The sequence below is a fragment of the Streptomyces sp. NBC_00316 genome, from assembly GCF_036158715.1.
GTDB lineage: Bacteria > Actinomycetota > Actinomycetes > Streptomycetales > Streptomycetaceae > Streptomyces.
The window spans coordinates 8666253-8781052 of the sequence record NZ_CP108023.1; the positions used below are offsets into that span (position 1 = coordinate 8666253).

The window sequence follows — 114800 nt, forward strand, 5'->3', positions numbered from 1 at the left end:
CCGGATCCCCGCCGTGGCGGGCGATACGCCCAGGCCCTTGGCGAGTACCGCCTCGAGCCCGGCCCGCAGCCCATGGGGGACAGGGCGGGTATCCAGGAGAGCGAGGAAGCCGGCGAGGTCCACGCTCGGCCACGCCCCGCCGTGCCATGGCGATCACGGCCTCCCACCACGCAGCCGGGGCCGGGCCCACCCGCTGCAGACGGGCCGGACCCGGCCGGATGTACGACCCCCGAAAACCCTCAGCGCACCGATCGCGGCTCCGACGAAGTCGAGTCCGGCCGCCGAGCTGTCCGTGCACGGCGAGTTTCCACGCCTGTTGCGATCGACGCCGATGCTCAAGACAGACGATCATGCATCAGCGAACGCGGAACTCCACTCCCGGATACAGGAGACACAAGCTTGCGGAACTCAAAGTGACGAGCCCCATACATTCCCGATGAAATTCTGCTCCCGGGCGGCTCGGATAACGCACCCTTCCCCGCCTGGAACTGCGGCCTGATTAAGCCTGCTCACGGGTGCCGCGGAAGCTTCATGTGTCGTATGTCTCAGACAAAACGTCTTCATTTGGGACACACAAGTTTTAATACTCGGGGTACGAGCAAATCGACGATGTTAGGGAGCCCTCACTCGTCATGCATACCCTCATACACGTCTGGGACCAGATATACGCGTCCTGGCGCCAATTGCACTGGTACGGGATGGCCGTCGGCTCCCTCCTCGGTGTCAAATTGCTCCTGTCCATCCGCCGGCGCCGCAGCCCCGGGCTCACGTTCAAGAAAACGACCCGTCAGCTTGAAATTCACGGGGTCGTCACGGTGTACAACGAATCCCCCGCGATGCTGAGGCGCTGCCTGGAATCCATCCTCGCGCAGACCCTGCCACCTCAGTCATTGACGGTCATCGACGACTGCTCCGCCGACCAGTCCGCCGCTGCCCTCATCGGCGAGATGCGTCCGCAGTTCGACCGTGCTGGAATCCGTCTCGGCTTCATCCGGTTTCCCGAGAACCGCGGCAAGCGCCACGGGCTCGCCGCAGGCTTCCGGCAGGAACCGCTCGCGGACGCGTATCTGTGCATCGACTCCGACACGGTGCTCGACCAGCACGCCGTCGCCGAGCTCGCCCAGCCCTTCGGGGAGCGCCGTGTCCACTGCGTCACCGGGTTGGTCCTCGCCCACAACCGCGCCACCAACCTCCTCACGCGCCTGATAGACATGCGCTACGTCAACGCCTTCCTCGGCGAACGGGTCGCCTACTCCCGCCTCGGCTCCGTCCTGTGCGCCTGCGGCTCCCTCGCGATGTACCGCGGCTGGGTCATCCGCAAGAATCTCGACGACTTCCTCGACCAGCGGTTCCTCGGACGCCCCGCGACCTTCGGCGACGACCGGCGCCTCACGTACTACTGCCTCACCGAGGGCAAGTCCCTCATCCAGCCGTCCGCTGTCGGCTACACCGACGTCCCGGAACGCCTCGGGCACTACATCCGCCAGCAGATCCGCTGGGGCAAGTCCTTCATCCGCGAGGGGTTCCTGCTCTTCGCCAAGTTCCGGCTGCGCCGCACGTACTGGTGGCTCAATCTGATCGAGCTCGTCACCTGGGTCGGCTTCACCGCAGCCCTGCTCACCGCCCTCGTGGCCATCGCGCTGCATCCGACCGGCTGGGCCCTGCTCGCCAGCTACATCGCCTACATGTGCGTCATGTCGTGGGTGCGCTCCCTCCACTACCTGCGCGGCGCCGCCATGGTCGGGCTCGTCGACCGCGTGCTGACATTCCTCGCCGCTCCGCTGTACGCGCTGCTCAACATCGGGCTGCTGCTGCCGCTGCGCCTGTGGTCCCTGGCGACCCTGCGCCGCACCAAGTGGGGCACCCGCGCCAAGATCGAGGTCGGCGTGGACGCCGAAACCCCCGAGGCCGGCGGCGCTCTGGCCGCGTCCCCCGCAGTCCCTCACCAGGCGTGGGGCGGCACTGCGAACGCACGGACCAGGCCCACGTACAGCCCGGACGACGGGGTCGCACTTCCGGCCTTCGACTCTCCCGGCTCCCCGGCGCACGCCGTCCGGTAGGCGCCGCCCGGTCCGGAGCAGGAGCCGTCCGAAAGCCGGCACACACGGGATCCCACACGGCCGGCGACCCGCTCTGCGGCGGTACGACGGAGAGTACCGCCGCTGCCCGTCCTGACCGTCCAGGTCAAACGTGCTCACGGAGGACGGCGCCAGCCTCCGCCACCGTCACCCGCACCGGTCCCGGTATCGCCCCTTCCTAGGAGCTTTTGTGGGCCCTGCCCGCCCTACCGTCCGCCCTGTCCGCCCTGACGACGGCCGCGGGCCTCGACGTCGTGCGTGGACCGTGTTCAAGACGCTGTTCCTGGTGATCGCCGTCGTCGCCGGTGGTCTCGCGCTCTATCCCCAATGGCGTGCCGCGCACCAGGCGCCTCCGCAGCTCACCATCCGGTACAAGGCCGGGAGCCCTGCCACGGCCGCGGTGGCTCGGCCATGGCTGGAAGTTGTCAACACCTCCCCCAAGAGGGTGCTCCTGTCGGACGTGGCGATTCGGTACTACTTCACCGCGGACGGGACTTCCTCGTACGCGTTCAACTGCGTCCAGGCCGCTGTCGGCTGCTCGAACATCGCCGGGGAGACCGTTGCGCCGGCTGATCCAGCCACCACCGCCGACCGCTACCTCCAGATCAGCTTCACGCCGGGCGCCGGCAGCCTGGCACCCGGTGCCAAGAGCGGAGCCATCGGACTGCAGCTGTACCGCCCCGACGGCAGGAAGCTGGACCAGCGGGACGACCGCTCGTTCAATGCCGCTGCCACCACCTTTCAGCCGTCGAAGACGGTGACCGGATACCTGCGCGGTGCCCATGTCTGGGGGGACGAGCCCACCAGCCCCACCAGGCGTACAGGCTCCACTGACCACGCCGCCGCGCCCGCACGGGCCTCGTCCGCCCCCCGCCCGAGGCCTGCCCACCCGCGCGGGATCATGTTCGACAACTTCCACTACAGCGGCCCCGACGATCCCGCGCTCCACGCGCACGGCTGGCTGGTCCGCACCAGCCCCGGCGGCCCGGGGATCCACGACACATGGTCGGCCGCAGGCGTCACATTCCCGGCCGAGAAAACCGCTGTGGGCGGACAGGTCCTGCAACTGCGGGCCAGTACCGACGGGACAAAGGCGGGCACCAAGCAGGCCGAGGTGCAGAGCAGCGGCACCGGCTTCATGACGGGGACCTACGCCGCCCGGATCTACTTCAACGACAAGCCCACGAGCGGTCGCAACGGCGACCACGTCAACGAGTCCTTCTACACGATCTCGCCCGACAACTCGCGCTACAGCGAACTCGACAACGAGTACATGCCGAACGGGGGCTGGGGTGCGCCGGGGCCCAAACTCGACACCACGAGCTGGTACAGCGCCGACACCGGGGACCGGGTCACACACAAACTGACCTCCAGCCTTCAAGGCTGGCACACCATGATGATCACGGCCGTGCACGGCGTGGCCACCTACTCGGTGGACGGCCACAAGCTGTTCAGCAGCGGCGGCAAATACTTCCCGCGCCAGAACATGTCCATCAACTTCAACACCTGGTTCGTGGACCTCCCCTTCACGGGTCCGCGCACCTGGGACATGCGGGTCAACTGGTTCTACTACAAAGCCGGCAAGGCCCAGTCCCTGACGGATGTGCAGAAGGCTGTGAACAACCTCTACGACAGCGGCACCCATTACATCAACACCGTCCCCAAGTCCTGAACCTGCGGCATTTTGCGCGACTGCCGGGCAGCCCTTCAGACGGGGACGGGGTACGCCAAGAGCGAGAGGGCATACTGCGAAGCTTCGGACGCTCGCTCAACAAAACATCCCAGGCCGGTAAATGCTCCAGCAAAGCCAGAGAAGAGCGAGCACCTTAAGGGCTGTCCCGTAACCCCTGGCGGGCGCACGACGACAGCTACGGCACCTCGCCGCGTTGTCGGAACGCCCGTATACGCCCAGTATGCGGACGTCCCTCCGCCTTGCGATGCACCGCATCTGACGCCGCGCGCTGATCCACCAGGGATTACGGGACAGCCCTTAGGCAGGCGGAGTTTCATGACCTAACGGTCTGTCCGGAAGTCCCGCCGCCACGTGGGGAATGCGAGTGCCCTGGGGATTGTCAGGGATTCTCATCACTGATCGCGTGCGTAGCGGCGTGGATGGCGCGGGACCGGTGGAGCAGGTCCGTGCTGTCTGCCCACTGGTCCACGCTTCCTACCAAGGGCAGATCGCGAAGTGCGGGGTCCGTGATGATCCGGGCAAGTGCGTGCGCGAAGCGTTCAGCGTGCAAAACCAGGAAGGGGCGCGAGTGATAGCGCCGACGCTTCGGGTCCACCGGGGTGGTGAGCCCGGATGCGTTCTGCAGTGAAGCCGCTGCCTCGTAGGCATCGCACAGATGTCTCTCCCGGGTGGGGTAATCCGTCGCCGCAAGCGCACCGCGCAGCGACGGGGCGACCAGCCCTGCCGCCGGCAGCCGGCCGAACGCGCTGCCGAGCCACTTGCCGTAGGGGGCATAGCGCCGGCCCAGGAGCAGGCACAGCCGCATCAGATCTCGCACCAGGCGGCCGGCCACAACGGCTGAGCCGATGTCGTCACCGACCTCGGCGCAGCGCCCCACGAACGCCTCTTCCTGCGAGATGCGCTGCCACTGGCACGCCAGCAAGTACCGCCACACCTGCTCCGGGTACCACGCCAACATGCGCCGGACGGCGGTGAAGGCGCCGAGATCATCGTGGAACACCCTGCCGCCGGTGATCTCGGCGAGCCGTTGCTGGGGCATCGCCAGCCATTGGCTCACGCTCGGTTCCGCGTCGGCCGGACGCAGTCCGAGTTGCCCGGCCACCCATTCATCCATGGCATACACGTCTACGCGATGGTTGATCGGACCATCAGTCAGATGCATGCGCCCGACCGGATCCAGCGGATCCTGGCTCTCCTGGAAGTGAGTGGGCCAGCCGTGTACCTGTTTCGGCAGCCGCTCGGCCAGGACACGGTGAATACCCGCGTCGTATCGGGCGTGGTCCTCGGCTGTCAGAAAGAGCTCCAGCCGAGGACCCCACTCGTGGTCCGCGGACCGCGGTGTGTCGAAGCCCAGCACCTCAGAACCGCTGCCAACCCGGGCAGCCGCGTAGCGCAGTCCTGGAAAGACATCCTCAAGAATCGGCCGTACCGCCCCCTCGAACAGGGCCCTGGACAGCTCGATGCCGGGCATGAATGCGGCGCCAGAGATCGTCATCGTCCCACTGTGCTGGATGCCCTCTTGCGAAGGCCATCGGTTAACCATCGCTTCCAGAGCTTCGAGAGCGTTGCTCCACGCGGCCTGGTGCAGTCAAGGGTGACGGTCCGGCACGCCGACATGAATGACGCCGAGGTCGTCGGGTGCACCGGCCCTGGGGGGCGAGCCTGCACCCGCCCGGACACCGATCTCGTGGCGGCCGGGGCGGGACGGCACGGCATGCTCACCGTCACACGGCCGCTGAGCAGGCACCGAAAGAGCGAGCAGCAACATGCTGCGGCAGCCAATGAGGGCCGGGGGAGAGGCGATCCGGTGCGTTGCCGCCGTCCCCCGTGAACGCTCCGATCACGCGAGCTTGATGCTGAGCTGGGCGCCCAGTTCCCGGAAGCCCAGCGCGAGTGCGACCCGTCGGGAGGCAGGCACACGGGCCCGCCACTGGGGCAGCAGGTCGGCCGCGAGCGCGTGTGCCACCGTTGCCGAGCCCGCCGCACGGGCCAGCCCCCGGCCCCGCCACGCGGGGGCGGTCAGCACACTGATCTGAGCGGTCCGGCTCGGCCAGACCCGGTATCCCGCAGCGGCGACCACCTGGCCGCCCTCGCGGACCACGAACGCGGGCGAGGTGATCTCCTCCAGGCCGGCCTCACCGGTGTCCTCCTCGCCCGCTTGTTTCTCCAGGCCCCGCAGGTCCGGGTGCTCGCCCGGCAACTGTTCCACCATCAGCACACCGGGCTCCACCCGGCGGAACGCGTCCGCGGACACGTACGCCAACGCTGCCGGCCCGAGCACCCGGGCCACCGACAGCACCTCGCGGACCGCACCCGCATCGGCAACAGCCTCCGCTGCCAACCCCGCCAAAGCGCCCCGAACGATCGCAGCAGCGTCCTCGCTGGGCGCGGTCACGATCGCCGATCCTCCCAGCATCACCACACCGACCCAGCCGGCCGGGCACAGGCCCGACTCCGGCGAGACGACCACGCGCACACCCCCGTCCGGCGCGAACGACACCGGCACCGAGGCCAGGTCCTCCCACAGCCCACGGGCTCTGACCAGCAAGGGATCTATCGGCATGACCCGATTCTGCCAGTCCGAACACCCGACTGACCTGCGGAATAAACCGGCCAGACAGCCATCGGCCGACGGGGCTGAGCAGGGCAAGGCCGGCTTCACGCGTCGTGGCTCCGGCTCAGCTTCCGTGGTGCTGTGACGCTGAGTGATCCGTTGTCGTCCTGGCCAACCCTCGCGATGCGACTCATGACATGACGGATGGTCAGTCGCAGGTCGACCCCGGACTCGGAAGGGGTGGGCGGCGGCCCGTGCCACCGGGACGGCTCTCGTACGTTCTCGTGGACGCCTGGTCGCATCCTGTGCGTGGCGGTGTTCGTTGGTCGGCTGGGGCTGATCAGTAAAGAGCCCCGGCCGACGGGACGGATCCGTGGAGGAGACATCGTGAACCAAGACGAAATGGTCGCGCTGTGGGAGCAGCACACGGCGTACGAGTTCGACATCAAGGACGCCGACCCGACGGTGGCCACCATGGTGGAGGACGCCAGCGTGATGCATCTGCCGACGATGAGCGGTGGTTTCGGCAAGAACCACCTGCGGGGCTACTACCGCGACGTTTTCATTCCGGGCATTCCGCAGAACACCACCACGGAGACAGTCCATCGGTCGGTGGGCAGCGACTTCCTCGTCGAGGAGATCATCATGCGGATGACTCACGACCAGGAGATCCCGTTCCTGCTGCCTGGACTGGCTGCGACCGGACGGACCGTCGAAGTGCCACTGGTGGTGGTCGTGAAATTCCGCGACGACCTGATGGAGAGCGAACGGCTCTACTGGGACCAAGCGGCCGTGCTCACCCAGGTCGGTCTGATCGCCGCCACAGACCTACCCATGGCCGACTTCACCGAGGCCGCCCGATTCCTGCGGGACAAGGTCATGTCCTGACCGCACAGGAGGACCGCCGGTTCTGGTGATCAAAGCCGGTGGTCATCAGGTTGCTCAGAAGGTGACCCCGGGGGCCGAACACGCCTGCGCCCTGCCGGCCGCCACGACCTGTCTACGCGCTGGTCGGCGCGGCCTGCTGCACGACCTCGAAGGACCACAGCGTGGACCCGCTTGCCGCTGGTTGAGGGCGCTCACCGCTCTTTGCGCCACTGCCCTGGTGAGCCGTCTTCATGGGGCCTTCCATCCAGGCTTGGAAGGACTCGTCGTCACGCCACCGTGTGTAGACGAGGTAGTTGTCAGTGCCTTCGACCGGCCGGAGGAGTTCGAACCACTCGAACCCGTCAGAGCCCTCCACGGCATGGGCACGGGAGGCGAAGCGCTTCTCCAGCGTCTCCCGCTGCTCGGCGCTGACGGTCAGTACGTTGATCTTGACTACGCTCATGGCCCCATCCTGCCGCATGGGATGCCGGCAGACGGGCTTCGCGCGCCAGAGAGCTGACCAGGCGCGCGAGGTACTGATCGGCCTCGGCGTCTCCCCGGACCAGCTGCGGGCGGTAGGGGTGGGCAGCGCTTTCGGTCAGTAGGTGCCAAGCGGCGCGCACCTCATCACCCCCGAATCCGCTTGCTCGGGTCGGCTGTCAGACGGTGTCCATTACGTCGTGGCGCGCCTGTATGCGCGCGATGACGCGCTCCCGCCCCAGCCTTTTGGCCTGGCGGAGCTTGGCTTCGGCAACGAAAACGGGGACCCAGAACCCCCAGCCCCACAGGCTGAAGTCCAGCGTTCCGCTCCACACCAGTGCCTTGTTCAGGCCGAACGACAGGGCGAATGTCAGCACATACGCTGCGACCCGGTGGGCGAGAAGCAGGCGCAGCGGTGCGTTCCGGGCCCCCTGCAGCAACTCAACCGCCGCAGCCAGTTCAGCCGCCTGGAGGTCCTCACCGGTGTCCTCGCCGGACTCACCGCGAGCCGCTCGCCGCAGCGCGTCGGTGACCAGCACACTCTGCTCCGCGAGGGCCGACTGCTGGGCGTGCCCCCAAGCAGCGCTTGCTTGCAGGTCGTCCCAGTAACCCCGTCCGGCCCAGCCGGTCGCATCGTCGACGCGCTCGCGTTCAGCAGACCCGGGCGGAGCCAGCTCTTCGATCCTTTCCTGCAGGCCCACCGCCCGGTGCGCCCGCTCCGGGTAGTCGAAGGAGTCCGCGCGAAGGCACAGTTCCAAAAACGACACCAGGAGCCCGAGATCGTCGGGTGTCAGTGCGAGGCCCTTGCGATACGCTGCCTCAGCCTCGCGGTCGTGATCGTCCTCATCCTCCGCGGCGTGTGCCTGTCCGAGCCAGCGGAAGAGCACCGGATCCGGTCCGAACTCCTCGAGTCCCGCCACCGCCGTTGCTCTCACAGCGGCATAGCCACCCACCGCGAAAAGCTCTGAACACCGCTCCACGCACTGCTGCCGTTCCACGTTCCCACCCCAGTCGTCCGAGCATGCACCTTCCGACGTACTCGGTGCCGCTGTCAATCACATTGCCGTCCGGGGGCGGCGGCCATTTCCGGGCTTCGTAGGCGATGGGTGAGCTCTCGGACGACGGAACCCCGGTGCCGTGGTGGCGGACGGTGTGGGAGCCCCAGCGGGTGCGGAACTCTTCGGGTGGAGAAGTTCGCCGACGAGGTCGTGCAGGCCTTGCCGACGCCCACGACCAGGCCGCCGCACCATGACCTGACCGCTCCTGCTCAGCCCGCGGTCTCCCGGTTCAGCCGGCTTCGGCACGAGGGCTCCGAACATTGTCGCGGTCGACCCGGCCTACACCAGCCTGTGGGGTGCCCAGCACTGGCAGAAACCGCTGACCACCCCACACCGCACCATGTCCCGTCACGATGCCGCGGGTATCGCGATCGGGAGACGCGCCCTCGGCCATCCGGTCCGGCGTCGGACGGCACCGCCCCCACACGACCGGAGTGATCGTGCGGGGCATCGGACCGCCCAGGCCGGACCAGGCGCACGGGGGCGTGAGGGAACCCGCCCACCCACCACGGACCGGCCCCCGAAGGGCCGTCGCCGAGCGGGAAGCGAAAGCGGGAACCCAGCGCATCCAACACCGTTCGGGATGCGCCCAGTACGCAACAGTGGGCCCACGACTCACTCATGCGCACTGGCTAGGAACGGTTACTTGGTCAGGTAGGCGTCGTAGATGGTCTGGTTGACGGTGTTGCCCTGTCGGTCGACTGCCTCGGCCTTGAACGAGACGCTGCCGCCGGCCTTGGGGTTGGTGACCTTGATCCGTCCGTCGCACACGGCCAGCTTCTGCCAGTGCGCACCCTTGTCGTAGGAGACCTGCACGGTCAGGGACTTGAGGTTCTTCCCCGCCGCGGAGCCCTTCACCGTCACCGGCACCTGAATCCTGGCCCGCGCCTTGCTGGTGTTGTCGAGAGCCAGTTCAGGGGTGAACCGCACGACGGAAGTGGGCAGGGCGGTGAACCCCGGGGCGTACTCGGAGGAGAACGTCCAACTCGCCTCGACGCTCGTGGAGACGTCGGCCACCGAACTGCGGTCGATCGAGGCCGTCAGCCGGTATTCCGCCCGCTCGTCCGGCGCGATGTAGCGGGTGTCCATCGGGTAGATGCTCCGGTAGACCAGTACTCCGTTGCGGTGCCAAGTCGTCAGCGCGCTGTCGTACGGCGACATGTTGTAGCTGTACCTGTCGTAGTGATCCGAGAACATGGGCAAATCGCCCATCAGCCATTCGTTGAATCGACTGAAGCCCGCACCCGGCGGGAGATCGGGCCCGAAGACACCCACATTGAACACCTGCTGGTACGTACGGCCCGGTTGGAACGACGGCTGCACGGCTGATTCATAGCGGCTGTCCGGCTCTGCGCCGTTCGCGTCCCACTGGTAGAACACCGTGTTCCACGAGGGGTCCTCTGCGAACAGGTGCATGGTGCCGATGTACGGGAGGGCATGGTAATAAGGGAGGCCGGCACCGTCCGCGGTCCCCGTCGAGACGCCTCCGAACTTGTTCTTCGCCGATGCTCCGAGTTTCACCTTGACCTTGGCGAACTCGCCGGACTGGACGTGGTCGGTGAAGCCGGTCATGACCTTGTCGCCCTGCGGTTTGTACACCAGGTGGTATTCGTCGTGTCCCTTGACGAAGTCGAGCTCGAGCTGCTGGATCACGTGGCCCGCGGGCGCCTCCGGGCCGAGGTGGGCGGTGCGGAACTCCTTGAAGGTACTGATGAAGAGCCCGTACCTGGCGTAGCGTTCGCCTGGTGCCTCGCTGCCCGCGCTGATGTGGCCCTGGTACTGCTGGGCGGTGCGGTCCGGGACGGTGACATCGATCGGCTTGGCGGTGCGCGCGTCCACCGTCACCGTGGTGTCGCCGGTGACCTCGAGCGCGGGCTGGTTGAACCAGTCCGAACCCTGGGTCCACGAACCCGCCGGGTCCACCCGGATCGAGGAGTTGAGGAAGTAGCGGCCCTTGGGGACGCGCACCGCGTACGTCTCTCCGGACAGCACGATGTTCTCGAGGCCCTGAGCGGCTCCGGTCAGGCCGGCCAGGTTGGCGTCCCAGGATGCGGCGGGAGCGGGCTCGCCCTTGCGGTCCAGGGGCTTCACCGTGACGGTGTAGCGCTCCGACTCGCGATCCACGGCCAGCGCGGTGCCGACGGTCTGCCCGTCGCCGGCGGCGGTGATCCGGCCGCTGAAGGCTCCGAACGTGTCACCGCCGACCCGGGTGTCGACGGTGACCTTCACGGTCTGCTCGCCGTGCGCCGGGATCGTGACCTGGTCGTCGGCGGTGAACATGCCACTGGGCGCGGCATTGCCGTCCGGGCCGGTCGCGTCGATGGTCAGCTTCAGGGTGACGGGAGAGTCGCCCAGATTGCGGTAGGTGAGGCCCTTGCCGACCGGCTGGTCGTCGGTGTGCGGCCACTGCGCGACACCGAACGAGAGCGACGTCTCCCGGGGGACCACGGTCTGCTTGATCGCTGTCCGCAGATCGATTCTGCCCGAGCCCTGCTCGAACGCGGTGTACCCGCCCGGTGTCGCCGAGGCGATCAGCGCCTTCTTGATGTCCTGGCCGGTCCAGTCGGGGTGCTGCTGAGCGAGGATGGCGGCGGCGCCGACCACGTGTGGGCTGGCCATGGAGGTGCCGTCGAGGGCCATGTAGCCGTCCGCGACCGGAGTCCCGAGGCCCTCCAAACGGCTGCCGGGCGCGACCGCTGCTCCGATGGCCACGCCGGGCGCCGTCACGTCGGGCTTGATCCCGCCGTCCTCGGCACGCGGGCCGATGCCGGAGAACGGGGCCAGCCGGTCCTGCTTGTCCACTGCGCCGACGGTGAGGGCGGCTTCGGCGCTGCCCGGCGTGGCGATCGATCCGGCTCCGGACGCGCCGAGGTTGCCGGCCGCGATGACGAAGAGAGTTTCGCTCTCGGCCGACAGCTTGTTGACGGCCGCTTCCATCGGATCGATCTGGGGGCCGTTGGTCGTGCCGAGGCTGAGGTTGGCGACGTCCGCCTTCTCGGCCACGGCCCATTCCATGCCCGCGATGGCCTGGGACATGGTTCCGCTGCCGGAGTCGTTGAGGACCTTGGCGTTGAGGATGCGGGCTCCCGGCGCCACACCCTTGTACGTGCCGCCGGACTTGGCTCCGGTACCGGCCGCGATGGACGCGACATGCGTGCCGTGACCGTACAGGTCCTTGATGCTCGCCGCGTCGGAGAAGTTGTGCGCGGCGACGACCTGCCCGGCCAGATCGGGGTGGGTGTCGTCAATGCCGCTGTCGAGGATGGCGATGCGAGCACCGGTGCCGTTGAAACCGGCCGCCCACGCCTCGGGCCCGCCGATCTGCGGCACGCTCTTGTCCAAGGAGGCCTGGACGACTGCGTCGAGCCACACCGAGGCGACGCCCGGCACGACGGTGCGGTTCGTGGCGTCTGCCGACCCGCTGGTGAGCGTGGCCCACAGGTCCGCTGTGCCGTTCGCGGGGGCGGTGACGGCGTCGGCGTTGATGCTCGCCAAGGTGCGCCGCACCTTGGCACCCGCGAGGGACCGCAGCGCCGTCCTGGCCGCCGGACGGTCCGCCTCGTACCTCACGATGAGCCTCAGGCCCTGGCGATCTGCGTAGGCGGGCGCACTCTGTGCGGTGACGTCGAAGAGCTGCCGGTCCAGCCGGCCGCTTTGGACCAGGCTCCGCGCGTCGTCGGGCATGGCGTAGGTGTGCCCGCCGACGGTTTCCACCCGGATCGCCATGTCTTCCCGGCCCTCGGCACGACGCAGGGAGACTATTTCGCCCTTCTCGTTCACCTCGATCCGGTCGCCGGTGATCAGCGGGATCCACCGCCGCACGGGGCTCCGGGGTGCGCCCTGGATCTCGGGGCCGGGCCTGAAAGCGGAAGCCGACGTCGGAGACGGCGCTGTGTTGGTGGGGTCTGCGAGTGCCACGGACGCCGACGGGGTAACGGCGACCAACAGCAGACTGAACCCCACGACCGCGCCGAACGCAGGTTTCGTGGATGTGAGTTTCACGGTTTCCTTTCGCTCAGTCGCCCCGTGCCGGCCCATGGATCGCATGGCCGGACCGGGGTACGGCGCACAGCGAAGCACCAGCCACAGAGAGTGTCAACGGTGTGATCATCATTGGGTGTCAACCGTGTGTTCTTCAGTGGGAGCCGGCCGAACGAGGCGACCCGTGAGCGGCCAGGAGCGCCACCCGGAACCCATGCGCCGTACAAGTGGCCGCTGGAGGTGACGAGTGCTCAAACTGACTCCCAACAGGGGTATGCAGTTCCGGGCCGGGCGCGGAGCGGGAGGAATACGTTCGTTCCGGTCGGCGCCGCATCGGCGGCAAGTGATCACCCATCAACGCCGGACCTCGATCCGTCGACACGACAAGACGTCATCTCATTTGGTTTGTTGGGTAGGCTGCCGGCCATGGCGGGGATCGTTGAGCGGCTGGCGCCGGATGAGTTGTGGGAGTTGTTTCAGCGGGTGGTGCCGGCCGCGATCGTGTTCGTGGCCACGTCAGGCTGCACATGGCAGCAGCTGCCCACCGCTTCGTTCGGCCCGTCGGGGGCGACGGCTCACAGGCGTTTCTCCGAGTGGACGAAGGCCGGGTGTGGGCCAAGCTTCACCGCGTGGTGCTCGACGAGCTCGGTGCCCGCGGCGAGTTGGACTGGTCCCGGTGCGCGATCGACTCGGTGAACATGCGGGTCCTGAAAAGGGGGACCTGACAGGTCTGGATCCTGTCGACCGGGAGACGTGCGGGTCGAAGATCCATCTGATCGCCGAGCGGACCGGTCCGCCCCTCTCCGTCGCAATCTCGGGGGCGAACCTGCACGACAGCCGGGCCCTGATCCCCCTCGTGCAAGGGATACCGCCGATCCGCTCCCGCCGCGGACCGCGGCGCCGCAAACCCGGCAAGCTCCACGCCGACAAGGGCTTCGACTACTCCCACCTGCGGCGATGGTTGCACCGGTGCGGCACTCGGCAACGCATCGCAAGGATAAGGAGTCGAGTCCCCACAGCGACTGGGCCGCCACCACTGGACCGTCGAGCGCACCATGTGCTGGCTCGCCGGCCGCCGCTCTCTCCACCGACGCCACGCGCGCGAAGCCACGCACTTCCTCGCCTTCACCAGCATCGTCTGCACCCTCATCTGCCACCACAGGCTCACCAAATGAGATGACTTCTTGGCCGGCCCCCGGCCCGAGCACGAGCCGGGCGTCGCAGCGCTGTGCTGCCACGCGCAACGGGCCAGGCTCTGCTTGAGGTGGCCGAAGCGGTGGCCGACGGCATTGCGGGGGCACAAGACGGCGCAGTCAGTTCGCGTTGCCCAGAGCCCAGGACTCGATGTCGCGGTAGTGGATCGGTCCTCGGCTACGGGCGATGTTGCTGCCGACCAGGTGCAGACGTTCGGCCGGCCATCGGTGACCGGTGAACCCGGTGATGCCTGCGGCGATCTCCGCCGCCGAGGTCCGGTCGCCCCGGCGGGCGCGGGCCAGTGTCAGATGGGGGCGCAGGGGCCGGCCCTCGAAGGCGACACCGCAGTTCCTGACCGCGGTACGCACGTCGGCGGCGAGCGTGTGCAGTCCGTCGAGGTCCCCGTCGATTCCGCTCCACAGCACCCGGTCGTCGAAGTGTCCGCTGCCGCGCAGTGCCAGGGACAGTGGCTGGTGGGCGGCCGCGAGGTCGGCGAGTGGCGGGCGCAGAAACGGAACGGTCGTGGCCGGAAGCTCCCCGAGGAACGCCAGGGTGATGTGCCAGTCCTCAATGCGGTTCCACCGCATGTGGGGGTGCGTGTCGTAAGCGGGGCGCAGTTCCCGGGCGAGTTCTTCTTTCGCGTGGTCGGGCGGGGCGAGGGCGATGAACACGCGAACGCGCGCGGGCTGATTCTGTTCGTTCACACCGGACTTCGTACCCCATCCGGGCGATGTCCTCCACCGCGCAGGAACCGGGCTCCGGGGCCGCCGAAACCCCCGCATCCGCATCATTCTCCCTGGCCACGGCGGTGGACGCAGCGTGCGCAGCGACATTTCACTACGGAGGCGAAGTGACGGGGGAGCCCCTCGAGTCGCGTGGCGATGAGGGCAGGCCATGCGGTGAGAACAGCCATGGATCGAAGAAGCCACAGACGGTGTCCCGGGCAGACGGCTCGGTGAGGTCTTGCCGGGGCATTCTCCGCCGTCGCAGAGGCCGCATGCGTCCGGCCCCGTGTGCGATGTCCTACCAGGTGTGCGAAGAAGCGCGCGGGACGTCTGTTACCGAGATCAAGTCCACCGCACCGGTGACGCGCCGATTGACGCGACCGGTGGTGCGCCGGAGCGCGCAAGCGGTTGCTGTTGATCATTGAAAGGGTGGGTGTAGTGATCAGTGAACGTCGGGGCCGTGTCCGCGGCGTGTGGGTGCTTGCTGCAGGCGACGGTAACGGAAATGTCCGTAATCGGTAACTGGTCGCGGTGGGCGTGCCGTCGGCCTCGCCGACGGGTCACAGTTTGGGTCCTCGGCCCACGAGAGGCCGGGAACCCGCACCGCCCTGCAGCCTGTATCGGCTGGTGGGGCACTGTTCTTGAGGGGGCATCACCATGTCTGCTTCTGTCACCGCCCGCCGTGTGGCGGCCACCGTCCTGGCCGCCGGGGCCGTCGTCTCCGCCGTCGCTCTGCCGGCGTCCGCGCATGACAACGACCGTCACCGGCACCCGCGGGTCGAGATCAGCGCTGTCCAGGCCGACAGCCCCGGCCGTGACACCCGGACCAACCGGTCGCTGAACGCCGAGTGGGTCGCGATCACCAACAACGCCCGCCGCGCGGTGAACCTGGACGGCTGGACGCTGCGTGGCGAGGACGGTCACCGTTACCGCTTCGACAACGTCCGCCTCGCCGGCCGTTCCACCGTCCGTATCCACACCGGTGTCGGCCGCGACACCCGCACCGACCTCTACCAGGACCGCCGCAACTACGTGTGGGACGACCGCTCCGACACCGCGACCCTGCGCGATGACCGTGGCCGCACCGTCGACACCGAGTCCTGGGGCTGGGGCTGGGGTCGGGGCCACCACCACCGCCGCTGACCCCCGGCGCTGAGCGACTGCCCACCCCCGTGACGGGCTGAGCGCTCCGCCATCCATGCAGGCCGTGCGCCGGGACAGTCCGATCTGCCCGGCGCACACGCACGCGCGCAGCGGTGCCACGACAAGCCGGCACCGCTGGGCGCGACCGCAGCCCTGCCTGCCCCGCGGTGCTGCAGGTCACCCCCGACTTCGCTGCCCCATCGAACGTGGTGTGGCCACCGTCGAGCGCCGGCGGATCGTCCGGCATGCTCGTTGCAGCCCGAACTGGCTGACGTCGGCAGCCATGGCCGTCCTCACCTTCGAGCTTGAACGGTGAAAGGGCGCAATCATTCGGGCGAAGTCATTTGGGGACGGCAAGGCATGAAGGCACAGCGAAGGCTCGTGCGCGGCTGCGGAAAGCCGCGTACGAGCCCTCGAATTCACAGGAGCCCTCATGAACTCACAGGAGATTCTGAATCCGTGCGGGTCTGTTCCGGGGCATGCGTCATGCGAATCCGCGTGAATTAATGAATGGGTTGATGCGTCACGCTGATTCGATGACCCAGCAGGTCTTGTACGTCAGGATTTCGCTGCCCTCGACATTGGCCACCTGGATTCCGATGGCGTACAGGCCTTCGGAGCTCTGTGCCGTCGTGTACCAGGCCTGCCCGCTCCCGGCGCCGCCGTCGTACGAATGCCAGCTCCAGTACTTGATCGTCCCGGGGTAGTTCCTCGAAACGAACCTGACCTCGGGGTGGTGGCCGTCCGAGTTGATGTCGAGGGCGGTGAGCTCCAGGTCTACCTCCCCCGTGGTGCCCTTGCTGTACCACCGGTAGCCGAGCTCCCCCTGGGCCCCGGAGGAGGTGCAGTCCAGGTAGCGCCAGTCGGAGTTGCCCTGTCCGGCCTGCGCAGTGCCGGCCGTGGTCACCGCGAGAAGCATGGCGGCGCCGACGCTCAGCGGAATCATGTACTTGCGCATAAATTTATCCCCCTTGAAGTTAATTCAAAGATCGAGATCGGCAGTCTTTCCCTTGCCGAGTCGGCTGTCAAGGGCGGAAAGAGCGTTATCGGGCGGCTGGGTGTCGATGGGCGGGAATTATTCGGTACGAGGATTTCGGGTGGTGAAATGCAAATGGCTGGAATGTCGCGTGCCCCCATTCGGAACAGGTAATTCCGAATGAGGGCGCGCCAGGTGGGCGGGCCACGTCGCCAGGTGCGGCGAGTGGAGTCTGCGAGAAAGGCGAGACATGCGCGGCAACAGGGGCGGCCCCGAAGGGTGCGGCCCGGGGCGCCCGGAAATGCCTGGCGGACATGGAGGCGGGTGGCTAGAGCCTGTCACGAGACAGCCGTGCTACCGGGTCCTCTGTACGGAGAACTCGTTGCCGTCGGGGTCGAGCATCAGCGCCCGGCCGCCGCCCTCGCCGGTGTCGGTGCGCGTCGCGCCGAGCGAGACCAGGCGGTCGACCTCCGCCTCCCAGTCGGCGGCGGCAGGGAGCGCCAGCTCGAAGTGCAGCCTGTTCGTGCCCGTCTTCGGCGCCACCGGAGGACCACCCCACGTGATCTTCGTACCGCCGTTCGGCGATTGGATCGCGGTCTCCTGGTCCTGGTCCCAGACCAGCGGCCACCGTAGCGCTTCGCTCCAGAAGTAACCGACCTCCTGCGTTCCGTCGCAGGCCAGCGCTCCGATGACGCCGGTGTCGGCAAGGAACTTGTTGCCCGCCTCGATGACGCAGAACTCGTTGCCGTCCGGATCGGCGAGCACTACATGCCCCTCTTCCGGGAGCTGGCCCACGTCGATGTGCTTCCCGCCCAGTTCCAGTGCCCTGGCCACCGTCTGCTGCTGATCCTCCGGGGAGCTGCTCGTCAGGTCGAAGTGCGCCCGGTTCTGGCCGATCTTCGGCTCCTGGCTCGGCAGGAACCGGACGCGGAACCCGGCGGAATCAGGGGGCAGGATCGCGACGTCGTCGTCCGGACCGTCGGCCAACTCCCAGCCCAGGACCCCCGACCAGAACCGCGCCAGGCCCGACGGCCGGGTCGCATTGAAGCAGATCGCGAACAGTTGACTGGTCATACCCCGAACATCTCCGATCCACTGACGGTCGATACGGCGTCTCGCCCGCCGCGCGAGCGCAGCCTAGGGGTGGCCGTGCGGTACCCGCATCAGAGTTTCCGTCGCGGGGGAGCGCGGTCACGCGTCGGGCGTGCCGGGGCCGTGCCGTCAGAACTCGGGTTCTGGCTCGACTTCTGTGGTCCGTGACTGTGGGGCACCGGTTGGATCTCGAAGAGGGCTTCGCCCCCAGCGGGAGTCGTTACCGAACCGGTGAACTGCTGTCGTGGGCGCGAGAGATCGCACACGTGTAAGAAGTCAGGTTCGGAGTGCTGAGTCTGTGTGTAGCCTGTCGATCTATTCGAACGGCATGAGGGGCCGGGGTGGGCAGGGAACGCCAGCACGTCAGCGTCCAGCTCCCCGAGGGGTCCTGGTGGGACTGGGACGTCATCACCTGGAATGCCGGTCAGTTTCGTCTGGCAGCGGGTCATGACCTCACCTATCAGCACGGCTTGGAGCTGGTCTTCGGCGATCCGGCTTTCGTCAGCTGCCCGACGACGTTTCATGATCCGGTCTTCCGGGTGCCGACGAGCGAGGAGTTGATGCGAGTCGCTCGCCAGCTCGGTGAGGAACCACCGGTCCTCGTCGCTTTCGAAGCGGACGCGGGCGGTGGGGAGCCTGTCTCCTGCCTCATTGCCGCGGACCGGTTCGAGGTCGTGCATGAGACCGTTCTGAGGTACTGGCGGGACGACGCAGCCCCCGGCCGGCGCTTTGCTCCGTGGGTGCAGCCTTCGGTGTAGTCGACGAGGCGAGCTATGCGGCCACCACCAGAGCGGACGAGGACTCCGCTCACTGGAAGCAGGAGTGGCCTGCACCGGTCCGGCAGCCGTCAGGACGATTCTGCCCCGGCTCCTGTGCCGAGGCCGAGTGCCCGTCCACGCGTCAACCTCGTTGTTGTCAAGACATCGTCTGTCGGGCACTCAACTTCGTTCAAGCGCAGACTGTTTGAGTCAACAAGAGATCATTAATCTGCACTGTGACGATACGCATCTACCTCAAGGAGTGCCGTGTCCACTGCCCCCCAGGTGTCCGACATCCTCTCGCCCGAGTTCGCGACGGATCCCTATGCCGCGTACGCGGCGATGCGCGAGAAGGAACCGCTGATCTGGCACGAGGCCACGCAGAGTTACATCATCTCCCGCTACGACGACGTCGAACGAGTCTTCAAGGATAAACAGTCCGAGTTCACCACCGACAACTACAACTGGCAGCTGGAGCCCGTCCACGGCAAGACGATCCTTCAGGTCAGCGGCCGGGAACACGCGGTGCGCCGCGCGCTCGTCGCGCCCGCGTTCCGCGGCAGCGACCTCCAGGAGAAGTTCCTGCCCGTCATCGAGCGCAACTCGCGTGAACTCATCGATGTCTTCCGGTACTCCGGCGCGGCCGACATCGTCAGCGACTACGCGACCCGGCTCCCGGTCAACGTCATCGCGGACATGCTGGGTCTGGACAAGGCCGACCATGCGCGCTTCCACCGCTGGTACACCGCGGTGATCGCGTTCCTCGGCAACCTCTCCGGAGATGCCGAGGTGACCGCTGCCGGCGAGCGCACGCGTGTGGAGTTCGCCGAGTACATGATCCCGATCATCCGCGAGCGGCGTGACAACCTTGGTGACGACCTGCTGTCAAGCCTGTGTGCTGCCGAGGTCGACGGCGTCCGAATGAGCGACGAGGACATCAAGGCGTTCTGCAGCCTTCTGCTGGCCGCCGGAGGTGAGACCACCGACAAGGCGATCGCCAGCATCCTGGCCAATCTGCTGCAGCACCCCGAGCAACTTGCCGCGGTCCGTGAGGACCGGAGCCTGATAGCCGCGGCCTTCGCGGAGACGCTGCGCTACACCCCGCCGGTCCACATGATCATGAGGCAGTCGGCCACCGACGTCGAGGTCAGCGGCGGCACCATCCCGCAGGGCGCCACGGTGACCTGCCTCATCGGAGCCGCCAACCGGGACGGGCGCCGCTACCGTGAGCCCGACCGGTTCGACATCTTCCGGGACGACCTCACCACGACCTCGGCGTTCTCGGCCGCGGCCGACCACCTGGCCTTCGCGCTCGGCCGGCACTTCTGCGTCGGCGCGCTGCTGGCCAAGGCAGAGGTCGAAATCGGTCTGAACCAGCTGCTCGACGCCATGCCCGACCTCCGTCTCGCCGACGGCTTCGACCCGCGTGAACAGGGCGTCTTCACCCGAGGCCCGCAGTCGCTGCCGGTGCGGTTCACCCCGGTCACCGGCTGAGCGCACACCCGTCGTCGCGCCCACCCTCTTCGCGTGCCGGGCAATTGGAATGGGCTCAGTGCGATGTGGCGGGAGCGGGCCGGAGCCGGCCCGCCAAGGGCTATGGCGATCAATCAGCCCCTCCGCCGGTCGGGCATACGGGTGCAGACCTGCACGCGGACGGGGCGGGACGAGTCGCGGGAGGCGGCCGGCGCGGTCGCGTTTACTTCGGGTCGCGGTTGAACTGCGCCGTCGACCAGCGGTAGCCGAGCGCGATCAGGCCGATGCACCAGGCGATCGCGATCCAGCCGTTGTTGCCGATCCCGGTGCCGAGGAGGAGGCCGCGGAGGGTCTCGATGGCGGGGGTGAAGGGCTGGTACTCGGCGATCGGCTGGAACCAGCCGGGCATGGTGCCGGCCGGGATGAAGGCGCTGGAGATGAGGGGGAGGAGGATCAGCGGCATGGCCATGTTGCTGGCCGCCTCGGGGTTCGGGCTGGCCAGGCCCATGCCGACCGCGATCCAGGTGAGCGCCAGGGCGAAGAGCACGATGAGCCCGAATGCTGCCAGCCACTCCAGGGCGGTTGCGTCCGTGGAACGGAAGCCGATGGCCACGCCGACGGCGCCGACGGTGACCACGCTCATGACGGATTGCAGCACGCTGCCGAGAACGTGCCCGATGAGTACCGAAGGGCGGTAGACCGCCATCGTGCGGAAGCGGGCGATGAGGCCCTCGGTCATGTCCATGGAGACGTACACCGCGGCCCCGATCACGGTGCTGCCGATGGTCATCAGCAGCAAGCCCGGGACGATGTAGGCGACGTAGTCGGAGCGGTCGGCGCCGCCGCCGCCGATGCCTGCGCTCATCACGTCGCCGAAGATGTAGACGAAGAGCAGCAGCATCGTGATCGGCGTGAGCAGCAGGTTCAGGGTCCCTGACGGGTAGCGCCGCGCGTGCAGCAGGTTGCGGCGCAGCATCGTGTTCGAGTCGCGTACAGCGAGGGAGAGGGAGCTCATCGGACGGTCTCCTTGGCCTGGTCGGGGACGTTGGCTGGGCCCGTCAGGGCGAAGAACACGTCGTCGAGGTCGGGGGTATGGACGGTCAGTTCGTCCGCCTCGATGCCGGCGGAGTCGAGCCGGTCGAGAATGGAACGCAGTTCGCGCTGACTGCCGTCGCTGGGGATGGACAGCGACAGTGCCTCGTCGTCCCGGCTGACCTCTCGCAGGGCGTCAGCGGCGGACTGGTACAGGACCGGGTCGGTGAAGCGGAGCCGGATGTGCCCGCCCGGGATGAGCCGCTTGAGTTCCTCGGCAGTGCCCTCGGCGGCGATCTTGCCGTCGTTCAACACAGCGATGCGGTCGGCGAGTTCGTCGGCCTCCTCCAGGTACTGGGTGGTCAGGAAGACGGTCACGCCGTCGGAGACGAGGCCGCGGATGATGCCCCACATGTTGTGTCGGCTACGGGGGTCGAGTCCGGTGGTCGGCTCGTCGAGGAAGATGATCCGCGGGCTGCCGACCAGCGTCATCGCAAGGTCGAGGCGGCGCTTCATGCCGCCGGAGTAGGTGGAGGCAGGCTTCTTCGCGGCCTCCACGAGGTCGAAGCGCTCCAGGAGTTCGGCGGCGACCTGCCGGCCCTCGCGCTTGGACAGGTGGTGCAGGTCCGCCATGAGGAGCATGTTCTCCTCGCCGGTGATCAGGCCGTCGACGGCGGAGAACTGGCCTGTGACACCGATCGCGGCACGGACCGCCTGTGGGTCGGCGGCCAGGTCGTGCCCGCCGACGTGAAGGTCACCGGCGTCGGCGGTGATGAGCGTGGACAGGATCTTCACGGCGGTGGTCTTGCCGGCGCCGTTCGGCCCGAGCAGCGCGAACACAGACCCGGCAGGGATGCGCAGATCGATACCGTCGAGGACGACCTTTTCGCCGTATGACTTGCGTAGCCCGACGGCGGAAACCGCGGTCGGCGACGGGTGACCGTCACCTGGGCTGGACGTGGGCATGACAAATGAAGGCATGGTGACTTCCTTCCGAAGGCTGAAGACACAGGGGGAGTGGAAGCTAATTCGGAACTCGAATTGAGACTGTCCGTGACTACACGTCACTCGTGTCGTCATGGGGAATGGTGTTGAGCGGCCCGCCGCCGGAGACCCGCCCGCCGGGGGCACTGGCAGGGCTGAGCCAGGTCTCGCCGGCCGGCTCAACCACCCGGTGGAAAGGTCTCCGGCGGCTTCTGGTGGCCGGTCGGCCCGTCGCCTGTTCGCGCTGCGCTCTGGCGAACGAACCGCGTGCGGGCCACGCCCACCGGCATGAGGCGACGGGTGCTACTTCTCGGCCGTGCCGGGCTCCCCGCTGATGGACTCCTGATAGACGTCCGCATAGGTGCGTGAGTCCTTGACCAGGTCGTCGCAGAACGCGGCGACGTCCTTGCCGATGAGCGCCAAGACCCCCTTGCCCGCGGCAGCGCCCTCCTGGAAGAAGTCGACGATCCCGGGGAGCAGGGGCCCGTCAGGCAGGTCGATCGGTCCGACCTTGAACAGGTACTTCTGAATCTCCTTGTAGACGATCTGGTAGTCCGGCGGGAGCGCCTTGACCCGAGCCGTGTGCGCCCGCCACTGCTTCTTGCCCTCGATGATGTCCTGAATGCCCACGTCAGCCTCCCAGCCGGCTCAATTTCCTTGCGACGTTCCTGTTCAACTGCTCGCGCCACCGGTCGCGATAGGTTCGAGCCCCTTCTCCGCCGGCCAGCGCCGTGCAAAAGCCTCGGATGTCGTCGCCGAGCACCTCGTGGACGCTCTGCCCGTCCGCCGCTGTTTCCTCGAGCAGCCCCAGGGCTGCGTCGAGGATCGGCATCAGGTTGCGGCCGGTGAAGTCCCCATGGGGAAAGAGATCAACCTTGATCTGTTCCCACGCCGCCCGGTATTCGTCTGGCAGGGCCTCGGCCCGGGCTTCGAACGCCTTCCATTCCCTGGTGAGATCGCTGCCTGTGATCGTCTCCCAGAAGTTCATCTCCCGCCCTCCTTGAGCCTGTCGATGCGTGATGAGACGTACTGCCATTTCGTCCAGAACTTCGCGAGTTCCTCGCGTCCGGCGTCGTTGAGCGCGTAGAACTTGCGCGGCGGACCGACCCCGGATGGTCGTTTCGTCACCTGGACGAGTCCGTTCCTCTCCAGCCGCAGCAAGATGGTGTACACCGTCCCCTCGATGACGTCGGTGAAGCCGAGCTCGTTCAGCTGCCGGGTGATGGCATACCCGTAGGTTTCCTCGCTGCCGATGATTTCGAGCACGCACCCTTCGAGCGTGCCCTTCAGCATCTCCGTCAGGTCGTCCATCGCGAGTCCTCCTCGGCCGTATCGGTACTGCGTAGTACTGAGTACCACTATACGGTATCACCGAGTAGTGGGGGCTGCCAGCGATCGGCGAACGCGGACCGGACTCTGCGATCCGCGAGCGAAGGAGGAGATCGGATGTGACGTGGACCTCGGTCCTCCGGTGTTCGAAGGGGACTTCACCGGTTGCCACGCCGCACGCCAAACCTCCACCGGCCGTCTTGCCCTCTGCAGGCTTGGCGCCCACCCCGATCCCAACACGCTGAACTTGACGGAGAATCGGCAGGACGGGGCCGCGTATTCATCGTCACAGCCGGCGCCGGCGCCGGCCCTGTCGCCTATGAGCCGGAAGCCGGGTCTCGACGGCCGATGGGCCATCCCTTCGATGGTCACGTAGGTCAAGGGCGATCGGCGATGCGGTGCGCCAACCAGGCAAGGGCGGGTGGCATCCGGTATTCGACCGCATGGTGGCCGCCCTCGAACAGCTCGAAGTGCACGCTGTCGTCAGCCACTCCGATTTCGGTGAGCGCGTCGCGGAACGCCAGCGCGCCCAGGTCGAGGAACCACTCGTCGCGGATGCCGGCGTCGATCCAGATGCCGCGCTGGGAGCGGAGGGCGTCGGCGTGCGTGGTGGCCATCCGTACGGGATCCCAAGCCAGCCAGCGCTGCCACTCGTGCTCGCGCAGAGCTCCGGTGCGGGGGTTGAAGGGAAGGATGGGGGAGCCGTCGGGGCCGGGCGAAAAGCATGCGGAGACGCCCAGGATCTCAAGGAGGTTCAGGTCCTCCTCCTTGGTGAAGGCGACCCTGGAGTTGAAATCCTCCCACCAGCGGAAGATGTCGCCGTCGTAGGGCCTCAGTTGGCGGGCCGCGGTGAGGAAGTGCGGGACGTACTGGGCCTCTGACAGCGAGTCGCCGGAGTGGGTGGCGAAGGCTCCGAACAGATCCGGGCGGAGCATCGAGGTGATCGCGGCGCCGAGTCCGCCGCTGGACTTGCCCGCGATGGCTCGATGCTCGCGCTGCGGGAGCGTGCGGTAGTGGGTGTCGACGTACGGCACGACCTCCTCGCACAGGTAGGAGTGGTATTGGCCGGTCCCCGGCGAGTCGATGAACTGGCTGCCGCCGTAGGTGGTCCAGGCGTCCACGAATACCAGCAGCATCCCGGGTGCCTCCCCGCGGGCGAACATCTCGTCGACGAGCTCGGGGACGGGTTTACGAAAGGCCGTGCGGTTGCGCCAGACCGGCAGTGTTCCCGCGTAGCCGAGCAGGAGATACGTGACGGGGTGGCGGCGTTCGGGCGCATCGTCGTAGCCGGGCGGGGTGTAGACCCACAGCGGGCGTTGAGTCGGGTCGTTGAGCGGGTTGGCTCGGAGCAGCGCGCTGTCGATGACGTGTTCGTCGATGCTGCCGGCAAGCTTGAAGGTCGACATGCCCCCGGACAGTACTACGATTTCAAAATATCTGAATGCGTAATGTCCAGAAGGTATGGTGGCGACGTGACATCACAGCATTCGGCCGCGGAATCGGCGCATCCACGGGACTCGATCGACCGGCACATCGATCGCTGGGGGCGTGAAGTCACCGGTCTGGTGCCGGAGTTGGAGGGCGCCGTCACCCGCATGCAGATGCTCGTCCGGCATCTGCAGCAGAAGAAGGAAGCCGCCCTGGCGCGGCACGGCCTGAAACTCTGGGAATACGAGATCCTGTGGCGCCTGCGCTCGGCGGGGAAGCCGTACCGCATGTCACCGACGCATCTCGCTCGAGGGCTCGGCGTCCACCCCGCGACCCTCACCAACCGCCTCGACCGCCTGCAATCGGCGGACCTGGTCACTCGCGAGCACGCGCCGGAGGATCGCCGCAGTCTTCTCGTCGGGCTGACTCCCCGGGGAGCCGAGGCATGGGCAGCGGTGATCGACGATCAGCGGGAAGCCGAGGCGACGCTGTTCGCTCACCTGGCCAAGGAGGAGTTGGAGCACCTGAGTGCCTTGCTTCGGGTCGTGGTCCTCGCTGTCGAGGAGAACGGCCCGCCCCTCATGCCGCACCACGACTGAGCCCCCACGATCGCCGGCCAGGGCGGCCCGTTCACCTACTGCGCCTGGTCACTTGTCGCTCGCCTCGGCATACGGAGACGTGAACGGCTCGGCGGCATCCTCCACGAGTACCACCATGCCGCACGACCTGCGCGGATGAAGTTTTCGGCAGGCGCAGGCGCAGGGTCGGGGACGGGCTGCGGACGCTTGACCCGCCCGCTTCGGGCACTGCCGATGAGTTTCTGTCGGCTGCCGAGTCAGTACGGGCATGACTGCTATGAACAAGCCGCCGGTCGTCTCCCGCTCGGAGTGGCTGGCCGCAATCGACACCCTGCGCGGCCGGGAGAAGGCGCACACCCGGGAGGGCGATGCGATCGCCGCCGCACGGCGACGGATGCCCATGACCGAGGTCGACCCGTCGACTCCGCTCGTCGGAGGCAACGGAAAAGTTCCCCTGATCGACGTCTTCGACGGCCGTACCCAGCTGTTCGCGTCGTATCACATGTGGCACGACGGCCGCCCCGCCGCCGACCAATGTGAAGGCTGCACCTTCTTCACCGGCCAGGTACGCGAACTGTCCTATCTGCAACAGCGCGACGTCACCTTCGCCGCCTTCTGCCAGGGCCCCTATGAGGAGTCCGAACGCTACCGCCGCTTCATGGGCTGGGAGATGCCCTGGTACTCCGTACCCGCCGAGTCCCACGACCGGCTCCTCGCCGGCCGCCACTTCGGCATGAAAGCGTGCTACCTCCGAGACGAGGACCGCGTCTACGAGACGTACTGGACCACCGGCCGAGGAGTCGAGCCCATGACGCCCTCCTACGGCATCCTCGACATGACCGTCCACGGACGGCAGGAGATCTGGGAGGACTCCCCGGCGGGCTGGCCACAGCCGTATGAGGTCCGCGGCCAGCAGTTCCGCAAGGACGGACGGCCAACCGCGCAGTGGGCACGGATCGCGGCCGGGCACGACGACGACCTCCACGGCGAACAGTCCAGCACGGGCAGTTCGGGCTGCTGCGGCTGAGCACGGGCCCGACAGCCACAGCGGAACCACCGTCCGAAGACCGCGGTGGGCACAGCACGTGTGCCCACCCCGCTCCGCGGGTGATCTGGAACCGGCGGACCTTGTCCCGGTAGACCTCGTGGTCATAGCCGCTGTCGGCGTACAGATACGTGGGGCGGCGCAGTGGCTGGTCGCGCTTGCCGCGGATCGGCGGGACGGCTGGATCAGCGGGATCAGTTGGGTGACGTCGTTGCGGTTGCCGCTGACCACCCGCGCCTCGGCGTCCGCCTGGTCGACCCGGTCACAGGCCCGGACGTCCACGACCCGGTCCCGGCCGTCCGCGAGCCGCACGAAGTGGACCGGCGCGTGCCGGCACCGCCGCTTCCTGTCGGGCCGGTGCAGCCAGAACGGCCGCGAGGCGATCCCTGCGACCTCGGGCTTGCGGTCCAGCAGGATCAGCCTGTCGCGCTCCAGCCACGACTCGTAGCCGACGTGGTCGCCCACCGTCGCGGAGAAGCACGAGCCCGCGAGGCCCAGCTCGTCCTTGGCCCAGCGGAACTCGCGCATCGGAGCAGCGGTCTCGAACCGCCGGTTCCACTCCTGCCCTCGCCTGCTGCGTCGAGTTGACCGTCCAAAGGGGACCGTCTCATCGGCCAGCTGCATATGGTCCAGCCAGTTTGTCCTGCCGATGGTGCCCCCCACTTTTCGGCGGGTCGCGGCCCCTTGTGGGCTGCCGTGGCATCGGCCAGATCCGGCCCGACGGCCACCTGTGGTCAGACGAACTACGCCGCACCCAGACGCTGATCACTCACCCGGTCGCGCTGTAACGGCACAGTCCAGCGCATCGCGCACGAGGGCACGAGGGCACGAGCGGCGGCCCGTACGCCGGGCTCGCCGCGGGCGTACCCGCGAGAACCGAACGCTTCGAAGCTCTGCTGCGCTCCGCCTTCGACACACTCATCAACCCGCCGGCGGCCGGCACGCACGTCCTGGCCCTCGGCGCCTGGGACATCTTCGCCAAGAGCCGAACCCCGCAGCTGCTCCTGTTCGCCACGGACCACTGTTCCCTGTCAAGTCATTGTGTTCAGTCCACACCGCTTCCGTTGGAGTGAAGAACTCGATGAGCCGCTGCCCTCCACCCCTCAACGCGTAATGGTTTATCTGAGGCAATCAGGATTGAAAGGAGCAAGATTTTGCATGTCAGGTGTATCGGGACAATTCTGAGCGCTGCCGCGCTTACCATGCTGGCCATTCCGGCGAACGCTCACGCCGCAGCAGTCGCCTGCGGTGGTGGTGTGTCGACCGGCAGGGTGGCCGTCAACGGCTGCATCAGCGCCGAGCGCGGAAAGGAAGGCAGGATCTATACCCGGGAGATCACCGCGTACATCAAAGCGCGCAACACGGGGCCGAGGGCGGTGAACGTCTCCTACGAGGCGTTCTTCCGTGTCGTCGACGGTGGTTACTGGGTGAAGCTGGGCAGCGGCCGTACCTACATCCCTGCGGGTGGGACCGTCGAGCCCACGGAGGTGGGAAGCTCAACCCGGCCGTGCGCGCCCCTCAAGGTGGAGATTCGCGTACACGCCCGCGCCGACGGGGGCGCCTGGAGCGGCTGGTCCACCGCCGGCACGGCACAGTGCCAGACCTGAGCGGCCAAACATGCGGCCGGCACCTAAGGGCTGTCCCGTAACCCCTGGCGGGCGCACGACGACAGCTACGGCACCTCGCCGCGTTGTCGGAACGCCCGTATACGCCCAGTATGCGGACGTCCCTCCGCCTTGCGATGCACCGCATCTGACGCCGCGCGCTGATCCACCCGGGATTAAGGGACAGCCCTTAGCCTTCGTCGGCGGCGCCGACGACGGCGCACTGCTCCGAAGCGCGTCCACCTCGCGCCGCGGCAACGCTTTGGAGGCCCTCGCGCGGGCGGAAGCTGGGTCAGGGCGCGGGGAGGGGCAGGATTCCATGAATGACCAGTGCCGGCGGCGTGGGCGTGATGGTCACCTGGTTGCCGTCCGGGCCGACGTGCACCGTGACGGCATTCGGCAGGTGCACGTTGGTGGCGGAGAGGTAGACGGTGTCCGAGGCCGGGTCAAAGTAGAGCTTTGCAGAGTCGGCGCGCACCAAGCTCTCGTCGAGCACTCTGCCGTGGACCCACTGCGCCCCCGCCGACGACGGGAGCAGGCCGTACGGGCCCAGGTCAGCTTCACAACTCACATAACCCGCACGGCCCTTCTCATGTCACGGACCAAGCCGACCCTCATTGCCCCCAAGATCGTAACGACCTGGGGAACGATCGACTCGCCGTTGGTGCGGCTTCTGTCAGACCGCTGTGGGAGGCTCCGTCGATGGAATCTTCAAAGGTGATTGAGACACTGTGGGACCGGATCCAGGCTCGGGACTGGGCAGGCGTCGCCGAGTTGATCGCGGAGGATGTCGTTGTCGAGTGGCCGATCAGCCTCGAACGCATCATCGGCCGGGAAAACTTCGTCGCGGTGAACCGTGAATATCCGGAGGGCTGGTCGATTCGGGTGCTCAAGGTGGTGGCCGAGGGCGACGAAGTCGTCTCCGAGGTCGAAGTGCCACACGACAGTCTTGGCGTCTTCCGTGCGGCATCGTTCTGGACTGTCCGTGACGGGCAGATCGTCCGTGGGACGGAGTACTGGACGAGCCTGGGAGCGGACCCGCAGCCTGAATGGCGGGCCACCTTCGTCGAACCGATGTAGTGCGGCGGGCCCCTCTGAGCCCCGACCTTCATTGCTCCCAAGGTCGTGAGCGCGCAGGACCTGGTGCCAGAGTCCCGGGGCGCACTTGGCTCAGAGTCTGTGGTCGATCTTCTTTTCCCGCATCAGCTTCCCCAGTTCTGTGTCCGACAGCGGGTGCAGAGTGTTCAGGAGATGGCGTAGCCCAGGTTCGTCAAGGGTCTGGCTGGTGACCTCGACCTCCGCGTTCCGGTGGCGGCGGGTAAGGGTGACCTCGCGGGCACCGCCGGGGAAGTCGCGGACCCCATCGCCCGGTCGGGCGGCGGAGTTTCATGAACAGAGGATGGATACCGCAGCCAGGCCATGCTCGCTGAACCATCGGTGAGAAAGCACCTGTCACCAACCTTCGCTGAGAATCGCTCAAGCTTCGCTGCGAGAGGTCAGCGGCCCGCCCGCCTGCCCTGCTTGTTTGCGCATCTCCTCGGTCGTGTCGAGGCCGTACGCCTTGCCGGTGGGGCCGACGCGGCGGGCGGAGAGCAGGACGTCGATGCCGCCGCCGGAGCCGAGGTCCAGGACGCGCTCGCCTTCGTGCAGGTCGGCGACGGCGGTGGGTTGCCTCGGCCCAGCACGGCGACGGACGCTCCCGGCGTCCCGATGGCAGCACCAACGTTATGAAGTGGTGGCGGTGCAGGCCCGCACGGCCCGTGGACACCGACCCCGACCTCGCTCACATTCGACAAGAGTTGAGCGTCACGCCGGCGGCCGGGTGAGTTTGGCGGCCACGGCGTCGAGGACCCAGTCCAGGCCGGTCTCGAAGGATGCCTCGGCGTCCACGTCCGTGCCGTCGTACACGGCCTTGGCCAGCGCCGGGAAGCGACCCGTGGCCAACATTCTCGTCACATGCGGGCCGGAGGCGCGCTGCCAGTCGCGCTTGGACAGGCCCGTGGCGCGTTCGGCCCGCAGGTTCGCGGTCTCGCGCCTGATCGCGCCAATGAAGTAGGCGCTGACGGTCTCCACGGCGCGCATGACGGTGTCGACATCGGTGAGGCCGTCGAAGGCGGCCAGCGTGGCCTCGGTCACGGCGAGGCCGTTCGGACCCAGGGCCGGGCGGCCGCCGAGCAGGTCGGCCAGCCATTCGTGACGGAGAGCGGCCTGCCTGGTGCGCTGGGCGAGGACGCGCAGCGCCTCCCGCCAGTCACCGGGCTGCTCCTCGGGGCGGATCTCGGCTTGGACCTCGTCCACCATGAGGTCGAACAGCTCCTCCTTGGTGGAGATGTATCTGTACAGCCGCATCGGGCCGGCGTCCAGACGGGCGGCGACCTTGCGCAAGGACGCCGCCTCCAGCCCGCCCTCGTCGGCCAGCGCGATGGCGGCGGCGACGATTCGTTCCCGGTCGAGCGGCACGGGTTGAGTCGGCGGCTCCGGCCGGTCCCACACAGTCATAGTCACACCGTACCGTTGCGATGCATCGTAATGAAGAAATACAGTGTATCGACATGAGACATCGCATTGCAGTGGTCGGGAGCGGTCCTGCCGGCCTTACCCTCGCCCGCGTCCTGCACCGCCATGATCACCCCGTCACCGTCCTCGAACGCGATCCCGCCCCCGACGCCCGCCCCCCGGGCGGCACGCTGGACCTGCACGAAGGGATGGGTCAACTCGCGCTGGACAAGGCGGGGCTGCTGGCGGAGTTCCAGGCGCTCTCCCGTCCCGAGGGGCAGGCCATGCGCATCCTGGACGCGGACGGGACCGTCCTGCGCGACTGGCGACCCCGTCCAGATGACCGGGCCAATCCCGAGATCGACCGCGGGCAACTCCGGGACCTGCTGCTCGGCCCTCTCGACGTCCAGTGGGGGCGGGGCGTGACGCAGGTGGTGCCGGGGACCCGGGATGGCGTACTGGTCCATTTCGCGGACGGGCGACAGGAGACATTCGACCTCGTAGTCGGCGCGGACGGCGCCTGGTCCCGGATCCGCCCGGCAGTCTCGCCGGTGACGCCGCACTACACCGGCGTCACCTCGGTCGAGACCTCCCTGGACGACGTCGACACCCGCCACCCCGACCTCGCCCGGTTGATCGGCGACGGTTCCGTGGCGGTGTACGGAGTGAACCGAGCTCTCGTCGCCCAGCGCAACAGCGGCGGCCACGTCAAGGTGTACGCCCAGTTCCGCGCGCCGCTGGACTGGCACACGAACCTGGACCCGGCCGACGTCGAGGCCGTGCGATCGAGCCTGCTGGCTCTGTTCGACGGCTGGGCCGCTCCCGTCCTCGACCTCCTCCGCCACGGCACCGCTTTCGTCCACCGCCCCCTCTACGTCCTGCCCGTGTCCCACACCTGGACCCACGTCCCCGGGGTGACGCTACTGGGCGACGCCGCCCATCTGATGCCCCCATTGGGGGCGGGCGCGAACCTCGCGATGCTGGAAGGCGCCGAACTCGCCGAGTCCATCGCCACCGGCCCTGGAGATCTGGACGAGGCCGTCCGCGCCTTCGAGGAACCGATGTGGGCACGGGCCGACAGGTGGGCGAAGATCACGATGGCCGGTCTGGAACGCCTCGTGAGCCCGGACCCCGCCGAAGCCCTCGCCCTCTTCGACCAAGTCCAGCCATCCTGACCGCCAAGCGCGAGAGCACCAGCACCAACTCGTAAGCCCGCTTCTGTGCGGCGGCCGGCCGGGGCCATCACCGTGCTGCGCGCCCGTCACCCCCGGTTCGGACGCCCTTGCTGAATTCACCGTGGGGGCGGTGAAGAAAAGGGGGGCGGGAACCGACGGGGCGTTGGGAGGATGCCCGAGCTCGACACCCGATGGGAAGGACCCGACGACTATGGCTCGTGCCGTCACATTGATCCGCTCTGCCTCTTTGTCCGACGTTGCCGAGTACGCCTACGCGGCCACGGCGCCCGCAGAGTCACGCTTGATCTTCCTCGCCGGGGCGTGTCCGCTGAACGATGACGGCTCCACGGCAGCGGTCGGGGACTATGCGGGCCAGGCAACCAAGGCCATCGAGAACATGCAGGCTGCTCTCACGGCCTCGGGTGCATCGCTCCAGGACGTCATCAGTACAAGGGTTCTCGTCGCGTCGTCCCGGCGGGAAAATCTGGTGGCGGCCTGGGAGGTGGTCCGGGACTCGTTCGCCGACCATGACGTCCCCAGCACTTTGATGGGCGTCACGGTGCTCGGCTACAAGGACCAACTCGTCGAGATCGAAGCCGTCGCCGCTGTGCTCGATGCTTGAGATCCATGGGGACCGAGGTAAGCCCGGTTCCAAGATGCATGTCCTGTCCGACGCGACCGGACCGCCCCCAAGCGTCGCACTCTCCGCGGCCGACACCCACGACGGCCAGACAGACAGGCCTCTGGGTTCGACAGGGGCCAGATGCAGTGAAGGCCCGGTATCCACCGGGCCTTCACGTTCGAGTAGCGGGGACAGGATTTGAACCTGCGACCTCTGGGTTATGAGCCCAGCGAGCTACCGAGCTGCTCCACCCCGCGTCGGTACGGTGAACTGTACGGCACCGACCCGGCTCGGCCGAATCGGCAGCCGGTCTTGCGCTGCAGCGGGGCTCAGTTGGGGTCGTGTACCGGTGTTGGCGCCCGTGTTTTGGTGGGCGGGGTGCGCATGAGGCGCCAGCCGGTGTGCGGTGCGGGCGGCGTGCTCGCGGTCGCGTTCCGAGCCCGGACAAGGAGCGCGCCGAGACCTCGATGCTCGCCCTGCACCTGCTCCCCGGCCGGCCGCGCTCGTGCATGTCAACACGCTGCTGGTCCAGCAGGTGCTCGCCGATCCGGCCTGGGCGAAGAAGCTGAGCGACGAGGACCGAAGCGGCCTGACCACACTGTTCTGGTCCAACGTCAACCCGCGACTGGCTCGCGGCCTCGCCGAGCAAGGCGCCGAGCTGAAGGTGTCCGATGTGGATGATCAAAAAAGGATGCTGGCCAAGGAACTCGGCGCGGCATGGGTTGAACCCGGAGAGGCGATCACCACCGACACCGAGATCCTCGTCCCGGCCGCGGTCGGCGGAATCCTGCACCACGATGTGGTTTCCCGACTGCGCTGTGCGGCGATCGTCTGACCGGCGAACAACCAGCTCGTCACCGACGACGTCGCGGACTCCCTTCGGCAACGGGACATACTCTGGGCGCCCGATTTCGTGGCCAACGCCGGCGGCGTGATCTATGCGCTGGCCCGCGAGGTCGAGGGCGCCGGGCACGACGAGGCGATCGACCGGGTGCACGACATCGGCGCTGCGCTCGCCGAGATTCTCACAAACGCTGATCGTGCCGGCCGGACGACGCTCGCGACCGCGACCGACCTCGCGGCCACCCGGCTGAGGACAGCACTGTGAACCTGCACGTGCCGAAAACCCCCATCCATGAGTACGCTCATGCCGGTTGACCTGCGAGGACGTAATATTCGGCACCCGCAGAGTTACCGTCCTTCGCACGAAGGCCACGCTGGGTACGAGGAGTTGGGGATCCCCGCGTGACATGGGCGGTCACGCGCCTGTCCGGAATGCGCGAGGCCCCTCAGCAGACCCTGACAGTCTGGAGTGGTCCTTCCGGAATGTCGTCCTTCGGGCCAGGCCGAATCAGGTCGAGATCGTGGCGTTCGCAGGTGAGGGTGATCGCACAGTCAGCAGGAGTCGACGGCGCACGGGTACCTGAGCAGCCACGAGTTGGTCATGCAGCCACATGACCGATACAACCCCGGGCCCGGGTGCGTGATCGACGCATGAACCCCCGGGTGGTGGCGGAGGGCGCCCGACAACGTATGTGCTCCTGCGTTTCACCTCACCCGAGGGGTCTCCGTGCGCAGCGTTCCCATTTCCCGGCCAGGGCCGATCGCGCCTTCCGCGGTCGCCGCTCTGACGACAGGGGTCATACCGGCCACCGCCGCGGTAGCGGCGGACACCGGTCTCATGCCGTTTGCCGGCGTCGTTCACCAGCCGGCAGGGAGCGGTGGCACGCGCAGCGTCACCCTGATCACCGGTGACAAGGTCACGATCGGCACCGCTTGGTGGGCACCACGTTGACGGCCTCCGAAGGTTTGGCCACCGTCCGCACCCGCTCTGTCGAACTCGAAGCGTCCGTCGGCGTCCGGGGCCACACCCTCGCCCCCGAGGACGTGCCCGGCAGCTGGATATGGCTGATCACCGCCATCTCCTCGGTCCGCGCCGGTTACCGCCGGGGCGGTTACCGGTACTCCACTGCCGGCGTCCGAACCCGTACCGACACATGCCTGTCGACCGGGCAGGGCCAAGCCGCAGCGCTACTCACGCCCGTCCGCCCGGTCGGCGTGACGTCGGCCGCCTGACAGACCCGGAACGACTTCCGTGGACCAGCTGCGTGCCAAGAAACCCCAGTACACCGGGACAGCCGGCGAGTTGCTGCCCATCCGCCTGCCGAACCCTTGGAAGCGTTACGTGAGATCCGTGACCGAACCGGCGACATCCGCGGTATGCCGCCGCCCCCGCTTTGTCGGGCGCGATGCGGAACTGAGGCGTGTGACGGACGCGTTGCGGCGACTGCCCGCCCTTGTCCTGGTGGAGGGCGAGGCGGGCATCGGCAAGAGCCGCCTGGTGCGGGAGGCCTTGGCGGCGGTCGCCACCGGGGGTATGCGCACGCTGGTGGCGGTGTGCCCGCCGTTCCGGGAGGGCATGCCCCTCGGTCCGATCGTCGATGCCGCCCGGCAGGCCGCACCGAGCGGCACCGATGTGGCAGTCCTCGGACTGTCGGCGTTGGCCGGTACGCTGCGGCCGCTGTTCCCGGAATGGGCGCACGGCCTGCCGTCCGCGCCGGAGCCGCTGGCCGATGCCGGCGCCGCCCGGCACCGGCTGATCCGGGCCTTCGCCGAACTCCTGGACCGTCTCGGAATCGACGTCCTGGTCGTCGAGGACGTGCACTGGGCGGACGAGGCGACGCTGGAGTTCCTGCTGTTCCTGGCCTCCCGGCAGCCGTTCCCGCTCACTCTGGTGATGACCTGCCGGCCCGAGGAGGTGGCCGCCGACTCCCTGCTGCTGCGCCTGTCCTCCCGGGTACCGACGAGTGCGGGGATCAGCCACGCACGCGTCGGCCTGGGTGGACTCGCGGTGTCGGACACCGCGGAACTCGTGTCGTCGATGCTGGACGACGAACACGTCTCCACCGCCTTCGCCACATTCCTGCACGACCGGACCGAGGGCGTGCCGCTCGCGCTGGAGGAGTGCGTCCGGCTGCTGCGGGACCGGGCCGACCTGGTCCGGCGGGACGGCGAATGGATGCGGCGCACCCTCGACGAGATCGCCGTGCCACCGACTATCCGGGACGCCGTCACCGAGCGGGTGGCCCGGCTCGGGGCCGACGCCCGGCGGGTGCTGCTGGCGGCTGCCGTCCTGAGCGATCCGGCGGACGAGAGAACGCTGGGGACGGTCAGTGGTCTGACCGAGATCGGGAGCGGCCAGGAGGCGAACCCCGAGGGGCGGACAGGCCGTCCGGCAGGTTCCGCCATCGCGCCGGCTCAGGGGTCCGCCGCCACGGTGGTCGAATCAGCCGTCTCCGACGCGGTACGCAGTGGCCTGCTGGCCGAGGACGACTCCGGTTCGGGCCATATCGCGTTCCGGCACACGCTCGCCGCCCGGACGGTGTACGACCGGGCGCCGGCGTCCGAACGGCGCGCCGCCCACCGCCGCGCCGCCGCGCTGCTGGAGACCGCCCGGCCCCGGCCCGTCGGCCGGCTCGCCCGTCACTTCCGGCAGGCCGGCGAGATCGCGCGGTGGTGCGAGTACGCCGAGCAGGCGGCGGACATCGCCCTCGCGTCCGGTGACCACGTCACCGCCCTCACCTTTCTGCACGAATTGATCAACGAATCGGGGCTGCCCGCGGAAGCGGTCGCCCCATTGGTGCGGAAGATGCCGTTCCAGGCGTTCACCGGCTACACCCGGCGTGCGGATGTCCTGGCCACGTTGCGCGCCGTCCTCGAAACGGACCGGCTCAGCGCGCGCGACCGCGCCGAAGTGCGCGGCCAGCTCGCCCAGATCCTCATCCAGCTCGGTGAGTACGCGGCTGCGGCAGCGGAGTTGGAGCCGGCGATACCCGACCTCGTCGGCGGGACGTACGCCGGCGCCTGGGCGATGACCGCGCTCGGATATCCGGTGCTGAGCGGAACATGGCCGGCCACGACCCATCTGCGCTGGCTGGAGCGGGCTCGACGGTTCACCGCCGGTGCGACGCTCTCCCCGCACGAACGGCTGTCCCTGCTGGTCAATCGTACGGCCGCGCTGCTCGAACTCGGCGAGGAATCGGGCTGGGTGCTTGCCGGGGAACTGGGCGACGACGAGTCGACACCGCAGCTGGCCCTCCAACGCGGCCGAGCCGAACTGAACATCGGCGACGCGGCGATTCGGTGGGGACGGTACGCAGAGGCCCGGCGGCGGCTGACGAGCGCCGTCGATGTCGCGGGGCGGCACGGGTACCAGTTGCTCGCGGACCTGGCAGGGGTGACGCTCCTCCACCTCGACTACCTGACCGGCACGTGGCAGGGCCTGGCCGAGCGGGCCGGGCAGTGGTCGGACGTGGCCGAAGAGCCCTTGTGCCGGCTGCAGGCCCTGCTGGTGGTGGCCCAGGTGAAACTGGCGACGACTGGCGCGGACGAGGATGTCGAAGCTCTGCTGCGGACGGTGCGCGAGGAGGGCGAACGGCGCGGCGCCATCAGCCTGTGGCTGGAACCCGCCGCGGCACAGGCACGACTCAGGCTCGCCGCGGGTGACACCGAGGAGGCACTCGCACTGACCGAGGACCCCATACGGCTGGTCATGCGCAAGGGCATCTGGTTCATGGCGACGGATGTCGCACCCGCGCGAGTGACCGCTCTGACAGCGGCCGGGCGGCATGCGGAGGCCGAACGCCTCGTGACTGCGTTCCAGGACGGGCTGAGCGGGCGGCGCGCGCCCGCTGCGCATGCGGGGCTGGAGGAGTGCCGGGCTGCGCTCGCCGAGGGCCGGGGAGAGTTCGAAGCGGCGGCGCGGGCCTGGGGCGACGCGGCCCAGGCCTGGTCGCAGCTGCCGAGGCCGTATGCAGCGGCACGGGCACAGGAGGGCGTCGAGCGCTGCACGCCAGCCGCGCGGGGCGGGCGGCGCGGATACGGGAACCAGCTGTCACCGCGGGAGTTGGAGGTGGTACGGCTGATGCTGCAAGGCCTGACGAACCGTCAGATAGCTGTCGAGCTGTCGAGGTCGCCCAGCACCGTCACGGCGCAGTTGAAGTCGGCCATGCGCAAGTACGGGGTGACGTCCAGAACGGCGTTGGCCGTGAACGTGACGCAAGCGCGGAGCGTCTGAACGGCACGGACTCGTTCGTGCACGTCCACGCATTCTTTAGCCCATTTGGCCAATCGCTCGTGTCCGCTCACCAGACCCATACTCGCAGGCGCACGGCGTTCATCCGGGGGCGCAGCAACTGAGGGTTGTTCATGAGTGATGTCAAGGACATGAGTTCGTCCGAGCACGAACTTCACGGCGATCAGAACGAGCTGGAGGGCTCGGACGACGAGGACGCCGAACGCGAGGAGCCCTCCGGCTACGAACCGCTCTGACCCCGCCCCACCCCGACTGAAGGATTGTTTTCATGACAAGACGTGGGCGCTTGCGCGCTCCTGTTTCGTTCCTCATAGCCGCATGCCTCGGCATGTTCGCCGCGGCCCAGGTTCCCGCCATCGCGGCCGATCCGGCGGCCGGGGCCCGGAAACCCACCGCCGCCGTCCCGGCGGAGGTGGCACGGCAGGCAGAAAAGGCCGCTACTGCGGCCCGGCAGGACAACAAGCCCTCGCCGTCGAAAATCGCGGGCCTGGTTCACCGCTACGCGCCCGCCGACTGCAACACCCCGACGCCGAAGAAGCACACCGCGAGCTGCCAGGCGTTGGTGCGGACGACATCCGACCAGCGCGTCATGGTCAGAGCGGCCGGCCCACCGTCCACGGCCTTGACTCCCACGGACATCCAGTCCGCCTACCACCTTCCGGCCACTGGCCAGGGCCAGACCGTCGCGATCGTGGACGCCTATGGCTACGCCGACGCGGAGGCCGATCTCGGCAAGTACCGCGAACAGTTCGGACTGCCCGCGTGCACCACGGAGAACGGGTGCTTCCGCAAGGTCGACCAGCGAGGCGGCGTCAACTACCCGTCGGACGACCAGGGATGGTCGCTGGAGACCGCTCTCGACCTCGACGCGGTCTCGTCGGCCTGCCCCGCCTGCCACATCCTGCTGGTCCAGGGGGACAGTGCGAGCGTGGGTGACCTGGGTACCGCCGTCAATACCGCGGTGGAGCTCGGCGCCAAGTTCGTGTCCAACTCCTACGGTCTGGCGGACGCCAATGCGTCCGACCTGAGCGGCGCCGACTACGACCATCCCGGTGTGGTGGTCACCGCATCTTCCGGCGACACCGGCAACGAGGTCATCTGGCCGTCCTCCGACCCGAATGTCGTCGCCACCGGCGGTACGCTGCTGACCCGTGCCCCCGGCACCGCACGTGGCTGGACGGAGAGCGCCTGGTCCGGCGCCGGCAGCGGCTGCTCCACCTTCGAGCCGCAGCCGGACTACCAGAGCGGATCGGCGACGAACTGTCCCCGCAGAGCCACCGCAGACATCTCCGCGGTCGCCGACCCGCAAAGCGGCCTGGCGGTGTACAACTCGCTCAACGACGGCTGGCTCCAGGTGGGCGGCACGAGCCTGTCCTCGCCGCTGATCGCCGCGATGTACGCACTGGCGGGAACCCCGGCCGCGGGCACGTACCCGGTGCGCTCCCCCTACGCCCACCAGACCAAGGGCCTCTTCGACATCACCGAGGGCGTCAACGGCGCCTGCGGCGACGTGCTGTGCGAGGCCGGACCCGGCTGGGACGGGCCCACCGGACTCGGCACACCGGACGGCGTCTCCGCCCTCGTCCCGGCTCCGACCGGGGTCGTGAACGGCCGCGTCACGGACCGGACGACCGGTACGCCGCTCGCCGGGGCGACCGTCACGCTGACGGACAAGGCCGACCAGTTCCTGTCTCACGCCAAGACGGACAGCGCAGGCACCTACCGCGTCACCGTCCCAGCAGGCACCTACGACGTGTCGGCGTCGCTCTTCGGCTACGGGACCGGCACCCGCAGCGGCATCGCCGTGACCGCCGACCACACCGCCACCGCGGACTTGGCGCTGGCGAAGACACCGAACCGCAAGGTCACAGGCAAGGTGACCGACGGGTCCGGGCACGGCTGGCCGCTCTACGCCAAGATCACCATCGACGGCTACCCGAATGGGCCGGTGTACACCGACCCGAAGACCGGCGCCTACTCGGTGGACCTGCCCGAACAGGCCGACTACACGATTCACCTCACGCCGGTCTATCCCGGATACAAGTCGTCCGACTCCACCATCAAGATCGGTACGGGCGACGTACAGCGCAACGTCTCCGTGGCCGCGGACCTCGAGCAGTGCACCGCGCCCGGATTCGCCTATCCCGCACAAGCCTCCTTCGAGGGCTGGACCACGGATCCGAAGTACGGGTGGACCGTCACCAACAAGGACCCCTCCGCACTCGGCTGGCAGTTCGACGGGTCGTGGAACGTCATCGGCGACGCGGGCTTCGCGGTCGCCAACCCGTTCGGCAACGGCGGCAAGGCGCAGGACACGGCTCTGATCTCGCCGCCGTTCGACCTGACCGGGCAGAAGAATGCCGACCTGCGGTTCAATGTGGGTTCCTTGCTGCCGGCGGGCTCCGAGGCGGACGTGTCCGTCACCACCGACGGCGGCGCAACCTGGACGCGGGTGTACAAGGGCGAGGCCGAATTCTTCGGACACGTCGAGGTCCCGCTCACCCAGGCACTGGGCCACCGCAATGTCCAGGTCCGCTTCCACTTCAGCGGCGACGGCCAGTCGATCTTCGAGGTGTCCAGTGTGTCGGTCGGCCAGTGCCGGACGCTCGGCGGCGGGCTGATCCAGGGGAGCGTCAGCGAGGCCAACACTCATCAGCCGGTCAACGGCGCCACTGTCAAGAACACCTCCGCCGACGCCGTGGACATGTACCCCACCGCAGTCAGCACCGCCACCCCGAACGACCCCAACCTGTCTGACGGCTTCTACTGGCTGTACAGCTCGAAGGCTGGGCAGAACACGCTCACCACGACCGCTCCGCGGTACGTGACGGACAAGGCGACCGTCACCGCCTCCGACACGGTGCACACCTACAGCCCCGCGCTGCAGGCCGGACGGTTGAAGGTCGAGCCCGGCAAGGTGTCGCTGAACACCGCGCTGGGCGGCAAGGCGAGCCAGGACATCACGCTCACCAACACCGGACACGCGCCGCTCAGGGTCACGGTGGTCGAGCAGAACGCCCCTGCGTCCGACGCCGCCACGAAGCCGGCCCCGGCCGACGGGTCGTGGCAGACGCTGCCCGACTACCCCGAGCCGGTCAGGGGCAGTGTCGTCGGTTCATACCGGGGCAAGACGTACTCGGTGGGTGGAATGGACAAGTTTTGGGGAGGGCGCGTACTCAGCCACGGTTACGTGTACGAACAGGCCGCCGAGTCCTGGTCGCGGATCGCCGACCTGCCGCAGCCGCGGAACTCCGCCACAGGCGCGTTCGTGAACGGCACGCTGTACGTGGCCGGCGGCTTCGGCTACGACGCGAGCGGGGCCGTCGGATGGACATCCACCACCTACGCGTACCACCCGGACAGCGACAGCTGGTCACGGGTCGCGGATCTCCCGCAGGCACTGGCTGACGCCGCCGTCGCGGTACTGGACGGCAAGCTGTACGTGATCGGAGGAGTCCCGGCCGACGGGTCATCGAGTTCGACCGTTTACCGCTACGACCCGGCTCGTAACACCTGGAGCCGGATCGCCGACTATCCGGTCGCCATGAGCGCCGGCGGATGCGGTGGGATCGACGGCGGCATCGTGTGCGCGGGCGGCCTGAACGATTCGGACGGGCTCGTCACTGCCTTGGCGAACACGTACATCTACCACCCGAAGACCGACACCTGGACGCGGGCCACCGACATGCCGCACACCCAGCTCCGCGCGACGTACAGCTCCGCCAACGGTCAACTCCAGGTCGTCGGGGGAGTGGACGTTCCCCCGTTCGGCGTGGCGGCGACGACCCACCGGGCCATGCAGTACGACCCGGTGGCCAATGTCTGGACCGGCCTGCCCGGCGCACCCGAAGCGGTCGCCGATGCCGGGCGTGGCACCGGCTGCGGGCTTTCCCGGATCGGCGGGACAGCTGACGCATTCGGGATATCCACCACCACCGGCGCCGCGATGCTGACCGGGTTCGACCAGTGCGGCGGCGACGATGTGAGCTGGCTGTCGGAGAACAGGACGACGGTGAACCTGGCACCCGGCCGCTCGACGCGGATCCGGGTCACCGCAGACGCCAAGGCCCTCGCGGCCCCCGGCGGATACGCGGCCGGACTCTCCATGATCACCGACTCGCCGTACGTGTACCGGCCCGTCCCGGTCACCCTGAAGGCGACCGCCCCCGCCTCCTGGGCGGAGATCTCCGGCAAGGTCACCGACGCGGCCACCGGCAAGATCCTCCCCGGAGCGACGGTTTCCCTGTCACACGCGGGCAAGCACCTCATCACGGTCACGACCGACAGCCGCGGCGTGTACGACGTGTGGCTGAAGGCGACCGCGCCGGCCATCACCGTCAGCGATGACGGATACGGCAAGCGCAGCAAGAAGGTGAGCATGAAGCGCGGCAGCCTGACGAAGGCCGACTTCGCCCTGTCGGCCAGCTGAGCGCCGACGCACTCAGGGGATGCTCCCGCCGGAGACTTCCGGCGGGAGCATCCCCGTACGCGTTCTGAACCTCGGTGGGCGCGCCTCTGGCTTCCGGGAGGTGGCTCCGGCGATGCAGGGCACCGCGCGGGGCGCGGAAGCCGTTCGAGCCATCGGGTTCGGCACCGTGGCCGCCCGTTCTTCGATCATCTCTTCGGGAGGATTCGCTTCGGCAGCTCGCCGAACCGGGCGCGGCGCACCGTTTCGGCAGGGTCGGGGCTCTCCGGTGCAGGTTGCATTGCATCGTCTCCTCAGCAGTTTGGTGACGGCTCCCGGTCGGTTGTGGGCCGACATGGCCGGCGCGGGCCGGGGTGCGCCGCGAAGCCGTGCTTGTGCGGCCGGGTCTGGCCCCGGCCGGAGCGGGTCAGCCCAGGTAGAAGCCCCTGCGGGCGGCCACGTCCAATGGGGGAGTGCGAGGCTCGCGGGAGGGGTCAGGGGGGGCATGCATCCACGCCGCGATTGGGAGCATATGCTCGCATTTATCTGTTGGCAAGAGTGGGTGGCTCGGAGTGGACCCGTCGGCCCGCCGTCGACGGCGGGCGACTCTGTCGCATCTAGGAGTACCTGCTCGTATCATGGGTGGGCGAAGCTCTGGAGGAGACAATGACCACTGCGCCGACGGATCCCGGCGACTCGTGCAACAACCTGGCCCTGCGCAAGGCGGCCCGGTACATCGGTGCGACTTACGACAAGGCCCTGGCCCCCGTCGGTCTGCGTGCGACGCAGCTCAGCATCCTGCAGAAGCTGAGTGTGCACGGAGAAATGACGATCACCGGCCTCGCCGACGTGATCGCCATGGACCGCACGACGATGGCCTCCAACCTCAAGCCGCTTGCCCGCGAGGGTCTGGTGACCGTCGAATCATCGGCAGCCGACCGCCGTGCACGGATCGCCGCCATCACGCCGGACGGCCTCACCCGACTGAAGACGGCGCTACCACTATGGAATGCCGTGCAGGCCCAGTTCGAGGAGAACTTCGGCGCCGACGAGGCAGCCCATCTGCGCGCGCACCTCGAAGCCGTCCTTCACACCGGATTCGAGCCCTGGGCCGAGTAGGACACGACGCTTCTGGCGTTCCCGAGGGCTGACGCCGGTCGCCCTGACGTCACCGAAGTGCCCGTGAACACGCCGGGCGCGACGTACCCCTGCCCGCTTGACGCGGCTGCTTCCCTGGAGCGGGCGCATGAGGGAGTCGTCGAGGGTGTGTGAGATCGGGTGTCGGCGGCAGGGCGGGCAGGCAAGATCATCACGGAGTCGACTCTGTCGGCCGCGACGCAGGAACTGGTGAAGATCCGGGCCGGCCAGATCAACGGCTGTGGCTTCTGCACCGACATGCACACCAGGGACGCCATGCGCGTCGGGGAGACCTCGGTACGTCTCAACCTGATCGCGACCTGGGGTGAGGCCATGGTGTTCACCGAGGCCGAGCGGGCGGCCTTGGAACTGGCGGAACAGGGCACGCGCGTACGCGGCCGGTGGCGTCACCCACGAGGCCTGGGCGAACGCGGCCAACCACTACGACGAGGACCAGTTGGCCAGGTTGGTGTCCCTCATCGCCCTGATCAACGCTTACAACCGCATGAACGTCATCATTCAGCGGCCGGTCCGGCTTCGACGCCTCCATCGTTGACTTTCCGGTCGGCGGCGGCCACGGCATCACGCCCTGCAGCGCGGCCTTCGCTTCCTTCTTCCTCAACCCCATCCACACTCGATTACGGAGTCGATCCGAATGCCCAGGGCAAGGTCCGCCGTTGCGCAGGTCTCGCGGTCACGCCCTCGGTACCCGGCGCCCCGGAACCGGCGTGTCACCACGAACAAGTGCGCCGTGGCGTTCTACGACCGCTCGCGTAACAAAGCGGGATCTGGCACGACGTATGCACTGCGGCAACGCCGTCAATCTGCGGGCCTCCCGGGCCCGTCGCAAGCAACTTCCTTGACCGCCGGCGGCGGGCCGCTCCTTGAGAGGGGGCTCGTCAGGGTCGGCTGACGGAGATGTCGTCGGGGGCGTCGAGGGGGGCCGGGGTGAGGTCGATGGGGGATGCCTCGGTGTCCGGGCTTCCGCCTGGCCCGGTGATGCCGGTGCGCTGCCGGCGGCGGTCGTTGCACCAGGAGATCGCGCATGCCGCCAGGTACAGCAGGCTGATGGGGGTGGCGAGCAGCAGCATGCTGAGCGGGTCGGTGCTGGGGGTGGCGAGCGCCGCGAAGGCGACGATGCCCATGAGCATGCCGCGCCACCAGCCGGCCATCCGGCGTGCGCTGATCAGGCCGCCGAGGTTCAGCAGCACGAGGAGGACGGGGAGTTCGAAGGAGAGTCCGAAGACGAGGACCATGCGGGTGGCCAGGTCGAGGAAGTCGTCGACGGGCAGGAGGTTGGTGGCGTTGTCCGGGGTGAAGGAGATCAGCACCCGTGTCGTGGTCGGCAGACTCCAGTACGCCACGGCGGCGCCCGACAGGAACAGGGGGATGCCCGCCCCGAGAAAGGCCAGGGTGTATTTCTTCTCGTTGCGGTGCAGTCCTGGTGCGACGAAAGCCCACAGCTGGTACAGCCACAGAGGGCTCGCGGCGACGACCCCGACGGTGATCGATACCTTCAGCGCGAGGGTGAAGGGTGACAGAAGGCCGTTGAGGGAGATCACGCCGCAGCGGCCCGCGTCGTCCGCGCCGGCCGGTTGGCCCGGAGCGCAGCCGGGCAGGGGATCGATGAGGAATCCGATCAGCTGCTTGTAGAACAGAGCCGCAACGACGGTGATGAGCAGGATCGCTCCGACGGCCTTGAGCAGGCGGTTGCGCAGCTCGCGCAGGTGCTCCCCCAGGGACATAGGCGCGGCGTCATGTGCTGGTTGGATCGGCATGGGCGGTCCCGGTCCCTTCAAGTGCGGCACCAGCCGCGCGGGTGCCGGTCGGTGGCTTCGGCGTTTCAGCGCCGGTGGGAGGTGTATGCCTCCGGGGCCGTGTGCCGGCTCTCGGACGCGAGCTGGTGGGCTGCGGTGGCGTGAGCGGTCGGGGGTTCGTCCGCGTCGTCCTTCTGCATGGCCTTGGTCTCGCTCTTGAGGATCCGCAGCGACTGCCCGAAGGAGCGGGCCATATCGGGGAGCCGCTTGGCGCCGAACAGGAGCACGACGACGAGGAGGATGAGGATGATCTCGGGTGCTCCGAGCCTTCCGAACATGGGCGTTTCCTTTCCGAGGGTCTGAAGGCGCAGGGGCGGTGCTCCTGCGCGGTGGCCTGGCTGCGGGCGGATGCGGCAGCCAGGCGCTGCGTGCCGGTCGGTGTGTTGACGGGCCGGGCCGACGGCGAGGCGGCTGTGGTCCTTCCCGATTACGGGCCGTTCTTGTCGAGGCTGTAGCGCCCCTCGCCGGTGGCTTCCCGAGGCCGGTGGCCGGTGGCCGCGGCAAGCGGGCCGGGTGCGGCGCCCTTTCCGAGGCCCTTTGAGGTGTTGGTCCCGGCGGGGTCGAGCGGTTCGTCCCCGAGGCCGAGGTCGGCGGTCAGGTCGCCCAGACCCAGGCTCTGGTCACCCAGCAGGTTCTTGGCCACGAAGGTCTTCGGGTTGAGGTCCTCGAGATTCAGGTCCTTGAGCTCGGCGGGGAGTTCGTCGCGAATGCTCGCCTGAGCGCTCTGCGAGAGCTCGCGGAGTTTACGCAGGGCCCGCACGGTGTCGGACACCATCTTGGGGAGCTTGTCGGGCCCGACCAGAATGACGGCGAGCACGATCAGCGTCACAACTTCGAGTGGGCCGATGTCGGAAAACATCCATGCCTCCCGTTGGGGATAGTGAAGGCTCCGCCGCTCCTGAACAGGAGGCGAACCGTGGCGCGTCAGTCGTCCGAAAGGGAGCCTGCCGAAGGCAGGCCGGCCGCACGACGGCGTGCGGCTCCCCGGGGGCTGACCACCCCGCGTACGACTACGCAAGATCGTTCGCTCCGGTCCTGTCCGCCGGGACACCCGGCGGACAGGACGACCTCGGTCGAGAGCCCCTGCGGTGGGATCAGCGCAGGAGCCGGGCGGATATACCGGGCTCTTCGGTGAGGAGCTCCGGCTGCTCGAAGGCGGCGACGCTGCCGCCCGGTCGAGCGCGTTCCGTCACGCCCGGGCGGGCCCGGACGTCTGGCCGTCCGCTAGCGGGACGGGCCGGCGGTGCGGCGGTACGGGGCCAGGAAGCCCGTCAGTTCCGACAGCAACTTCCTGGGGGCCTGCTCGGCGACCCAGTGGCCTGCACCGGGAATGACCACCTGCTGCACGTCGTTCGCGAGGGGAACCATCGCCTTCCCGACCAGGTCACCCCAGCTTTCCGATCCGCCGATCGCCAGGACGGGCATCGTCAGCTTGTTCTCGGCGCGTGTCGCGTTCTGCGTGGTGGTGGCGTCCCACGCGCGGTAGAGACCGAAGCTGCCGCGCAGGGTTTCGGGGTCGGAGAAGAGACGGAAGTAGTACTCGCGCGCGTAGCCGGGCAGCTTCTGTCCGCCCTGGATGTCGAACTCGTAGCCGAAGAAGATCTCTTCCCGCCCGCTGACGAGCTGCTCGGTCAGCTGGTGGTCGACCCGGTTGAAGGGGATGTGCCAGAGCCTGTTGTTGTGCGCCTCGTCGATGAACAGCGGCGGCGAGGCCTCCAGCGTCGGGGGCCCGGGGACTTCCAGGAGGGCCACGCGGGCGACACGCTCTGGATGATCCGCCGCCAGCGCGTAACTGATGATCAGGCCGGTGTCGTGGCCGGCCACGGCGAACCGCTGGTGGCCGAGCGCGTCCATGAGTGCGATCAGGTCGTTGGCGAGGGTGCGGGTGTCGTACCCGTCGTGGGGTTTGTCGGTCAGTCCGATGCCACGCTGGTCGACGGCGATGACCGTGTGGTTGCGGGCCAGTTCGGGCATGAGCAGGCGCCACGCGTACCAGTTCTGCGGCCAGCCGTGCACCAGCAGCAGCGGCGGACCTTCGCCTCCGGTGACCACGTGCTGGCGCAGTCCGCCGGCGTGGACGAACCGGCTGGTGAACGTCTTGGCGAACCCGGCAGGCAGCCCCGGAGCCGTGGAGACCGAACCGAAACCCCTCGGCCTGCGCATGACGGGAGAGGCGGTGGCGGACGGCGTCAATCCGCCCACCAGCGAGATACCGGCTGCGGCAGCAGCAGAAGCAGCCGCGCCGCCGACGAAGCCGCGTCGGGACAGCCCGCGCCGGGCACGGTGTGACACCGGCTTTGATCCGGGGCCTTCCTGCGCGGGCGGCTCCATGGGAGACATGGTCATGAAAATTTTCCTTTCGAACGTTGCTTGAGCGTCAGGGCGCAGCCAGAACCCTCGAGGCTAAGGAGCATATACTCGTATTTGTGCCGGCTTCGGGATCCGACTGATGGTGCGCCGGGGCTGTGTTCAGGGGGTGATCGGGGCCGGCCGCCCTGCTGGCTGGTCGTCGCCTGTCATCCCCGGGTGACTGACGAGGTGTCAGCGGCCGGGGAACCGCTGCGTGATCTCCTGGAGCACCCAGCCGTTGCCGTCCGGGTCGCTGAAGGTGGCGAAGGAGCCGTAGGAGGCGCGGTCGGGGTGCGGGCCGGCAAGCCGGCCTTGGCCCTCGACCCGGTGGGTGACCTCTCCGGCCTCGTGGCTGTGGTAGAGCAGTCCTGCGGCGTCGTGGAAGACCTCGCTCACCTCGATGCCGCGACCGACGAGTTCCGCGCGGGCCTCCTCGATGTCGGAGACGGCGAGGTACAGGCCCTGGGCCGAGCCGGGTGCGGCGGAGGTGATCCCTGTGCCGAACATGATCGAGCACGCGGAGCCGGGCGGCGTGAAGTGCACCGCGCGCCAGTTCTCGCTGGCGGCCTTGTCGAGGTCCAGGCGGAATCCCATCTGCTCGTAGAAGGCCTTGGCTCGATCGACGTCGGAGACAGGCAGCATGGTGACTTCGAGCTTCATGTACATGTAGGGGTCCTTCTCTCTTGATGTCGGTGAATCTCACACCTGCGAGTCACCGGTCCATGGGGGCTGGGGGCGGCGGAGCGGTACGAGTTGCCCACCGGCTCGGGGATTGTGATCCGGGGGGGGTGGACGATGTCCGCCCCCGGTGTTCGGGAAACCGTGACCAGGGCGTACGCCCCGCGTGGCGCGGTGGCTCTTCCGGTCGATCCCATCGGACCACGGCGATGGATGCGTTCGCTGTCGCCGGCGCGGATGCGGCCTGGTCGCGAAGCGCTTGTCCACTCGCGAGCGAATTGCCCAGTCGTCGAAGCCCTTGAGCGGTGCTTCCTGAGCGATTCCCGCGCCGTCACAGTTAGGACCGTAAGTCATTAGCTCGCAACGTGCAACCTTCTGTGGAGAGAGGTTCGCGGCAAGCAGTTCGACGACGAACCGGTCCAAGGCGCCTCGCCGCTGTGCGGGAAGCGGGTGCCGTCACCGGGCCGGACGGCAAGGGGGCGCCGCTCTTTGCCCCCGCCCCCGCATCGAACGGCCGGCCGAAGCGATCCGCCGCCGGCCCGCGTCACCGGTACGGCGGCAGTCGCGGGCAGCCGCTTCCCCGGCACGTCGGCGAGCGAGCTGAGGGAACCGGCGCCCCGGCGACCGGAGGCGCCGCACCTACGGCCGGCGGTGCGCGCTTGCGGCCACGAGCGCGGCCCGGAAGGTGGGACGGCTTGCCAGTTCGGGGTGACCGCGTTCACCCCGCCGTCCAGCTCGGCGCCCCCGCATCTCCGTCGTCGGTCGTGGCCGCCCGGCGATGCGACGGGACGGGATGGCGGTCACCGGGCCTGTCGCCCCACCAGGCGGAGTGGGTACGTCGTGCCGCTCCTGGTCCTCGCGACAGGCGGGATGGTCACTTGTTCCCACCACGGCCGCGCGCCCCCGGATGCGGCCGTGCCCGGGACCGCTCTGCGGCGCACTGAAGATGCCCTGAGTCTGGTGTTCGGCGGGGTTGCCGTGGCAGGAGGCTGATGCCGCGTTCGGCGTGGAGTGCCGCGCGTGGGCGGTCGTTTGTCGATGCCGAGGTGCTGGATCCCGGCGATGGCGAGGTCGAGTTGTTCGGCGAGGTCCCGGTTGGTCCGTCGCGGGCGGGTGTGGCCCCCCGGCGATGAACTGGGGGCCATGGTGGGCGTCGCCCCAGGCCTGCCTCTTGCCGTTTCGATAATGAGAGCATGTGCTCCTATCGTCTCTATCGGTAAGCCCGGTCATGGCGACGTGGCCCCGATGCAGACGGATCTCGCCGACACGTGCAACAGCCTGGCGCTGCGCAAGGTCTGCACCAGCAAAAGCATGGCTCGGCACCCGGGGCAGTCACCACCTGATCATACGTCACCGCCTTGGCAGGTGACGTAGGTTGTGTGAGTGCCGAAATGCCACCCCGACAGGGGTTGTTCACAAGTCGATCGGAGCAGGCGTCGGCCCCGCGTATCCGGGCCGAGGTTCTACACCCTTCTGCCGCCACCGAATCGACACATCACGGAACGGAGCGGCAAGTTGCCGACTAAATTGAAGATCAACAAGCTGCGTTACCTGAGTGCAGCCGCCGGCATCGCCACTGTCGTCGCCGGTGGCGTCGCCATCGCCCCGCTGGCGTCGGCCGACACATCGACTTCCATCAGTGCGCACGTCGTTGACCAGCGCGCGAAAACTTTCGAGCTGGTCGGCAAACAGACCTCGCTCGAAGACCTCGATCTGGGCCGGGCGGGAATCAGCCCGGGTGACCAGCGCGTCATCCATGAAGACCTCTACCGCGACGGCGAGAAGGTCGGCGATCACAGTGTCGTCTGCACCTATACCCACGTCGATCCGGCCGTGCTCCAGTGTCTGGGCACCTTCTCTCTGCCTGAAGGGCAGTTCGCCGCGCAGGCGCTGCTCCACCTGCCCGCCCCGTCCTACGTCGACGTCGGCATCACCGGCGGATCAGGCGACTACCGCAACGCCCGGGGCTTTGTTCGCACCGTTCCCGCCGGTGACACCGAGAGGCACTTCACCGTCCACCTGAAGCGCTGACGGTTGGCTGCCGTACGCCCTCGCCGCCACGGCCGGCCCACTAGAGGTACGGGACTCCGACAGCAACCCGCCCGTCCCCTCACCCCTGGCCCTGGCCGAGGAAGAGAAGGCGGAATCCGAGCACGGCCGCGGCCTCCTCATCGTGGAAGCCCTGTGCACCGCGTGGAACAGCACTCCCAACGGCCGGGGTAAGACGGTCGCACTGGACCTGCCCATCCCTCATGCCTGAAGCAGGGTGCACCGGGCGGGCTGGCGAGGCACCTGCGGTGATCCCCCCGGTGCATGAGGTGCCGGGTGGCTGCACAGGTGAAACCGAAGAACGATTGTTGGCCAGCGTTGGCAGCAGTTCTGGCCTGACGTGCCTGGGGATGTTGGTCAGAACTGGGCACGGCTGGAGGTTCAGACATCGATTCGACGCATCCACCCTGGGAGGTCTGAGCGCGTGAAGGGATTGTTGAGCGTGCGCTCAAGGACGCGTTCGTCTGCGAGCGGTTGAGTCGGCCTGGAGCGCGGTTCCGATGTTGCCACCGGCCCGTTTCTCCAGGCTGCTCTCCGAACCCGGCGTACCTTGGCGGCCTCCGACGGGATGGACGCCCCGAGAGGAGTGAGGCTCAAGGTCGAGACCTCGTACGACGACGGAAAGAGCTGGACCGAAGCCACCACGGTACGGAAGGCCAGCGGTTTCACCGCCACCGTCGAACGGCCGTCACGTGTGCATGGCGACACCTATGTGACGCTGCGTGTGACCGCGACCGACGCGGCCGGGAACAGCGTCCAGCAGACGGTGGACCGGGCCTACCTGCACCGCGGCGTGGCCTGAGAGGCAGAGCAACGGCAACGCGGACAGGTTCAGCCGTTCTCCGGCGGGTGTCAGAGGCCCGAGCCTCTGGCACCCGCCGCACAAGCGGAGGCCCCCGCGCCGGCCAGGCCTCACGCAATCGCTGGAGCATCAGTCCCCAGAGTGACCAACTCACCATTGCTGGATGCTCTGTGCACTCATGCCCGCTTCTTACTCCATGCTCGACCGGCAGCCCGACCGCCCGATCCGTTGATACCCCCTTCACCAACCGAACCCCGGTGCCTCCGACTGGGGCGACATCGCGCCGGGCATGGGCAAGGCCGCAGTCCCTCGGTCGGGAACGCATCACGAGCAAACAGCGTCGGTACGGCGATCGGGAGGTGCCGGCCGCGATCGTGTTCGTCGCGAGGTCGGACTGCACGTGTCAGCAGCATCCCACCGCGCCGTACGAGCAGTCCGGGGCCACGGCACACCGTCGGTTCACCACATGGACTAACTGATCGTTTCGGAATGCGGTTCGGAGTCGTCTCAAGCAGATGATGCTGCAGGCGAGTTGGAGCAGTCCGAGGTGGAGGTCGGCGCTTATCTCGTAGCGGATGCGGAGTCGTTTGAACTGGTGGAGCCAGGCAAAGGTGCGCTCGACGACCCATCGGGTCTTGCCCAGGCCGGAGCCGTGCGGGGTGCCACGGCGGGCGATCTTGGACGTGATCCCACGAGCACGGACGAGACGGCGGTATTTGTCGAAGTCGTAGCCGCGGTCGGCGAACAACCGCCGGGGCCGGTGGCGTGGCCGGCCGCGCAGGCCACGAATGTGCGGTATGGCGTCCAGCAGCGGCATGAGCTGGGTGACGTCGTGACGGTTTCCGCTGGTCAGAGAGACGGCGAGCGGGGTTCCGTGCCGGTCGACGATCAGGTGGTGCTTGCTGCCGGGCCGGGCCCGGTCAACCGGCGAAGGTCCGGTGTGAGCCCCCCTTTGAGCGCCCGGACATGCGAGCCGTCGATCGCGGCGTCGTCCATCTCCAGAAGGCCTTCTTCACGTAGCTCCGCCAGCAGGACCTCGTGCAGGCGGGGCCACACTCCGGCCTCGGTCCAGTCCCGCAGACGCCGCCAGGCCGTCACCCCGCTGCAGCCGACCCGCTCCGCGGGGACGTCCCGCCAGCTCACGCTCTTGCACAGCACGTAAACAATGCCTCGCAGAGCAGCACGGTCATCCACCGGCAACCGCCCGGGATGCCGATGCCGACGAGGCGGACGAGGAGGCAGCAGCGGGGCTATGCGTTCCCACAGGTCATCAGGCACAAGGTCAGCAGACACCCAACAGATCCTGCCGACACAACACCCAACTTCCAAGCCACTACACCGATTTCATTCCGAAACGATCAGTAAGGCCCAGAGTGTGGAGGACGTCCGGGTGTTCTCGAACCAGCCAAGTCATCAACACGACTGCTACCAGGAGGACATGGGCATGTGCCGCTTCCTCAACGTGACCGACAGCATGGAAATCGAGGACGGCGGTCCGGCCACCGCCTGACCACCCGGGCCGCCTGCCACGGCAGGCGGCCCCCACCCCACCCGCCCAGCCCCGAAACTCCGCGGAGCACGACATGACCGACACCCTGAGGCTACCCACGATTGCCTATCGGCGTGTCCTGGAACTGGTGGCAGCGCGGTAGGAGGCCAGGAACGGGATGAGTGCTGCCAGCAGATCCTGAGGGGCTTCTTCGGCGACCCAGTGGCCACTGCCGGGGATGACCAGAGGCTGTACGTCGTCGGCTGCGAGCTTCATTGTGTTCGCGACCCCCCTCTCCGACACTTTCGGCTCCGCCGATCGCGAGAACGGGGATGGTCAGGTGTCGCTTCACCCGGTCGGCGTTCTGGGTGAACGTGGTGTCGAGGTCGCGGTACCAGCCGAAACTGCCGCTCAGGGCGTTGCGGTGCGAGGTGAGGGATTCGATGTAGTAGCGAATGGCGTAAGCGGGCAGCTTGCGCGCGGCTTTCATGTCGAGCTGCCAGCCGAAGTAGATGTCTTCCCGGCCTGCCACTAGACGTTCGTTGACGTCGTTGAGCCGGTTGAAGGGGAAGTGCCAGAGCATGTTGTTGGCCTGGGCCGGGCCGAGCAGGGGCGGTGAAGCTGTCACACCGGGGATGACGGCCTCTGCCACGGCGAGGCGGTCGACCCGGTCGCGGTGGTCGGCTGCGAGCGCGTAGGCGATCGGCATGCCGGTGTCGTGGCCGACGACGGCGAACCGTTCGTGGCCCAGGGCGTCCATCAGTGCGGCCAGATCGCCTGCGAGCGTGGCGGTGTCGTAGCCGTCGCGGGGCTTGTCGGTCAGTCCGATACCACGCTGGTCGACGGCGATGACCGTGTATTGCCGTGCGAGCACCGGCATGATCATGCGCCAGGCGTACCAGTTCTGAGGCCAGCCGTGTATCAGGAGCAGGGGAGGCCCGTCACCGCCGATGACGGCGTGCTGACGTATTCCGCCGGCGTGTATGAGCTGGCTGGTGAATGTCTGCCGAAACCCTGCGGGGAGCCACGGGACGCCGGATACCGAGCCGAATAGCTTCGGTGTCTGCCGGGGAGTGGCCGCGGCGGGCAGCGCTGCAACTCCGGTGAGTGCGGCACCAGCGGCGACCGCGGCCGCGCCGCCGACAAAGGCGCGGCGGGAGACCCGGGGTGAGGGCTGGCCCTCATGCGACGGCGGCATCGCGCCAGGGTCTGCCTGGTCGTGCGATTCGAATGACGACGGGTTCATGCTGGTTCCTTTCGTGGAGTTGCTCAGGTTCAGCAGCGCAGCGCTCAGGCCCAGCGCTCGGATCGGTGTTGCTGCGCGGAAGCCGCGTAGTGCTCCGACGCCGGTATGGGTGGACCACGCGGGTTGTCAGCTGCGCGCGTGAGCTCCTCTGCAGGCCCGGCGGCTGTTGGTACGGGCGTCGAGGCGACACCCCCCGACAGATTGCGAGCATATGCGCGTATTGCTGAAGGGGTAAGGACTGGCCGCCTGAGAGGCACTCCGCCTCTGCGGTGCGCGGGCGCAACCTTGCACTTAAGAGTAGTTGCTCGTATAGTGCGGATGAGCTCTGGAGGAGACGATGAATGCTGTGGCGTCGAAGGCTGATGAGTGCAACAACCTCGCGCTGCGAAAGGCATCGAGGTATCTCGGCGCGACCTACGACAAGGCGTTGGCACCGCTGGGCCTGCGGGCCACGCAGTTCAGCATCCTGCAGCAGCTCAGCGTGCACGAAGAAATGACGATCAGCGGTCTCGCCGACGTGATCGCCATGGACCGTACGACGATGGCGTCCAACCTCAAGCCGCTCGCGCGTGAGGGGCTGGTCACCATTGAGACGGCGGCCGCCGATCGCCGAGCGCGGAGTGTGATGATCACACCGGAAGGTCTGGCGCGGATGAAGGCGGCGCTTCCCTATTGGGAGGGCGTGCAAGCCGAGTTCGAGGAAAAGTTCGGCGCTGAGCCGGCGGCTCGGATGCGCACTCTTCTCGAGAATGTCCTCGGCACTGGCTTCGATCCCTGGGCCGAGTGAGTGTTTGCGGCCGCCTGGGGACGAGCACTGCTGGTTGGGCGGCACCCGTGCGGAATGTGGACGCCCTGTTCGGTGCGTAGCGCCACCGGATCGTAACCATTGGCAAAGTGCCTCGTCCGTGCTGGTGTCCGGATCACGCACCGTGTTACCTGCATCCAGATAGCAGCATTGAATGACGGCCTGCGTAGGTGGCTGAGCACCCCGCGAGCGGGGAATAGTCGGGGCCGCCGTTGCTGCTCGTGCTGACACCTCCGCTCTGAGTGCCACGGAGAATGTGCCGCAGATCGACTGGCTCAACCGCCCTGTGGACGTGACCGGACCTGTTGAATCGTCCGCGCCACCCGGCTCTTCTGGCAGGCGTCGAGCGCGGGTGAGTAGTGGCGCCGGCTCCTGCGACCTGCACTCCTGGACCGCTTCGGACGGCCCGGCCTGGCACGGCAATTCTTCCTTGATCCTGCGATGCATGGGCTGGTTGTCGACTGGAGTTACTGGGCGCGCCACGTTGCCGGCCATCTGCGGGTGGCCGGGCTCGTCAGCGAACTGCGGCTCGAAACCTTGGATCCTCCCGCTGTGCTGGGCCGGCTCCAGTAGCTCGGCCGCAGATCATGGCGGCGCGCAGATGATGACTCGTGGCTCCAGCCATGAACGGCCACGTCTACCCACCCTTGCCGCAAAGCAGTTAGGAGCATATGCTCCTAACTGTGGGTTCGCGGTCGTCTGCTGTCGGCCGCGGGCGCGCGGCCCCGGTCATTGCGATAATCGAAGGAATGTTCGATATGTGTGATCTCGTTACAGTTGCCACTGAGGCGCATGGAGGCCTAGCACGCTTCAACCAGTTCAGCTCAGCGACCGCGCATCTCCGCGTCGGAGGTTCGCTGTGGGGGCTGAAGGGGCAGGAGGGGATTCTGAGTCATACGGCTGTCTCGCTCGACCTGTACCGGCAGAGCGTCAGCCACTTTCCCTTTACCGCGCCCCACCTGCGGACCTCCTTTACCCCGCAGCGAGTGGCCGTCGAGACCTACGCGGGGGAGGTGGCGGCCGAGCGATTCGACCCTCGTGCTTCGTTCCCGGCTGACGTGCGTGCTGCGTGGGACGATCTGCACGTTGCCTACTTCGCCGGTTATGCAATGTGGACGTACCTCACGGCTCCGTTCACGTTCACCAGGCCGGGATTCAGGGCTGTGGAACTGTCTCCTGTCACAGAGCAGGGACAGAAGTGGAGGCGCCTGAAGGTCACTTTCCCCGACCACATCGCGACGCACAGCCAGGAGCAGGTCTTCTACTTCGACCCGGATGGGTTGCTGCGCAGGCATGATTACACGCCTGAGGTCATCAACGCCGGACTTGCCGCACACTACGTCGGTGAGTACAGGAAGTTTGACGGGATCATGATTCCGACCCGGCGGCGCGTCTACCGGCGCGGAGAGAACGGCACTGTGTTCCGGGACGTGGAACTCGTCGCTATCGACATCGAGAGCGTCCTGTTCATCTGACTCACCCCACGGCGCTGCGTGTGCGGCGCGCTTCCGCTCGCATATGGCCCGACCGGCAAGGTCTTCGGACGAAGCGACCGAGCCGCAGCCCGACTGCGGCCGCGGCACAGCGGCACCGCACATCCCCCCGCCCGAAGGCACGCGCCCGGCGCCGGGACGAAATTCCTCAAGAGACCGAACGCGCAAGGAGACGAATCAATGGTGACGAGCAAGCCTGTCCTCATGACTGGCGTAGGCGGTGTGGGCCGGCTGGTGCTTGAGCAGCTGCGTGCACTGGGCATACCGGTGCGGGCGATGGTGCGCCGCGACGACGACCGCGCGCAAGCGTTGCGATCGTTCGGCGCTGAGGTCGTGGTCGGCGACCTGACGCGCCCGGAAACCGTGGCAGCTGCTCTGGAGGGCGTGGACAGGATGTACTTCGCGATGCCTGTGTCGCCCGACCACCTCCTTGCGGCAACGGTGGTGGCGACTGCGGCCCGTGAGTACGGGCGGCTCGACGCCCTGGTCGGCATGTCCCAGATGACGGTGTCCCAGATGACTGCGACCAGCACCGATGAGTCCCACCAGCAGCGGCTCCACTGGCTGGCGGAACAGGTATTCGACTGGTCGGGGCTCCCCCTGGTGCACGTCCGACCGACGTCCTTCCTGGACAATCCGCTGTTCACGTCACTCGCAGCGCGCACGATCCAGGCGAACGGCACGATCGCGTTGCCGTTCGGAGCCGGGCGTACATCGCCGGTCGCCGTGGACGACGTCGCCCGAGTGGTCACCGCGGTGCTCCGCGAACCGAGCCGGCATGTCGGTCAGACCTACGAGCTAACCGGACCCCGCTCGGTTGACATGAACGAGATGGCGGCGGAATTCTCCCGAGCTCTGGGACGCCCTGTGTCGTACGTGGACGTGCCGCTGGAGCAGTGGCATACCGAGGGGCTGGCAAAGATGGGTCTGCCGGCGCACATTGAGTCGCATATCGTCACCATGGCGCGTCTGCATCAGCAGAACCGCTACGACCGTACATCCGACGACGTCGAGCGCGTGACGGGTGTCTTGCCGCAGACGATCGAGGCCTTCGTATCCGCCCGCAGGGATCTCTACCTGGGCTGATGCGCTGGCGTCAGCGTCTACGTCCACCGCCGCCGTAACGAGCGGGCGGACCACCTCCGGAGCCTGGCCCTGCGTCGAACCATTCGCGGGCATGGGCGAGTGAGTCGAACTGTTCGGGCCGCGGCAACGGGCCGTGGTCATATTGCGCTATTTCGAGGATCTGAGCGTGGAGGAGACCGCACAGGTGCTGGGCTGTCGGCCCGGTACGGTCAGGACCCAGGCGTCCAAGGCGCTGGCCGTGCTGCGAACCAAGGTGGTAACTGTCCCGAGCCTGGTGGAAGGCGGTGAGCGGCATGCACAGCGTGCCTGAGAGGGAGCCCCACGAGATGGAAAGGCATCTTCCGATCCTTCTGGAACGTGCCTTGCCACAACTGGCCCTGCCCCCCGACCGGATGGCGCAAGTCAGGCGGCGGGTTCAGCGGCGCAGGCGAATGACCGTGGGCGGGGCGGCGCTCACCGTGGGATGCGCGGTTGTCGCGACCGGTCTATGGCCGGAAGCCTTCGGCCTAAGGGCTGTCCCGTAACCCCTGGCGGGCGCACGACGACAGCTACGGCACCTCGCCGCGTTGGGTGTTGCTGTCGTGGGTCTGATGGTGGGTGTTGCTGTCTCAGGTTCGTGAGTTCTGATGCGGTGTGGTGGGGGAGGCCGGTGTGATCGTGGGGTGGATCAAGGCGTAGGAGCCGACCGGGGGGCTGTGCTGCCGAGGGCGTTGGTGGTGCGTCGTCTGCTGGACTCCAAGCTCGCCGCGGACCTGGAGAGGGATCGGCGCTCTTGCGTACGGACCAAGATGGCCGCTTACGCACGGCCCTTGGCGCCTGCCGCCTGTGTTGGGGCTGCCGAGATCAGACCAGCGTCCCCATCCGGTGGACGGCCTCGGCGAGGATCTCCGGCGACGTGGCGAAGTTGAGGCGTACGTGCCCCGCGCCGCTCGCTCCGAACTCCAGACCGGAAGAGAGGGCGACCCGGGCGCGTTCCAGGTAGGCCGCCGCAGGATCGTCGCCAAGACCGAGCGAGCGGCAGTCCAGCCACGCCAGGTACGTCCCCTCGGGCCGGCGGTACCGGACGCCGGGAAGGTGCAGCTCGAGCAGTTCGGCAAGGAGGCGGCGGTTCTCGTCGAGGCCGGCGAGCAGTGCGTCCAGCCAGCCGCCGCCGAGCCGCAGGGCGGCGATCTGGGCGATGACACCGACACCGCTCAGGTCGTAGGCGATGCTCAGGGGGATGCGCCGCATGATGTCATCCGCCTCCCGCGCCCAGGCGAGCATCCCGGCGCGGAAGCCCGACAGATGCCACCCCTTGGAGGCGGAGTAGACGGCGACAGCGTCCTCGGAGCCGGGGACCGAGAGGTACGGCACATGGCGCGCGCCGGCCGGCACGAGCGGCGCGTGAACCTCGTTCGAGACGACCCGCACTCCGAACTCCCGCGCCAGTTCCGCCACCGTGAACAACTCCTGCGCGGTGTGAACCGTTCCGGTCGGGTTGTGGGGGCTGCACAGCAGGAAGACCGTGGGACGGTCGCCGTCGGCGGTCCGGCTGAAGGCGGCGCGCAGAGCGTCGACGTCGATGCGGTGGTCCGGCCCCAACGGCGCCTCCACGACGCGGCGGCCCAGTCCCTCCGCGATCTGCCGGTGGCCGCCGTACCCCGGGGAGTTGACGACGACCACGTCCCCGGGCGCCGTTGTCACCTTGAGCGTCTCGGCGATGCCCGTCAGCGCGGAGGGAACGACCATCGTCCGCTCCGTCGCCACGCGCCAGCCCCAGCGCTCCGCGGCGAATTGGTCCCAGGCCTTCGCCATCGTTGTGTCGAAGCGCGGGTAGCCGGTGTCCCCGCGTTCAAAGGCCGAATTCACCGCGTCCACCACGGCGGGGGCCGGTGTTGCATCCATGTCGGCTATCCACAGCGGCAGCACGTCCTCCGGATAGCGACGCCACTTGATGCCCCTGCGGCGGCGCAGGTCGTCGATCGTAAGCCTACGAAGCGGATTACCCGCTTCCCGCACTGTACCGAATGTCTCGAATCCTGCGGGTTTCATGCGGACCTCCCTCCGATGGACATGCGATTCGGGCCGGCTCGCGTCTGCCCAGCCGGCCCCATCAGTGGGAACTGTCGGCGGGGCTTTCGACCTCTGCTCATCCTCCGCGGCGAACGCTGGGCGAGCGGCGGGGTGCATCATCATTAAGAATGAGTTCCGCATCGATTGATTCGGTAATTTCATTCGAGTATCCAGTCGCACATAATGACATATGGCGCGAATTTGATTCCAGCAGTACACTGCGCGCGCGTCACTGTTTGGCCGGTATGTTGTTTATCGCAGATCGGGCATCTTTTAACACGTCTCCTGCAAATATGTGATGGGCGCCGCGTTGATCAACCCAGTCCTCTTCTGGTGCGGACGATTCGCCGCCGAACTTGCTGCGCACGATGCCGACGGGCGCGTTGGCTGATCTGGTCAGCGCACGCCTTCAGGAAAAGCGAGCTGCCAACGCCTTGGCCTTGGCGACGGCGTCCTCGTAGGCGCGGGCGCGGGAAGCTTCGTACAGGGGGATGAGTTCGGCCTTGGAGGCCTGCTTAGAGACAGAAGTGAGCTCAGGGATGATGAACTCGACTTCGGTGATGCCGAAGTAGCCGGCGAAGAGAGTGGTCAGGTAGGGGACGACGAAATCCCAGTTGTCACGAGGGGTGCCCGGCCGGTAAGAGCTACCGCGGCTGGAGACGACCACGACCGGGGTGCCGGCGGCGGACGGCTGCTCGCCGATGGTGCGACCCCAGACCATGACCTGATCGATCCAGGCCTTGAGCGTACTGGGTACCGTGAGGTTGTACATCGGGGCAGCGATCAGGACGACGTCAGCCTGTTCGAGCTCGGAGGCCAGCGTGTCACGCAGAGGATCCTCGTCACCAGCAGTGAACACATCGCCGGTGATGTGTAGGAGCGGCTCGGCCGCCAGATCGCGGTAAATAACCGTGCCGTGAGGGTGCTGGGCCTCCCATTCCTCACGGAACATGGCCGTCACATCTCGCGATGCGGAGGCCCCGCTGGGCCAGATGGAGCTGTCGATCTGCAGGAGCGTAGGCATGTTGTCTTGGCTTTCGTTAGCAGGCCGGCAGGGGGCGGGACCGCTTGGAGCAGGGTGCCAGCCCGAGCTCCAAGCGTCACTTTGCTCGGGTTGCCGGTCAGGCGACGACTTCCTCCATGGACCAGGTGTCGTCGTAGTTGGCGAGATTAAGAAGTCATCTCATTTGGTGGGGTCGGTAGGCTGTCTTCATGGTGGCCACGTCAGGCTGCACGTGGCAGCAGTTGCCCACCGCTTCGTTCGGGCCGTCGGGGGCGACGGCCCATCGGCGTTTCGCCGAGTGGACGAAGGCCAGGGTGTGGGCCAAACTCCACCGCCTGGTCCTCGACGAGCTCGGGGCCTGCGGCGAGTTGGACTGGTCGCGGTGCGCGATCGACTCGGTGAACATGCGGGTCCTGAAAAGGGGGATCTGACGGGTCCGTATCCTGTTGACCGGGGCACGTACGGGTCGAAGATCCACTTGATCACCGAGCGGACCGGTCTGCCCCTCTCCGTCGGAATCTCGGGGGCGAACCTGCACGACAGCCAGGCCCCGATCCCCCTCGTGCAAGGGATACCGCCGATCCGCTCCCGCCACGGACCGAGACGCCGCAAACCCGCAAAGCTCCACGCCGACAAGGGCTACGACTACTCCCACCCGCGACGATGGTTACGCCAGCGCGGCATCCAGCACCGCATCGCCCGTAAGGGAATCGAATCCTCACAGCAACTGGGCCGCCACCGCTGGACCGTCGAATGCACCATGGCCTGGCTCGCCGGCTGCCGCCGCCTCCACAGGCGCCACGAGCGCAAAAGCGAACGCTTCCTCGCCTTCACGAGCATCGCCTGCACCCTCATCTGCTACCGAAGACTCACCAAATGAGATGACTTCTAGGCGGATTGTTCGGCACGGCTCGCCTGCCAGGCCGTATGGGCGGCGCGTACCTTCTCCCACAAGGCGGTACGCTCCGCTGGGTCGATTTCGGCCAACGTGATGCCGAAGGTGCCTGCCAGGGCGCCGAACCAGTCGTCGGCGGTGGTCAGCGCCCGCTGCGTACGGTCGGTGCCGTCGGTGCTGCTCAGCACGCAGCCCCGGAGGTGGTCAACGCCGTTTGCCCGTCGGCGCATTACCGAGGCGATGCGGACGAGTCGAGAGTCCGGCGAGGTGAACGTCGCCGCATGTTGCTCGGCGAAGTCCGCCGGTGCAGCGGGCTCCAAAGTGAAGTCCATCCCCGCGAAATCGCCGCGCTCGTCGTGGTCGAACCGCCAGCCGCCCGGCTCGACCTGCGACGGCCGAAGCCGGTACGTGAAGGGCCCCTGGCGGTAGCTGCCGGCGCGCAGAGGCATCGGCTCGTACAGGGCCTCGCCGAAGCCGACGTCGACGACCCAGGTCTGGCCGTCGCAGTCCACGGTGAGGACGAGGTGTCCACCGGTGGCGCCGGGCGGTTGCGAGTCGGTGTCCGACTGCACCCCGCCTCGGTGCCACGTGACGTCGTAGCCCAGCGCGGTCAGCAGAGTGGCGAAGGCGCCGTTGAGGTGGTGGCAGCACCCGCCGCGCCCGCGCAGGATCCTGACTATCGCCTCGTGAGGATCCACGGTCGTCGGCCGGCCCAAGTGGACTTCCAAGGTTTCCCAGGGCACCCGCTCGATATGGGCCCTGTGCAGCGCCCGCAGCCCGGCGGCCGAGGGCGTGCGGTGTTTATCAAGAGAAAGGCCGAGGCGTAGCAAATAAGGTTCGACGAAGGACTCAAAAGGCATGATTGGGATATGACCTCAGCTAATTGAATCAATACGAATTGTGGGCGGCCCAAAGGCCCCTGCGGGCACGGTTGCGCGGCCAGGCGGCACTCCAGCCGGGTTCGCGGGTCTGGTGGCAATGTCCGCCTGACCGAACGCTTGTGATCACGCGCGGCGATATTCGGTCTGGCTGACGACGGTCGCGACAGGCGGGGACCCGTCTCTGTTACGAGCATATACTCTCATTCGTGGAGGTGGCAAGGATGGCGTCCCGGCTGGGTGGTGCAGGGGGATCAAGATGCCGGAATCCGCCGGCCAGGAGCGGCGCCTGGCCCGATCCGGTGTCCAACTCGCCTTTCGTTGAGCGGACACGGACGCGACAAGGAGTCGCGCGGATATCTCTATGCCCGACCGAAGGGCGGCGACATCGGGTGCCTGAGGCGACGCACATAACGTCACCTGTTTGACGGGTGATAGACGGTGTGCCAGACTCATCACCGCTCTGAGCGGTGATGAGAGGCGCTCTCCCGGGACGTCCCCGGAGAGCGCCTCTCCTCACCGCGACTCGGTATCTCGCAGACGAGCCGGGCGCTCGTGCCCTCATCGAGGAACCGGGCGGGGTGGGGCCTCCGGACACGTACCGGCGGCGCAACCCGTGCATCCCGGCTGTACGGATCCTTCCTGTCCGGAGGTTTCATTGCTCACGCTGGTACTCATCGGCTTGGTCGGCGGCTTCATCACCGGCATCTCGCCGTGCGTGCTGCCCGTGCTGCCCGTCGTCTTCCTGTCCGGTGGCGTTCAAGTCGCCGGCACCACAGAGAGGCCGGCCGACAGGAGACGGCCCTATTTGGTGGTGGCGGGCCTCGCCCTCAGCTTCAGCCTCGTCACTCTGCTCGGCACACTTGTGCTGAACGCTCTGCCCCTGCCGCAGGACATCATCCGCTGGGCCGGCCTCGCAGTGCTGATCCTCCTCGGCTTCGCCATGATGTTCCCCTCCGTGCAGGATGTGCTGGAGCGCCCGTTCATGCGCATCGGGCAACGGCAAGTGGGCTCCGGACACAACGGCTTCGTACTGGGGCTCGCTCTGGGCACGGTCTACGTGCCCTGTGCCGGTCCTGTTCTCGCAGCGATCACTGTCGCCGGCGCCACACACCGGATCGGCCTGCAGACGGTCGCGCTGACCGTCGCCTTCGCGCTCGGCGCGGCCGCTCCGCTGCTGTTTTTCGCGCTCGCCGGAAGGGGTGTCGCGGAACGGGTCCGGGCCTTCCGCGACCGGCAGCGCAGCGTCCGGTTCGTGGCCGGCCTCGCTGTCATCGCGCTGGCGTTCGCCCTTACCTTCAGTGTCACCGACACCCTGCAGCGTGCGGTGCCGGACTACACTGCCCGCCTCAACAAGGCGCTCGACGGTTCCGGACTCACCGGCGCCTTCGGCTCGACGGGCGCGGACGATGCGCTGCAGCAGTGCGCTGAGCAGCCGACGCCCGTGCTCGCCGACTGCGGTGAAGCGCCTGACATATCCGGTATCCAGCAGTGGCTGAACACACCGGGGAATCAGCCGCTGACCAAAAACTCGCTGGCCGGCAAGGTCGTACTGGTCGACTTCTGGGCGTACTCCTGCATCAACTGCCAGCGCGCCATCGGGCATGTAGCCGCCTGGTATGAGAAGTACAAGGACGACGGACTGACGGTGGTCGGCGTCCATACACCCGAGTACACCTTCGAACGCGTGCCCGGCAACGTGGCCTCAGGCGCCGAACGGCTCCACGTCACCTATCCGGTCGCGCTCGACAACGGCTACCGGACCTGGGACGCCTTCCACAACAACGCCTGGCCCGCCCAGTACCTCATCGACGCCCAGGGTCGTGTGCGGCATGTCTCCGTCGGCGAGGGCGACTACACCACCAGCGAATCGCTGATCCGGCAGCTGCTGACCGACGCCCGGCCCGGCGTCGTGCTGGCACCTCCCACCGATGTGCCCGACACCACGCCGACCGACCCGAATCTCACCCCGGAGGTCGACCTGGGTGCGGAGCACGCCGAGGCCCACGCCGGCGGTCCGCTCAGCCTGGGCACCTTCGCCTTCTCCGATCCTGCCGTGCCCCCGCCCGGCGCATTCTCTCTTTCCGGCACCTGGGACGTCGGCCGGGAGGCGCTCACCAGCAGGAGGAACGCAGGTATCAAGCTGGACTTCTCCGCCCGAGAGGCCTACTTCGACGTCGGCGGTACGGGCACTGTGACCGCCACGCTGGACGGGAAGACCATCACCTACAAAGTGTCGGGCGCGCCCAACACCTACACGGTGGTTCGCGGCAGCACCTCACGGCACGGTGTCCTGACTCTCAGCCTCTCCCCGGGGCTCAGCGCCTACTCCTTCACGTTCGGCTAAGAAGTCATCTCAATTGGTGAGCCTGCGGTAGCAGATGAGGGTGCAGGCGATGCTCGTGAAGGCGAGGAAGCGTTCGCTTTTGCGTTCGTGGCGCCTGTGGAGGCGGCGGCAGCCGGCGAGCCAGGCCATGGTGCGTTCGACGGTCCAGCGGTGGCGGCCCAGTTGCTGTGAGGATTCGATTCCTTTCCTCGCGATGCGGTGTTGGATGCCGCGCTGGCGTAACCATCGTCGCGGGTGGGGGTAGTCGTAGCCTTTGTCGGCGTGGAGCTTTGCGGGTTTGCGGCGTCTCGGTCCGTGGCGGGAGCGGATCGGCGGTATCCCTTGCACGAGGGGGATCGGGGCCTGGCTGTCGTGCAGGTTCGCCCCCGAGATTGCGACGGACAGGGGCAGACCGGTCCGCTCGGTGATCAAGTGGATCTTCGACCCGTACGTGCCCCGGTCAACAGGATACGGACCCGTCAGATCCCCCTTTTCAGGACCCGCATGTTCACCGAGTCGATCGCGCACCGCGACCAGTCCAACTCGCCGCAGGCCCCGAGCTCGTCGAGGACCAGGCGGTGGAGCTTCGCCCACACCCTGGCCTTCGTCCACTCGGAAAAACGCCGATGAGCTGTCGCTCCCGACGGCCCGAACGAAGCAGTGGGCAACTGCTGCCACGTGCAGCCCGACGTGGCCACGAACACGATCGCGGCCAGCACCTCACGATCACCATGCCGGCGCCGACCGCCACCCTGAGGCCGCGACGGCGCCTCCGGCACCACCCGCTGGAACAGCTCCCACAACTCATCCGGCACCAGCCGCTCAACGATCCCCGCCATGAACGACAGCCTGCCGACCCCACCAAATGAGATGACTTCTAAAAGAGGTGGTACGGGATTCAGGACGGTTCCGGCAGAGTGATCGACTTCGCCAGCCGGGTCATGGTGTGGAATCGTTCGAGCTGATCGTCGTCGATAACCGACGGCGGCGCGTCGCCGGGCCTGGCGGGAAGTGCATGATCGGCGATGATCTGTTCCAGACCCGGAGGCGTGAAAATAAAGATCATCTTGGCGGCGTGGTTGCCCTTGTTCGTGAAGCGATGACGAACCCCTCGCGGGATGTGGACGAAGTCACCTGCCACGGCTGTGAAGATGTGATCGCCGTCCAGGAACTCCAATTCTCCATCGAGGATGTAGAACGTCTCTTCCTGCTCGGGGTGGGCGTGGGGGATGGGTCCACCGCCTGCTGGAACCGTGGCCTCGATGAAGCCCAGCCCGCCGTTCGTCTGTGCGCCCGTGGCCTTGATCGTGTAGACATCGCCCGCAGCCCAGACCGTCGGGCCCTTGCCGGACGGTATGTAGAGCGCACCTCGCGTGTTCCAGTGCGGGTCGTGGGGGTCCGGCTCGGCCAGTGAAAAGGTCATGGCATCTCAATTCTGATTTCTGGAGTGACATGGGCGGGATCACGACACAGGCTTCGTCCACCTTCGAAACAGACCCCAAGTGGTCGGCTCCGGAAGCCCTTCGGGAGTTGATCGGGTGGTTGGTGCGGTGAGCAGCTGTGGCCCGCTGCGGCTCGCGGAGATATGTCAGACGCTCAGCGGAGGGTGTCGGAACGGCTGCTGCTGGTAGGCGTGAAGCCTGGCCGGCCTCCGGTTCACAGCAAGCGGCAGTTGCTCGAGGCGTGCGGTTCCGCACACGGTGTTGAGCCGGGCAGCCCGGCTCAACACCGTGTGCTGAGACCTACCGCGTGCCCTCGGTGAAGACATCACTGTCCGCGCTGAATATGACGACCCTCTCGATCAGATCGCCCTTGAGGTGGAGGACCTCAGATCCCAGCGCCCTCTTGTTTCCCGGGAATCCGAAATCCCAGCTCCAGTGGATGAATTCCTTGTTCTGAAAGTGGCTCACGAGCCGGGCGCTCAGGGGCGGAGCCTTGCGCTGCACGACGCTGATGTAGTCGTTGATGACATCTCGGCCTGCGATGACATCCTCAGGCTCCATGAGTTTGATGTCTTCGGTGTAGACGCCCTCCATCGCCTTGGCGCGCTCGGCCGCATCCGGGATCATCCAGACCTCCAGGTGCTTGGCTATGAGCACCCGGGCCTGGTCCGACCCCCCGGTCAGAGACAGGTGGAGGTGGGCGATCAGCCCGTCGGAGTCCAGAGAAACGGAGACATGGCCGATTCCGGAGCACCCGTTGCCCTGCAGGTCCAATCCGGCCTGGGTCCACTTGCCGGTGATGGAGTTGGCGGCATCCACGGAAGCCGTCCACTGGTGCTTGGACTCCTGCCACTTGGCCGCCTGGTCCTGGTGGAAGGCGACGGCCAGCTCCCGACCCTGGACCATTTCCCCGCTGTGCATCAGCAGCACATTCTCCGCGAAGATGTCACGAAGGTCTTCCAGGGCAGCATGGCCGTTGTCGGCCGAGTTCACGATCTCGAAATAGCGGTCAAGTACCGTCGTCATACTTGCGTTCCTTTCTGATGTTGAATTCCTAAGGGCTGTCCCGTAATGATCTTCGAGGTGATGCGGACGCGCTGGCTGCCGTGTGGCCCGCTCGGTTATCCGGCGAGGGTGAGGTTGTGCAGACGTGCAATGCCGAGCATGGCGTGGTGGACGCCGTCGCCTTTGAGGCGGCAGTCGCGGAGGATCTTCCAGGTCTTCATGCGGGCGAAGACGTGCTCGACGCGGGCGCGGACCTGCTTGTGGGACTTGTTGTGGGCCTGTTTCCAGTCGGGCAGTTCTTCGCCTTTGCGGCGGCGGTGGGGCATCACGAGCCCGGTGCCCGGATAGCCGCCGTCGGCGATCGTCATCGTCTTGCCGACGGCAGCCTTCGCGCCAGACTCCTCCCACGCCTTGCAGTCGTTGCGGTTGCCCGGCAGCGGTCGGCCGACCATCACGACGAGCCGGGTGTCGGCGTCGATGACGACCTGGTGGTTGGTGGAGTACCGATAGTTCTTCGACTGCTCGGAGACGGTGTGATCGCGGGTGGGCACCAGGGTGCCGTCAACGATCAGCACGGCGTCCTTCGCGAACCGCTTGCGGGGCTGGAGGGCGAGCATCGGCCCGAGGTGATCGATGATCCGGTCCGCCGCCGACTTGGAAACCCCGAACAGCGGAGCCAGTTGGCGCATGGTCAGGTTCGTGCGCCAGTACGCCGCGACCAGCAGTGCCCGGTCTTCCAGCGGCAAGCCCCACGGCCGGCCCCTGCGGACCGCGTCCGCCCCCTCGCGCCGCAAAACCGTCACCAGCTTCCCGAACAGGCGGGGGCTCAGCCCGGTGAACGGGGCTATCCAGGACGGCTCCGACGCCGTGATCACACCAGCCACGTGAAGATCATTCCAGGACGGTTAGGGTGCCTTCGTCGTGTCGACGGACGGGAGACGGATGATGGAGCAGGACGAAGCCCTGAAACTCGCGGTGGCGTTCCTCGCACAAAGCCAGCGCGACGACGAGCCGCCCCTTGCGATCGACGCCGAGCGCGTCCGCGAGAACAACGGGCTCCTGATCGTGCCCTACAACTCCCTGCAGTACCTCGCCTCGCGCGATGTGAGACAGCAGCTCTTGGACTGCTGGCCCCTCCTCGTCGATCTAGAAAGCGGAGGCGTACGGTTCGGGACTCTGGACGAGCGGCATCTGTGGAAAAACCCGCGTACCTGACGGCGCTGTGGCTGCCCGTGACGACACTTACGGGACAGCCCTTAGATTTGCGCTTATCGTTGGAGCAAGCAGGACGGAGGTCAGGCGCGGACGCCGCGCAGGACTCACAGGTCCTCCGTGGTCTGCAGGCGCATAGCGGCAAGGAGCGAACGCACCGTCTCCGGCTGACCCGCGAGCAGCAGCTCCGCCTCCGCGAGTGTCCCCACGTCGAGGAAACCGACCACCACATGTCCGGCCCCGGCGGCGCAGTCGCGATCACCCGCTGCGCAAAGTCCTGCCACTCCGCAGGGCTGATGTGGTCGCGGAACGCGGGGAAGGGGATCGGCTCCTCACGGGCCAGGTGATCGTGCACCTCGACGGCCGCACCCCGCAGTGTGGCCCGGAAGCCGTCCAGCTACGCCGCCGCCACCGAGACCTGCGCCGGCGCGGCCTCACCGACCCCGTCCTCAACCTCGTCGCCGCCCAGGTTCACCGCGGCCAGCAGGTCGAGCGCCGCGTCCAGCGGCTCGTGCTCCTCACGCAGAGTGCCGAGCCCGCGCTCCGCGGCCGGCGCCACAGCAACGATCCGCGGCCACAGGTCGCCGTCCTCGGTCCCGTGGTGATGGCGCAGGTTCGCGACGAGGAAGTCACGCAGCTGCGCCAGGGCAAGGAGCGGTGAACGGCGGCCTCGGCCAGCAGGGTGGTGGCAACACGGTGGACCTGATGGGTAAGGCGAGTCTCAATGACCGCTGCCGAGCGTTCGGGGAGTCTTGCACCATGGGAAAATGATATTCATTGAATGACTTTATAGTCAATATGGAGGCCTATTGCAGGGAGGTGTGCTGTGTCGGTGCCCACTCGGAGGTACAGCGCCGGAGACATCCCCTCGAGGACGCAGGGGTACGAGCGCTGCCGGCGCGTCCACGGCGAACTCCGCCGCCTCGGGCACAAGGTCGGCCCGGTCACCGTCCGCGACGGCGCCACTTCCTCCTCCGCCCAGGTCCCGGTCACGGCCGTGGACTCGGCCGCAGAGACTGCCAGGGCCTCGACCAGCTCCTCCCGCGCGATCACCCGCCGGTCCAGCTCCATCTCCGCGGCCTCCAACACCTCCGCCAACCGCGTGACTTCCTCCCGCAGGCCCTCCACACCCGCACACGGGCAGCCGCCTCCCGCTCCTCCAGCATTCCCAGCACCGACGCCACCGCGCACCCCTCGGCCATGAAGCGGACACAAGACGCCGCATGCCTCCCTCACCCCGAGCGAGACCATGCCTAATGGGATTCATCGGGCCGTGAGAGAGACTACGGTCCGTAGCCGCCAGCAGGTGAGCACTCTCCATGCCGGAGCCATTCGAGCTCTGTGGTCAGACCGTGCCCCTGCTGGTCGGCCGGGAGGCCTGACTGCTGATGGGATGGCGTGCCCGCCGGGCGGTTGGGCGTGAGCACTGGATCCATTAGGGCGCGAGCCGTGCCTTCCGTCGGCTGCAGGCAAGTACCGGACGAGGGCAAGGAGTTGAGTGTTGTTGCTGTTCATAGGCGATGACTGGGCCGAGGACCACCACGATGTCGAGCTGCAGGACGAGACAGGCCGGAAACTGGCCTCAGCCCAGCTGCCCGAGGGTGTGGAGGGCATCGCCAAGCTGCACACGCTTATAGCCCGGCACGGCGGCGAGGACCTGGAGTCCGAGAAGGTAGCGGTCGGGATCGAGACCGACCGCGGCCCTTGGGTGCAGGCGCTGATCGCAGCCGGCTACCGCGTCTACGCGATCAACCCGCGCCAGGCCGCGCGGTTCAAGGAACGGTACGGCACCTCCGGGGCCAAGAGCGACAAGGGCGACGCACACGCGCTCGCCGATATGGTCCGCATCGACGGCCCCCAGCTGCGACCCGTCGCAGGCGACAGCGACCAAGCCCAGGCCGTCCGCGTGGTCGCCCGCGCCCACCAGACCCTGATCTGGGAACGCACCCGCACCTTCCAGCGGCTGCGCAACACACTGCGCGAGTACTTCCCGGGCGCGCTGACTGCCTACGCGTCCCTGGAGCTGACCAGCACCGATGCCCTGGAACTGCTGGTCAAGGCGCCCACCCCGGAGCAGGCGGCGAAGCTCACGAAGCCGCAGATCACCGCGGTCCTGGCCCGGCACCGACGCCACCACCGCGACCAGAAGGCCGGCGCGATCCAGGCCGCACTCCGCGAGCCCCAGCTCGGCGTCGCCACCCCGGTCGCGGCCGCCTACGGCGCCGCCGCGACCGCGCACGCCAGGCTCCTGATCGCCCTGAACGAGCAGATAGCCATGATGGAAGAGCAGGTGAGCGCGCATTTTCGTGAGCACCCGGACGCTGAGATCTACCTGTCGATGCCCGGCATCGGCGCGATCACCGGCGCCCGGGTGCTGGCCGAGTTCGGGGACGACCCCACCCGCTATGCCTCCGCGAAGGCCCGCAAGAACTACGCCGGCACCAGCCCGATCACCCGTGCCTCCGGCCGAACACACGCCGTTCAGGCCCGCTACGCACGCAACAACCGCCTCGCTGACGCCCTGCACCGGCAGGCGTTCTCGGCGCTGAACACCTCGCCCGGAGCCCGGCGCTACTACGACAAACAGCGCGCCCGCGACGCGGGCTACAACCCCGCCCTGCGTCAGCTCGGCAACCGCCTCGTCGGCATCCTCCACGGATGCCTCAAGACACGCACCCCCTACGACGAGTCCACCGGGTGGTCACACCACGCGACCCTCTCGGCCACCACTTGACACCAAAACGGCATGGGATGTCTGACCAGGAGAAATCAAGGAATCACGTTCGGTTGAGATACGGCTTCTTAGGCCAGGACTCCCCCAGGACTCCCACTGCCGCCGCTTCCTCGAAGGTCACCAGCTTTCCTACGTCGTGGCCGTCCCGAAGTCCCAGCAGGTCCACGGCCCGCGCATCGACCTCCTCATCGGCCAGGCCCTGTACGAAGGGTGAATGCGGATGCTGGCCTGTGCCTTCGATTCCAAGGTGAGGCCTGCCTCAGCGAATCCGTGAACTCGCCCTCGATCAAGCGGAGATGTGGTTGAGAGGGAACATGATGGCCGTGTAGGCGAGGAGCGAGAAGGAAACGGCCGCTGCCAGGGTGAGCGCCTTCTCCTTGTGGCTGCGCGCCATTAGCGGCGGTATCAGGACCATCACCGTCAGGCAGGCCCACGCCTGGGGGTGGTAGTGGAGCGTCCACGCGTAGTGGATGCCCTCCATGCCGAAGACGCCCGCAAGCGCGGCCAGGCCAATCGCCCGGCGCCCTGTGGTGCAGCCATGCCGCCACCAGGAGCCGGCGATCCCGAACAGTGGGCCGGCAATGCAGGCCAGGGCTAGCCACACGAGGGGAAAGGAGAGGTCCCCCATGCCATCGCGGCCGAACTCCGCGTAGCCGTAGTACCCGACGACTAGGCCCACCTCGGCGCACAGGCCGGCCACCGCCGCCGTGGGCAAACGCTTGGCCAACAGGGATCCGGCAGCGAACGCAGCGACCGACCAGACCGCCCCGGAATTGGCGATCTGACCCCAGGCATCAGGGATCCAGATCCAGCCCTGGGCGAGATTGGTGAGGATCCCAAGCAGAAGCCCCCCGCTCAGCGCCCCCGCCGTTGCGCGTATCCCGATCATCAACTACTCCAGCTGAGGTGCGCGCACATCTGTGCAAACGGGCGTTTCGGGACGGGTCGCGCTGATACGGTCAGTCCCTCGACTAATGATCATCAAACACTCGAATGATTAGGTTATCATCTACCTAATTAGCTCGGAGACGCCGGTGCGCGCCCTGACGGCGGCGTTCGACCTGTCGCACCGCACCAGGACGCAAAGAAGAAGCCCCGGCCTGTTGGGATAGTGGCCGGCGCGGGAGGCCCAGAGGTCAGCCAGCGGTACAGGGCCCGGGCGTCTATTGCACGGCGTACTTCCTCGCCTGGGCATCAACTGTGTTTCTGGGGCGGTGTTCTACCGCCGACGGGTGCCGCCGGCCCGGGACGGAACGCCGTTCCGGGCCGGCGGTGTGTGGGGTTCAGGTCCTCACTCATGCTGGGGGCTGCGCTTCTTCGGCGCGGGTCCGCGACGGATCGCAGAGGTTGTACGACTGCGGTCGATTGTGCTGCTCGGAGTGCATCTACAGATCGGCACAGGCGTCGTGGGCGCGGTGATATCGGTATGTCACCGGCGCCAGGCGTCACAGATGTGACATGTCGCCAAAGACGACGCCATGTGAAGAACGGGTGCGGCCACCCCTTCGGGACGCAGCGATGGGCGCCCGGGCGACTCGGCGTCGCCGAGTCGCGAAAGGCGCCGGGAGGCTCGGCTCCTTGCCCGCCAGCCAATAAGAGCATATGCTCCTATTGGCTGGTGAGTCCCTGCGATTCGCGTTAGCCGTCAGTAGTCACATGGCGGAAGCTGGTGTTGTCCGCTCGGCCGGACCCCATCTCTCCCGGACCGCCTCGACTGCTCTTTATCGCGTGTCTGTCCGGGCGCGCGCAGCATCGCGAGGTCTTACCGACCGTACATTTGCAAGGAGTATCACCATGACTATCGTAAAAGCCGCTGCAGTCCAGATCAGTCCCGTGCTCTACAGCCGTGCCGGCACCGTCGAGAAAGTCGTGAAGAAGATCCGTGAACTGGGAGAGAAGGGCGTTCAGTTCGCGGTCTTCCCCGAGACCGTCGTTCCCTACTACCCCTACTTCTCCTTCGTGCAGCCGCCCTACACCATGGCCAAGGAACACCTGCGCCTGCTCGAGCAGGCGGTCACCGTGCCGTCCGCGGAGACCGACGCGATCGCCGAAGCGGCCCGGGAGGCCCGCATGGTCGTCTCGATCGGCGTCAACGAGCGTGACGGCGGCACCATCTACAACACGCAGCTGCTGTTCGACGCGGACGGCACACTGATTCAGCGCCGCCGGAAGATCACGCCGACCTATCACGAGCGGATGGTCTGGGGCCAGGGCGACGGTTCGGGCCTGCATGCGGTGGACAGTGCCGTCGGCCGCATCGGCCAGCTCGCATGCTGGGAGCACTACCTGCCGCTGGCGCGTTATGCCCTGATCGCCGACGGCGAGCAGATCCACGCCGCGATGTACCCCGGCTCCTTCGGCGGCCAGCAGTTCGCCGACCAGATGGAGGTCAGCATCCGCCAGCATGCGCTGGAGTCGGCCTGCTTCGTGGTCAACGCCACCGCCTGGCTCGATGCCGGCCAGCAGGCACAGATCGCCAAGGACACCGGCGGCCCCGTCGGTGCGATGTCCGGCGGCTTCTTCACCGCCATCGTCGATCCCGAGGGCCGCATCATCGGCGAGCCGCTCACGTCCGGGGAAGGCGAAGTGATCGCCGACCTGGACTTCGCACAGATCGACCTGCGCAAGCGCCTGATGGATGCGCGCGGCCACTACAGCCGCCCGGAACTGCTCAGCCTGCAGATCGAACGCACGCCGGCGCCCCACGTCCACGAGCGCAGCACTCGCCTGCCGGTCCAGACCGCCCGGTCGGCTGAAGAAGGCCGCCCCGTCGAAGCCCAGTGAGCTGTGTGGACGGTCACGCAATTCCCCAGGCGGAAGTTCACGTAATTCCCCAGGGTGCTGCTGTGATCTGACTGGAGGACGCCCGGTGTCAGTCCCACCACAGCACGAGAAGAAGGTGCCGTTGGGATGCATCACGGTAGAACTCTCGCAGGGCATTGAAGTGCCCCAGCAGGTACTTCCTCGGGCCGCCGACGATCCTGGCCGGCCCGTCGCCGATCAAGGAAGCGGCCTCTGTCTCGTCGGTCGGCAAGGCGGCCAGAAGGGCGGTCAAGTCGATCTGCGAGAGCAGTTCCGAGACGCGAGCCACCTGAGCCGCGGAGAGGGCCGTGGGAGCGGGCCCGAAGGGACCGATGGCATGCGGGTGTGTGTTGAGGAAGCCGAGGTCGATTGCAACATCGCCCTCGGTGGACTGCCGCAGAGCGTTGAGGTGGACGTCATCGAGACCTCCCAGCTCGCAGATCCGTTCGAGCAGAGTCGGCGCCCAGTCCAGGTCCAGGGTGTCCGCCGTGGGTGGATCCCAGTGAGGATCTCCATCCGGTGACTCGTCAGCTGACTGCTGGCAGGAGGTGAGGTACTCCGCAGGGATGCGGGCAAGTTGTTGAGTGACGGCCATGAGGGCAGTATCCCGACGACGTCCACCGATTTTCCTACTTGGTCTTGTCAGTGGGGTTCTTTGGCCGCTTGTTGGGGCGGTAGCTGGGGCCGTTCATGATCACCTGGTGGCTGGTGTTGATCAGGCGGTCCAGGAGCGACTCGGCGACGACGGGGTTGGGGAAGAGCGGATACCAGTCGCTGGGTGCCCGGTTGCTGGTGATGATCAGGGACCGTCCCTGCCGTTCGCTGACCAGTTCGTAGAGGTCATCCGCCTGGGCCGCGCTGAGCTGGCGCATGGCGAAGTCGTCGAGGATGAGCACGTCGGGCCGTACCAGTTCGCGGATCCGCTTGTCCCAGGTGCGGTCCGCGTGGCCGCCGGCGAGGTCTGCGAGGATGCGGCTGGTCTTGGCGAAGCGGACGTGGGCGCCCTGGCGGATCGCGAGGTGGCCGAGGGCCTGGGCGACGTGGGTCTTGCCGACCCCGACCGGCCCGAAGAGGATGACCGACTCGCCGGAGTGGAGCCAGCGCAAGGCCCCGAGATCTCGGATCTGGGCGGCTGGGAGCTTCGAGGAGGCGTTGAAGTCGAACTCCTCCAGGGTGACCTGCTGCTCGAACTTCGCCCGTGTCAGGCGTCGTTGGAAGGCGACGGTCTCGCGGCGGGTGATCTCGTCCTGGCAGAGGACCTGGAGAAAGTCCAGGTGTCCGAGTTCGCCGCCGTGGGCCTGGGCGAGGCGGGCGTCGAGGGTTTCCAGCATTCCCGAGAGCCGCAGGGATTTCAGCGACTCGCGCAGGGCGGTGTCCATCACGCTCATCAGATGCTTCCCTCAGCTTCGCCGTGGACCTGGTCGTCGTGCATGTCGTCCGCCGTCTCGGCCGGGGCGACGGAGGCGAACAGTCGCTGGGGCCCGTGGAGGAAGGCTGCGGCTCCCGCGTCTCCGCTTGATTCGGGCTCCGGGTCGGTCTCGGTGCCGGCGATCAGGATGCCCTTGATGGTGCGGTAGGACGGATCACCGACCGTGATTGCCTTCGCGCAGGCGGCCTCCAGCCGCGTCTCGTCGTACTTCTTCCTCAGCCCGACGACCCCCTGGGCGGCGCGGAGACGGTAGAGCGCGTTGACCTCCAGTAGCTGGTCGACGACGGTCCGGCAGGCGTCCCCGACCTCGGATGCCTGGGTCCGGCACCAGATTGGCGTGCGCATCTGGAAGGCGATCTTCTCCGGCGGGTAGTCACCCTTGTCGGTGCGTTTGCCCTGGTCAAGCGAGGCGTGGGTCTTGACCAGGTCGCCGTCGAGGAAGACCTGCACCATCGTGGCGGTGGAGCGGACGTCGACCCGGCGGCCGATCAGTTTCCAGGGCACCGAGTAGAGGGTGCGGCCGGCCTTGATGTGGATGTCCGGTCCGACCGTCGCTGTTGACCAGCGAGCCAGGACGAACGGAGTGGGTGGCAACGGCAGTAGGGTCTGGGCTTCGACGGCCTCGAACACTGCCATCGGTGAGGCTCCCTGCAGCGGCCGGCACTGTCGTCGGCCCGCCACCTTCTGACTCCAGGCGACAGCCTCGGCCTGCATGTGCTCGATCGAGGTGAACTCCCGTCCACGCCAGAACGAGTCCCGGATGTAGGGCATGGGCCGCTCGACCCGCGGCTTGTCCTTGGGCCGGGCGGCGCGGGCTGGATCCACCAAGGCGCCGTAGTGGGTGGCGAGTTCGGCATAGGCCTTGTTGATCTTCGGGTCGTAGAGATCGGGTTTGTCGACGCCGGTCCGCAGGTTGTCCGGGACCAGGCGGCGCGGGACGCCCCCGAAGTAGCGGAAGGCGGCGACGTGGGCCTCGGTCCAGGCGTGCTGGTGCAGGTAGAGGACCGGGCGGACGAACATGTGTCGCGAGCACGGCAGTACCATCACGAAGGCCCAGATCCGGTGCCGTTTGCCGGTCTTCGGATTGGTCCACTGGCCCAGGTGGCCGTAGTCGATCTGAGCTTCTGAGCCCGGCTCGACGTCATCGCGCAAGACCGTGACCTGCGACCTTGTCGTCTCATCGGGCAACGTGGCATGTACCCACCGGCGGAACGAGGAGATCGACACGTCGAGCTTGTGCTCGTCCCGCAGCCGTTGGTGGATCGTGGAGACGGTCACCGTCCCCAGCAGGTTCTTGATGTAGTCGCGGTGCTGGTCGATGTCGGGCCAGGTGATCTGCCGCAGCCGCCGGTCAGACAGTTCAGGGAACCATCTCTTGATCAGCTTGGCCCAGTCGGCCTCTCGCATCGGCGGACCGCCCGGGACGATCTCGGACGCCTCCGCCGGTGCCAAGTACTTCCTGATCGTCTTGCGGTCCACCCCCAGCGACGCGGCCAGCTCGCTCTTCGATCGGCCTGCGTACCAGTGGACATAGATCTCGGTGATGTCGACCACGACGAACGTTCTCCTCGCCATCCGGGCTGCCCATCGGCCATCCGCACTACAGGCCGAGAGCTGCCCACGCGCCTCCGCGATGACCAGGTCCCTCGATCCCGAACTCCGTCGTACCCCTGGGGAATTAGGAGAATTCGGGATGGGGAATTACATGACGCTCAAACCACTCGTCGTGGGGAAAAACGTGAACGCTCACAAGCTGTTTGCCGAGCCTGGAGGTCCTGCCCGGGGCTCGAACCGGACAGTAGGAGTGCACGCTCGTAAGTCGGCGCGCGGTCTCATGTCGCCCATTGTCAACTTGCGGCAAGAGGGGATGGGCGGCGCAGGCGCTGGGACTTTCCATTAAGAAAATATGCGCCTAATGCGTCGCGGTGCCGCGAATCCGCTTCATGGTTTTCCCGCCGCGCCTGGGAAGCGCCCGGATGAACGGCTGAGCGACAAGTGTCGGATCAAAGCCGAAGGGATATTGCCCCGTCAGCGGCGCCGATGCCATCCTCAAGCTCGCCGACTACCAGGGCTGCTGGTCCATGGAGGTGTTCCACGTTTGACCGGATGCCCGAAGCTAAGGGCTGTCCCGTAACCCCTGGCGGGCGCACGACGACAGCTACGGCACCTCGCCGCGTTGTTGGAACGCCCGTATACGCCCAGTATGCGGACGTCCCTCCGCCTTGCGATGCACCGCATCTGACGCCGCGCGCTGATCCACCCGGGATTACGGGACAGCCCTTAGCCGAAAGCTGTCGCGCACCGGATGGGACCGGGCACCTGGTCGGCGTCAGACGGGAGTAAAAGCGCGGCGAGAAGCTTTAAGTCGCAATTCCCATTGAGTATCACTGCCGCTCGTAGCGATGGCACAGATTGACCCTGTGGGTCGTCCGGCCGTGTGAAGAGGAGGAACCCATGACTGAGTCAGAGACTGAGAAGCAGCGCGTTAACATCGGAAAGCAGCACCCGGCCAATTACAAGGCTCTTATCGCCCTGTCCTCGACAGTGGAAGACACCGCCACCGCGGCAGGTCTTGACCCGCTTCTGGTCGAGCTTTTGAAGATCCGCACGTCCCAGATCAACGGCTGCGCGTTCTGTCTCAAAATGCACACCCGCGACGCGCTCAAGAAGGGCGAGAACCCGGACCGGATCGCAGTGCTGCCCGCGTGGGAAGAGACTGGTTACTTCTCCGAGACCGACCGCGCGGCCCTACGTCTGACAGAGGCGATCGCTCACGTGTCCGAGGGGCACGTGAGCGACGACGACTACAACGCGGCAGCAGCCGTCCTCTCTGCAGATCAGGTCTCGGCGGTCGCCTGGCTGTCAACGCTGATGAACGCCTTCAACCGCGTCGCGATCACAAGCCGATACCCGGTCGCCGGCAAGTGAACCAGCTTGCAGTCCGTACGGGCATGCGAGTGCTGTCGTCCCAGGACGAGTCCTTCGAGGTCGCCCCCATGTGTTGATGGCGTCGGGCATGCAGGACACTCCATCACCCATGTATATGGGGGGCCGGTCCGTCTCTGCGTGGCACCTTCACGAGGCACGCCGCAGTGCCCGGCGGCGGCAGCATCGGCCGGACACAGAACCCGATCGCCGGCGTATCCACTCTCCCCTGCTCCTTCGCTGCCTCAGTGCCCGTGTCAGCCCCATTCGCCCATGCATGTGGCAGCTCGGGACGCGTGCAGTCAGCGGGACGCCTCGCGCAAGGTGTGCTGGCCTGACACACCCTCCGAAACTCAAGCGTTTACTCCCCACGTTCGGACAGCCCCATTCGACGCGTTGGACCCGCCCGTCGGCTGACCTAAACCTATACTTCACGGTATAGGGGGCAGCCTTGTGAAAGGCGGGCAGCGCAGTCAAAGATCTTTGCGGCACAGGCAAGTCCGCGCGGATCGGCGGCAGCGATCTGGCGGTGGCGCTGCACCGCGCCCTCCGTGAGGCGGTGCGCCGACTGGGTGTCGCCTCGGCGGCGGTCTACCTGCTGGACGATGAGCGCAGCCAAATCAGGGTTGCGATGATCGGCGGCAACGCGCCTTCCCTCTTCACGTTTCCCGGCCGGATGGGCCTGGACGCTCCCTACGCCTCGGCACGTGCCCTGGCCTCGGAAAGCGTGGCGGTACTGGCCGAGCCCGACCTGGCGGATGCGGACCAGGAGCATGTGCTGCCCTATCCGTACATCGCTCTCTCGGCCCCTGTCATCGCCGCCGATCACCGCTTCGGCTCTCTGACGGTCCTCCGACCGGAAACCCACGGCAGCTGCGAGGCGGAGATCTGCACCGGCTTGAAGAAGATCGCTGACGACCTGGCCATGGCTCTCGCCGAGCTGGCGGACAGTGGCACGGTGATCACACCGGGGCATATGCCCGCGCTCGTGCCGGTGTTCGACGGGCATGCGAGCACCGGCACGACGGATTGGGGGGTGCCCGGCGTCGCTGGTTCCGCGGGCCTGAGCCTCATGTACCCAGTGCGACGGCTCTCTGACATGCTGAACCAGGCCACGACTCTGGACCACATTGTCGCAGCGGCCCAGCACTGCATCGTGTCCCCGTTCGGAGCCCGGGCCCTGGCCCTGGCCTCAGCCAGCGAGGGCCGCCTGTGGGTCCTGGGACATTGCGGGGCCTCCTCCGGCCTGGTCCGCAACCTGCATGGCGCCAGACTGGACGTCCGAACACCAGCGGCAGAGGCACTCCGAGGGCGTCCACTGTTCATCTCTGGCGACCGTCAGTCGGCCGACGCCTCGGAACCCTTCGGCCGTGAAGAGTTGGAGGCCTACCTTCCGCTCGTCGGGAGCAGACACGTCATCGACCTGCCCATCACCGAGAGCAGCCACATCGTCGGCGTCTGCTGCCTGGCCTTCGATGGGCCCCGCTATTTCCCGCCCGAGGAGAGAGCCGTCCTCGGCATGATGGCGGGATCGCTGGGCGCAGCGGTGGATCGGGTCGAACTGAGCGCGAAGCAGCACGAAGTCGCCGAATGTCTTCAGCGACGTCTCCTCCCGTCCACACTCGTTGAGTTGCCCCGGTTGACCACCACGGCGCGATACCGGCCCGCCACGCTCACCTCAAGCGTGGGCGGGGACTGGTACGACGTGATCAAGGGGCCGGGCGAACGGGTCGTACTGGTCGTCGGCGATGTGGAAGGCCATGACATAGAGAGCGCCGCCGTCATGGGCCAGGCGCGCAGCGCGATGATCGCCTACGCGACCGAAGGGCACAAACCCACGGCCGTAATCGACCGGACCAGCCGGCTGCTCGCCGAACTCGGGACGGATCTTCTTGTCACCTGCTGCGTCATCACCCTGGACACGGCCGACGGCACGGCCAAAGTGGCCTTGGCCGGCCACCCTGAACCGCTGGTGCAACGGCCCGACGGAAGCATCGGCACCCTCCAGGCGTCGGCCAACCTGCCCATGGGTGTCACCACGGAATACGCCTACCGGGAACGCGAGCACACCCTGGAGCCCGGATCCGTACTGATGCTGTACTCCAACGGGCTGACCGGCTGCGACGAAACCGACCCCGACGCCCGAGCACTTTTCGACTCCGGCAGTCGCGAATTCGACACTGACCTCGAACAATTGGCCGACCTTCTCATTGCCGACACACTGGGCCCCCGCCAACGTCGCGACGACGCGGTACTCCTCCTGGCCCGCTACGAAGGGGCCGGTGGCCAGAGCGTGCTGCGGACAGGGCGCCTGCGCATCCAGCGCCGCGACCTGCACGGGGTCAAGGCGGCACGCACCTTCGTCGACGACCACCTGACTTCCTGGGGACTGGAAGCTCTGTCGGAGGACCTCCAGCTCATCGCCAGCGAGATCGTCACCAATGCCCTCATCCACGCGGGCAGCGACGTCGACGTATGTCTGCGGGCATTCCCCGACCGCGTCCGGCTGGAGGTACGGGACTCCGACAGCAACCCGCCCGTCCCCTCACCCCTGGCCCTGGCCGAGGAAGAGAAAGCGGAATCCGAGCACGGCCGCGGCCTCCTCATCGTGGAAGCCCTGAGCACCGCGTGGAACAGCACTCCCAACGGCCGGGGTAAAACGGTCGCACTGGACCTACCCATCCCTCATGCCTGAAGCGGGCTGCACCGGGCGGGCTAGCGACACCTGCGGTGATCCCCCCGGTGTATGAGGTGCCGGGGCCGGAAACCCCGCCGGACCTGGGCTGATACATCATTCCGATGCGGGCAGTCAGTACACGTCCTTCGCCTTCACCGCCCACCTCCTCGAGGCCGGGATCGACGCCTCGATCGGCACTGTCGGCGACGCCCTGGACAACGCCCTCATGGAGTCCCAGATCGGCCTCTACAAGACCGAGCTGATCAAGCCCCGCAAGCCCTGGCACGGCCTGCCCGATGTCGAGCTCGCGACCGCGGAATGGGTCGACTGGTTCAACAACCAGCGTCTGCACACCGCGATCGGGACCATCCCGCCCCACGAACACGAGACCAACTACTACGCTCAACACCCGCCCCAACCGGCGGCTGGAGCCAACGCATAGAGCCTCCACCGATCCCGGAGCGGTTCAAGGGACCATGCAAACCATGCCTTGGCTCGGACCTGTGCTCGCGCTGACAGGTGTTCTAAGGGCGGTCCCGTAATCCCTGGTGGATCAGCGCGCGGCGTCAGATGCGGTGCATCGCAAGGCGGAGGGACGTCCGCATACTGGGCGTATACGGGCGTTCCGACAACGCGGCGAGGTGCCGTAGCTGTCGTCGTGCGCCCGCCAGGGGTTACGGGACAGCCCTTAGTGGGCGCCGTGTTCGCTCCGCTGGCCACTACACGCTTCGGTTGGCAGACGTCTCGTCGAGAGGCTATCGATCACGCGATTGCATGTGTGAGGCGAGCGCAACTGGCAGCAAACTATCCGAGGTCTGTGAACCAGCATGAGCTCGGAGTTAGCGACGAAGCTATTCGTTACTTCCTTGAACTTCCTCTCAGGGGGTTTGAGAGGTTCTATGAGGCGACCCAAGAAATGCGCAGGGCATTGGCAGCAGTTGAGCCATACGTGGCGTGGACTGGGACGACTCGCGATGACAGACGCCGGATGACGTGTATGCCGCCCTTCTGGAGCAGCTCAAGAAAGCGCGTCGGCGCACGTTGCTCATCCATTCGGGCAACGATCGCCGCATAGGCGACTGAGGTCGGTGGAATCTCGATGGGCCCCGGGAGAGCGTTCCGTGGTGCGATGACATCCGCTTTAGGAGTTCGAGCGGGACCCTGGGGCACCTGCGGGATCTACGTGGTCGCTTGCGGAGGTACATGGTTCGGAGCTGTGGACCCCCGTGAACGGCCTTGGCCGTGGATGAATGAGACGGAAACTGAGACGGCCCGGTGAACGATGCCAGTCGTGATAGTGCCGTCGGTTGCTCACGGGTGCGGGAGACGCCCAGCGAGATCAGCGACCTTTTTCACTGGACCGCGAACGGGTTCACGAGGGGCTGACCCCGACCCTGGTTCGTCCTGGCTGTCCGTGGACAATGAGAGCGTATTGCCGGGGGTCTGTCCTGTTCGTGTTTCGGCGGCACTTCGTCCTGTCCCTCTCGCGGTGGTGTGGCGCAGGACACGGGAACGAGGTCGTGTCGGCGGAGAGTTAATAGGTGTGAGGCATACAGAACCCAGTGAGTCGTTGCGAGCGCGCGTGCGGGCGGGGGACCGTGCGGCGTTCGCCGACCTGTACGACCAGAACGTTCGCGCTGTCTACAGACATGCCCTGAGGCTGACCGGCAACTGGTCGGAGGCCGAGGAAGTGGTGTCCGAGACCTTTCTCGGTGCCTGGCACACCCGGGAGTCGGTGGATCTGGACGGTGGTTCCCTCGCACCGTGGCTGCTCGGTATCGCCACGCACAAGGCGCACAACGCCAACCGCGCTCTGCGCCGGCGGCTCAATTTTCTGGCGCGTAGCCCGGAGCCCCGGCCGGTGGAGGACTTCGCGGATGAGACGGCCGGCCGGGTCGATGATGCCCGTCACCTCGGGTTGGTTCATGACGCCCTGAGGCGGCTGGGTCGGGCGGATCGTGAGGTGCTCGCTCTGTGCGTGGGTGCCGGGCTGGACTACCAGCAGGCCGCCGAGGCGTTGGGTGTTCCGGTCGGCACGGTGAGGTCGCGGCTCTCGCGTGCCCGGGCCCGGCTGGCCGGCCACAGCTTGAGCGCGATGTCGCGAAAACGTCGGGAACCGCGCGGCCGTCGCGGAGAGAAAGAGAGTGAAGCCGCAATCGCGGCCCTGTTCCTGCAGGAGGAAACCCGTTGAACGCCGACCACTCGCGCGCCGGCTTTGCCCGGAGTGAGACAGAAGAACTGCTGGCTGCTCCGGTCTACTGGGACCTCTCGCCGAGCCGCCATCTTCACCAAAAGGACATTCTGATGCAGCAGATCGATCGCGATCACCACTCTCTCGGCGAAACGTCACCCGCTTCCCGCCGCCGGCTGCCGCGCCTGGCCCTGATGGTGCCCGCCACGTCACTGGCCTTGGCCGGTGCCCTGGTCGTCACGTTCTCCGGCAGCGATCACACCTCTGCCCCGACGGCCAAGCCCCCTGTCTCCTCACCGGCCCGGGTAATCAACGCGTCAGTCACCCTTGGCCGGATTGCCGACGCGGCCATGAAGACGGACGCGACGCCGGTGAAGGAAGACCAGTTCGTATATGTCCGGCGCTTGGCGCGCGAGAACAAGGGAACTCTCGGCGGCCGGGTGGTGCTCGGCGCGGCGCACAACGAAGAGCGGTGGATGTCTCAGAAGCCCGGCCCGGTGACCACGGTCGGCTGGCTTCGATCGAGTGGGAAAGACGCCGTAATGCCTGGTCAGCTGGGTCCTATCACCACCACATCTCCCGTGCAACCGGGTCTGTGGTACCCCACCTACACGTGGCTCGCCTCGCTGCCTACCGACCCCGACGCCCTGCTCGAACTGCTCTACACCCAGACCAGGGTGGAAAAGGGCGACTCGAAGGACGAGGCCGTCTTCGGGACGGTCGGCGACCTGCTGGGCAGTGTGATCATGCCGCCCGCGACAGCCTCCGCCCTCTACAAGGCCGCCGCGAAGATTCCCGGCATCACCTGGATCCCCGACGCCACCGACGCGGCCGGACGACACGGCATCGGCATCACCCGCAGGGACACCCGTTCCGCCACCCGCTCCGTGTTGATCTTCAATAAGGACACTCTCGCCTACGCCGGTTCGCAGGGGTACCTCATCAGCCACAAGGCCAACGCCAGGGGTACTACGGACGACGTGCTGCTCGGCATCGACGCCGTCATGGAACGCGGGGTTGTCGACCGGCAGGGCGAGGTACCCGCGACTACCGCCAGCTGACTCCGGCCGATAGACGGCAACGGGGGCACGATGGGCTTGTCGTTTAAGTGCGCCACGAGCGCAGAGAGTGAGGTTGATGTAGGTAGACCCACTTGATGCGGTGCTGTGCAGATGATGAAGGTTTTGTGGCCCTTCGGCGTCGCCCTTCGGGGGGAGACGCCAAACCGCCTCAAGCTGCGTTGGCTGAAGTCCGCCGTGGTGAGCGTTGAGGAAAAGGCGTCCGAGAGGCGTCAGGTGGGGACCGGAAAGGCGAGCGAGAGCGAACCGCTGACGACGTGTCGAAACAAGCAACTGACATCAAAACCGGGGCGGTTAAATGGCGCCGGGATGAGCCTGGCGGGTTCCCGTCTATTGGCCAGGTGGTGTCCGGCATGGAGGCGGCGCGAGTCCGGTCTGCGGCTTCTGCATGGAACGTGGGAAGGCGAGTGTCGACACAGCTACCCCGGTCTCGAAAGAGGCCAGGTAGCGAGAGGGAGCGCGCCTAAGGGCTGTCGTCGGCTTGGTGGGCCGTGACCGCCAGGAAGGCGTGGGCGAGCATGGCCAGGGTGATGTGCCGATACCAGCCCACGTAACGGCGGACTTCGTACTGGTCCAGCCCGCACTCGTTCTTCGCCGCCTGGAAACACTCCTCAATTGCCCAGCGGGACCCGGCAATCCGCACCAACTCCCGGCCGGTGATCTCCACGGGTGTGTAGGCGAGGTAGCAGGCGATCTCGTCCGGGCGGGAGATGCTGCGGCGGGCCAACGCCCACCGTATCCGGTGCGGGACTTCGCCCTGGTAGTCGAACTCGGCAACGGCTGGCAGCCGCACTGCCGCCCAGTGGTAGACGCGCGGTCCCTTCGCACCGTCGCCGCATGAGATCTTCTCCCACGCCTCGGCCGGGGCTTGCGCGAACAGACCCTCGATGCGGGGACAGCCCACGGTGAACTGGGACTTGGGGACGGCCAGCACATAGCCGACGCCGGACTGCTCCAGCAGTCGGCGGAAGCGACTTTCCTGTCCGTAGGCGGAATCCGCGGTGACCCAGGTGATGGGCAGCGACGAGGCGAGGGCACGCAGCACCATGCGCCGGGCCAGTTCGCCCTTGGTGGCGAACGCCTGGTCGTCGGGGATTTTGGCCGCGCGGCAGCGTTCGCGGTCTTCGGCCCAGGACTTGGGGATATACAACTCCCGGTCCACCAGGGCCCATCCGCGGCCGGAGGCGTAGGCGGCGAAGACACCGATCTGGCAGTTCTCGGTGCGGCCGGCGGTGCCGGAATATTGGCGCTGGACCCCGGTGGAGGTAGTGCCCTTCTTGATGAAGCCGGTGTCGTCGATGATGAGGACACCGTCGTCCTCGCCGAGCTTGCCGGCGACGTATTGCTGCAGGTCATCGCGGATGTCGTTGGGCTCCCATTTCGCGCCGGCCAGCAAGTGCTGCAGACCGTCGGGAGTGGCGTGGCCTGCCTGCTCGGCCAGCTGCCAGCTGTTCTTTCGGGCGACCGGGGCGAGCAGCCCGCGTACGTAATCACGCATCCCCGCAGCGGCTGCCTTCAGCCTCGGTGGGTCTCCAGCAGCCTCAGCCAGACCTCGCTGATCGTGGGGAAGGCGGGTACGGCGTGCCAGAGCCTGTCGATCGGAACCTCGCCCGCGACGGCGATGGTGGCCGAGTGCAGCAGTTCACCTACGCCGGGCCCGGCGAAGGTGACTCCGGCCACGGTGTTACGGTCCAGATCGATGAGCATACGGGCCTGGCCGCGGTATCCCTCGGCGTACTGGTGGGCGCCCGCAACGTGTGCGAGGTCGTAGTCCACCACCTTGATCCGACGCCCGCTCTGCTCCGCCTCGCGGGTGGTCAGGCCAACGGCGGCGACTTCCGGGTGGGTAAAGACCACTTGCGGGACGGCGGCGCTGTCGGCGGTGGCCGCGTGCGCACCCCACCGGGTGTCGTCGACCGGCTCGCCCTTGGCCCGGGCGCCGATGACCGCACCCGCGATCCGGGCCTGGTACTTGCCCTGGTGGGTCATCAGGGCGCGGTGGTTGACGTCGCCGACGGCGTAGAACCAGCCGTCGGCGACGTCGGTCACTCGGAAGGTGTCGTCCACCTTCAGCCAGTCGCCCGGGGTGAGACCTATCGTCTCCAGCCCCAGGTCCCAGGTTCGCGGAGCACGGCCGGTGGCCAACAGGATCTCGTCCGCCGCGAGATGTCCGCCGTCGGCCAGGGTGATCCGGACCTCGCCGCCCTCGCGGGCGAGGGAGGTTACGGAGGTCCCGAACCGGATGTCGACGCCGGCTTGCCGCAGGCCGTCGGTGACCAGCTCTCCGGCGAACGGCTCCATCCGCTGCAGCAACGCGTCCTCGAGAACCAGCATGGTCACCTGGGAGCCGAGCGCCTGCCAGGCGGTGGCCATCTCGACGGCGACGACACCGCCGCCGACCACGGCCAGACGTCCGGGGACCTTGTCGGCGCTGGTGGCCTCACGGCTGGTCCAGGGGTGAACGGTGTCCAGGCCGGGGATGGGGGGCAGAGCCGCGCTGGTTCCGGTGGAGACGGCCACGGCGTGCCGAGCTGTGAGGGCGACGGTCTCACCGTCGGGAGTCTGCACACTCACCTTGCGGGGGCCGTCAAGGCGGCCGTGGCCTCGGATCAGATCGACGGAGACCGAGTTCAGCCAGTCGACCTGGTCCTCGTCCTTCCAGTACGAGGCCATCTTGTCGCGGTGTGCGAGGACCGCCTCGACGTCCAGCGGTCCGGCGACCGCCTGACCCAGTCCGGGCACTCGGCGCGCGTCGGCCCGTGCCACCACCGGGCGCAGCAGCGCCTTGCTGGGGTCGCATGCCCAGAACGAGCACTCGCCGCCGAGGAGTTCGCGCTCCACGATCACGGTGCTGAGCCCTGCGGCGCGGGCGCGTTCGGCCACGTTCTCGCCGACCGGGCCTGCGCCGATGACGATCACGTCGTAGGTGCGGGTGGTCTCGTTCATTGCTGCTCCGTTCGTCGCTGCTTCTGTAACTCGGTCGGATGTTTCGGCGGCCCGGCAACTGGCCGCGCGTTGTTCCCCCGCTTTCACTGGGGAGATCCGCAGGGCGGTGCTCGGTTGACGCGGTTGCGTGGTAGTCGGACCGCTGGTGTTGGGGCGCGCCTTTGCGCCTGGCGGGTCGGTGCAGGGGTCCGGGTGTTCGGCTTTGCGGGTGCTGTGGCCAGGGGCTGAAGGGGGTGGCCGCGGTCCGGGTTGGTCATGGCCGTTGCACCGTCGGGTGGTTGGACGTGGTGTCAGCGGCCGGGGGCGCGCTGCGTCACTTCCTGGAGCACCCAGCCGTTGCCGTCCGGGTCGCTGAAGGTGAGGTAGGAGCCGTAGGAGGTGCGGTCGGGGTGGGGGCCGGCCAGTCGTTCCTGGCCCGTGCCGTGGTGGACGGCGCTTCCGACGTCGTGGCCGTGGTGGAGGAGTCCTCCGGCGTCGTGGAACACCTCGCTCACGTCGATGCCGCGGCTGGTGAGCTCGGCGTGGGCCTCTTCGATGTCGGTGACGATGAGGTACAGGCCATGGGTCGTGCCGGGGGCGGTGGAGGTCATTCCCTCGCCGAAGATGATCGAGCATTCGGAGCCGGGAGGGGTGAAGTGGACCACCCGGAAGTCGTCACTGGCTGTGTAGTCGACGTCCAGGCGGAATCCCACCGCCTCGTAGAAGGCCTTGGTCCGGTCGATGTCGGAGACGGGCAGCACGATCATTTCGAGTTTCAGATCCATGGGGATGTCCTTTGTTTCTTGGCGTCGGTGAATTTCACGCATCTGTGCGTCACCGGTTCAACAGGTGGTGGGATGGGCGGCGAAGTGGCTCACCCTGCGGTTCAACCTGCAAGGAACCTATCCGGCACTTAAGTCGTGCGCAAGTAAAACTAGAGCACTGAAAGTGTGGCAAAGGTAATAGTGCGGGCCGGCCCCGGCTTCCGGGGCCGGGTGGCGGCCCCGGAAGCGGTCGATCCCAGGGCTTGGGCGGGGCTCTCGCCGTGCGGGCTGCTGGTGCGCCACGGGCGGTCGTCGCGCGGAGCCGGTGTGCGGGGCTTTCGGGGGGAAGCTTCTGCGAGGCATCCTGCGGTTCGGGCCCGGCGGCGCGGTCGGGGGTCGGCGGCGGCGGGTTGCGCGAGCGGCCGGAATGCGCCGCGGAGCAGCGCACGCGCGATGCTGTGGACGGCCCCGGATCCGGCCCAGGGCTGTCGGCGGCATCATCAATGAGTATCGATATACCGCCTCACGGTCGCACCCGTGTGCCCGATTTGACTCGTCCGCGGGCGCGCGCCGGGTGACGATGGGCTGTGACGGTGTCGCGGCGGGAACACGTGGTGGATGGCATGAAGCGGGCCGGAAGGCAGGATGCCGAAGCGCTTGGTCCTCTGGAGCGCAGGCATTTTCTCGCCGTTGCTGTGGCTGGTGCGATGGCGGCCGGCTGCCGCCCCTCCGGTGCCAAGGGGGCCCGCACCGAGACCGCCTCGCCCGGTTCTACCCGGTTCACCGGGGACGGTGAGCGAACGCGCGTGGGAAACCCCGACTGGCGTATCCGCTGGGAAGGAGCGCCCGAGGCTGTCCAGGGATACACCGACAGATTCAGCGTGCTGCCGGGCGAGGAGTTCGGTTTGTACGTGTCTACGAGCGCTTCCGGCTTCCGGGTCTCGGCCTTCCGGGTCGGCTGGTATGGGGGACAGCAAGCGCGCCTGGTGTGGCGTTCGGGCCGTATCCCTGGATCGGTCCAGGCCCGGCTCCGGCTGCTGGAGGTCACTCGTACAGTGCAGGCCGACTGGAACCGCACGCTCGGCGTACGCACCGACGGCTGGCCGGAGGGGGCGTACCTGCTTCGACTGGAAGCGGACAATGGGCACCAGCGCTACGTGCCGTTGATCGTCCGTTCGGCGTCCGGCGCGGGCAGGACCGTCCTGATGCACGCGGTGTCGACCTGGCAGGCATACAACGCGTGGGGCGGGTACAGCCTCTATCACGGCCAGGACGGTGCGTACGGGACACGGTCGCTCGCGGTCAGTTTCGACCGGCCCTATGACCGCAGCGGCGCCGAGAAGTTCATGGTCTACGAGAGGGCGGTAGTGGTGCTCGCGGAGCGGCTGGGAATTCCGCTCGCCTACACCACGGGAGTGGACGTCCACCGCGAACCCGGCGTGCTTCACGGCGCGCGCGCGGCGCTCTCCCTCGGGCACGACGAGTACTGGAGCCAACAGCAACGGGACCACGTGACCCGGGCTCGTGACTCCGGTACCAATGTGGCCTTCCTCGGTGCCAATGCCTGCTTCCGCCGGATCAGGCTGGAGCGGGGACCCACCGGCGACGCACGCACAGTGGTCTGTTACAAAACCGACTACCGGGCGGACCCGCACCTGACCGACCATCCGACCATGCCGACCAACGACTTTCGACGGCAGCCCGGAGCCGACCCCGAATCCTCCCTGACCGGCGTCCTCTACGAGGGCTATCCGGTCGACGCTCCGTATGTGGTCCATGCCGACGATCACTGGCTCTTCGAAGGGACCGGAGTCAGACGCGGAGACTCCTTCGACCATCTGGTCGGGGTGGAATACGACCGGGTCACCCCCGGGATGCCCACCCCGGCGCCGCTCGAGGTCATTGCGCACTCCCCTGTCTTCTGCAAGGGCGCGCCAAGCCATGCCGACTCCGCGTACTACACCGTGCCGAGCGGAGCGGGCGTCTTCGCATCCGGGACGATGCGATGGGTCGAGGCCCTCATGGCCGGAACTCAGGACAACGGCCGCAACCATGGCATGGACGCACGCACCGGACTGTTCGTCACCCGCACCACGGAAAACCTGATCCGCGCGTTCGCGGAGGGCCCGTGCGGCAGGAATCGGCCCAAACCCCAGGAGAATGCGAGCACCCTCTACCCATCGCCGACATCCTGAACCTCTCCGCCATCGCCGATGAGGTCCCGGTCGAGCAGGCCTGCACCGTCGCCAAGTGGGCGCCCCCAGCCGGCAGGCAGTCGTCGAGACCCGGTGGGCGGAGACATGACCGCGGCCGTCACCATGATGGCCAAGGAGCGCGGAGGACCCCACTTCAAGCCGCAGGTCATGCTCTACCTGCGGGTGCCGAGATCCCATCCATAGCCGTTGAACTGTGTGTTCTCGTGAGTGGCAAACGTTCGCCGCATGGGCGTGTCAGGCTGCTGGATCGTGCTGCTGCGACTGCCTACCTCGGTGTCGAGCGTGTTCGCCTGCATGCGGCTGCTTCCGATGAGCGATGTTGACAAGGACATCGAGATATTGACTGCGTCACCACCGCCCCCGCGCTCGACGCCCCGTACGAGACGTTGCGACTGCGTGTCCTGCCCCGTCAGATCGTCCCCACTCGCACAGGGACTGTCTGAGGGGCCCTGCGCTTCTCGGACAGCGGTGTTGAGGTTCTGCCTATGCCGCTGCCTGCAACTCTTCGTACTCGGCGTGGACTTCTGCGGGAGTCTTGTAGCCAAGTCCGGAGTGGAGGCGCTTTCGATTGTAGAACATCTCGATGTAGCGGACGATAGCCCGGTGGGCATGTGCGCGTGTTGGGAACGTAGTTCGGTGCACAAGTTCGTTTTTGAGGGAGCCGAAAAATGATTCAGCCATCGCATTGTCCCAGCAGACACCGGTGCGGCCGACCGACGCTCGCAGGCCCAACGAACTGAGCTTGCAACGAAGTTCCCGAGACGTGTATTGACTGCCGCGATCGGAATGAAATATGCATCCTTCGGCGAGGTCGATGTTCCGGGCCGCCATATCGAGTGCATCCGATATGAGAGAGGTCTTCATGTGGTCGGCCATCGCCCAGCCGACCACCGCTTTGGTGTGGCAGTCGATGACGGTCGCGAGATAAAGGAACCCGGCCCAGGTGTGAACGTAGGTGATATCGCTGACCAGTTTGCGCCCGGGAGCGTCAGCGGTGAAGTCACGGGCCAGCAGGTCGGGCGTGGCCGGCGCCGCATCATCGGCGATCGTGGTCGCCCGCCAGGGCCGCGGCTGACACGGCACCAGGCCGAGCTCGCGCATCAGCGCGCGGACCAGTTCTGCTCCGGCCTGCACGTTCATCCGCTGGAGCGCGGCGTGGACACGCCGGTAGCCGTAGGTCTCCTGAGAGTCGGAGAAGACCTGGAGGATGACAGCCCTCAGTTCCGCACGACGCTTCGCGGTGGCCGACAATGGCCTCGATCTCCAGTGGTAGAAACCTGACGTGGATACTCCCGCCCAGGTGCACATCCGCTGCACAGGAAAGTTACCGGCCTCGCCGTCGATGAACTCGCACTTCTCCGTCACCGGTATTCCTGGGCGAAGAAGGCCGCCGCTTTTCCCAGGAACTCGGTCTTCATGCGGAGTTCCCGGTTCTCGCGTTCCAGTTCGCGCAGGCGGGCACGTTCGCTGATGTTCAGCGGAGGCTCCTCCCCGGCGTGCTCCTGCCGGTACCGGCTGACCCAGGTGCCCAGCGTTCCCTCGTTCACTTGTATCTCTCGGGCGACCTCGGCAATCGGGCGGGACTCCACGACCACCATCTTGACCGCCTCGTCCCGAAACTCAGGACTGAACTTCCTACGCTTCTGTGCCACGTGCTCTCTCCGCCGTTCTGGACTTCGATCCTATGGGGACCGCTGTCCGAGAACTTCGGGGCGCCTCAGAGGTTTGTGGTGCGGGTTCCCTGCGTTTGGCCGGGTCGTTGATCCAGGCCGTCTGGGGTATCTCGGGTGGTCTGGGGCGGCGGCCGAAGCGTTCGGGGTGGCGGGCGTATGCCTCGGCGAGGGTGACCGCGCGCTGGTCGCGGACCTCCTCGGCGGTCCCGAAGTGGACGGAGGCGGGGGTGTGCCAGCCGATACCCGAGTGCCGGTGCTCATGGTTGTAATACGCGATGAACGCGTCGAACCACTCGCGGGCGTGGGCCAGCGAATCGAACCGTTCGGGATAGTCCGACATGTACTTCGTGGTCTTGAACTGGGCCTCGCTGTAAGGGTTGTCGTTGGAGACCTTCGGCCTCGAGTGCGACCGCGTCACCCCCAGATCGATCAGTAGTTGGGAGACCTTCTTCGACGTCATCGAGGTGCCGCGGTCCGCGTGCACGGTCTGGGGCACGATGCCGTTACGAGCGATGGTCTCGCGGATCAACTCCTCTGCCCGCAGCGCCGACTCGGCTCGCTCGACGGTGTGGCCGACGATGTACCGGCTGAAGATGTCGATGATCACGTAGGCGTGATACCAGACGCCCTTGACCGGCCCGGCCGCCTTCGTGATGTCCCAGGTGAACACCTGCGAGGGCCCGGTGGCGACCAGCTTGGGCACCGCCTTGGCGGGATGGGTGGCCTGCCGTCGGCGCTCACCGGACTGATCCTGCTCGCGCAGGATCGGGTACATCGTCGAGACGGAACAGTGATAGCGCCCGGCATCCAGCTCGCGGGCCCAGATCTGTGCGGGCGCCAGCTCGGCGTACTCGTCGCCGTTCATCAACTCGAGTACCGCAGACCGCTCTTCGGCCGTCAGGGCCGACGGCTGCACCTGCGGGGTACGTGTTCTGCGCGGTGGTGCCGGCCGGAGCCGGCGGTAGTGCGTGGCGCGGGAGCGGCCGGTCAGCCGGCAGGCGGCCGTGATGCCCAGCTGAGCCTCGACGCCGGTAAACGCCTCGTCCACGACAGGGTCGGCGGCACGCTTCAGTCCGCGCTCTCGGAGATCATTTCCAAGAGCGCAGAAGCTTTTCCCATCACCTCGAGTGCGGCCTTGTTCCGTGCCAGGTCCTTCTGCAGCCGCTCCACCTGCTGCCGCAGCTTTTCGTTCTCCACCTCCGCGGCGGACTTCTTCGCCCGGGCGGGACTGGTCCGGCGGTCGACCAGGTTTTCCAGGGCCCCGGCGTCCCGGGCGGCCCGCCACTCCTTGACGTGCGAGTGGTAAAGCCGTTCCCGGCGCAGCACCGCACCCTTCTCGTTCCTGGGCGCGGAGTCGTACTCGGCGACGATCCGCAGTTTGTACTCCGAGGTGAAAGTGCGGCGCTTCGGCCTCGGCGCCGGGTCGAACCCGACGGGCTCTGTGCTGGGCATAAGGGACGGTTCTCCTGTCGTGCCCTCTCAGGCTAACCCCGCAGAACGGGATGTCTCACCCAAGGCTGACAGAGAGGGGTTGGCTCGGGCTGGCTTTGTCGAGCAGTAGTGAAGTCACATGTCGATGGGTTTGGGAGGCGCCTCAACCCACGGAGGGGCGGTGTTGATGAGTTTGGGAGGCACTGGATCTCTTGCCAGCGCAGCATCGGGATGCCGTTGGTGAAGGCTGCTGATCACGCGGCGTAACCCAGATATGCCTGAACTCCGCCGTGGAATGATCACGGGCACGTCTCATCCGTGTCCGGCACTGCACCCTTATGGTCTAGGCGCCCGCTGGTATGGGAAGAGGGCCCCATCCAAACACGGTGCCGCCGAATGTGGGGCTCTCGAAGGTGACCGTGCCGCCTGTGAGAGCCGAGCGGGTGAAGTCGACCGTGCCGCCCCTGAACTCTGCGTCGGCGAAGAGGACTGTGCCGCCCCTGAACTCTGCGTTTTCGAAGAAGACGCTGCCGCCACTGAACGTTGAACGGGTGAAGAAGACCCTGCTGCCACTGAACGTCGAGTGGGCGAAGTCGACCGTGCCGCCGCTGAACTCTGAGCGGAAGAAGGTGGCCGCGCCACCACTGAACGTCGCGTTCCGGAGGTTGACCACACCATCCCTGAACGTCGCGCCGCCGAAACCGAGCCCACCTTGAAAGTGGCAGTTTGGGCTTGATCCGCTTTGACGGACATTCGAGATCAGGGGTTCAGCCCCGGGAGGATGTCCATCATGGAGAGCATGGGGAAGAAGAAGCCTCGCCGCCCTCGTCGTTCGTTTACGCCGGAGTTCAAGGCCGAGATCGTCGGGCTGTGCCGACGGGGTGACCGCTCGGTCGGGCAGGTCGCCAAGGACTTCGAGCTGACCGAGACCGCGGTGCGGGACTGGGTCAAGCAGGCCGAGGTCGATGCGGGCGAGCGCAACGGGCTGACCAGCAGTGAGCGCGAGGAACTGGCCGCGTTGCGGCGGGAGAACCGCCGGCTGCGCGAGGATGTCGACGTACTCAAGCGGGCCACAGCTTTCTTCGCGAAGGAGACCCGGTGACGGTGCACCCGTTCATCGAGGCGGAGAAGCAGGCAGGTCACAGCGTCAAACGGGCGTGTGAGCTGATGAAGGTCTCCCGGACCGCCTTCTATGCCCGTCGCTCCGGCCTGCCTGGCCCCCGTGCAGTGCGGGATGCCGAGCTGACCAAGCAGATTGTCGAGGTCCATGCGAAATCGCGCGGAACCTATGGGGCCCCGCGCGTGCACGCCGTGCTCATGCGCGAGGGTGCCCGGTGCGGTCGCCGTCGTGTCGCACGACTGATGCAGGCCGCAGGACTGCAGGGCCGGCACCGCAGACGACGGCATTTGACCACGATCCCTGATCCCAGGGCTGCCTTCCGTCCCGACCTCATCGTCCGGGACTTCCAGCCCGACCGCACCGGGCTCGATGCCCGCTGGTGCGGCGACATCACGTATGTCCCGACCGAGGAGGGCTGGCTCTATCTGGCCACGGTCATCGACATCGCCTCCCGGCGCGTGGTCGGCTGGGCAACCGCCGATCACCTGCGAACCGAGCTGGTGGCCGACGCGCTGACAGACGCCTGCCGGCAGCGTCGCCCCACCCATCCCGTGATCTTCCATTCGGATCGCGGCTGCCAGTACACCAGTCAGCAATTCGCCTCGCTGGCAAGCGAGTTCGGGATTCGACTGTCGGTCGGCCGCACCGGTCAGTGCTGGGACAACGCGCTCGCCGAGTCGTTCTTCTCGACCATCAAACGCGAACTGCTCGGCACCTCCGCCTGGCCCAGCCGGGCCGCCGCCCGCACCGCGATCTTCGATTTCATCGAGGGCTGGTACAACTTGCACCGATTGCACAGCAGCCTCGGCTACCTCAGCCCCGCCGAGTACGAGACCGCACTCGCAGCCTGACCACCACACCAATGGTGTCCGTCAAAGCGGAGGAAGCTCAGCTCGACAAGTCGAAGTCGAAGCGGTCGAAAGCCATACCGCTGAAGTTGAAGTGGTACGTACACCAGGCAGTGGGGGAGTCCGGCTGCTGCAAGTGGCCCCGAATGACGAGATTGATCGTGTGCCGGACCTCGCGCTCGCCCACTTTGTAGCCGGGGGTCATCGGGTCGGGTTCGTAGGGTATGCGGAGGTAGGCGCACAGGACGTCGATGCAGACCTGGCGTTGCTCTTCCCAGTCGTCGGCGAGACGGGCGAGGGCGTAGATGCCGGCGAGGCGGACGGCGGCTTGCTCGTGGCCGAGTTGTTCGGCGGCAGCGGTATAGCGGTCGGCGAGTTGGCTTGCGTCTGCGCGGTGTGCGTCGCCCTCGGACAGCAGCTGCTTGCGGTAAGCGTAGAGACCGGCGAGGACGGCACCGATCAGGGTCAGGGCGGTGACGGTTGCTTTGAGGACGTCATTGATGTTGACCGGCTGGGGTGGCTTCTGGTCAGCGGCCGCCATCGCGAAGTGGTCGTACGCGTAGGCGAAGATGCCCCACCCGAGGACACCGGCCGCGGCGAGGGCCAGCGGCGCCATGATCCATACGGGCCAGAGGTTCGGGGTGTACCGGCCCCGTGGGGCCTGGCGCTTGCGCAGGAATGAAAAGGCCACGGCAGGATCATGGAGTCCTGCAGCCGCTCGGGACAACGACTTCACCAAAGATGCCGCAGGCACACCAGCCCGCCATGCACGCGGTGGGACCCGCGGCCCCGGCGCCATAACGACGCGCGCTGTTGGCGACCCGTCAGGAGCCCAAGATCACCCCGCGGCGGGTTTCTGACATCTGGGTCACGCCCCATGATCCCCGTGGGTTCAAGGAAACCGAAGGCCCTTCAGCCTGAACCCACGGGTCCACCGGTCTGCATCAGGCCGGCGGACCCGTGGGTTCGGTTGGAACACGAGGATGCTGCGCAAGCCGAAGAGCTTCGGCCGTGACATCGGCGTCGACCCGGGCCGGTGTTCCGTCGCCGTCGTATTGGAAGAGGTCGTACTCATCGTCCAGATTCGCGAGTCGCTCGGCCAGAGACAGCTCGTGCCCGAAGCGCTGGTGGATCCGGAAGGCCAGCTCGCGAGGCGTCAGCTCGCCGGCCAGCATCCGGGCGGCAAGCGTCCGTGCGACGGCTTCCTGTCCGGCAACGCTGCCCACTGGGTGAAAGATGAGGCCCAGTTCGTCGAGTGCTGGGGGAAGGAGGTCGGGGACGTCGTAATCCGCCTCCGCGCGTGTGCACGCGGCCAGGGTCCGCAGAGCAGGACTGTCGAGGCCGGCAACGAGTGCATCACAGGCAGCAGTGACGACGTCGGTTGCGCAGATCTCGCCCATGCTCCAGAGAACGGCGCGGTCCTGAAGCTCGCGGGCTGATGGTTCGGTCGACAGCATCTGTCCATGATCTCGGCCTCGGTACTGGTGGGCTCGCGTATTCAATTGTCGCGTGTTGGCCTGTCCGGTTCTGGAATTGCTACTGATCGTGACGCCTGCCAGCGGGCGGCGGATGTCAGAGGCATCCGGTTGGATGTGCCCGTGACTGTCTATGACGTAGCCCGCCAGCTTCCCACCATCGCCAACCTTCGAGACTTGTGCCGCTCGCTTGCGATGCTCGATGCGATCCTGAGCCCGGACTGGGAAAGCCGGTACTACTGAGCTTCCTCCGCTTTGACGGACACCATTGGTGTGGTGGTCAGGCTGCGAGTGCGGTCTCGTACTCGGCGGGGCTGAGGTAGCCGAGGCTGCTGTGCAATCGGTGCAAGTTGTACCAGCCCTCGATGAAATCGAAGATCGCGGTGCGGGCGGCGGCCCGGCTGGGCCAGGCGGAGGTGCCGAGCAGTTCGCGTTTGATGGTCGAGAAGAACGACTCGGCGAGCGCGTTGTCCCAGCACTGACCGGTGCGGCCGACCGACAGTCGAATCCCGAACTCGCTTGCCAGCGAGGCGAATTGCTGACTGGTGTACTGGCAGCCGCGATCCGAATGGAAGATCACGGGATGGGTGGGGCGACGCTGCCGGCAGGCGTCTGTCAGCGCGTCGGCCACCAGCTCGGTTCGCAGGTGATCGGCGGTTGCCCAGCCGACCACGCGCCGGGAGGCGATGTCGATGACCGTGGCCAGATAGAGCCAGCCCTCCTCGGTCGGGACATACGTGATGTCGCCGCACCAGCGGGCATCGAGCCCGGTGCGGTCGGGCTGGAAGTCCCGGACGATGAGGTCGGGACGGAAGGCAGCCCTGGGATCAGGGATCGTGGTCAAATGCCGTCGTCTGCGGTGCCGGCCCTGCAGTCCTGCGGCCTGCATCAGTCGTGCGACACGACGGCGACCGCACCGGGCACCCTCGCGCATGAGCACGGCGTGCACGCGCGGGGCCCCATAGGTTCCGCGCGATTTCGCATGGACCTCGACAATCTGCTTGGTCAGCTCGGCATCCCGCACTGCACGGGGGCCAGGCAGGCCGGAGCGACGGGCATAGAAGGCGGTCCGGGAGACCTTCATCAGCTCACACGCCCGTTTGACGCTGTGACCTGCCTGCTTCTCCGCCTCGATGAACGGGTGCACCGTCACCGGGTCTCCTTCGCGAAGAAAGCTGTGGCCCGCTTGAGTACGTCGACATCCTCGCGCAGCCGGCGGTTCTCCCGCCGCAACGCGGCCAGTTCCTCGCGCTCACTGCTGGTCAGCCCGTTGCGCTCGCCCGCATCGACCTCGGCCTGCTTGACCCAGTCCCGCACCGCGGTCTCGGTCAGCTCGAAGTCCTTGGCGACCTGCCCGACCGAGCGGTCACCCCGTCGGCACAGCCCGACGATCTCGGCCTTGAACTCCGGCGTAAACGAACGACGAGGGCGGCGAGGCTTCTTCTTCCCCATGCTCTCCATGATGGACATCCTCCCGGGGCTGAACCCCTGATCTCGAATGTCCGTCAAAGCGGATCAAGCCCACTATGTCCGCGGCTTTGGGCACGAGTCACCGATGAGCCCGTATGGCCACGATGGCGAGCCTTGGCCGGGAGTGATCGACGATGTTCCCGAGGCATTCAAGCCCTTCGTCGAGGAGCCTGCGTTTACCGACGAGGACGGTGTGCCCGTCGTAACGGCCTGCTTGTGGCGTGAGGCGAAGGACGATCAGTGGCACCACGGCACGATCGACTTCCCCTCGGACCGTGCTGACCCTGACGGGGCGACGAGGCTGTTCGAGCTCCTGGTCGACCGATCTCCTGAAGCGTTCCAGCGCTTCGCCGAGGATTACTACGAAGTCTCTGTGGACCTGGGAGCCGTGAGCGATGTGTATGCCTTGCGGCCGCTGGGCCAGGAACTCGTCTCGTCGTTGAACATAGAGGTCAGCATGGCGGACCTGGCCCAGGACATCTCGGAGATCGGCTACCCGCAGCCCCGTGGAAAGTCGATCTGACTGCCCACCAGCTCATTCGCAACAGTTGTTGGGCCTTCGCTCCCCGGAACCGTCCCGTTGAACCTCACCGTCCACCACTCTCCGTAGCTCGCATCCAATGCGAGAAAACCGCATCGGATGCGAGTCGACGGCGAAACCGCAGGCCATCCATCCGGACGAGTGACGGCAGCTGGCCATCAAGCCTCGCCAGCCGCTACGGTCGCGCAACGCGCCAGAGCCGGACGTCCCTGTTCAGCGAGGTGTCATCCGCCTCCGCTGGCGCCGACACACCAACTGTCGCCAGTTCGCATCCGATGCAATTGGCGGCGCTTGGAACAATGGAACCGTGGTTGGCGGTAGCGATGGTTCCGCTTATGTGTCGAGAGAGCTACCGCACGAGGCGCCTTGGATTCGCAGGTGGAGCACCGGTGTTGCCTGTGCCGGTTGCTCAGAAAGGCAAGGGTCGGCCTTGGGGCACTTCGGGGACCTGACCCCAGCCCGCGCCGTCTCGCGGGCCGGGGCCTGCTGAGGCAGAGCCAGCTTCCTTCGTGCAACATCGACGTCGCTCAGCTCATAGAGTGATCACTTCATCACGTCACCGATCCGAGAAGGCTTCATGTCTCACATCACCACACTCTCCACCGTCGCCAAGCGCGCCCGTCTTGGCCGCCGCACCGCCGCCGCCCTGCTCGGTGCCGCCGCCCTGACCGGGCTGACCACGGTCACTGCGCCGTCCGCCGGCGCCGTCGAAGCGCCCAGCAGCGGCTGGGACCACACGTACTCCGGCAGGGGTGTCAGGGTCTACGTGGAGGAACACGGGGACATCATCTCGGTGTGCGACACGTCCACGAACGGCCACTCGGCCTGGGTGACCGTCGACGACCTCACCCAAAACCGCTCGGGCTACAAGGTCACGGCCAGCGGCGGCAAGGGCAGCTGCGCCACCCGCCGGGCCAGTGACGGCAGCCAGTACAACCCGGACGAGGGAATGCGTATCGGCCTCACCTACGAGGGGGAGGGCGGTAACGGCTCGTACTCCGTCAGCTTCGTCAACGACCACTGACGGCCGCGGCAGGCCTGCGCGCCGCGCACGGGTCCGCCGGCAGGGGCCTGATCTCTCCTCTGGGCTGGCCCATGATCCGACCCGGGGATCCCCGGGCCGTGCCAGAGTGAAGAACGCGCGTGCGCCCGCCCCCATATCGTGGGGGCGGGCGCACGCGCTTTGAAGCGGGAGTACGGCCTTGGGGCACTTCGGAACCATGGTTGGCGGTACCGCCAACCATGGTTCCGAAGTGCCCCAAGGCCGGATCTCGTCCGTGGGTTGAGCAGGTCGAGTGGGTTTCACTGCGATGCCTGCTCCGCCTCGCGCAGTCGCGTACGACTGCCAGCGCCAACCCGAACCTCCTCACCTTCAGTCCGACCGCTGATCGGTCGGACGGAGTGAGAACGCTTCGAGAATTCCGAAGTTACGTCACAGAGCTGCAGAACACCCGAGGGAGGAAGAACCCCATGGCCACGGGCCAGTGACTCAGCGGGGCTCAGGGGAACTCGCGGAATGTCGCACACATGCCGCCACAGCGTGTCAGTGGGCTCAAGAATCGAGCACGGCGGCGACGGCCTCGATCTCGACGAGTTGATCCTTGTAGCCGAGCACGGTGACGCCCATCAAGGTGCTGGGGACGTCATGGTCAGCGAACGAGTCCCGGACTAGGGGTGAGGCGCCCCGAAGTTCTCGGACAGCGGTCCCCATAGGATCGAAGTCCAGAACGGCGGAGAGAGCACGTGGCACAGAAGCGTAGGAAGTTCAGTCCTGAGTTTCGGGACGAGGCGGTCAAGATGGTGGTCGTGGAGTCCCGCCCGATTGCCGAGGTCGCCCGAGAGATACAAGTGAACGAGGGAACGCTGGGCACCTGGGTCAGCCGGTACCGGCAGGAGCACGCCGGGGAGGAGCCTCCGCTGAACATCAGCGAACGTGCTCGCCTGCGCGAACTGGAACGCGAGAACCGGGAACTCCGCATGAAGACCGAGTTCCTGGGAAAAGCGGCGGCCTTCTTCGCCCAGGAATACCGGTGACGGAGAAGTGCGAGTTCATCGACGGCGAGGCCGGTAACTTTCCTGTGCAGCGGATGTGCACCTGGGCGGGAGTATCCACGTCAGGTTTCTACCACTGGAGATCGAGGCCATTGTCGGCCACCGCGAAGCGTCGTGCGGAACTGAGGGCTGTCATCCTCCAGGTCTTCTCCGACTCTCAGGAGACCTACGGCTACCGGCGTGTCCACGCCGCGCTCCAGCGGATGAACGTGCAGGCCGGAGCAGAACTGGTCCGCGCGCTGATGCGCGAGCTCGGCCTGGTGCCGTGTCAGCCGCGGCCCTGGCGGGCGACCACGATCGCCGATGATGCGGCGCCGGCCACGCCCGACCTGCTGGCCCGTGACTTCACCGCTGACGCTCCCGGGCGCAAACTGGTCAGCGATATCACCTACGTTCACACCTGGGCCGGGTTCCTTTATCTCGCGACCGTCATCGACTGCCACACCAAAGCGGTGGTCGGCTGGGCGATGGCCGACCACATGAAGACCTCTCTCATATCGGATGCACTCGATATGGCGGCCCGGAACATCGACCTCGCCGAAGGATGCATATTTCATTCCGATCGCGGCAGTCAATACACGTCTCGGGAACTTCGTTGCAAGCTCAGTTCGTTGGGCCTGCGAGCGTCGGTCGGCCGCACCGGTGTCTGCTGGGACAATGCGATGGCTGAATCATTTTTCGGCTCCCTCAAAAACGAACTTGTGCACCGAACTACGTTCCCAACACGCGCACATGCCCACCGGGCTATCGTCCGCTACATCGAGATGTTCTACAATCGAAAGCGCCTCCACTCCGGACTTGGCTACAAGACTCCCGCAGAAGTCCACGCCGAGTACGAAGAGTTGCAGGCAGCGGCATAGGCAGAACCTCAACACCGCTGTCCGAGAAGCGCAGGGCCCCTCAGGGGTTGAGGAACATTGGTGTCGGATCGTGCGTCTGCACGCTCCGTGATGGCCTTGGAGTCCTAGCCCAGACACCAATGGCCATGAGTTAGATCGTGGCGGCGGGCGCCAGTTGAGGGAGAACGATGGTGCGGGTGACGCGGCGGGTGCCGGGCTCGGGTGAGCTGCGGGTCTTGTAGCTGAGATGGGGTCGCTTCGTGGTGCGTGGGGCAGCGCGGGTGGGGCGGTCGCGGATGAGCATGCGGGGGAGGTCAGCTATCAGGAACGACAGGGTCCTGGCGTGGAGTTCAGGGGGAAAGCCGTCCGGGTGGACCTTTTCGCGGCGTCCAGGACGGGAGGGAAAGTGATGCGGGCCGGGTCGATGTCCGCGATTACGGCGGTCTTGGCGATCAGGGTCCGCAGTGCCTGATAGACGCAGAGAAGGGCCCAGAGTTCCTGGCGTACTCCGTCGGGTTCGCCCGAACGCCCCGCCCTCCGCAGAGGACGGAGCCCGGCTCGCAGGTCAGGAGTACACGATCCACTGCCGTGAGCCGCCTCCGGGGCAGGCCCCGAGGGAGACGTGATGAATCGCCCCGGACCCGGCGATCAGACAGGTCCCGGTGGCCTTGTTGATGATCTGGTATCCGGTGGTGCTGGGGCCCAAGTCGTGGACGGTCCACAGGGCGGCCTGGTCGCCTGCCAGGCAGGGCTTCATCGTCGGCTGGCCGCTGCGGGCCACCAGGCACAGACGACTGCCCGCGTTCTGGCGCAGCGCGGTCGCGGTCTCGGGAAGCGTGGCCATGGTCCAGGTCTGGTAGGCGCCTTCGTTGCAGCCGGTCGTGTAGACCCCGTACTCGGGGTCGGCCCGGAAGTCGAGGCACTCGCCCACGGCGCCGACGTTGCGCAGGTGGCGGTAGGACGAGGTGGCACTGGCCTGGGCGGTTCCCAGCGCCCAGCACAGCAGCGTGGCCGCGCCCAGGGCAGCGGTCTTCTTGAGCATGCGCTCTCCTCGGTCTCGTGGAAGGACGCCAGACTTTACCGCTTCTTGCACGTGCCGTGGCGGAGAACGTGGCGTGGGTGGTGATCGAGGTAATGACGCCGTCCTCGTGCTGCGAGATGTCGAATTTCATCGGGACACCTCTGTCCCAGCAACCGATCCAGGACAGGTTCAGCCGGTGGACGCTGAGGGTGCCGACTTCCACCAGCGAGTCCTGACCACAGATCGCGTCGTTGCCGCGCATCAGCCGGGCATGGCGTGCCCAGACACCAGCCGCAAGGGTAGGTCGGGTGGCAGGCAGGAGCCACGTTTCCCTGTCTTGAGCGCCGTCGTTGGTCTGATCGAGTGATCGCAGGAGGCGCAGGAAAGGCGGCCGCGGCACGGCGGGACATCGAGGACGCGAGCCTAACCGATCTCTTCTGACCCATCCATGAATGCCAGGGGCCCTGGCCATTGCAGACGGCCGGGGCCGCTGGCATTGGTCAGGCGTAGTAGGGGGCCCACAGCCGGGAGAGACCGCCGTCGCACGTGTTCAGGGTTACGTGACGGATCGTCCCTGATCCCGCGACAAGACAGGTTTTGGTTGCGTTGTTGATCAGCTGGAACCCCGCCCGGGCATCGATGTTGTGCACGGTCCACAAGGCTGCCGGATCGTTGGCCAAGCACTGCCTCATCGTGGGCTTACCGTTGCGGGCGACCAAACACAGCTTGTCACCAACGTTCTGCCGAATTTCGGTCAACGTTTCAAGGGCATCGACCATCAGCCAGGTCTGATAGGCGCCACCGTTGCAGCCTGTCGTGTAGGGCCCGTAGTCGGCCCTGTAATCGAGGCAATCCTCCAGGTTATAAGCCGCGCTGCCCACGTGCTGGTACGCCATCCCCGCCGCCTGTGCGGGTGCGGTACCCAGGCCCCAACACAGCGCAGCGGCCGCACCTATGGCGGCAACCTTCTTCAGCACGTGTCCTCCCCGTTTTTGTGACACGACGTCTACCCAGGGAGATTAAAGAGGAATGCCAGCGGGCGTGGCAACGGCTCTCCAAATCCGAGTCATCCAGGAAGAAGTACCGCTCCAACTCCGCACGAGACGGCGTTTCGTTGAACGCCCCGTACTGGGCTGCCTGTTGATCCGACAGAAACTCGACCGCCACCAGGTCCCCCGAAGATCGACAACATCGACCCGCGAAGGCTGCGCCGTACGATCAGCCCAGGTCAAAGCGTCGATCAGAGCCGCGAACAGCCCTCCCGCCCTGCATCGCCACGTACGCGCGCCATGATCCCGGCCGCGCCGAAGGAGCGTGGCCAATCGAGTCAAAATCAACCGGACCAGCGACAGACCTCCTCGGCGTCGGCCTCGCCGGCTCAGGCGCCACACCGCCCGGTCCTTGCCGGGGAAGCCGTCCTCGACGAAACAGGAGTGGTCACCACTGGTCGACGAGGTCTGTGGTCCAGGGCCGGCCGCTGCGCACGAGCGGCAGCAGATCGCGCGCGCCGTAGTTGTCCAGCGGGTTGAGGTGCAGGAGAGTCAGCAGCGTGTGCTCCGCTGCGTTGAACCGGCCGAGCCTCCAGAGCGTGTTGGCCAGTCCGCCGACAGCGCGGTAGAACCAGCTGTTGGGTCCGTCATCCCTCGGCAACAGACCGGTGAAGTCCTCTGGCAGAAGGGCTTCGCCCACGCAGACGGCGGCCTCGAACCAGCCCAGTGCCTCGACGAGGCACTGGTGCTTCGCAGCCGAGGTGGCAGGTGGCGGCATGCCGTCGTACGAGCGGTGGGGGCCCGACCAAACCATCCTGCGGATCTGGTAGGCCATGTTCGACGTCATCGCTGCGCGGAGCAGTGAGAAAGAGAGCTGCAGCAGGGCGAGCGAGTGACATCGCGCAGATGCTGCTGCGACAGGCAGGCTGTCGCATTTTTTGACCAGCTTGAGGCGGCAATTCGCCATGAGCTTGGTGCCGACCTCTCGCTCGCGCCGATCTCTCGCAGCCCGCCGAGGGCATCACCGCCGCTGCATTTCCTGCGGACGTCCTCGACCGCGACGCGCTCAGGACGCCGCTGCATGGTTCGGCGGCATCGATGTCCTGGAGTACTCCCCGGTGGGTACCTTCGGCCCACCGCCCTGACCACCCCGAGCCAGACGGACCCATCCCACGTACAGCACGAAATGGAGTTCCAGCTGTACGGCGCGATCACCGCCACCAAGTCGCTGCTGCCCGCTGGCGCGAGGCCGGCGCGGGCACCCTGTTCTACACCACAGGCGCCGGCTCCATCGACCCCGTGCCGGAGGTCGGCAACATCAACGCCGCCGCGGCAGCGCTGCGCAACTGGGCGATCAACCTGTACAAGGAGCTGTCCGGGACCGGCATCCAGGCGCCGCCCACGTCGGCGTCGACGTATCCATCGGAACCGCCGTCATCGAAAGCGCGGCCCAGGTGGCCCCGCCCGTAGGCCATCTCCCCCGTCTACTGGGAGCTGCACGCGGCCTGGGCGGGGGGTCGCCGGTCGGGAAGGAGCCCCTGTTCGCGGAGTGCGGCGGACAGGGGCTCTGCGGTGCGCCGGTTCGTGGGAGTGGTCAGCTTTTGGCGTTGAGGACGGGGAAGTAGCCGCTCGAGTGGCCGGTGGCCGTGGGGTGGTACGACTCCCAGCTCGGCGAGGCCACCAGGGCGTGCAGCCAGTCGTCGCCGGAGCACAGTTCGTGTCCGTTGAAGGTGCTGCGCACGTCACCGAAGACGAAGCCGTGGGCGGCGGCCCGGCTGGAGATGACGTTGTCGATGACGTCCGCGGCCTCGTCGATCTTGCGGTGCTTGGTGTCGGACAGGCCGACGCAGAAGACGTTGAGCGTGTACACGCGCGGGTAACCGAGCACGACGACCTTGGCGTTGGGCGCCTTGGCGCGGATCGCGTTGTAGACGGCGTCCAGGCGGGCGGGGAGCGTGTTCTGGGCGTAGGCCTCGGCCTGGCTGACCCGGTTGACGCAGTCGGAGTCCGAGCCGGCCACACAGGTGGTCATGACGTCGGAGAACCCCGCGTCATTGCCGCCGATGGTGAGGGAGACCAGCCCGGTGGTCGGGTTCAGCGGGCCGAGCTGGTTGTTGGTCACGTCCGTGGTCACCGCACCCGAGCAGGAGGTGTCGGCGAACGAGGACGGGGCGTGGGCGTTCTTCCACAGGTACGGGTACGCGCTGAAGCTGCGGTGACAGCCGCCGCTCGCGCTGTCGTAGTTACCCGCGCCGTTGCCGGACGAGTAGGAGTCCCCCAGCGCTACGTACGCCGGGCCGGCAGCATGCGCCGGACCGGTCAGCAACAGGCTGAACACCATCGCGAGGATCAGCGTGGCGAGGGCTGATAACGACTTGGTCGGTCTCACGGAACCTCCCTGACAGGAAAACTTGCTACCACTTGGTAGCAAGCGATCGGAGCCATGGGAAGTGTTCATGTCAAACAGCTTTTCTGACTGGAGCCGGCGCCGGTGATTTTTTCCGACGGATCGGTCGACGACCGCGCCGTGTGCGGTCGGGGTTCGACCGGGGCGAACAACCTGGCCTGATAACGGACTTGCCACCGACGAGTCCGGTGCGGTTCGCATCGTCTCGATACGGGATCCTTGCTCCTGGCGCGGTCGGACAGGGCGTCAGGTGGTGTGGCAGGACCCCGCGTCGTACGAGGTCGCAATCAGCAGCCAGGAGGCCGGGCCGAGCGCCAGAGTCAGGCCGCCGCGGAGGGGGTGGCCGCGTTCGCCGCCTTCCTGGAGCGCTTCACCAGCGACATCGATCGCCCCGAAGGACGTACCCGGCCGCGCCCCTGAACGCCCTCGGCCCCCACCTTCACGGCAATCGCGCCAGAACCAAGATCCGTGACGGCAAGGTGGCGAACCGGCCGATCTACGTCGTCATGGCCGTGACCGTCGAGGGCACCCGCGACATCCTCGGAATCTGGGCCGGCGACGGCGGCGAGGGCGCCAAGTTCTGGCTGCAGGTTTTCACCGAACTGAAGAACCGCGGCCTGGACGACTGCCTGATGCTGGTCTGCGACGGGCTGAAGGGCTTGCCCGACGCGGTGGAAACCGTCTGGCCTCGCACCATGGTGCAGACCTGCGTGATCCACTTGCTGCGCAACAGCTTCCGCTATGCCGCTCGGCAGGACTGGGACAAGATGGCCAAGGCCCTCAAGCCCGTCTACACCGCGCCCAGCGAGGCCGCCGCCACCGAGCGATTCCTGGAGTTCTCCGAAACCTGGGGCACCAAATACCCGGCCGTGATCAAGCTGTGGTCCGACGCCTGGGCCGAGTTCGTCCCCTTCTTGTCCTTCGACGTCGAGATCCGCAAGGTGATCTGCTCCACGAACGCGATCGAGAGCGTCAACGCCCGCATACGCAAGGCCGTCCGGGCCCGCGGACACTTCCCGAACGAGACCGCCGCTCTCAAGTGCGTGTATATGGCGCTGATGAGCCTGGACCCCACTGGCCAGGGGCGACGACGCTGGACCATGCGCTGGAAGGCACCACTGAACGCCTTCCACATCGCCTTCGAGGGCCGCCTCACCCCCACCAACCACTGACACCTCAACAACCAAGATCAGCCGTTAGCTTTACAGACCCGGCCCCGGGTAACCCGTGCCCACATCGCCCCCGCCCCGAACGCAGCGAAGGAATTGTGATGCTCTTCGACGGCGGCCAGCTGTCGGCGGAGCAGCTCGAAGCCGGTTGCAGCCTGAAGAGCTCCGCGCGTTCGAATTCGCCACGACGGATCAGCTCGACAAAAGGCTGACCCCTGCTGGCCCGCCGGGTGAAAGCCAGTATCGATGCCCGCGCGCGAGCAGCGACCGCCTATCTGGAGAACGGATCTGCGGTCAACTGACGGTTGGACGTCATTCGCCTACCTGCGGCAGAAGCGCATCTCACCCCGGCCCGGGATGACCCGGCCACCCTCACCTTGCAGCCCATCGGAAGCCACCTGTGCCGGCGCTCCAACTTCGAGACCTGCTGCGGCCCCGCGCTGGGCACACACGAAGGCCGAGATTCACCGGCGCCGCCACGGAAGAACTCGACGAGTACGGCAAGCGTGACTTCGCCCTGAGCCACGCCAGGAGTCTCGGGAGAGTCCGCACCAGTGCGCTACTGCTCACCCCGTATGCCAGGCCAGACAGTTGAACTCGCCTAGGCTGTAACCCTGTCCACGGCGTTAGGGAGACTCGCAGGTGGTTGCAGGGGAGTACCGGGTGGAAGTGGGAGGACATCGCATCAGCGCCCTCGTGACGGGCTCGGGGGGACCTGCAGTGGTCATCGAACCGGGCTGGGGCGCCACTGTGGAGTCCTGGGAGCCGATTGCCCAGGCCCTGGCCACCGATACGACGGTCGTGACCTACGACCGTCCCGGCTACCGCACCAGCGACCGTGCGCGAGATCGGCGCACCCCTGACGACGTCGCCCGTGACCTGCAGGGGGTGCTGGACGCCGTCGGCGTCGACGGGCCGCTGGTATTGGTTGGCCACTCGGCTGGGGGTTTGTACGCGCGGGCATTCGCGGCGCGCTACGGCGAGCGGGTAGCCGGGCTGGTTCTGGTCGACACCGCCTACGAGGGCCAGTGGCGCATGCTGGCCCGGCACCTCCCCCTCCGGGCCAGGCTGGAGCAGCGGGTGCTCACTCCCGTCGGCATAGCGCTGTCGCGGAGGAAGCCGGGCGGCATCGACCCCCGCACGCTGCTGCGCGAGCTGCGGGGATGGATGAGGCTCGCACCATCCGCGCGCCTGGAGCCAGGGGCACTGGGCTCACGGCCGCTGGCCCTGCTGACCCGTACCCCCGGAGACTTGCTGACCAACGAACTGGACGGTGCCGGAACGGCGGCACCGGCCGCCTGGCGCTGCTGGCATGGCTTCCACCAGGAGCTCGCCCGCCTGTCAGACGACAGCCGGCATGTCGTGGCCGAGCGGTCCGGCCACGACATGCACCTGGACGAGCCCTCACTCGTCGTCACGACCATCCGGGACGTCCTGCGCAGCGCGCGAACCGGGAGCCGGTTGGAGGCAGACCGGGCCTGAGCCCGCCTTCCAGGTGGGTAGCTGACAGGCTGGTTACCGACGCACCCCGTAACCTGCCCGCCGCCTCATGGCGGGCACACGGTGTGCGCCTCCGCCAGTGGGCGGGGCCGCTTGTGGACCGCAGGCCTCCGCCAACGCGACTCTCGCCCCGATCCGCAGGTCCTGGCCTGGGTATCGAGCAAGGAAGCCACTGGTCATCACGAACTGTCGTTGGACAACTTGAAGAGGATCCGCCGCAGCTGACCAAAGATGGATCCCCGAAGAGAGGGGCAGGGACTATCGGCACCGGTTCTGGCGGTAGGGCTCAGCGCTCTCCAGTTATCGGCTGCCGAGGCGGCCGACCTGCCAGTGTCCCCGGCCCGTGACGTCCACGAACATCGCGTGGGCGTTCAGCACGTCCCGGACGGCCGCCATCCGCTCGGTGTGCCCGGCGCCGGGGACGGCCTCGCCCAGGCGCTCCACGATCGCCGTGCGGGTCAGAGGCTCCCGGGACCTGACCAATGTCCGTGCGACCCGATGCAGCAGCGTGGCGCCGGGCGTCCCCAGCTCCGCCTGCCGCCACCGGTCCTCACCGCGGGTGTGCCGCTCGGCGTGTGCGGCCATCCGCGTCGAGACGTGCTCCAGCATCACCGGCCACACCGGCTGCCGCTGCGAGGGGACGCGCGGGCGCTTCCGCTGCCGCCAGTACAGCGCCCCGCCCACCGCCCCGGCCACCACCGCTGCGGCCGCCAGATGCTTCGGGCTGCTCTGCCGGATCACCCCCTTGAACAGGTGCTCCGTGATATTCAGGAAGACGCTGGCCTGCCGTTCCAGGTCGATCATCTTGCCCTCCGTCACCCCCACGTCCCCCAGGGCCGAGCGCAGCTCCCGCCACTCCTTGACCGCGAGTCCACTGTCGACCAGGTCCGCATCGGTCCCGATGATGACCACCGGGGCGATCACCCCGGCCAACAGCAGCATCGGCACATCGGAGGCATCCCGTCCGGCGAGAACCTCTGCCTCGGGGGTCATCGGCAGGCCGGCGGTGTCCACGACGTACAGGACGGGCGCGTACCGGGACTGCCACAACGCCAGTGCCCGCCCCAGATCGAACCGCCCGCCCTCCTGGTGCCGGTCGGCCAGCACCCGCGGCACCTCCTCCCACACGTGAACAGGGATCAGGCACCGCACCGTCCCCGCCCGCGCCCCAGCGACGAACGACGACGGGTCCCGCCGACGGGTGGCCGCGATGATGTCCGTGGTCAGCACGGAGGTGTCCAGCAGCGCGCGGCGCAGCGGCCCGCGCTGGTACAGGGTGCGCCGTCCGGCCGGCGCCAGCTCGCTCATCCGCGCATCGTATTGCGGGCGTTGACCGGCCGGTGCGGGATTCCGGCGCCGCGCGCAGGGCGCACCGCCCCCTCCAGAGAGCGCTGAGCCCTACCGCCTACCGCCCTCGGCGCAGGCCGCGATGGCACGCGCTCAACCTTCGGCGACAACAATACTGATCTAAGGGCTGTCCCGTAACCCCTGGCGGGCGCACGACGACAGCTACGGCACCTCGCCGCGTTGTCGGAACGCCCGTATACGCCCAGTATGCGGACGTCCCTCCGCCTTGCGATGCACCGCATCTGACGCCGCGCTCTGATCCACCCGGGATTACGGGACAGCCCTTAGTCTCGACGTGATGTTTCGAAATCGAGACGGTGAGGTTGGCTCGAAAGGAAGCAGCTCACCATGCCCAAGAAGGCCTCCACCTCCAGCAGCGGCCGCGGACGTAGCGCGATCACCGGCAAGTTCGTCAAGCAGTCCACCGTCAAGCGTCATCCCAAGACCACGGTCAACGAGACCCCCAAGAAGAAGTAGGTGTGTGGACGGAGCCCGTCCGCACACCCATTCCGAAGAGAAGGTTCACCGGGCAATGGTGAACCTTCTCTTCCGTTCAGGCAGATGCCTTCGCCCAGTCCATGCCCAGCGCGGAGAGGGCGTCGAGTTGGGCGGTGTCCAGCCGGTCCCTTCTGGATTTGGTGTTGGAGATCCATACGCCAAGCTTCACGATCACCGGCTCTGCCTCGCCGTTGACCGTGATCTCTTCGCTGTGCCCGCGCGGTACCGGCCGGTGCGTGCCTTTCCGCTCCACCCACTGCGTGAGGGCGGTCAGGCCGCGTTGGAACGCCGCTTGGGCTGCTCGGGCCCTTCGCCGTAGGCATTGCTGCCGGGACAGGGGACGGGGCCTGGTCGGGCTGTACGCCCAGCTTCGACAACCGCTCCTGCTGCTCGGGGAGAAACTGCGCCCAGGCGCCCGGGTTCTCTGTTACTCCGGGAGTCTGTCATCAGGGGCAAAGGACAGCAGCACTACCGGCTCGCGGACCTGTCTGATGACATGGCACCCGGTTTAGTCGGTTGTGGCACTACCGCTTCAAAGGCTGGGCCTGGAGCGGCTTTACACAGTCCAGTAGGGGTGCCGCGCGGGAGCAGCGGGCCTCGCCCACGTCTCCCGCATGGCCGTCACCGCCCCAGCCGGGGCGGTACGACCGAGACCGTCCCGCCTGTCTGGAGACACCAGCATGTCCTCGCTCAACCTGCTCGTCGCGCTGCTCCTTGTCGTCGTCACCATCCAGACGGCGCTCGCGCTCGCCTACCTCGCGCACCGCCACCCCGGGGCCATCCAGCCGCTCGCGCTCGCCGTGGCTGGCACCGCGGTCATGGTGGCCGTCGTGATGCCGATCGCCGCCCGGTGACGGCACGCCCGGCGCAGAGCGGCGCCGTGAGGGACCGCTGAAGGTCCGTGATGTGCTGGAAAGCCCTTCAGGACCGGGTGACACTCTCGGCCTGCGCTCCAAGGTGGGAGCGCAGGCCGAGAGCCGTACGGTGCGGCAGGGCGTCTCTGCCCCTCATCACGGCCTGGCGACACCTGTGGTCGCCAGCCGGACCTTCCTGCGCTTCCGGACCCACTTGATCCAACTGAAGATCGCACCGATAGCGAAGGAGACGATGGTGCACACCGGCGCGAACTGCCTCGCCAGCTCGAGCACCTGGTCCATCCGGAACCGCAGCAGGAGCCCCACAGCCGTGCAGAGGAACACGACCACGGTGGCCCCCACACCCACGTGGTGGTCCTGAACCCATACGTCAGCGGCGGTCAGCCGACGCCGCGCGAATACCGACACCCTTTTCAGCACCTGGGCAGCACGCCACGTCCGTGCGCGGACAGCCAGGAAATTGAGCCCGCTCACGCGGCAACCTCCTCGGCCTGACGCGGCGCCTTCCGCGTGTGCAGTTCCCTCGGGATCCAGATACGGCCATCGGCCGCGGCCTGGTAGAGCGCCGTCCTGAAGCGCGTCAGCCGATTCCGCACGGTCCCGTGGGGCATGTTCAGTTTGTCGGCGATCTCCGTTCCCCCGAAGCCCATGACCGTCAGCCGCACGACGGCCTGAGTCGCCGGCGTCTGCTCATCGAGGATCTCCTCGAAAGCTGTGCCGAAGATGTCCTCCACCACGTAGTCGGTGGTGGCGAGCAGGCGCCCGATGCCCACCTCGTTCGCCGCGTCCTCCGTGAAGTCGTAGACGGAGTGCAGGCGCGCCCACTTCACACGGGCCTTCGCCCACTCCACGTACGCCCGGCGGAACATCCAGACGCACAGGGTGATGAAGTACGACGTCAGGCAGCTGGCCCCACGGGGACCGTTGTGGTCCGCCCTCCAGCCACGCCCCTTCTTCAGGTCGCGCTGAAGCTTCTTCAGCGCCTTCATCACCATGTCCACCATGATGGTGTCCCGCGCTTCGCTGCTGCTCTTCAGCAGGGCCAGGTCGTCGGGGTGCATGATGAACCCCCGCCCGTGACGCTCGGAATGCTTCTGGGCGAGCCGGGCGAGCGTTCCCTTGCGGAGCATTCCGAGCACGATCGGCTGCACCTCTCGGTACAGCTCGTCCTCGAACACCTTGTAATCCCGCCCCTCGAACCGGTGGTAGGCCAGTTCCTCGATCCGCTCGGCGTCGCGTCGGATCCGAGCCGCCCGGTCCTCGGCCAGGTTCGCGGTCACGATCTCGTTGATCTCGTCTTCTGCCCTCATGGCAGAGCCCCCCTCGGTCTGGTCCCCTGCCAACCTCGACGATGTCTTCCTCGCGCGAGGATGGTTTGGAGATGCCTTGTTGTAGAGGAGGTATGTGCGAGCAGATCCTGGAAATGTCACCCGTGTTTTGAACTTTTCTCAAAATAACGAAGCGAAATCTTGGGGAACGGCTCTGACCAGGGCAAATGCGAGCCGTGGTCAGGCCGGCGAACCGACCGTGCCCCTGGCCACCCTCCAGGAGGCGCTGTTGGTCGGCCGGACCACCGCGAGCGAGCTCCGCATAGCCGCGCTCGCTATCCGACCGGGGCCACCACGGACCCAGTCGTTCTCGTGCTGGTCCAACACCGGTCGATGTCGACGTCGGGTGCGTATGTGACTATCGATCCTGCGCCGGAACCGCGGCCGAGGCTCACCGCGATGCCGTTGTTCTTGGTCCGCATGATGAAGTCGGCGACGACGAGGAAGTACATCGGGGCCCCAGCTTGGTGATGACGTCCACCTCGTACTTGTCGGGGTCGGAGAGGTTCTTGCCGGTCTGGATGCAGAGCATGGCGTCGTGCGCGGTGGCCTCGTGAGCGTAGGTGTAGTGCGAGTCGTTCGTCACGAGCGGCGGGATGTTCAGCTTCCGGCCGATCTCCAGGAGTCCGTCGCGGACGCGGCGCTCGATGCCGTGGTCCATCAGCTCCAGGAAGTACCTGCCCTCGCCGAAGATGTCCTTGTAGTCGGAGGCCGCCTTGACCGCCTCGTCGAACTGCCCGAGCCGGTCTGCAACCTCGCCGGACGGGCACCCGGTGGAGACCGCAAGGAGATGTCGGCGTTGTGGTCCGTGTGGGAGTTGGCGTACATGCCCGGGAGCTTCCATCTGCAAGATGGAACGGGACGTCTCGCCGAACTTGCCACCGACGTCCAGCTTGGTCACCTTGGCGAAGACGTTGACCTCGTCCATCCCCATGGCGGTCTCGACGAGCTTGTAGGTGAAGTCGACGGCCTCGATCGCGTACTCCACACCCTCACCACCGACGCCGCTCGCCGCCAGCCACCGGTTGTTCCTAGAGGCCCCCGCAGATCCGCCTGCCCCGGCGCCGACGACTTCGCGAGCACTGGCCCGCTCCGGCGCGGGGATCAAGGCCTCAAGCGCCTTCTGGAGGACCGCGATGTGCTCACCACTGGTCGCCAGCTGCGCCCGCAGGTGTTCCGTCTCGGCCTGGGCGAGCTGGCGGCCGTGCTCGGCCACGCCGGGGCGTGCTCTTGCGCTGCGCGACTCCGGGAGTCTGTCATCACCTCACCATGCCCCCGGCCGGACCCATCTGGCCTGGGCGTACCACCGCCGGGCGGCCAGCTGAACGACCGGCCGGATGTCAGCGTGCGCCGACATGATGAGGAAGATGATGAGGTCGATGTCGTTCTGCACCCGGTAGCCGGGTTGCGGGACCGGGTGCAGAACGACGGGTTGGTCAGAACCGCATCGTGATCCAGGCCAGTACCTCCTCGGCGAAGTACTGGCCGAAGACCTTGCCGAATCCGCTGAACAGTCCGAGGAAGACGGCTCCGGCGACGGTGCTCAGGACGCGGTGCCTTCTGATGAAGCCGCGGATGGTTCCCCACACACGTCGCGTGCGAGCCCAGACCGGCGCGGAACGCCGGGCGATGAAGGCACGGGAGGCCACCCGCCACGCCGTCCAACGGGGGATACGGGTCGACGGCAGGCCAGGCGGCCCCGTAACCTCGGGGTTGGAACTGATAGGTCTTCGTCCTTTCGTGAAGTGCTGAAGTTGCTTCGAGGCCAGGTACAAGACCCGTCGGACTGCTGTGTGGCCCCTCGTTGGCGCGGGGGGCCACAGTCGTTTCACCTCCAGGTAATCGACCGAACCGGACTGCTGTGCGCTGAGAACCCGTTGGCGCGGTGCTCCGCCGAAGACGTCTTCTCTCCTCGGCGAGGCCGCTCTGCGGCGCGTTACTGAGGTTTTCAGGGTGGGGTCGGCGGGTTGATGGCCAGTCTTGTGGCGGTGAGACAGCCGTCGATGAGACGGGGCCGGAGTTGGATCCTGCGTAACTCGCTGCGGAGCTTTCGGTCGAGGTCGTCGGGTGTGGTGAAAGCGGTGTTGGCCATTGCTCTGCGCACGAGTGACCAGACGGCCTCGACGGGATTCAGGTCGGGTGCATACGGCGGAAGCCGGACGGTGGTGAGCCAGTCGTGTTCGGCCTCGTACCGCTTCAGCCCCGTGGCCAGGTGGGTGTTGAGATTGTCCCAGACCACCACGATCGGTCCGTCGAGCTGGATGTGTGCCCGCACCAGGAGGTCGCGATAGTCCTGCCAGGAGAAGCTCTTGCGGGCGTCCTTGAGCAGGAGGTGTGTGCGGGGCCGGTGGATGAGACGGCTCTTCTCGCCGGCCTTGTAGCAACACAGCGCGGCAACCGAGGTCCGGCGGCGGGACCTGCCACGCACGCGGATGACGGGGGTGTGCCCGCGCCGGCCCCAGGTGCGGGCACGGGGCGGCGTCATCGAGAAACCGGCCTCGTCCTCGAAGACGATCCAGGCCCCAAAGGCCGCCGCGAGCCTTTTACCCGGGGCCAAACCTCCTTCTTCCACAGCTCCACCGCGTGCTCGTCACGCTCCAGTGCTCTGCGGGCGGGAGCCTGCCAGGACCAGCCGTGCCGTTTCAGCAGCCGCCACACCGTCGCCACCGACAGGCTCACTCGCAGCCGACGGCGGATCACCGCCTGGACCCGGACCAGGGTCCAGCGTTCGTCTTCGAAGCCGTGCGTCGCCGGGCCTTTGCCGAGTTCCTCCTCCAGCACGGCGAACTGGGTATCGGTGATGGTCGGTGAGTTCGCCGGACCCGCGGAACGCAGGCCCTCCATGC

At 67.2% G+C, this 114800-nt stretch carries 102 protein-coding genes, 1 tRNA gene and 12 pseudogenes (1 of these 115 only partly in view); 51 read left to right on the forward strand and 64 right to left on the reverse strand.

Annotated elements, in window-relative coordinates; all coding sequences use genetic code 11:
- The first annotated feature begins 632 nt into the window (after nt 1-632).
- Both OG878_RS38695 and OG878_RS38700 read left to right on the forward strand, forming a co-directional pair.
- A complete protein-coding gene (locus OG878_RS38695; RefSeq protein WP_328884885.1) occupies nt 633-2060 on the forward strand; it encodes a glycosyltransferase in 1428 nt (475 codons plus the stop codon).
- A 283-nt stretch (nt 2061-2343) separates the two neighbouring features.
- Nucleotides 2344-3750, forward strand: coding sequence for a cellulose binding domain-containing protein (locus tag OG878_RS38700; RefSeq protein WP_328884884.1), 1407 nt, complete (start codon nt 2344-2346; stop codon nt 3748-3750).
- 400 nt (nt 3751-4150) lie between these two features.
- On the opposite strand, the gene OG878_RS38705 is transcribed toward OG878_RS38700, so the two are convergent.
- Together OG878_RS38705 and OG878_RS38710 are read right to left on the reverse strand one after the other, a co-directional pair.
- Complete coding sequence (locus tag OG878_RS38705; RefSeq protein WP_328884883.1) at nt 4151-5266, reverse strand: DUF4037 domain-containing protein; 1116 nt, start codon at nt 5264-5266, stop codon at nt 4151-4153.
- Between the two features lie 345 nt (nt 5267-5611).
- Complete coding sequence (locus OG878_RS38710) at nt 5612-6334, reverse strand: GNAT family N-acetyltransferase (protein WP_328884882.1); 723 nt, start codon at nt 6332-6334, stop codon at nt 5612-5614.
- 378 nt (nt 6335-6712) lie between these two features.
- On the opposite strand from OG878_RS38710, the gene OG878_RS38715 reads away from it, so the two are divergent.
- The gene (locus OG878_RS38715; protein ID WP_328884881.1) at nt 6713-7213 is read left to right on the forward strand and encodes a nuclear transport factor 2 family protein; all 501 of its coding nucleotides are present in this window, start codon (nt 6713-6715) and stop codon (nt 7211-7213) included.
- Between the two features lie 112 nt (nt 7214-7325).
- On the opposite strand, the gene OG878_RS38720 is transcribed toward OG878_RS38715, so the two are convergent.
- The 3 genes from OG878_RS38720 to OG878_RS38735 all read right to left on the reverse strand — a co-directional run bounded on the left by OG878_RS38720 (nt 7326) and on the right by OG878_RS38735 (nt 12552).
- The gene (locus OG878_RS38720; protein WP_328884880.1) at nt 7326-7655 is read right to left on the reverse strand and encodes an antibiotic biosynthesis monooxygenase family protein; all 330 of its coding nucleotides are present in this window, start codon (nt 7653-7655) and stop codon (nt 7326-7328) included.
- 196 nt (nt 7656-7851) lie between these two features.
- Nucleotides 7852-8670, reverse strand: a complete 819-nt coding sequence (locus OG878_RS38725) for a hypothetical protein (protein WP_328884879.1) — start codon at nt 8668-8670, stop codon at nt 7852-7854.
- A gap of 702 nt (nt 8671-9372) precedes the next feature.
- The gene (locus OG878_RS38735; RefSeq protein WP_328884878.1) at nt 9373-12552 is read right to left on the reverse strand and encodes a S8 family peptidase; all 3180 of its coding nucleotides are present in this window, start codon (nt 12550-12552) and stop codon (nt 9373-9375) included.
- A 585-nt stretch (nt 12553-13137) separates the two neighbouring features.
- On the opposite strand from OG878_RS38735, the pseudogene OG878_RS38740 reads away from it, so the two are divergent.
- Nucleotides 13138-13886: pseudogene (locus tag OG878_RS38740) on the forward strand (IS5 family transposase).
- Between the two features lie 138 nt (nt 13887-14024).
- Here the strand turns inward: OG878_RS38740 and thpR are convergent.
- Complete coding sequence (gene thpR, locus OG878_RS38745; protein ID WP_328884877.1) at nt 14025-14609, reverse strand: RNA 2',3'-cyclic phosphodiesterase; 585 nt, start codon at nt 14607-14609, stop codon at nt 14025-14027.
- A gap of 678 nt (nt 14610-15287) precedes the next feature.
- On the opposite strand from thpR, the gene OG878_RS38750 reads away from it, so the two are divergent.
- Nucleotides 15288-15773 (forward strand): lamin tail domain-containing protein, encoded by a 486-nt coding sequence (locus tag OG878_RS38750; protein WP_328884876.1) that lies wholly within the window; start codon nt 15288-15290, stop codon nt 15771-15773.
- 523 nt (nt 15774-16296) lie between these two features.
- On the opposite strand, the gene OG878_RS38755 is transcribed toward OG878_RS38750, so the two are convergent.
- Both OG878_RS38755 and OG878_RS38760 read right to left on the reverse strand, forming a co-directional pair.
- Complete coding sequence (locus tag OG878_RS38755; protein ID WP_328884875.1) at nt 16297-16731, reverse strand: hypothetical protein; 435 nt, start codon at nt 16729-16731, stop codon at nt 16297-16299.
- 372 nt (nt 16732-17103) lie between these two features.
- Nucleotides 17104-17823, reverse strand: coding sequence for a VOC family protein (locus OG878_RS38760; RefSeq protein WP_328884874.1), 720 nt, complete (start codon nt 17821-17823; stop codon nt 17104-17106).
- Between the two features lie 359 nt (nt 17824-18182).
- Here OG878_RS38760 and OG878_RS38765 point away from each other — a divergent pair, with 359 nt between their 5' ends.
- A complete protein-coding gene (locus tag OG878_RS38765) occupies nt 18183-18599 on the forward strand; it encodes a hypothetical protein (protein ID WP_328884873.1) in 417 nt (138 codons plus the stop codon).
- Between the two features lie 267 nt (nt 18600-18866).
- On the forward strand, nt 18867-20093 hold the full coding sequence (locus OG878_RS38770) for a cytochrome P450 (RefSeq protein WP_328884872.1): 1227 nt from the start codon (nt 18867-18869) through the stop codon (nt 20091-20093).
- A 202-nt stretch (nt 20094-20295) separates the two neighbouring features.
- On the opposite strand, the gene OG878_RS38775 is transcribed toward OG878_RS38770, so the two are convergent.
- The 6 genes from OG878_RS38775 to OG878_RS38800 form a co-directional block, all read right to left on the reverse strand.
- The gene (locus OG878_RS38775) at nt 20296-21087 is read right to left on the reverse strand and encodes an ABC transporter permease (protein ID WP_328884871.1); all 792 of its coding nucleotides are present in this window, start codon (nt 21085-21087) and stop codon (nt 20296-20298) included.
- Nucleotides 21084-22085: an ATP-binding cassette domain-containing protein gene (locus OG878_RS38780; protein WP_328884870.1), complete on the reverse strand. Its 1002-nt coding sequence runs from the start codon at nt 22083-22085 to the stop codon at nt 21084-21086. Before OG878_RS38780 ends, OG878_RS38775 begins: the two co-directional genes overlap by 4 nt.
- Nucleotides 22086-22391: 306 nt before the next feature.
- Complete coding sequence (locus tag OG878_RS38785) at nt 22392-22718, reverse strand: DUF1048 domain-containing protein (protein ID WP_328884869.1); 327 nt, start codon at nt 22716-22718, stop codon at nt 22392-22394.
- A 1-nt stretch (nt 22719) separates the two neighbouring features.
- Nucleotides 22720-23076 (reverse strand): DUF1048 domain-containing protein, encoded by a 357-nt coding sequence (locus tag OG878_RS38790; RefSeq protein WP_328884868.1) that lies wholly within the window; start codon nt 23074-23076, stop codon nt 22720-22722.
- Entirely contained in the window at nt 23073-23399 is a 327-nt protein-coding gene (locus OG878_RS38795; RefSeq protein WP_328884867.1) for a PadR family transcriptional regulator, read from the reverse strand. Before OG878_RS38795 ends, OG878_RS38790 begins: the two co-directional genes overlap by 4 nt.
- A gap of 395 nt (nt 23400-23794) precedes the next feature.
- On the reverse strand, nt 23795-24823 hold the full coding sequence (locus tag OG878_RS38800) for an alpha/beta hydrolase (RefSeq protein ID WP_328884866.1): 1029 nt from the start codon (nt 24821-24823) through the stop codon (nt 23795-23797).
- A 66-nt stretch (nt 24824-24889) separates the two neighbouring features.
- Between OG878_RS38800 and OG878_RS38805 the strand changes: the two genes are divergently transcribed.
- Complete coding sequence (locus OG878_RS38805; RefSeq protein WP_328884865.1) at nt 24890-25444, forward strand: MarR family winged helix-turn-helix transcriptional regulator; 555 nt, start codon at nt 24890-24892, stop codon at nt 25442-25444.
- Between the two features lie 247 nt (nt 25445-25691).
- Nucleotides 25692-26450 (forward strand): DUF899 family protein, encoded by a 759-nt coding sequence (locus tag OG878_RS38810; RefSeq protein WP_328884864.1) that lies wholly within the window; start codon nt 25692-25694, stop codon nt 26448-26450.
- 303 nt (nt 26451-26753) lie between these two features.
- Here OG878_RS38810 and OG878_RS42470 read toward each other — a convergent pair.
- Nucleotides 26754-27092: pseudogene (locus OG878_RS42470) on the reverse strand (TnsA-like heteromeric transposase endonuclease subunit); the annotation flags it as partial.
- A gap of 632 nt (nt 27093-27724) precedes the next feature.
- Between OG878_RS42470 and OG878_RS38820 the strand changes: the two are divergent.
- Nucleotides 27725-28075: a hypothetical protein gene (locus tag OG878_RS38820; RefSeq protein WP_328884863.1), complete on the forward strand. Its 351-nt coding sequence runs from the start codon at nt 27725-27727 to the stop codon at nt 28073-28075.
- A 289-nt stretch (nt 28076-28364) separates the two neighbouring features.
- Here OG878_RS38820 and OG878_RS38825 read toward each other — a convergent pair whose 3' ends face one another.
- Entirely contained in the window at nt 28365-28643 is a 279-nt protein-coding gene (locus tag OG878_RS38825; protein WP_328884862.1) for a hypothetical protein, read from the reverse strand.
- Nucleotides 28644-28774: 131 nt separating this feature from the next.
- Here OG878_RS38825 and OG878_RS38830 point away from each other — a divergent pair, with 131 nt between their 5' ends.
- Nucleotides 28775-29152 (forward strand): nuclear transport factor 2 family protein, encoded by a 378-nt coding sequence (locus OG878_RS38830; protein ID WP_328884861.1) that lies wholly within the window; start codon nt 28775-28777, stop codon nt 29150-29152.
- 396 nt (nt 29153-29548) lie between these two features.
- Here the strand turns inward: OG878_RS38830 and OG878_RS38835 are convergent, their stop codons facing one another.
- Nucleotides 29549-29722, reverse strand: coding sequence for a methyltransferase domain-containing protein (locus OG878_RS38835; RefSeq protein WP_328891528.1), 174 nt, complete (start codon nt 29720-29722; stop codon nt 29549-29551).
- A gap of 156 nt (nt 29723-29878) precedes the next feature.
- Nucleotides 29879-30571 carry a TetR/AcrR family transcriptional regulator gene (locus tag OG878_RS38840; protein WP_328884860.1) on the reverse strand — a complete coding sequence of 231 codons (693 nt, stop codon included), beginning with the start codon at nt 30569-30571 and terminating at the stop codon, nt 29879-29881.
- 53 nt (nt 30572-30624) lie between these two features.
- Here OG878_RS38840 and OG878_RS38845 point away from each other — a divergent pair, with 53 nt between their 5' ends.
- The 3 genes and pseudogenes from OG878_RS38845 to OG878_RS38855 form a co-directional block, all read left to right on the forward strand.
- The gene (locus OG878_RS38845) at nt 30625-31743 is read left to right on the forward strand and encodes an FAD-dependent oxidoreductase (RefSeq protein WP_328884859.1); all 1119 of its coding nucleotides are present in this window, start codon (nt 30625-30627) and stop codon (nt 31741-31743) included.
- A gap of 211 nt (nt 31744-31954) precedes the next feature.
- Nucleotides 31955-32365: a RidA family protein gene (locus OG878_RS38850; protein WP_328884858.1), complete on the forward strand. Its 411-nt coding sequence runs from the start codon at nt 31955-31957 to the stop codon at nt 32363-32365.
- 10 nt (nt 32366-32375) lie between these two features.
- Nucleotides 32376-32489 (forward strand): annotated as a pseudogene (locus OG878_RS38855) (IS5/IS1182 family transposase); the annotation flags it as partial.
- Nucleotides 32490-32548: 59 nt separating this feature from the next.
- Here the strand turns inward: OG878_RS38855 and OG878_RS38860 are convergent.
- Nucleotides 32549-32622, reverse strand: a tRNA-Met gene (locus OG878_RS38860).
- 248 nt (nt 32623-32870) lie between these two features.
- On the opposite strand from OG878_RS38860, the gene OG878_RS38865 reads away from it, so the two are divergent.
- The 8 genes and pseudogenes from OG878_RS38865 to OG878_RS38900 all read left to right on the forward strand — a co-directional run.
- Complete coding sequence (locus OG878_RS38865; RefSeq protein WP_328884857.1) at nt 32871-33200, forward strand: hypothetical protein; 330 nt, start codon at nt 32871-32873, stop codon at nt 33198-33200.
- Between the two features lie 78 nt (nt 33201-33278).
- On the forward strand, nt 33279-33473 hold the full coding sequence (locus OG878_RS38870; RefSeq protein WP_328884856.1) for a hypothetical protein: 195 nt from the start codon (nt 33279-33281) through the stop codon (nt 33471-33473).
- A gap of 668 nt (nt 33474-34141) precedes the next feature.
- Nucleotides 34142-34441: a hypothetical protein gene (locus OG878_RS38875; protein ID WP_328884855.1), complete on the forward strand. Its 300-nt coding sequence runs from the start codon at nt 34142-34144 to the stop codon at nt 34439-34441.
- A gap of 118 nt (nt 34442-34559) precedes the next feature.
- A complete protein-coding gene (locus OG878_RS38880; protein WP_328891078.1) occupies nt 34560-37442 on the forward strand; it encodes an ATP-binding protein in 2883 nt (960 codons plus the stop codon).
- 131 nt (nt 37443-37573) lie between these two features.
- Nucleotides 37574-37696, forward strand: coding sequence for a hypothetical protein (locus OG878_RS38885; protein WP_328884853.1), 123 nt, complete (start codon nt 37574-37576; stop codon nt 37694-37696).
- A gap of 32 nt (nt 37697-37728) precedes the next feature.
- On the forward strand, nt 37729-41889 hold the full coding sequence (locus tag OG878_RS38890) for a carboxypeptidase regulatory-like domain-containing protein (RefSeq protein ID WP_328884852.1): 4161 nt from the start codon (nt 37729-37731) through the stop codon (nt 41887-41889).
- Nucleotides 41890-42531: 642 nt separating this feature from the next.
- Nucleotides 42532-42984 (forward strand): MarR family winged helix-turn-helix transcriptional regulator, encoded by a 453-nt coding sequence (locus OG878_RS38895; RefSeq protein ID WP_328884851.1) that lies wholly within the window; start codon nt 42532-42534, stop codon nt 42982-42984.
- A 177-nt stretch (nt 42985-43161) separates the two neighbouring features.
- Nucleotides 43162-43558, forward strand: a pseudogene (locus tag OG878_RS38900) (carboxymuconolactone decarboxylase family protein); the annotation flags it as partial.
- Nucleotides 43559-43901: 343 nt separating this feature from the next.
- Here OG878_RS38900 and tatC read toward each other — a convergent pair.
- From tatC to OG878_RS38925, 5 genes are all read right to left on the reverse strand, one after another.
- Nucleotides 43902-44747 carry a twin-arginine translocase subunit TatC gene (gene tatC, locus OG878_RS38905; protein WP_328884850.1) on the reverse strand — a complete coding sequence of 282 codons (846 nt, stop codon included), beginning with the start codon at nt 44745-44747 and terminating at the stop codon, nt 43902-43904.
- A gap of 98 nt (nt 44748-44845) precedes the next feature.
- Complete coding sequence (gene tatA / locus OG878_RS38910; RefSeq protein ID WP_328884849.1) at nt 44846-45097, reverse strand: Sec-independent protein translocase subunit TatA; 252 nt, start codon at nt 45095-45097, stop codon at nt 44846-44848.
- Between the two features lie 149 nt (nt 45098-45246).
- The gene (locus tag OG878_RS38915; RefSeq protein ID WP_328884848.1) at nt 45247-45678 is read right to left on the reverse strand and encodes a Sec-independent protein translocase subunit TatB; all 432 of its coding nucleotides are present in this window, start codon (nt 45676-45678) and stop codon (nt 45247-45249) included.
- A gap of 365 nt (nt 45679-46043) precedes the next feature.
- On the reverse strand, nt 46044-47165 hold the full coding sequence (locus OG878_RS38920) for an alpha/beta fold hydrolase (RefSeq protein ID WP_328884847.1): 1122 nt from the start codon (nt 47163-47165) through the stop codon (nt 46044-46046).
- Between the two features lie 195 nt (nt 47166-47360).
- The gene (locus OG878_RS38925) at nt 47361-47834 is read right to left on the reverse strand and encodes a VOC family protein (protein WP_328884846.1); all 474 of its coding nucleotides are present in this window, start codon (nt 47832-47834) and stop codon (nt 47361-47363) included.
- A gap of 1539 nt (nt 47835-49373) precedes the next feature.
- Between OG878_RS38925 and OG878_RS38930 the strand changes: the two genes are divergently transcribed.
- Nucleotides 49374-49877, forward strand: coding sequence for an allene oxide cyclase barrel-like domain-containing protein (locus tag OG878_RS38930; RefSeq protein ID WP_328884845.1), 504 nt, complete (start codon nt 49374-49376; stop codon nt 49875-49877).
- A 586-nt stretch (nt 49878-50463) separates the two neighbouring features.
- Nucleotides 50464-50697 carry a hypothetical protein gene (locus OG878_RS38935; protein WP_328884844.1) on the forward strand — a complete coding sequence of 78 codons (234 nt, stop codon included), beginning with the start codon at nt 50464-50466 and terminating at the stop codon, nt 50695-50697.
- Nucleotides 50698-51190: 493 nt separating this feature from the next.
- Here OG878_RS38935 and OG878_RS38945 read toward each other — a convergent pair.
- Together OG878_RS38945 and OG878_RS38950 are read right to left on the reverse strand one after the other, a co-directional pair.
- A pseudogene (locus OG878_RS38945) lies at nt 51191-51990 on the reverse strand (IS5 family transposase); the annotation flags it as partial.
- A gap of 308 nt (nt 51991-52298) precedes the next feature.
- Nucleotides 52299-53072, reverse strand: a complete 774-nt coding sequence (locus tag OG878_RS38950; RefSeq protein WP_328884843.1) for an alpha/beta fold hydrolase — start codon at nt 53070-53072, stop codon at nt 52299-52301.
- Between the two features lie 697 nt (nt 53073-53769).
- On the opposite strand from OG878_RS38950, the gene OG878_RS38955 reads away from it, so the two are divergent.
- The 5 genes and pseudogenes from OG878_RS38955 to OG878_RS38975 form a co-directional block, all read left to right on the forward strand.
- Nucleotides 53770-54219 (forward strand): MarR family winged helix-turn-helix transcriptional regulator, encoded by a 450-nt coding sequence (locus tag OG878_RS38955; RefSeq protein WP_328884842.1) that lies wholly within the window; start codon nt 53770-53772, stop codon nt 54217-54219.
- Nucleotides 54220-54609: 390 nt separating this feature from the next.
- Nucleotides 54610-54810 carry a hypothetical protein gene (locus OG878_RS38960; RefSeq protein ID WP_328891085.1) on the forward strand — a complete coding sequence of 67 codons (201 nt, stop codon included), beginning with the start codon at nt 54610-54612 and terminating at the stop codon, nt 54808-54810.
- A gap of 98 nt (nt 54811-54908) precedes the next feature.
- Complete coding sequence (locus tag OG878_RS38965; protein ID WP_328884841.1) at nt 54909-55712, forward strand: hypothetical protein; 804 nt, start codon at nt 54909-54911, stop codon at nt 55710-55712.
- A 198-nt stretch (nt 55713-55910) separates the two neighbouring features.
- The gene (locus tag OG878_RS38970) at nt 55911-56816 is read left to right on the forward strand and encodes an NmrA family NAD(P)-binding protein (RefSeq protein WP_328884840.1); all 906 of its coding nucleotides are present in this window, start codon (nt 55911-55913) and stop codon (nt 56814-56816) included.
- A gap of 118 nt (nt 56817-56934) precedes the next feature.
- Nucleotides 56935-57126, forward strand: a pseudogene (locus OG878_RS38975) (sigma factor-like helix-turn-helix DNA-binding protein); the annotation flags it as partial.
- 533 nt (nt 57127-57659) lie between these two features.
- On the opposite strand, the gene OG878_RS38980 reads toward OG878_RS38975, so the two are convergent.
- Together OG878_RS38980 and OG878_RS38985 are read right to left on the reverse strand one after the other, a co-directional pair.
- On the reverse strand, nt 57660-58847 hold the full coding sequence (locus tag OG878_RS38980; RefSeq protein ID WP_328884839.1) for a MalY/PatB family protein: 1188 nt from the start codon (nt 58845-58847) through the stop codon (nt 57660-57662).
- Nucleotides 58848-59277: 430 nt separating this feature from the next.
- Nucleotides 59278-59892 (reverse strand): FMN-dependent NADH-azoreductase, encoded by a 615-nt coding sequence (locus OG878_RS38985; protein WP_328884838.1) that lies wholly within the window; start codon nt 59890-59892, stop codon nt 59278-59280.
- 179 nt (nt 59893-60071) lie between these two features.
- Here OG878_RS38985 and OG878_RS38990 point away from each other — a divergent pair.
- A pseudogene (locus OG878_RS38990) lies at nt 60072-60751 on the forward strand (IS5 family transposase); the annotation flags it as partial.
- A gap of 8 nt (nt 60752-60759) precedes the next feature.
- On the opposite strand, the gene OG878_RS38995 reads toward OG878_RS38990, so the two are convergent.
- Nucleotides 60760-61626 carry an arylamine N-acetyltransferase family protein gene (locus OG878_RS38995; protein WP_328884837.1) on the reverse strand — a complete coding sequence of 289 codons (867 nt, stop codon included), beginning with the start codon at nt 61624-61626 and terminating at the stop codon, nt 60760-60762.
- 676 nt (nt 61627-62302) lie between these two features.
- Here OG878_RS38995 and OG878_RS39000 point away from each other — a divergent pair.
- Nucleotides 62303-63991 (forward strand): cytochrome c biogenesis protein DipZ, encoded by a 1689-nt coding sequence (locus OG878_RS39000; RefSeq protein ID WP_328884836.1) that lies wholly within the window; start codon nt 62303-62305, stop codon nt 63989-63991.
- 9 nt (nt 63992-64000) lie between these two features.
- Here OG878_RS39000 and OG878_RS39005 read toward each other — a convergent pair.
- From OG878_RS39005 to OG878_RS39020, 4 genes are all read right to left on the reverse strand, one after another.
- Nucleotides 64001-64809, reverse strand: a protein-coding gene (locus tag OG878_RS39005; protein ID WP_328884835.1) for an IS5 family transposase whose coding sequence is annotated in 2 segments (ribosomal slippage) — nt 64001-64462 and nt 64465-64809 — 807 coding nt in all. Because the reading frame shifts where the segments join, the coding sequence is not laid out codon by codon here.
- Nucleotides 64810-64868: 59 nt separating this feature from the next.
- Nucleotides 64869-65393 carry a cupin domain-containing protein gene (locus OG878_RS39010; RefSeq protein WP_328884834.1) on the reverse strand — a complete coding sequence of 175 codons (525 nt, stop codon included), beginning with the start codon at nt 65391-65393 and terminating at the stop codon, nt 64869-64871.
- Between the two features lie 319 nt (nt 65394-65712).
- Nucleotides 65713-66438 carry a hypothetical protein gene (locus OG878_RS39015; RefSeq protein WP_328884833.1) on the reverse strand — a complete coding sequence of 242 codons (726 nt, stop codon included), beginning with the start codon at nt 66436-66438 and terminating at the stop codon, nt 65713-65715.
- Nucleotides 66439-66533: 95 nt separating this feature from the next.
- The gene (locus tag OG878_RS39020) at nt 66534-67301 is read right to left on the reverse strand and encodes an IS5 family transposase (protein WP_328884832.1); all 768 of its coding nucleotides are present in this window, start codon (nt 67299-67301) and stop codon (nt 66534-66536) included.
- A 61-nt stretch (nt 67302-67362) separates the two neighbouring features.
- Between OG878_RS39020 and OG878_RS39025 the strand changes: the two genes are divergently transcribed.
- Nucleotides 67363-67632, forward strand: coding sequence for a YrhB domain-containing protein (locus tag OG878_RS39025; RefSeq protein ID WP_328884831.1), 270 nt, complete (start codon nt 67363-67365; stop codon nt 67630-67632).
- 104 nt (nt 67633-67736) lie between these two features.
- Here the strand turns inward: OG878_RS39025 and OG878_RS39030 are convergent, their stop codons facing one another.
- Together OG878_RS39030 and OG878_RS39035 are read right to left on the reverse strand one after the other, a co-directional pair.
- Nucleotides 67737-67913: a hypothetical protein gene (locus OG878_RS39030; RefSeq protein ID WP_328884830.1), complete on the reverse strand. Its 177-nt coding sequence runs from the start codon at nt 67911-67913 to the stop codon at nt 67737-67739.
- Nucleotides 67914-68026: 113 nt separating this feature from the next.
- Complete coding sequence (locus OG878_RS39035; protein WP_328891529.1) at nt 68027-68275, reverse strand: hemerythrin domain-containing protein; 249 nt, start codon at nt 68273-68275, stop codon at nt 68027-68029.
- Nucleotides 68276-69133: 858 nt separating this feature from the next.
- Here OG878_RS39035 and OG878_RS39040 point away from each other — a divergent pair.
- Complete coding sequence (locus OG878_RS39040; RefSeq protein ID WP_328891083.1) at nt 69134-70363, forward strand: IS110 family transposase; 1230 nt, start codon at nt 69134-69136, stop codon at nt 70361-70363.
- Nucleotides 70364-70649: 286 nt separating this feature from the next.
- Here OG878_RS39040 and OG878_RS39045 read toward each other — a convergent pair whose 3' ends face one another.
- Nucleotides 70650-71252 carry a DUF6518 family protein gene (locus OG878_RS39045; RefSeq protein ID WP_328884829.1) on the reverse strand — a complete coding sequence of 201 codons (603 nt, stop codon included), beginning with the start codon at nt 71250-71252 and terminating at the stop codon, nt 70650-70652.
- Nucleotides 71253-72019: 767 nt separating this feature from the next.
- On the opposite strand from OG878_RS39045, the gene OG878_RS39050 reads away from it, so the two are divergent.
- On the forward strand, nt 72020-73147 hold the full coding sequence (locus OG878_RS39050) for a nitrilase-related carbon-nitrogen hydrolase (protein ID WP_328884828.1): 1128 nt from the start codon (nt 72020-72022) through the stop codon (nt 73145-73147).
- An 88-nt stretch (nt 73148-73235) separates the two neighbouring features.
- Here OG878_RS39050 and OG878_RS39055 read toward each other — a convergent pair whose 3' ends face one another.
- The 3 genes from OG878_RS39055 to istA are packed head-to-tail and all read right to left on the reverse strand — an operon-like array spanning nt 73236 to nt 76148.
- The gene (locus OG878_RS39055; protein ID WP_328884827.1) at nt 73236-73760 is read right to left on the reverse strand and encodes a DUF1877 family protein; all 525 of its coding nucleotides are present in this window, start codon (nt 73758-73760) and stop codon (nt 73236-73238) included.
- Nucleotides 73761-73794: 34 nt separating this feature from the next.
- Complete coding sequence (istB, locus tag OG878_RS39060; RefSeq protein WP_328884826.1) at nt 73795-74553, reverse strand: IS21-like element helper ATPase IstB; 759 nt, start codon at nt 74551-74553, stop codon at nt 73795-73797.
- Nucleotides 74553-76148 carry an IS21 family transposase gene (gene istA / locus OG878_RS39065; RefSeq protein ID WP_328884825.1) on the reverse strand — a complete coding sequence of 532 codons (1596 nt, stop codon included), beginning with the start codon at nt 76146-76148 and terminating at the stop codon, nt 74553-74555. Before istA ends, istB begins: the two co-directional genes overlap by 1 nt.
- Before the next feature lie 900 nt (nt 76149-77048).
- Here istA and OG878_RS39070 point away from each other — a divergent pair.
- The 5 genes and pseudogenes from OG878_RS39070 (at nt 77049) to OG878_RS39090 (ending at nt 83448) form a co-directional block, all read left to right on the forward strand.
- On the forward strand, nt 77049-77522 hold the full coding sequence (locus tag OG878_RS39070; protein WP_328884824.1) for a carboxymuconolactone decarboxylase family protein: 474 nt from the start codon (nt 77049-77051) through the stop codon (nt 77520-77522).
- Nucleotides 77523-78048: 526 nt separating this feature from the next.
- A complete protein-coding gene (locus OG878_RS39075; RefSeq protein ID WP_328884823.1) occupies nt 78049-80214 on the forward strand; it encodes a SpoIIE family protein phosphatase in 2166 nt (721 codons plus the stop codon).
- Between the two features lie 85 nt (nt 80215-80299).
- A pseudogene (locus OG878_RS39080) lies at nt 80300-80638 on the forward strand (integrase core domain-containing protein); the annotation flags it as partial.
- A 1128-nt stretch (nt 80639-81766) separates the two neighbouring features.
- Nucleotides 81767-82387 carry an RNA polymerase sigma factor gene (locus tag OG878_RS39085; protein ID WP_328891082.1) on the forward strand — a complete coding sequence of 207 codons (621 nt, stop codon included), beginning with the start codon at nt 81767-81769 and terminating at the stop codon, nt 82385-82387.
- Nucleotides 82384-83448: a CU044_5270 family protein gene (locus OG878_RS39090; protein WP_328884822.1), complete on the forward strand. Its 1065-nt coding sequence runs from the start codon at nt 82384-82386 to the stop codon at nt 83446-83448. Before OG878_RS39085 ends, OG878_RS39090 begins: the two co-directional genes overlap by 4 nt.
- A 481-nt stretch (nt 83449-83929) precedes the next feature.
- Here the strand turns inward: OG878_RS39090 and OG878_RS39095 are convergent, their stop codons facing one another.
- The 3 genes from OG878_RS39095 to OG878_RS39105 form a co-directional block, all read right to left on the reverse strand.
- Entirely contained in the window at nt 83930-85054 is a 1125-nt protein-coding gene (locus OG878_RS39095; protein ID WP_328891530.1) for an IS701 family transposase, read from the reverse strand.
- The gene (locus OG878_RS39100) at nt 84982-86412 is read right to left on the reverse strand and encodes a dihydrolipoyl dehydrogenase family protein (RefSeq protein ID WP_328884821.1); all 1431 of its coding nucleotides are present in this window, start codon (nt 86410-86412) and stop codon (nt 84982-84984) included. Before OG878_RS39100 ends, OG878_RS39095 begins: the two co-directional genes overlap by 73 nt.
- 290 nt (nt 86413-86702) lie before the next feature.
- On the reverse strand, nt 86703-87176 hold the full coding sequence (locus tag OG878_RS39105; RefSeq protein ID WP_328884820.1) for a VOC family protein: 474 nt from the start codon (nt 87174-87176) through the stop codon (nt 86703-86705).
- Nucleotides 87177-87961: 785 nt separating this feature from the next.
- Between OG878_RS39105 and OG878_RS39110 the strand changes: the two genes are divergently transcribed.
- Nucleotides 87962-89350 (forward strand): N,N-dimethylformamidase beta subunit family domain-containing protein, encoded by a 1389-nt coding sequence (locus OG878_RS39110; RefSeq protein WP_443049038.1) that lies wholly within the window; start codon nt 87962-87964, stop codon nt 89348-89350.
- A 504-nt stretch (nt 89351-89854) separates the two neighbouring features.
- Here OG878_RS39110 and OG878_RS39115 read toward each other — a convergent pair.
- From OG878_RS39115 to OG878_RS39130, 4 genes are all read right to left on the reverse strand, one after another.
- Nucleotides 89855-91023, reverse strand: a protein-coding gene (locus OG878_RS39115) for an IS3 family transposase (RefSeq protein ID WP_328884810.1) whose coding sequence is annotated in 2 segments (ribosomal slippage) — nt 89855-90771 and nt 90771-91023 — 1170 coding nt in all. Because the reading frame shifts where the segments join, the coding sequence is not laid out codon by codon here.
- On the reverse strand, nt 91007-92092 hold the full coding sequence (locus OG878_RS39120; RefSeq protein WP_328884819.1) for an IS3 family transposase: 1086 nt from the start codon (nt 92090-92092) through the stop codon (nt 91007-91009). The genes OG878_RS39115 and OG878_RS39120 overlap by 17 nt, the downstream gene beginning before the upstream one ends.
- A gap of 20 nt (nt 92093-92112) precedes the next feature.
- Nucleotides 92113-92496: a hypothetical protein gene (locus OG878_RS39125; RefSeq protein WP_328884818.1), complete on the reverse strand. Its 384-nt coding sequence runs from the start codon at nt 92494-92496 to the stop codon at nt 92113-92115.
- Between the two features lie 322 nt (nt 92497-92818).
- On the reverse strand, nt 92819-93148 hold the full coding sequence (locus OG878_RS39130) for a hypothetical protein (protein WP_328884817.1): 330 nt from the start codon (nt 93146-93148) through the stop codon (nt 92819-92821).
- Nucleotides 93149-93265: 117 nt separating this feature from the next.
- Here OG878_RS39130 and OG878_RS39135 point away from each other — a divergent pair, with 117 nt between their 5' ends.
- Together OG878_RS39135 and OG878_RS39140 are read left to right on the forward strand one after the other, a co-directional pair.
- Nucleotides 93266-93577, forward strand: coding sequence for a transposase (locus tag OG878_RS39135; protein WP_390838786.1), 312 nt, complete (start codon nt 93266-93268; stop codon nt 93575-93577).
- Nucleotides 93574-94446, forward strand: a complete 873-nt coding sequence (locus tag OG878_RS39140) for an IS3 family transposase (protein WP_328884813.1) — start codon at nt 93574-93576, stop codon at nt 94444-94446. Before OG878_RS39135 ends, OG878_RS39140 begins: the two co-directional genes overlap by 4 nt.
- A gap of 37 nt (nt 94447-94483) precedes the next feature.
- Here OG878_RS39140 and OG878_RS39145 read toward each other — a convergent pair whose 3' ends face one another.
- Nucleotides 94484-95134, reverse strand: a complete 651-nt coding sequence (locus OG878_RS39145) for a hypothetical protein (RefSeq protein ID WP_328884816.1) — start codon at nt 95132-95134, stop codon at nt 94484-94486.
- A gap of 253 nt (nt 95135-95387) precedes the next feature.
- A complete protein-coding gene (locus tag OG878_RS39150; RefSeq protein WP_328884815.1) occupies nt 95388-95900 on the reverse strand; it encodes a hypothetical protein in 513 nt (170 codons plus the stop codon).
- A 6-nt stretch (nt 95901-95906) separates the two neighbouring features.
- On the opposite strand from OG878_RS39150, the gene OG878_RS39155 reads away from it, so the two are divergent.
- Nucleotides 95907-96161 (forward strand): hypothetical protein, encoded by a 255-nt coding sequence (locus OG878_RS39155; RefSeq protein ID WP_328884814.1) that lies wholly within the window; start codon nt 95907-95909, stop codon nt 96159-96161.
- A 37-nt stretch (nt 96162-96198) separates the two neighbouring features.
- Here the strand turns inward: OG878_RS39155 and OG878_RS39160 are convergent, their stop codons facing one another.
- Entirely contained in the window at nt 96199-97071 is an 873-nt protein-coding gene (locus OG878_RS39160) for an IS3 family transposase (RefSeq protein ID WP_328884813.1), read from the reverse strand.
- Nucleotides 97068-97379 carry a transposase gene (locus tag OG878_RS39165; RefSeq protein ID WP_390838786.1) on the reverse strand — a complete coding sequence of 104 codons (312 nt, stop codon included), beginning with the start codon at nt 97377-97379 and terminating at the stop codon, nt 97068-97070. The genes OG878_RS39160 and OG878_RS39165 overlap by 4 nt, the downstream gene beginning before the upstream one ends.
- Before the next feature lie 133 nt (nt 97380-97512).
- Here OG878_RS39165 and OG878_RS39170 point away from each other — a divergent pair, with 133 nt between their 5' ends.
- On the forward strand, nt 97513-97911 hold the full coding sequence (locus OG878_RS39170; protein ID WP_328884812.1) for a hypothetical protein: 399 nt from the start codon (nt 97513-97515) through the stop codon (nt 97909-97911).
- Nucleotides 97912-98506: 595 nt separating this feature from the next.
- Complete coding sequence (locus tag OG878_RS39175) at nt 98507-98953, forward strand: hypothetical protein (RefSeq protein WP_328884811.1); 447 nt, start codon at nt 98507-98509, stop codon at nt 98951-98953.
- A 528-nt stretch (nt 98954-99481) separates the two neighbouring features.
- Here OG878_RS39175 and OG878_RS39180 read toward each other — a convergent pair.
- Nucleotides 99482-99604, reverse strand: a pseudogene (locus tag OG878_RS39180) (RidA family protein); the annotation flags it as partial.
- A gap of 68 nt (nt 99605-99672) precedes the next feature.
- Here OG878_RS39180 and OG878_RS39185 point away from each other — a divergent pair.
- Nucleotides 99673-100841, forward strand: a protein-coding gene (locus OG878_RS39185) for an IS3 family transposase (RefSeq protein ID WP_328884810.1) whose coding sequence is annotated in 2 segments (ribosomal slippage) — nt 99673-99925 and nt 99925-100841 — 1170 coding nt in all. Because the reading frame shifts where the segments join, the coding sequence is not laid out codon by codon here.
- A gap of 130 nt (nt 100842-100971) precedes the next feature.
- Here OG878_RS39185 and OG878_RS39190 read toward each other — a convergent pair.
- The 6 genes and pseudogenes from OG878_RS39190 to OG878_RS39210 all read right to left on the reverse strand — a co-directional run bounded on the left by OG878_RS39190 (nt 100972) and on the right by OG878_RS39210 (nt 105219).
- Nucleotides 100972-101124 (reverse strand): hypothetical protein, encoded by a 153-nt coding sequence (locus OG878_RS39190; protein WP_328884809.1) that lies wholly within the window; start codon nt 101122-101124, stop codon nt 100972-100974.
- Between the two features lie 261 nt (nt 101125-101385).
- Nucleotides 101386-101862 carry an RICIN domain-containing protein gene (locus OG878_RS39195; protein WP_328884808.1) on the reverse strand — a complete coding sequence of 159 codons (477 nt, stop codon included), beginning with the start codon at nt 101860-101862 and terminating at the stop codon, nt 101386-101388.
- A 479-nt stretch (nt 101863-102341) separates the two neighbouring features.
- Nucleotides 102342-102818, reverse strand: a complete 477-nt coding sequence (locus OG878_RS39200) for an RICIN domain-containing protein (protein WP_328884807.1) — start codon at nt 102816-102818, stop codon at nt 102342-102344.
- Between the two features lie 76 nt (nt 102819-102894).
- Nucleotides 102895-103008: pseudogene (locus OG878_RS42475) on the reverse strand (DUF4158 domain-containing protein); the annotation flags it as partial.
- A gap of 270 nt (nt 103009-103278) precedes the next feature.
- Nucleotides 103279-103677, reverse strand: a complete 399-nt coding sequence (locus OG878_RS39205; protein ID WP_328884806.1) for a hypothetical protein — start codon at nt 103675-103677, stop codon at nt 103279-103281.
- Nucleotides 103678-104424: 747 nt separating this feature from the next.
- Nucleotides 104425-105219, reverse strand: coding sequence for an SGNH/GDSL hydrolase family protein (locus tag OG878_RS39210; protein ID WP_328884805.1), 795 nt, complete (start codon nt 105217-105219; stop codon nt 104425-104427).
- Between the two features lie 273 nt (nt 105220-105492).
- On the opposite strand from OG878_RS39210, the gene OG878_RS39215 reads away from it, so the two are divergent.
- The 3 genes and pseudogenes from OG878_RS39215 (at nt 105493) to OG878_RS39225 (ending at nt 107888) form a co-directional block, all read left to right on the forward strand.
- Nucleotides 105493-105657: a hypothetical protein gene (locus OG878_RS39215; RefSeq protein WP_328891531.1), complete on the forward strand. Its 165-nt coding sequence runs from the start codon at nt 105493-105495 to the stop codon at nt 105655-105657.
- A pseudogene (locus tag OG878_RS39220) lies at nt 105651-106409 on the forward strand (IS256 family transposase); the annotation flags it as partial. The gene OG878_RS39215 and the pseudogene OG878_RS39220, both read left to right, overlap by 7 nt.
- 717 nt (nt 106410-107126) lie before the next feature.
- A complete protein-coding gene (locus OG878_RS39225) occupies nt 107127-107888 on the forward strand; it encodes an alpha/beta fold hydrolase (RefSeq protein WP_328884804.1) in 762 nt (253 codons plus the stop codon).
- Nucleotides 107889-108206: 318 nt separating this feature from the next.
- Here the strand turns inward: OG878_RS39225 and OG878_RS39230 are convergent, their stop codons facing one another.
- The gene (locus OG878_RS39230; protein ID WP_328884803.1) at nt 108207-109214 is read right to left on the reverse strand and encodes a PIN domain-containing protein; all 1008 of its coding nucleotides are present in this window, start codon (nt 109212-109214) and stop codon (nt 108207-108209) included.
- 387 nt (nt 109215-109601) lie between these two features.
- On the opposite strand from OG878_RS39230, the gene OG878_RS39235 reads away from it, so the two are divergent.
- Nucleotides 109602-109730, forward strand: a complete 129-nt coding sequence (locus tag OG878_RS39235) for a hypothetical protein (RefSeq protein ID WP_267064037.1) — start codon at nt 109602-109604, stop codon at nt 109728-109730.
- 76 nt (nt 109731-109806) lie between these two features.
- On the opposite strand, the gene OG878_RS42480 is transcribed toward OG878_RS39235, so the two are convergent.
- Nucleotides 109807-110004: a hypothetical protein gene (locus OG878_RS42480; RefSeq protein ID WP_443049036.1), complete on the reverse strand. Its 198-nt coding sequence runs from the start codon at nt 110002-110004 to the stop codon at nt 109807-109809.
- Between the two features lie 427 nt (nt 110005-110431).
- On the opposite strand from OG878_RS42480, the gene OG878_RS39245 reads away from it, so the two are divergent.
- A complete protein-coding gene (locus tag OG878_RS39245; protein WP_328884802.1) occupies nt 110432-110605 on the forward strand; it encodes a hypothetical protein in 174 nt (57 codons plus the stop codon).
- Between the two features lie 156 nt (nt 110606-110761).
- Here OG878_RS39245 and OG878_RS39250 read toward each other — a convergent pair whose 3' ends face one another.
- The 5 genes and pseudogenes from OG878_RS39250 to OG878_RS42485 all read right to left on the reverse strand — a co-directional run.
- Nucleotides 110762-111100, reverse strand: a complete 339-nt coding sequence (locus OG878_RS39250; protein WP_328884801.1) for a hypothetical protein — start codon at nt 111098-111100, stop codon at nt 110762-110764.
- On the reverse strand, nt 111097-111936 hold the full coding sequence (locus tag OG878_RS39255; RefSeq protein ID WP_328884800.1) for a hypothetical protein: 840 nt from the start codon (nt 111934-111936) through the stop codon (nt 111097-111099). The genes OG878_RS39250 and OG878_RS39255 overlap by 4 nt, the downstream gene beginning before the upstream one ends.
- A 347-nt stretch (nt 111937-112283) precedes the next feature.
- A pseudogene (locus tag OG878_RS39260) lies at nt 112284-112741 on the reverse strand (hypothetical protein); the annotation flags it as partial.
- A gap of 649 nt (nt 112742-113390) precedes the next feature.
- The gene (locus OG878_RS39265) at nt 113391-113543 is read right to left on the reverse strand and encodes a hypothetical protein (protein ID WP_327340824.1); all 153 of its coding nucleotides are present in this window, start codon (nt 113541-113543) and stop codon (nt 113391-113393) included.
- A 359-nt stretch (nt 113544-113902) separates the two neighbouring features.
- Nucleotides 113903-114800, reverse strand: a protein-coding gene (locus OG878_RS42485; RefSeq protein ID WP_443049034.1) for an IS630 family transposase whose coding sequence is annotated in 2 segments (ribosomal slippage) — nt 113903-114526 and nt 114529-114800 — 1071 coding nt in all; it runs 175 nt beyond the window's last position. Because the reading frame shifts where the segments join, the coding sequence is not laid out codon by codon here.

Excerpts from the sequence above, each read along its gene's own strand:
- OG878_RS38695 (WP_328884885.1), top strand. The coding sequence starts at position 633 with ATGCATACCCTCATACACGTCTGGGACCAGATATACGCGTCCTGGCGC.
- OG878_RS38705 (WP_328884883.1), bottom strand. The coding sequence starts at position 5,266 with ATGACGATCTCTGGCGCCGCATTCATGCCCGGCATCGAGCTGTCCAGG.
- OG878_RS38710 (WP_328884882.1), bottom strand. The coding sequence starts at position 6,334 with ATGCCGATAGATCCCTTGCTGGTCAGAGCCCGTGGGCTGTGGGAGGAC.
- OG878_RS38720 (WP_328884880.1), bottom strand. The coding sequence starts at position 7,655 with ATGAGCGTAGTCAAGATCAACGTACTGACCGTCAGCGCCGAGCAGCGG.
- OG878_RS38750 (WP_328884876.1), top strand. The coding sequence starts at position 15,288 with ATGTCTGCTTCTGTCACCGCCCGCCGTGTGGCGGCCACCGTCCTGGCC.
- OG878_RS38755 (WP_328884875.1), bottom strand. The coding sequence starts at position 16,731 with ATGCGCAAGTACATGATTCCGCTGAGCGTCGGCGCCGCCATGCTTCTC.
- OG878_RS38760 (WP_328884874.1), bottom strand. The coding sequence starts at position 17,823 with ATGACCAGTCAACTGTTCGCGATCTGCTTCAATGCGACCCGGCCGTCG.
- OG878_RS38775 (WP_328884871.1), bottom strand. The coding sequence starts at position 21,087 with ATGAGCTCCCTCTCCCTCGCTGTACGCGACTCGAACACGATGCTGCGC.
- OG878_RS38780 (WP_328884870.1), bottom strand. The coding sequence starts at position 22,085 with ATGCCTTCATTTGTCATGCCCACGTCCAGCCCAGGTGACGGTCACCCG.
- OG878_RS38790 (WP_328884868.1), bottom strand. The coding sequence starts at position 23,076 with ATGAACTTCTGGGAGACGATCACAGGCAGCGATCTCACCAGGGAATGG.
- OG878_RS38795 (WP_328884867.1), bottom strand. The coding sequence starts at position 23,399 with ATGGACGACCTGACGGAGATGCTGAAGGGCACGCTCGAAGGGTGCGTG.
- OG878_RS38800 (WP_328884866.1), bottom strand. The coding sequence starts at position 24,823 with ATGTCGACCTTCAAGCTTGCCGGCAGCATCGACGAACACGTCATCGAC.
- OG878_RS38810 (WP_328884864.1), top strand. The coding sequence starts at position 25,692 with ATGACTGCTATGAACAAGCCGCCGGTCGTCTCCCGCTCGGAGTGGCTG.
- OG878_RS38830 (WP_328884861.1), top strand. The coding sequence starts at position 28,775 with ATGGAATCTTCAAAGGTGATTGAGACACTGTGGGACCGGATCCAGGCT.
- OG878_RS38840 (WP_328884860.1), bottom strand. The coding sequence starts at position 30,571 with ATGACTGTGTGGGACCGGCCGGAGCCGCCGACTCAACCCGTGCCGCTC.
- OG878_RS38845 (WP_328884859.1), top strand. The coding sequence starts at position 30,625 with ATGAGACATCGCATTGCAGTGGTCGGGAGCGGTCCTGCCGGCCTTACC.
- OG878_RS38850 (WP_328884858.1), top strand. The coding sequence starts at position 31,955 with ATGGCTCGTGCCGTCACATTGATCCGCTCTGCCTCTTTGTCCGACGTT.
- OG878_RS38885 (WP_328884853.1), top strand. The coding sequence starts at position 37,574 with ATGAGTGATGTCAAGGACATGAGTTCGTCCGAGCACGAACTTCACGGC.
- OG878_RS38890 (WP_328884852.1), top strand. The coding sequence starts at position 37,729 with ATGACAAGACGTGGGCGCTTGCGCGCTCCTGTTTCGTTCCTCATAGCC.
- OG878_RS38895 (WP_328884851.1), top strand. The coding sequence starts at position 42,532 with ATGACCACTGCGCCGACGGATCCCGGCGACTCGTGCAACAACCTGGCC.
- tatC (WP_328884850.1), bottom strand. The coding sequence starts at position 44,747 with ATGTCCCTGGGGGAGCACCTGCGCGAGCTGCGCAACCGCCTGCTCAAG.
- tatA (WP_328884849.1), bottom strand. The coding sequence starts at position 45,097 with ATGTTCGGAAGGCTCGGAGCACCCGAGATCATCCTCATCCTCCTCGTC.
- OG878_RS38915 (WP_328884848.1), bottom strand. The coding sequence starts at position 45,678 with ATGTTTTCCGACATCGGCCCACTCGAAGTTGTGACGCTGATCGTGCTC.
- OG878_RS38920 (WP_328884847.1), bottom strand. The coding sequence starts at position 47,165 with ATGACCATGTCTCCCATGGAGCCGCCCGCGCAGGAAGGCCCCGGATCA.
- OG878_RS38925 (WP_328884846.1), bottom strand. The coding sequence starts at position 47,834 with ATGTACATGAAGCTCGAAGTCACCATGCTGCCTGTCTCCGACGTCGAT.
- OG878_RS38935 (WP_328884844.1), top strand. The coding sequence starts at position 50,464 with ATGGACGCCCCGAGAGGAGTGAGGCTCAAGGTCGAGACCTCGTACGAC.
- OG878_RS38950 (WP_328884843.1), bottom strand. The coding sequence starts at position 53,072 with ATGATCATGCCGGTGCTCGCACGGCAATACACGGTCATCGCCGTCGAC.
- OG878_RS38955 (WP_328884842.1), top strand. The coding sequence starts at position 53,770 with ATGAATGCTGTGGCGTCGAAGGCTGATGAGTGCAACAACCTCGCGCTG.
- OG878_RS38965 (WP_328884841.1), top strand. The coding sequence starts at position 54,909 with ATGCTCCTAACTGTGGGTTCGCGGTCGTCTGCTGTCGGCCGCGGGCGC.
- OG878_RS38970 (WP_328884840.1), top strand. The coding sequence starts at position 55,911 with ATGGTGACGAGCAAGCCTGTCCTCATGACTGGCGTAGGCGGTGTGGGC.
- OG878_RS38980 (WP_328884839.1), bottom strand. The coding sequence starts at position 58,847 with ATGAAACCCGCAGGATTCGAGACATTCGGTACAGTGCGGGAAGCGGGT.
- OG878_RS38985 (WP_328884838.1), bottom strand. The coding sequence starts at position 59,892 with ATGCCTACGCTCCTGCAGATCGACAGCTCCATCTGGCCCAGCGGGGCC.
- OG878_RS38995 (WP_328884837.1), bottom strand. The coding sequence starts at position 61,626 with ATGCCTTTTGAGTCCTTCGTCGAACCTTATTTGCTACGCCTCGGCCTT.
- OG878_RS39010 (WP_328884834.1), bottom strand. The coding sequence starts at position 65,393 with ATGACCTTTTCACTGGCCGAGCCGGACCCCCACGACCCGCACTGGAAC.
- OG878_RS39015 (WP_328884833.1), bottom strand. The coding sequence starts at position 66,438 with ATGACGACGGTACTTGACCGCTATTTCGAGATCGTGAACTCGGCCGAC.
- OG878_RS39025 (WP_328884831.1), top strand. The coding sequence starts at position 67,363 with ATGGAGCAGGACGAAGCCCTGAAACTCGCGGTGGCGTTCCTCGCACAA.
- OG878_RS39045 (WP_328884829.1), bottom strand. The coding sequence starts at position 71,252 with ATGATCGGGATACGCGCAACGGCGGGGGCGCTGAGCGGGGGGCTTCTG.
- OG878_RS39050 (WP_328884828.1), top strand. The coding sequence starts at position 72,020 with ATGGCGGAAGCTGGTGTTGTCCGCTCGGCCGGACCCCATCTCTCCCGG.
- OG878_RS39055 (WP_328884827.1), bottom strand. The coding sequence starts at position 73,760 with ATGGCCGTCACTCAACAACTTGCCCGCATCCCTGCGGAGTACCTCACC.
- istB (WP_328884826.1), bottom strand. The coding sequence starts at position 74,553 with ATGAGCGTGATGGACACCGCCCTGCGCGAGTCGCTGAAATCCCTGCGG.
- OG878_RS39070 (WP_328884824.1), top strand. The coding sequence starts at position 77,049 with ATGACTGAGTCAGAGACTGAGAAGCAGCGCGTTAACATCGGAAAGCAG.
- OG878_RS39100 (WP_328884821.1), bottom strand. The coding sequence starts at position 86,412 with ATGAACGAGACCACCCGCACCTACGACGTGATCGTCATCGGCGCAGGC.
- OG878_RS39105 (WP_328884820.1), bottom strand. The coding sequence starts at position 87,176 with ATGGATCTGAAACTCGAAATGATCGTGCTGCCCGTCTCCGACATCGAC.
- OG878_RS39125 (WP_328884818.1), bottom strand. The coding sequence starts at position 92,496 with ATGCCCAGCACAGAGCCCGTCGGGTTCGACCCGGCGCCGAGGCCGAAG.
- OG878_RS39135 (WP_390838786.1), top strand. The coding sequence starts at position 93,266 with ATGGAGAGCATGGGGAAGAAGAAGCCTCGCCGCCCTCGTCGTTCGTTT.
- OG878_RS39150 (WP_328884815.1), bottom strand. The coding sequence starts at position 95,900 with ATGCTGTCGACCGAACCATCAGCCCGCGAGCTTCAGGACCGCGCCGTT.
- OG878_RS39155 (WP_328884814.1), top strand. The coding sequence starts at position 95,907 with ATGATCTCGGCCTCGGTACTGGTGGGCTCGCGTATTCAATTGTCGCGT.
- OG878_RS39165 (WP_390838786.1), bottom strand. The coding sequence starts at position 97,379 with ATGGAGAGCATGGGGAAGAAGAAGCCTCGCCGCCCTCGTCGTTCGTTT.
- OG878_RS39175 (WP_328884811.1), top strand. The coding sequence starts at position 98,507 with ATGTCTCACATCACCACACTCTCCACCGTCGCCAAGCGCGCCCGTCTT.
- OG878_RS39190 (WP_328884809.1), bottom strand. The coding sequence starts at position 101,124 with ATGCTCATCCGCGACCGCCCCACCCGCGCTGCCCCACGCACCACGAAG.
- OG878_RS39195 (WP_328884808.1), bottom strand. The coding sequence starts at position 101,862 with ATGCTCAAGAAGACCGCTGCCCTGGGCGCGGCCACGCTGCTGTGCTGG.
- OG878_RS39205 (WP_328884806.1), bottom strand. The coding sequence starts at position 103,677 with ATGACGTCGAACATGGCCTACCAGATCCGCAGGATGGTTTGGTCGGGC.
- OG878_RS39230 (WP_328884803.1), bottom strand. The coding sequence starts at position 109,214 with ATGAGCGAGCTGGCGCCGGCCGGACGGCGCACCCTGTACCAGCGCGGG.
- OG878_RS39235 (WP_267064037.1), top strand. The coding sequence starts at position 109,602 with ATGCCCAAGAAGGCCTCCACCTCCAGCAGCGGCCGCGGACGTAGCGCG.
- OG878_RS39245 (WP_328884802.1), top strand. The coding sequence starts at position 110,432 with ATGTCCTCGCTCAACCTGCTCGTCGCGCTGCTCCTTGTCGTCGTCACC.
- OG878_RS39255 (WP_328884800.1), bottom strand. The coding sequence starts at position 111,936 with ATGAGGGCAGAAGACGAGATCAACGAGATCGTGACCGCGAACCTGGCC.